Genomic DNA, 115,343 nt, shown 5'->3' on the forward strand with positions numbered 1-115,343 from the left:
CTGGATGGCAACGCGGCTGGCTCCTTTAGTTAAACATGACTCCTGATTAAGCGGAGATCCTGACAGGTAAAGTTATGCAAAAATCGGTCTTAATTACAGGATGTTCCAGTGGAATCGGTCTGGAAAGCGCGCTCGAATTGAAGCGCCAGGGGTTTCGGGTCCTGGCGGCCTGCCGCAAACCCGACGATGTCGAACGCATGAACGGGCTGGGCTTTACCGGCGTTCTGCTGGATATGGACTCACCGGAGAGCGTTGAGCGCGCCGCCGATGAGGTGATTGCACTGACCGACAATCGTCTGTACGGGCTGTTTAACAATGCCGGCTACGGCGTGTATGGCCCGCTGGATACCCTCTCCCGCGAAACGCTGGAGAAGCAGTTTTCGACCAATTTCTTCGGCGTGCATCAGCTCACCATGCGTCTGCTCCCCGCGATGCTGCCCCATGGTGAAGGGCGCATCGTGATGACATCGTCGGTGATGGGGCTGATTTCCACCCCGGGCCGCGGCGCCTACGCCGCCAGCAAATATGCGCTGGAGGCCTGGTCCGACGCCCTGCGCATGGAGCTACGCCACAGCGGTATTAAGGTCAGTCTGATTGAACCTGGCCCGATCCGCACCCGCTTTACCGAAAACGTGAACCAGACGCAGGCGGATAAACCGGTCGAGAACCCCGGCATTGCCGCACGTTTTACCCTCGGGCCAGAAGCGGTTGTGGCCAAAGTGCGCCATGCTTTTGAGAGCGAACACCCCAAAATGCGCTATCCGGTGACGCTGGTCACCCATGCGGTAGGCTGGTTAAAACGCCTGCTGCCGGGCCGGATGATGGACAAAATTTTACACGGTTGAGTTGAAGCGACGACGCGCATCCCCATGTAAAGAACAAACCGACAAAAGAGAAAGCCGCATGTCCGTACAGAATATCGTCAATATTACAGAAGCTAACCTGCAACAGACCCTTGAACAGTCGATGACCAAACCGGTCCTGTTCTACTTCTGGTCTGAACGCAGCCAACACTGCCTGCAGCTGACGCCGGTGCTGGAAAGCCTTGCCGCCCAGTACAACGGTCAGTTCATTCTCGCGAAGCTGGACTGCGACGCCGAGCCGATGGTGGCGTCCCAGTTTGGTCTGCGCGCCATTCCCACCGTCTATCTGTTCCAGAACGGCCAGCCTGTTGACGGCTTCCAGGGGCCGCAGCCGGAAGAGGCTATCCGCGCCCTGCTGGATAAAGTGCTGCCGCGCGAAGAAGAGCTGAAGGCGCAGGAAGGCATGGCGCTGATGCAGGAAGGCAAATACGACGAGGCGCTGCCGCTGCTCAAAGACGCATGGCAGCTGTCGAATCAAAACAGCCAGATTGGCCTGCTGCTGGCGGAAACGCAGATCGCCCTGCACCGTTCAGAAGACGCGGAAGCCGTACTCAAGACCGTTCCGCTGCAGGATCAGGATACCCGCTATCAGGGGCTGGTCGCACAAATTGAGCTGCTGAAACAGGCGGCGGACACCCCGGAAATTCAGCAGTTGCAGCAGCAGGTTGCCGACAACCCGGCGGATGCCGCGCTGGCAAGCCAGCTGGCGTTGCAGCTGCACCAGGTAGGGCGTAACGAAGAGGCGCTGGAGCTGCTGTTCAGCCATCTGCAAAAGGATCTCGCTGCCGCAGACGGTCAGGCGCGTAAGATGTTCCAGGAGATCCTGGCCGCGCTGGGCACCGGGGACGCGCTGGCGTCGAAGTATCGTCGTCAGCTGTACGCCCTGCTGTACTGACAAAAAAAGCCCGGTGGCGCTAACGCTTACCGGGCCTACAAAACAGGCTTAACCCATTTTCTTTAATTGCGTCACCACCAGCTGGTGACGCGCGTTGTAAAACTTCCGATAGGTCAGGTAGCAGGCAATGATGGTCGACAGGCTTGCCGTGGAAAGCAGCATAAACGTCACCATGATCTGATACTTAATCGCTTTTACCGGATCGATTCCGGCAAAAATCAGCCCCGACATCATGCCCGGCAGGCTCACCAGCCCCACCGTTTTGGCGGAATCTACCGTAGGGATCAGCGATGAACGAATGCTCTCACGAATCAACCGCGCCGAGGCCACTTTTGGCGTTGCCCCCAGGCTTAGTTTCTCCTGTAGCTGCTGCTGTTCACTGCTGAATCGCTGACCGAGATTGTTATAACAGAGCCCAACGGCCACCATCGCGTTCCCCGCAATCATCCCCGAGATAGGGATAACCTGCATCGGCGTAAACTCAATCGAGCCGGAGAGCACCAGCACCGCCAGCGTGAGCGCCGTCCCGGTGGTAATGGCGATAAACGACGAGATAAACGCTTTATCAATGTATTTACTGCGTTTTTTCGCATTCCACGCCGCGTTAAAGCAGATAAAGAGCACCATCAGCAGCGTCAGCACCGCGTGGTTAACGTTGAAGATATACTTCAGCACATAGCCGACGATGATGAGCTGAATCACCGCGCGGCAGATGCTCCACACAATATCTTTTTCCAGCCCCAGCTTTTCGCGGTAGCTGACCACAATCGCAATCAATACCAGCACCATCGAAAAGGCCAGCGATTCGTTGGTAATGTTATGTTCACCCACGGTTTGCCTCCTGCATTTTTCCGCCGTGCGGCTGAAGCGTAATCACGTCATCCGCATGGGTTATTTCGTTAGCATCGTGCGTCACCCACAGCACGGCAATATTTTGCTCCCGGGCGTAGCGATGAATAATCTCGTTGACGTTGCGCTTGTTGACGTCATCAAGTGCGCTGGTGATTTCGTCAAGCAACAACACCTTCGGTAAAAACTGCAGGTTGCGGATCAGCGAGACACGCTGCTTTTCTCCGCCCGACAGCGCGTTGATGGATTTGGTCAGCGTCTCCTGCGCCAGGCCAAAGCGGGCCAGATCGTTGATAAACTGTTCCGGCTCCGGCGTTTTATTGCGGATTTGCCACGGGAAAATCAGGTTGTCATAAACCGTATCGCCAAAAAGCACGGGCGTTTGCACGCAATAGGAGACCTGCTGGCGATAGCTTTCCGGAGAGAGCGACGCAATATCCTGTCCTTCAAACAGAATGGTTCCCTCCGTCGGGCTGAGGAGTGAGGCCACGATTTTCAACAGCGTGCTTTTGCCGCAGCCTGAAGGGCCCGTGATTAACTTAAACTCACCTGGCGACAGGCTAAACCCGACGTGCTGCAGGATCGTGTTTTCCCCGACCCGAAATCCGACATCCCTGAGAAGTAATACGTTTTTTTTATCGTTCATTGCGCTTCCGTTAACCGCTTTTTGTCATAACCGTCTGTAGCATAATCCTTTCGCCCACACAGAGCGAATAGCCTCACGCTAAAGCAAGTGTTAAACTTTTTGTTTGTTATTTGTCACCACCATCACTACAGGAAGTATGCGACATGGCACATATCTTTTATGAGTTTCCTTCCCTGAAGCCTGGTGTTCCTGATGTCGAAACATTAATGGAAGTCATCAAATCGTCGGAACTCACGCGTTTTGTCATTGGTGCAGAGGTGGTGGATTTTGTTAAGAAGGCGCTCATCGTGAACACCACGATCGGCAGCTTCAAAAATTGCTATTTCGCCTTCGACAACGGGACACACTTCCTTGAATTTGACGGTAAGGGAAAATCAAAACGTTTCAATGACGTACCCGACTGGTTCGTCTCTCCGGCGGAATTTTCACGCACCCAGTGGCTTATCAACCACAATCTTGCGGATGTAAAAGCCACTCAGTTCATTGACGTGCTGATGTCCTACCCGCTGAAAGAACGCCGCGCGCACTGTAATTTGTTATTTGGGCTGGAGCTGGAAAAGGTGAATGCGGTTCCGGCCGCAGGTAAAATCGGCAATAAGAACGGTAAAACCACCAAACCACGCGTGACCGATCTGGGATCGTTTGAATTGTTCCGTCAGTTCTTTGCACGAATGAAAACCGCCGTGCTGGCCGATGAGTTCCCTACCCTGCAGGTCCTGACGGGCATGGATAATCTGACAAAAGCGCCGCATAATTTAAAGCAGGGCATCAGAACCTGGTTTAAAGCCATCGCGGGCGACCTTCCACCGAATAACAAACGCGTTGAAGCGGGGAATGCCGTACTGTTCTGCGCCCCCATTCGCGAACAGATCCAGCGTATCGAAGCGCTGGGGCTGGAGAATTACTACGAGGGATTATCGAAAGCCATTGCTGAAGCGGGTGATGGATTCATCTCTGACTTTACCTATACTTACGAGCAATAAACACACACTTTCACTCATCACAGCATGCAAAACAGGAGGTTTTTATGCTTATCGTTGTTCCTGTCCTTATTTTCGTTGCGCTGGTTATCGTGGGCGCCGGCGTCAAAATTGTCCCTCAGGGTTATCAGTGGACCGTTGAGCGTTTCGGTCGATACACCAACACACTCCAGCCTGGCTTAAGCCTGATTGTTCCGTTCATGGACAGAATTGGTCGCAAGATCAATATGATGGAGCAGGTTCTGGACATTCCGTCACAGGAAGTGATCTCCAAGGATAACGCCAACGTCACCATCGACGCCGTCTGCTTTATTCAGGTGATTGATGCGCCAAAAGCGGCCTATGAGGTGAGCAACCTGGAGCTGGCGATCGTCAACCTGACGATGACCAACATCCGTACCGTGCTCGGCTCGATGGAGCTGGACGAGATGCTTTCCCAGCGCGACAGCATCAACACCCGCCTGCTGCACATTGTCGACGAGGCAACGAACCCGTGGGGGATCAAGGTCACCCGCATTGAGATCCGCGACGTACGCCCGCCGGCGGAGCTGATCGCCTCCATGAACGCCCAGATGAAGGCCGAGCGTACCAAGCGCGCCTATATTCTGGAAGCTGAAGGGGTGCGTCAGGCGGAGATCCTCAAAGCGGAAGGTGAAAAACAGTCGCAGATCCTGAAAGCGGAAGGCGATCGTCAGTCCGCATTCTTACAGGCTGAAGCGCGTGAACGTTCGGCCGAAGCGGAAGCCCGCGCCACCCAAATGGTGTCTGAGGCGATTGCCGCCGGTGATATCCAGGCCGTGAACTACTTTGTCGCGCAAAAATATACCGACGCGCTTAAACAGATTGGCTCGGCGAACAACAGCAAAGTGGTGATGATGCCGCTGGATGCCAGCAGCCTGATGGGCTCTATCGCCGGTATTGCCGAACTGATCAAGGACAGCGGAAACGAGCGTAAAAAATGATTGAGCTGATCGTTGCACATCCTCATGCCTTCTGGCTAAGCCTCGGTGGCTTATTGCTGGCGGCGGAGATGCTGGGCGGCAACGGCTACCTGCTCTGGAGCGGTGTTGCCGCCGTCATTACGGGTCTTCTGGTCTGGATCCTTCCCCTGGAGTGGGCGTGGCAGGGCGCACTGTTTGCCGTGCTGACGCTGGTAGCCGCCTGGCTGTGGTGGCGCTGGCTCAACCGGCGGGTTAACGAACAGAAACCGCTGGACGCACACCTTAACCAGCGCGGACAGCAAATAGTCGGCAAACGTTTTACGCTCGACACCGCCCTGGTAAACGGGCGGGGGCATATGCGGGTGGGCGACAGCTCGTGGCCGGTGGTCGCCGACGACGACCTCAGCGCCGGCACGCGGGTTGAGGTCATTGCGGTGGAAGGCATTACCCTGCGGGTGAAAGCCTGTTAGGCAGAGGCCTTACGATGGCAGCAGCCGGCAAGATTGTCGATTATCGGGCAGTCGGCGCTGTCATCCCCCGGACAGGACTCCGCGAGCTGCAGCAGCTGTTCGCGCATCGCCTGCAGCTCGGTGATATGACGTTCAATCTCGGCCACCTTTTCCAGCGTGCGTTTTTTCACGTCGGCGCTGTGACGCTTCGGATCGTTGAACAGGTTAACCAGCTCGCCGCACTCTTCCAGATTAAACCCGACCTGTCTTGCCTGGCGCAGTAGCGTCAGCTCATCAATATGCAGTTTCGTATAGCTGCGGTAGCCGTTTTCGCTGCGCAGCGGCGGCGTGACCAGTCCCTTCTCTTCATAAAAACGGATTGCCTTGCTGGTTAAGCCGGTTTTTTTTGCCACATCACTGATATTCACATTTCCCCCTTGACCTTCCCCTTGATGGAAGGTTTAACCTTCATAACAGTTAGTAAAAAGCGTTACTCCGGTCAACAACTGACCAAAATATTATACGGGAGTTTTGTTATGTCTCACACTATTGACCTGACGCTGGACGGCCTCTCATGCGGCCACTGCGTCAAACGCGTTAAAGAAAGCCTGGAACAGCGCCCTGACATTGAAAGCGCTGAGGTGACTATCGATCATGCCGCCGTCACCGGCAGCGCTAGCGCGGATGCGCTGATCGATACCATCAAGCAGGCCGGTTACGGGGCGGAGTTAAGCCACCCAAAGGCTAAACCGCTGGCAGAGTCATCATCCCCGTCGGAAGCACTGACAGCGGCCACTCCTGAGCTTCCGGTAGCTGATGATATTGATGACAGCCAACAGCTGCTGATCAACGGCATGAGCTGCGCCAGCTGCGTCACCCGGGTACAAAACGCCTTGCAGGCCGTACCGGGCGTCGCGCAGGCACGGGTCAATCTTGCGGAGCGTACTGCGCTGGTGATGGGCAGCGCCTCCGCCGCAGATTTAGTGCAAGCCGTTGAGAAAGCGGGCTACGGGGCGGAGGCCATCGAAGATGATGCCGAGCGCCGCGAGCGCCAGCAGGAAACGGCTATCGCCACCATGAAGCGCTTCCGCTGGCAGGCCATCGTTGCCCTGCTGGTCGGTATTCCGGTGATGGTGTGGGGGATGATCGGCGACAACATGATGGTTACCGACGACAACCGCACGCTGTGGCTGGTGATTGGTCTGATTACCCTTGCGGTGATGGTGTTTGCAGGCGGACATTTCTATACCAGCGCCTGGAAGAGCCTGAAAAACCGCACCGCGACAATGGATACGCTGGTGGCGCTCGGTACCGGCGCAGCATGGCTCTATTCGATGAGCGTGAACGTCTGGCCCCAGTGGTTCCCGATGGAAGCGCGGCATCTCTATTATGAAGCCAGCGCGATGATTATCGGCCTGATTAACTTAGGCCATATGCTGGAAGCCCGCGCCCGTCAGCGCTCCTCGAAAGCGCTGGAAAGATTGCTCGATTTGACCCCACCGACGGCCCGCGTGGTCACGGACGAAGGGGAAAAGAGCGTCCCGCTGGCTGAGGTTCAGCCGGGCATGACGCTGCGTCTGACCACCGGCGATCGCGTTCCCGTTGACGGTAAGATAACCCAGGGCGAAGCCTGGCTGGATGAAGCGATGCTGACCGGGGAACCGATCCCCCAGCAGAAATCAGACGGCGACGCCGTGCATGCCGGTACGGTCGTGCAGGACGGCAGCGTGCTGTTCACCGCCAGCGCCGTCGGCAGCCACACCACGCTGTCGCGTATTATCCGCATGGTGCGCCAGGCGCAGAGCAGCAAGCCGGAAATTGGCCAGCTTGCTGACAGAATCTCGGCCATTTTTGTGCCGGTGGTGGTCGGTATTGCCCTGCTGAGCGCGGCGATCTGGTATGTTTTCGGCCCCGCGCCGCAGATTGTTTATACCCTGGTGATCGCCACCACGGTACTGATCATCGCCTGTCCTTGCGCCCTTGGTCTGGCGACGCCGATGTCGATCATCTCCGGCGTAGGCCGCGCGGCCGAATTTGGCGTACTGGTGCGGGATGCGGACGCGCTGCAGCGGGCCAGCACCCTCGACACGCTGGTGTTTGATAAAACCGGCACGCTGACGGAAGGCAAACCGCAGGTGGTGGCCGTCCACACGGTCGGCATTACGGAAGAGAACGCGCTGCGCCTCGCCGCCGCGCTGGAGCAAGGGTCCAGCCATCCGCTGGCGCGCGCCATTCTCGATAAAGCGAGTGAGTCTGCCCTGCCGCAGGTCAGCAATTTCCGCACCCTGCGCGGGCTCGGCGTCAGCGGCGAAGCAGAAGGCCACGTGCTGCTGCTGGGCAACCAGGCATTGCTCAATGAAAACGGTATTGATACCACCGCGCTGGAAAGCGAGCTGAAAGCGCAGGCGTCTCAGGGCGCCACGCCGGTTCTGCTGGCGGTGGATGGCAAAGCCGCCGCGCTGCTGGCCGTGCGCGATCCGCTTCGCCAGGACAGCGTGGACGCCCTGCAGCGCCTGCACCGTGCCGGCTACCGTCTGGTAATGCTGACCGGGGATAACCCGACCACCGCCAACGCCATCGCGAAAGAAGCGGGAATTGATGAGGTGATTGCGGGCGTACTGCCGGACGGTAAAGCGGACGCCATTAAGAAACTGCAAAGTCAGGGTCGTCAGGTGGCGATGGTCGGCGACGGCATCAACGATGCCCCGGCGCTGGCCCAGGCTGACGTGGGGATTGCGATGGGTGGCGGGAGCGATGTCGCCATTGAAACCGCTGCCATCACGCTGATGCGCCATAGCCTGATGGGCGTTGCCGACGCGCTGGCCATTTCAAAAGCCACGCTGCGCAACATGAAGCAGAACCTGCTGGGGGCGTTTATCTATAACTCACTCGGCATCCCGATTGCTGCCGGTATTTTGTGGCCGCTGACCGGCACGCTGCTTAACCCGGTGGTCGCAGGTGCGGCGATGGCGCTCTCCTCCATCACCGTGGTGAGCAACGCCAACCGCCTGCTGCGCTTTAAACCGAAGGATTGAACCTTGTACCCGTACGCGCTAGCATGAACCTTTCCGTTCATGGAGCGCGTATGGGTCTGTTTAATCGTATAAAAACATCGTTTCGCGCCCTTTTCCCTCGCCGTTACGCCTGGCCCGGTCTGGATATCTCGCTCCCCGGCGGGCAACACCTGCACCTGGTTGGCAGCATCCATATGGGCACGCAGGATATGTCTCCCCTGCCCCCCGGCCTGATTAAACTGCTGAAACACGCCGATGCGCTGGTCGTTGAGGCGGACATTTCGGGTCAGGAGTCACCGTTTGCCGGGCTCGAGAGCGATCTCACCCTGGCGGAGCGCCTGGATGAAACCCAGCTTGCGGAACTGACGCGCGTCGCCGAGGAAACCGGCGTCTCGCTCTCCATGATTGACACCCTGCCGCTCTGGCAAATTGCGATGGTATTACAGGCTACGCAGGCGCAGCGTCTGGGCCTGCGCGGTGATTACGGCATCGATTACCAGTTGCTGAACGTGGCAAGGGCGCGCAGTTTGCCCATCATCGAGCTGGAGGGGACGGACAGCCAGATTGCGCTTCTGCGGCAGCTTCCCGACGACGGTCTGATGCTGCTGGATGATACGCTGACCCACTGGCACACCAACGCGCGCCTGCTGCAGACCATGATTGGCTGGTGGCTGGATGCGCCGCCTGAGGACGGTAAGCTGGCATTACCGTCGACGTTCAGCGAATCGCTGTATGATGTGCTGATGAACGCGCGCAATAAAGCCTGGCGGCAGACGCTGCATGCCTTACCTGCGGGGCGTTACGTGGTGGCGGTCGGGGCGTTACATTTGTACGGAGAAGGGAACTTGCCGTCGTTGCTGAAATAAAAAAATGGCCAATATTTCTATTGGCCCGTCAAAGAGGAATTTCATCGTTTTTATTATGCCGAAGGAGACCTTCGGTTGAGCCGATTGTCGCTCAAAGTGACCATCACTGCCAATACTATTGCGCAAGATGGTGCTATTTTTTAGACAAACGTCAGGCGTATGCTGTTGGCATGATTTGTCTGTCGTAAGAAGGATAGCTATGACTCCCGCCGTTAAATTACTCGAAAAAAACAACATTTCTTTCCGGATCCACACTTACGATCACGATCCGAACGAGACCAACTTTGGTGATGAAGTGGTGCGCAAGCTAGGGCTGAACGCTGACCAGGTTTACAAAACGCTGCTGGTGGCGGTGAACGGCGATATGAAGCACCTCGCCGTCGCGGTGACTCCCGTGGCAGGACAGCTGGACCTTAAGAAAGTCGCCAAAGCGCTGGGGGCGAAGAAGGTGGATATGGCGGATCCGATGGTGGCGCAGCGCACCACGGGCTACCTGGTGGGTGGCATCAGCCCGCTCGGACAGAAAAAACGCCTGCCGACGCTGATCGATGCACCCTCACAGGAATTTGAGACCATTTTTATATCCGGCGGCAAACGCGGGCTGGATATTGAGCTGGCGGCGGACGATCTGGCGAAAATGCTGGACGCTAAATTTGCGGATATTGCGCGCCGGGATTGAGGAAATTGCCCGGTGGCGCTGCGCTTACCGGGCCTACGGTTCGGATGTAGGCCGGGTAAGGCGAAGCCGCCACCCGGCACAAAATCCCCGCACTACTGCCAGCTCACCTCGCCTTTCGGCTCATACGCATTCACGTCAATCGGTGAATTCTGCTCGATGAACTGCTTCAGCACTTCGGCATCGATAAAGCCGGTATTCACGTATCCCGGTTTATTATCAATATGCGGATAGCCGTCGCCGCCCGTGGCGTTGAAACTTAGCGTCGCCAGACGGTACGTTTTAGCCGGGTCAACCGGTTCGCCTTTGATCTTCAGGTCGTTAAGCTTGCCGTCTTTCGCGACGAAGCTGACGTTGGCAAACTGCGGATAGGCCCCGGAATCTGGCTTCATCTGCGCCACGGCGGTCAGGTACTCAATCACCTCTTTCCCGCTCATATCCGCATACACCACCACGTTGCCGAACGGCTGTACCTTCAGCACGTCTTTATAGGTGATGTTTCCGCCTTCGATGGAATCACGAATGCCACCGCCGCTCATTACGCCAAAGTCAGCGCCGGTGCGCGCTATTTGCGCCGCCAGCACCAGGTGGCCCATGTTGGTCTGCACGAAGCGAACTTTACTGCGGTCCCCTTCCAGGCGGCCATTGAGCGTGCCAATCTTCACGTCCAGCTGCGCCTTGCCTTTGTTCTGGAACGGCGTCAGCAGGGAGAGCATCTGCTGGTTCTCTGCAATCTCAGGCGTGTAAAGTACGCGCTCACTTTTCCCGTCCGGGTAGGTGACCTTCTTCTTCAGGTTGACCGGAATGAGTTGGTAGTGGACCAGCTTCATCTCGCCGTTACGGAACTCGAAATCTGCACGACCCACGTATTTGCCCCACTCGTGCGCCTGTACGATCCAGATACCGTTCTGACGGTCCGGCGCGCACGGCGTGCCCGGAACGTAGTCCACCTGCTTTTTGTTCTCCGAGGCCATACACACCGGATCCTGTGAGTGACCGCCCACAATCATTGCCAGCGAGCCTGCCGGCAGGCTGCGCGCCATCTCGACGTCGCCGGGCGCATTGGAACCGTGCTCGCCGTTATCGTAGTGGCCCATGTGGGTGGTGGCGATAATCACGTCCGGCTTTTCGTTTTGCTGCAATTCCTGAATCACCAGCTTCGCTTCGTCTGCCGGTTTACGGAATTCGATATCGGTGAAGAACTCAGGGTTGCCAATTTTCGCCGTATCGTCAGTGGTTAGGCCGATGACCGCGATTTTCAGATCCTGACGCTTAAACAGCGCCCAGGGTTTAAACAGGCGTTCGCCGGTGCTTTTCTGATAAATATTGGCGGAGAGGAACGGGAATTTGGCCCATTTTTCCTGCTGACGCAGCACGGTCAGCGGATTATCAAACTCATGGTTACCGACTGCCATCGCGTCGTAGCCAATCAGATTCATGCCGCGAAAGTCGGGTTCGGCGTCCTGCAAATCGGATTCCGGCACGCCGGTATTAATATCACCGCCTGAGAGCAACAGTACGCTGCCGCCCTGAGCCGCCACCTCTTTGCGAATGCCATCCACCAGCGTTTTTTGTGCCGACAGGCCATATTCGCCGTATTCACTGCGCCAGAAGTGACCGTGGTGGTCGTTGGTATGCAGAATGGTAATTTTATAGGTTTTGTCTTTTTCATACGCCTGCGCGGGCAGGCTTACCAGCCCCCACACCGCGATGAGCGCCAGCGCGACGCCCCGCTTCATTAACTTCATCTTCTCTCTCCCTGACCAATAGACAAAGGCAGAAATTACAGTGACTAATAAGAATAGACAAATTAGTTTTCATAATTGCGACTTTCTTCAAATGTCCCGGGCGGGTATGTTAGTCGGATAATAATTACACCCTGCATCTCTAATAACTAAAGACGTGGTACTTCTCTCTATGGCAATCAGTGAATCAACCCAGCCCGTTCCGGGCGCGCCGGCGTCGCCGCCTGCATCGCGCACCTCCTTTAAAGTCTTAGGCGCAATCAGTCTCTCGCACCTGCTCAACGACATGATCCAGTCGTTGATTCTGGCGATTTATCCGCTGCTGCAGTCTGAGTTCTCACTCACCTTCGTGCAGATCGGGATGATCACCCTGACCTTCCAGCTGGCTTCGTCGCTGCTGCAGCCGGTGGTGGGCTACTGGACGGATAAATACCCGATGCCGTGGTCGCTGCCGATTGGCATGTGCTTTACCTTAAGCGGGCTGGTGCTGCTGGCCATGGCGGGGAGTTTTGAAGCGGTGCTGGTTGCCGCCGCGCTGGTGGGCACCGGGTCTTCCGTGTTCCATCCGGAGTCCTCCCGCGTAGCACGGATGGCGTCCGGTGGTCGTCACGGCCTGGCGCAGTCGCTTTTCCAGGTGGGCGGTAACTTTGGTAGCTCCCTGGGCCCATTGCTGGCGGCGGTGATCATCGCGCCGTATGGCAAAGGCAACGTGGCCTGGTTTGTACTGGCCGCACTGCTGGCGATTATCGTGCTGGCGCAAATCAGCCGCTGGTATGCCGCGCAGCATCGCGTGAACAAAGGGAAACCTAAAGCGAAGGTTATTAATCCCCTGCCGCGCAATAAGGTTATCCTGGCGGTTGCCGTATTGCTGGTGCTGATTTTCTCGAAATACTTCTATATGGCGAGCATCAGCAGCTATTACACCTTTTATCTGATGCAAAAATTCGGATTATCGGTACAAAACGCGCAGATCCATCTGTTTGCCTTCCTGTTCGCCGTCGCGGCCGGTACGGTCATTGGCGGGCCTGTGGGTGATAAGATTGGGCGTAAATATGTCATTTGGGGCTCTATCCTCGGCGTGGCGCCGTTTACCCTTATTTTGCCGTACGCGAGCCTTGAATGGACGGGGATTTTAACCGTGATTATTGGTTTTATCCTCGCTTCTGCGTTTTCCGCCATTCTGGTTTATGCCCAGGAGCTGCTGCCTGGCCGTATCGGTATGGTTTCCGGACTCTTTTTCGGTTTCGCCTTCGGCATGGGCGGGCTTGGCGCAGCGGTGTTAGGGATGGTTGCGGATCACACCAGCATCTTCCTGGTTTATAAAATCTGCGCTTTCCTGCCGCTTCTTGGGATGTTAACCATATTCCTGCCTGATAACCGGCATAAAGTCTGAATTACGGGTAGCCAAAGTTTTACTTTGGCTACCTGACACCCTGATGCCATAAGGGTTTCTTCTTCATCCCCTCTCTGAATTTATCAAAATGCGCTTTTTTACGTGCATATTGCTGTTTTATTCAAACTTCAACAATTATTCATAAACATAAGGGTAAAAATTGTCATAAACTATTACTCGGTTTTTTGGTTTTCGCCAAAAAGGAACACCCACAACGAAAGGAGACGGAATGCACCACGCCACACCGCTTATCACCACCATTGTTGGTGGACTTGTGCTCGCTTTTATCCTCGGCATGATTGCCAATAAACTGCGTATTTCTCCTCTTGTCGGCTATCTGCTGGCAGGTGTTCTGGCGGGACCGTTCACGCCAGGTTTCGTTGCGGATACCAAACTGGCACCTGAACTGGCGGAATTGGGCGTGATTCTGCTGATGTTTGGCGTCGGTCTGCATTTTTCCCTGAAGGATTTGATGGCGGTAAAGTCGATTGCCATACCGGGAGCGATCGCCCAGATAGGGGTGGCGACGCTGCTGGGGATGGCGCTTTCGGCCGTACTGGGCTGGTCGCTGATGACCGGCATCGTATTTGGGCTGTGTCTCTCAACCGCCAGTACCGTGGTGCTGCTGCGCGCGCTTGAGGAGAGACAGCTGATTGACAGCCAGCGCGGGCAGATCGCGATTGGCTGGCTGATTGTGGAAGACCTGGTCATGGTCCTGACGCTGGTACTCCTGCCTGCCGTCGCCGGGATGATGGAAAAAGACAACGTCGGCTTCGCCTCGCTGGCGCTGGATATGGGCATCACCATTGGTAAGGTTGTGGCGTTTATCGCCATCATGATGCTGGTGGGCCGCCGTCTGGTACCGTGGATCATGTCCCGCAGCGCGGCGACCGGCTCACGCGAGCTGTTTACCCTCTCCGTGCTGGCGCTGGCGCTGGGCATCGCCTTTGGTGCCGTTGAGCTGTTTGATGTCTCCTTTGCCCTGGGTGCGTTCTTCGCCGGGATGGTGCTGAACGAGTCCGAGCTGAGCCACCGCGCGGCGCACGATACGCTACCGCTGCGCGATGCCTTCGCCGTGCTGTTCTTCGTCTCCGTCGGGATGCTGTTTGACCCGATGGTCCTGATCCATCAACCGCTGGCCGTGCTGGGCACGCTGGCGATCATCATCTTTGGTAAGTCGCTTGCCGCCTTCTTCCTGGTGCGAATGTTCGGTCACTCTCCGCGGACGGCGCTGACCATTGCCGCCAGCCTGGCACAGATTGGTGAGTTCGCCTTTATTCTGGCCGGTCTGGGCATGACTCTGAATCTGCTGCCGCAGGCGGGGCAAAACCTGGTGCTGGCGGGGGCGATCCTGTCGATCATGCTGAACCCGGTGCTGTTTGCCCTGCTGGAAAAATACCTCGATAAAACCGAAACGCTGGAAGAGCAGACGCTCGAAGAGGCCATCGAAGAAGAGAAGCAGATCCCGGTTGATATTTGCAACCACGCTCTGCTGGTCGGCTTTGGCCGCGTGGGCAGCCTGCTCGGTGAAAAGCTGATGGCACAGGGCATTCCGCTGGTGGTGATTGAGACCTCACGCACCCGCGTCGACGAGCTGCGCGAGCGCGGTATTCGTGCGGTGCTGGGCAATGCGGCGAACGAAGAGATCATGAATCTGGCGCATCTGGACTGCGCCCGCTGGCTGCTGCTGACCATTCCTAACGGCTATGAAGCGGGTGAGATTGTGGCTTCCGCACGCGCGAAGTGCCCAACAATTGAGATTATCGCCCGGGCGCACTATGACGACGAGGTGGAGTACATTACCGAGCGCGGTGCAGATAAGGTGGTGATGGGCGAGCGCGAGATTGCTAACACCATGCTGACGCTGCTGGAAAAACCGCCAGTTGAAGAGGCGGTGACGGGGTAAGTTTGGTGCGGTCTGATTCCCTCACCCTGGCCCTCTCCCACGGGGAGAGGGAACAAACATTAAAAAAGGCAACTTACGTTGCCTTTTTACATTTACCGATCCCAATACGCCTCTTCGAGGCTGTCTTCCCGTTCCGGCAGACCACGCGTTAAGCGCGGTGAGTGCTGGTTCAATACCTGATAGCTCACGCGGTTGGCGTACTTACACACCTGCGCCAGCGACGAATAGGTCAGCCAGCTGAACTTGTGCTTGCTGGAGTTCGGCACGTTGGTTTTGTGGTAGGCGTTAGCGGTGATGTCGTGCAGCAGCGCGGCCAGCGCGCCGTCGCCCGCGCCGTTGGTGTTCATGATCTTCTCCGGCCCGCCCATATAAGGCGCGATGTGAGAGTAGATCCGCAGCGGGTTGATGCAATCCTGATGGCGCATACCGCGGCTGAACTCGTACTGGTTAAACTCGGCAATCGCGCCGGGCAGCAGCGGGTGCTGGGTCTTGCGTTTACTCTCTTCTTCCGTGAAGCCTGCCATATACAGCCCAACCGGGCCAGCGGTGCAGAGCACCAGGTCCACCCAGTCCAGCGCTTTATCAGATGCCAGCAGCGGATCGCTTTCACCGGTCAGCGCTTCGGCCTCTTCTTCGTTCATCGCCAGAATCGAGACGTGCTCTTTCAGGAAGGCCTGCCACCACTCCGGGTTATCGGCGATAACGAATTTCGTGCCCAGCGTCAGAACGACCGGCACGTTGTATTTCTTCGCGTACTCAATCGCCTTCATGGTCGCTTCCGGCATGGGCTCACCCGGCTTGCAGCGCACCAGGTAGGAGGTCAGCACCAGCGCCGAGGCGCCCGCGATCACCTCTTCAGGAATACTCTCGGCGCGCAGCTTGTTCATGTGGCCAGGGCTGATGGCAAAGGTACGCTCGCCGGATTCGCCGATCAGCGTGAAGCAGCGGCCAATCGGCCCGTCAACGCCCTGCAGGTAGTTCAGATCGGTACGGCTGGAGGTGTTGCAGAGATAGCGGTAGGCATAGCCACCAATTTCGATATTGCTGCACATCACGCCGAGCAGCACCGAGCGGTCATCTGCCAGCACGGAGTAGTTGTGCATGGTATTGCCGATGGTGCCACCGGCGAACTGATGGGTAATCAGGTTTTCGCGCACCAGCTCCTGGTACAGCGCTTCGGCAACGTCATCCTCAATCACCAGCGAGTGCCCGGCGCTCAGACCGTAACGGGCGACAAACGCATCATCCACTTTCGCTTCAATGTCCACCAGCGTCTGATCGATACCGACGACCCACGCCGCGCTGGTTTCATTTTCTGGCTGGATTTGCTGCAGGAGCGGATCGCGGGCATCGACGGGGAAGTAGTGTTTGGATTTGCGTTTACCGGGAAATTTCATGGTCTGAACTGTACGAAGAATATGGGCCGGGAATGGTAGCACAAACCCGGCCCGGAGTGCGATCAGCGGCTGTTCGTCACCAGCGAGACCATCATGTCGATATGCTCAGGCGAGTCGTTAAGCGCCGGAATGTACTCGTACTTTTCGCCGCCAGCCTCCAGGAAAAATTCCCGATTTTGCACCGCGATCTCCTCCAGCGTTTCCAGACAGTCTGCCGAGAAGCCCGGCGACATCACCTGAATATGCTTCACGCCCTTCTCGCCGAGCATTTTGAGGGTTTCATCGGTGTACGGCGTCAGCCACGGCTCGCGGCCGAAGCGCGACTGGAAGGTCATCATCACCTTCTCCGGCGGCAGGCCAAGGGCGGAGACCAGCTCGCGCGTGGTATCGCGGCAGCGCTGGGGGTAATCGTCCCCTTCGTTAGCGAAACGCTGCGGGATCCCGTGATAGGAAAGCAGCAGCAGATCCGGCTCGCCGTGCTTTTCAAACGACGCGCGCGCGCTGTTGGCAAGCGCCTTGATGTAGAGCTCGTTATCCGCGTAGTCGCGAATAAAGGTCACACCCGGAATGCGGCGGCGGGTCGCCAGAATGCGGGCCAGCTCGTCCCAGACGGCGGCCACCGTCGAGCAGGAGTATTGCGGGTAGAGCGCCAGCACGACGATATGGTCCACGCCCTGCGCCAGCAGGGATTCCACCGCACTTTCCAGGGAGGGTTTGCCGTAGCTCATACCGAGCGCAACGGGCATGTCCGGCAGGCGGGCGGCCAGCGCTTTTTCCTGACGACGGCTGTAAACCATCAGCGGTGAGCCCTCTTCCATCCACACGGACTGATAGAGTTTGGCGACGCGCGGAGAACGAATCGGCAGAATGACGCCACGCAGCAGCGGCCACCACAGCAGTCTCGGGAAATCCACGACGCGCGTGTCGCTTAAAAACTGTCGCAGGTAGCGTTTTACCGCGTCTGATGTAGGTGCTTCTGGGGTGCCCAGATTGGCAAGCAGGATGCCGGTTTTCGCCTGACTCATTCACGCCTCTTAACCATTTGATAGGTTGTCAATTGTAGCGGAAATGCGTTTAAACGAAACCCATTGCTGTAATAGGTAAGATGAGAATATTTCTCACCCGGAGGACCCGGGTGAGAGAAATGCAATTAGCCGAGGATTTTTTCCAGCTCTGCACGTACGTCAGCCACGGCTTTAGTTCCGTCAACTTTCGCGTATTTGGTGTTACCCGCCTGCGCTTCTTTGGTGTAGTAGCCGATCAGCGGCGCAGTCATCTGATGGTATTCCACCAGGCGCTTGCGCACGGTCTCTTCCTGATCGTCTTTACGGGTGGTCAGCTCTTCGCCGGTCACGTCGTCTTTGCCTTCAACCTTAGGTGGGTTGAATTTGATGTGGTAAACGCGGCCAGAAGCAGCGTGTACGCGACGACCAACGATACGGTCAACGATCAGCTCGTCCGGTACGTCGAACTCCAGAACGTAGTCCACGTTGATGCCCGCTTCTTTCATGGCGTCAGCCTGAGGAATGGTGCGTGGGAAGCCGTCCAGCAGGAAACCGTTACGGCAGTCTTCCTGAGCAATGCGCTCTTTGACCAGAGCAATCACCAGCTCGTCGGTCACCAGCTTGCCTGCGTCCATGATGTCTTTCGCTTGTTTACCCAGCTCGGAGCCAGATTTAACAGCGGCGCGCAGCATGTCACCGGTGGAGATTTGCGGAATACCGTATTTCTCCATGATGAACTGAGCCTGAGTTCCTTTACCCGCGCCCGGAGCGCCAAGCAGAATAATACGCATTGCGAAAATCCCCTCAAAAGTCGTTTCAATTTTTCAAAAGCGCTAAACAATACCACCAGAACGGGCATCGCTCAAGGAAGGCAGGAAGGCTGAAACGGTTAACGGGGGGAGATTATTTGGGAGGGTGCGAGGGATCCCCCTCACCCTAACCCTCTCCCCAAAGGGGAGAGGGAACTTGAACACCCTCTCCCCTTTGGGGAGAGGGCAGGGTGAGGGGCAGGTGTTTAATTACGCCAGCAGCAGCGCATTCACACGTTTAATGAACAGGTTAGGATCTTCCAGCGTACCGCGCTCGGCCAGCAGGGACTGATCCAGCAGCAGTTCAACCCACTCGGCAAAGCGGGCGTCGTCCTGGGTATCCGCTGCGCGTTTCACCAGCGGATGATCCGGATTAAGCTCAAAGATATATTTCACTTCCGGCATCGCCTGGCCCGCCGCCGCGAACAGTTTCGCCATCTGAGTGCCCATTTCGTCGGCATCGGTGGTGACAATGGCTGGGGTGTCGGTCAGACGGTGCGTGAAACGCACCTCTTTCACACGGTCGCCCAGCAGGGTTTTCACGCGCTCAACGAACGGCTCCAGCGCCTTCTCGGCTTCTTTCGCGCTTTCGTCCACTTCATCCGCCAGCTTGTCGATGGACTCGTCGGCTTTGGCTACAGACTGGAAGGATTTACCGTCGAACTCGGTCAGGTAGTTCATCATCCACTCGTCGATGCGGTCAGAAAGCAGCAGCACTTCGATGCCTTTCTTGCGCAACAGCTCCAGGTGCGGGCTGCTCTTCGCCGCCGCGTAGCTGTCGGCGGTGATGTAGTAGATCTTCTCCTGCCCTTCTTTCATGCGGGAGACGTACTCTTCCAGCGACACGGTCTGCGCGGAGGAGTCGGTATGCGTTGAGGCGAAACGCAGCAGTTTGGCGATGGTTTCAACGTTCGCGGTGTCTTCTGCCGGGCCTTCTTTCAGCACCAGGCCGAACTGTTTCCAGAAGGTCTGATATTTTTCCGCATCGTCTTTCGCCAGTTTTTCCAGCATCTGCAGCGCACGTTTGGTCAGGGCGTTGCGCAAGTTACGGGTGACGGTGCTGTCCTGCAGAATTTCACGGGAGACGTTGAGTGGCAGATCGTTAGAATCGATCAGGCCGCGCACAAAGCGCAGGTAGTTCGGCATGAACTGCTCGGCGTCGTCCATGATAAAGACGCGCTGCACGTACAGCTTCAGACCGTGCTTGTGATCGCGGTTCCACATGTCCCACGGCGCCTGTGCCGGGATGTACAGCAGGCTGGTGTACTCCTGCTTACCTTCCACACGGTTGTGGCTCCAGGTCAGCGGGTCGGTAAAATCGTGGGCGATGTGCTTGTAGAATTCGTTGTACTCGTCGTCTTTAATTTCAGACTTGTTGCGCGTCCACAGCGCCTGCGCCTTGTTGATCTTCTCCCAGGAAACCACGGTTTCACCGTCTTTCTCTTCCTGTTTTTCAATCTCGACCGGCAGGGCAATGTGGTCGGAATATTTGCTGATGATGGAGCGCACGCGCCAGTCGTTCAGGAAATCGTCTTCGCCTTCGCGCAGGTGCAGGGTGATTTCGGTCCCGCGATCCGCTTTGGTGATGTCATCAACGGTGTATTCGCCTTCCCCTTTGGACTCCCACAGCACGCCGTTTTCAGCGCTGTCGCCCGCCGCACGGGTGCGGACGGTGACTTTGTCCGCCACGATGAACGCCGAGTAGAAACCGACGCCGAACTGGCCGATGAGCTGGCTGTCTTTCGCCTGGTCCGAGCCCATGGACTCGAGGAACGCTTTGGTGCCGGATTTGGCGATGGTGCCGAGGTGGTCGATCACCTCGTCGCGGTTCATCCCGATGCCGTTATCGGCGATGGTCAGGGTGCGGTTCTCCTTATTGAACGAGACGCGCACGCGCAGCTCGCCGTCGCCTTCGTACAGATCCGGGTTAGACAGCGCGCGGAAGCGCAGCTTGTCCGCCGCATCGGATGCGTTGGAAATCAGCTCACGAAGGAAAATTTCTTTGTTGGAATACAGGGAATGGATCATCAGGTGCAGAAGCTGTTTTACTTCTGACTGGAAACCACGGGTTTCTTGTCCTTTCATCTATGTCGACCTCAACAATGCCATTTAATGGGGTTTTAAAACGTTGAGTGAGAGATGGGGATACGGGGGGAAATTTTCAAGCGGAGGCCGCGCGCGCAGCCTCCGTTTGGTCAGAAAATAATCTTGTGACGCCCGGCCAGAGAGTGCGACAGCGTGGTGCCGTCCACCATTTCCAGCTCGCCGCCCACCGGCACGCCATGGGCGATGCGGCTGGCGTCAACGCCGTACTGCGAGCACAGCTCGGCGATGTAGTTGGCGGTTGCCTCCCCTTCCACCGTCGGGTTGGTGGCGAGGATCACCTCTTTGATGGTTTCGGACTCAAGACGCTGTTCAAGGCGGTCAAGACCGATATCATCCGGACCAATGCCGTCCAGCGGGGAGAGATGCCCCATCAGCACGAAGTAGCGGCCGGAAAACTGCCCGGTTTGTTCGATGGCGTAGATGTCCGCCGGACTCTCCACCACGCAAATCTGACCGTTTTCCTGACGACGCGGGTTCGTACAGATGTTACACACGTCCTGCTCGGTAAAGGTACGGCAGTCCGCACAGTGACCAATTTCTGACATGGCGCGGGTCAAAGCCTGCGCCAGGCGCATCCCGCCGCTGCGGTCGCGCTGCAATAGCGTAAACGCCATGCGCTGCGCCGACTTCGGGCCAACGCCCGGCAGGCAGCGCAGTGCTTCCATTAACTGCGTGAGCAGCGGACTGGTTTGCATCAGAATGGCATCTTGAAGCCAGGCGGCAGCTGCATGCCGCTGGAAACAGAGGCCATTTTCTCTTTCTGAGTTTCGTCGATACGGCGAGCGGCATCGTTAAACGCGGCTGCAACCAGATCTTCCAGCATCTCTTTGTCGTCTTCGAGCAGGCTTGGGTCGATTTCCACGCGACGGCAGTTGTGCGCACCGTTGATGGTCACCTTGACCAGACCGGCACCGGACTCACCCGTGACTTCCAGCTGAGCGATCTCTTCCTGCATCTTCTGCATTTTTTCCTGCATCTGCTGAGCCTGCTTCATCAGGCCACCCAGACCGCCTTTTCCACCAAACATAGGCTTCTCTCTTTTTCACGTTTAAGGATTACAACCGTAAGTCAGACTCACGATCAAATGGGGCGAATACTCTCTTCATCCAGATCGGCGTCGAAGAACCGGCGCAGGGTCTGAATGTTGTTATCCGCAATAATCGCCTCGCGCGCCTGCGCGAGCTTTTCTTCATAAATGGCCTGGCGCCACTCGAGCGGCGTTTTCACTGCCGGATTATCATCTTCAATGATAGTCAATTCAACCGGCGCGCCCTGTAATGTGGCGAGCGCCTCGGCCAGCGCCTTTTGCGCGCCAGGGGAATTGAGGTGTCGCTGGCCCGGACGCAGGTGCAGACGCACCTGATTGCCGTCCTGCTCTTTCCAGGCGTTCAACGCGACCTGCTCCACCAGCTTCGGCAGCTGGAGTTTGCTGACCTCAGCGGCCCAGGCGTCGCGCGCAATGGACTCTTCGGCAAGCTTCGCGGAAAGCTCCGGCGTTTTCTCATGCTCCAGCGCCTTTTTCAGCGCTTTCGGCGTGGCGACCTCTTCCTTCACCTCTTCGGTGATGGTGGTTGCCTTCCAGCGGTAAGCCTCTTCTTTCACCGGGGCTTTCTGCTCGAGCGCGGACGGTGCCGGACGCGACTGTACGCGCTCCGTTACCGAGGCCAGTCGTTCAAGCGCGGCGTTGTTCACCGGCCGCGCTCTTCCTGGCGCTGCCGGTTCACTCTTTTTTGGTTTGGTTACTCCCTGGGCACGCTGCAGCTGGCTGCGTGCGGCAAGCACCGAACTGGTGGCATCCGACAGCGGTACGTTCTGCTGCGGCGGCGGTGTCGGCTGCGGTGGCACCTGCTGCGGCGACATCACCGCCGTAGGGGCGACCGGCGCGAAAGACTGCCGCGGCACTTCCGGCTCCGGCAATGGCATGCGCGGGTGGAACGCCAGCGCGCGCAGCAGCGTCATTTCAACGCCCATACGCGGATCCGGCGCGAACGGTAACTCTTTGCGGCCAATCAGCAGCGTCTGGTAGTACAGCTGCACGTCGGCAGGCGGCACGGTGCGGGCAAGCTCACGCATCCGCTGTTCAATGGTCGCCATATCCGCACCAATGGCGGAGGGAGAAAGCTGCAGCATAGCCACGCGGTGCAGCAGGCTGAGCATCTCAACCAGCAGCCCTTCCCACTCAATACCCCGGGCAGCGGCGGCATTCACCTGCGACATCACGCGTTCGCCGTTGGCAGCAATCATCGCTTCGATAAGCGACAGCGCCTGATCGTCATCCAGCGTGCCGAGCATGGTGCTGACCGCCTCGGTGGAGAGCTTGCCGTCACCGCTGGCAATCGCCTGGTCGGTCAGGCTGAGCGCATCACGCAGGCTGCCGTCCGCCGCGCGGGCCAGCAGCTGCAGGGCGCGCGGTTCGTGGACAATTTTCTCTTCATCAAGGATATGCTCAAGCTGCGCGCGGATCTGCTCAACGTCCAGTGCCTTCAGATGGAACTGCAGGCAGCGCGACAGGATCGTAACCGGCAGCTTTTGCGGATCGGTGGTCGCCAGCAGGAACTTCACGTGCGCGGGCGGCTCTTCCAGCGTTTTCAGCAGAGCGTTAAAGCTGTGGCGCGACAGCATGTGCACTTCATCGATCAGGTAGACCTTGAAGCGGCCGCGCGCCGGGGCGTACTGCACGTTATCGAGCAGATCGCGGGTATCTTCCACTTTGGTGCGCGAGGCGGCGTCGATCTCGATCAGATCGACAAAACGCCCCTGCTCGATCTCCCGACAGTTATCACACACGCCGCACGGCGTGGCGGTGATCCCGGTTTCGCAGTTGAGACCTTTTGCCAGCAAACGGGCAATAGAGGTCTTACCGACGCCGCGGGTGCCGGAAAAAAGATAGGCGTGATGGATGCGACCTAGCGACAAGCCGTTCGCCAGGGCCGTCAGCACATGTTCCTGACCGACAACGTCAGCAAAGGTTTGTGGTCGCCATTTACGGGCTAACACCTGATAACTCATGGGCAGGCTCTGCAACGCTGGAAGGTGAATTTATGGAGGGGAATGCTATCACAACCTCACCCATTGAGCGAGGTTGTGAAAACCGGGATTAATGACCCGGGAAAGGCACCAGACAATAGCTGGTAATACCCTGTTTTTCCAGGCGCTGTTCACCGCCGAGATCGAACAGGTTGATGATGAAGGCCGCGTCGGTCACTTCCCCACCCAGACGACGGATCAGCTTCACGGTCGCTTCAATGGTGCCGCCGGTTGCCAGCAGATCGTCGACCACCAGCACTTTGTCGCCCGGCTTGATCGCATCAACGTGGATCTCCAGCTGATCGGTGCCGTACTCCAGCTCGTAGCTTTCTGCGATGGTTTCACGCGGCAGCTTGCGCGGCTTACGCACCGGCACAAAACCCACGCCCATTGCCAGCGCAACCGGTGCGCCAAACAGGAAACCACGGGCTTCGGTACCTACTACTTTGGTGATCCCGGCGTTTTTATAACGCTCGACCAGCAGTTCAATGCTGAGTGCGTACGCTTTCGGGTCTTCCAGCAAGCTGGTGACATCACGGAAAAGAATGCCAGGCTTTGGATAGTCCTGGATGCTTTTGATGCTGTTTTTCAGATATTCAAGCTGCTGTGCAGTTGCGGTCATCGGTTTGTGCCTAAATAAAACAGTGTTACTCACAGCGCGCAACGAGTCGGCCAAGGCAACAATTGTTTAACCTTTGACCAGGCGCACCTGTGCTCGAAAACGGTCGAATTTACTGGCTGCGCGTGATAATTGCAACAGCCATGATGAGGCTTCAGTGCTTTTGTTGCTTTTCATCAACCACGGGGATCCGCCACATAAAGAAAAGCAGGCAGGTCAGGATCGCCAGCAGCAGAATACGTACCCACATCATTTTCACCAGCCATAATGAAATAGCGAAGGTGATGAGGATCACTGCGATCGCGCGCGGCTTCGCGCCGGGCGGCATGGCCCGGTGTTTTTGCCAGTGCCGCAGATAGCCGCCAAACCATGAGCGGTAGAGCAGCCAGTGGTGAAAACGCGGCGACGAGCGGGCGAAGCACCAGGCCGCCAGCAGGATAAATGGCGTGGTCGGCAGTAAGGGTAAAAACACACCCAGCGTGCCAAGCACTACCGCGAGCCAGCCAATGATGATTAAAATAGTACGCTTCATAATGCGAATCGTTATCAAACTGAACGGCTACTTTACCACTGGAGAGCGCCTTGAAAACAGCACTGCTTCTTGAGAGGCTGCAAAATCAGCTGATTGCTCTGCGGGAGCAGGCTATACCGCTAATGGGGCACGCCACGCTGAAGCCGCGCTTTGACCGACAGCTTTTTCGTACCCGCAGCACCGTCATTCAGGATTACCTGGCGGAAGCGCAGACGAATCTCGACGAGCTTCGCCATGCGGTTGAGAGTGAACAGCAGGAACAGGTGGCGTGGCTTGCGGCGCATCTCACCGAGCAGATCACCGCGCTGCATCGCGAAATCGCCGCCTGGCCGCTGCGCGCCTGGGACATCGCCTCCCCGGGGCTCGGTAAATGGCAGCGCAAGCGGCTGGAGAACCAGGAGTTTGAACGCCGACTGTTTGAGATGAAGCGCGAACGCGAGGTGCGTCTGAACAACAGCGAAACGCTGGAAGAGCAGCAGCTATTGATGCGCGAGATTAGCGCGCTGGAAGGACGCATCGTCCGCTGCCGTCAGGCACTGGATGACATTGAGCGCGTCATTGAACGTTTGACCCGTTAACAGGAGCCACACCCATGTCACTGGAAAATGCACCCGATGAGGTCAAGCTGGCCGTCGATTTGATTATGCTGCTGGAGAATCATGAGATCCCCGCCGAAACGGTGCTTAAGGCACTGGAGATTGTACGGCGGGATTTTGAGGGGAAACTTACCCCTCACCCTGCCCTCTCCCCTGAGGGGAGAGGGTAAAAGCAAAAGCAGACCGCATCAGATTATTCCCTCTCCCTTCAAGGGAGAGGGTTAGGGTGAGGGTCGTCGCCCTTAATGTCGCGCTTCACTTCCGTATGCTCATCACCTTTCTCGTTACGCAGGTGAACCTCAAGCTGGTTGAAGGCGATATTGATATCGTTTTCACGGCACAGACGATCGATAGAACGGTTAAGTTCATCCACCGTGTAGCTGCGGTCACGCAGTTCACGCACGTATAAACGCAGTTCGTGATCCAGCGTACTCGGCCCAAAGGTGGTGAAGAAGACCGCCGGAGCCGGATCGTGCATCACTTTCGGATGCTCAGACGCCGCCTTCAGCAGCACCTCTTTCACCTTATCCAGATCCGATCCATAGGCCACGCCCAGACGGATCACCACGCGCGTCACCGTATCCGAGAGCGACCAGTTGATCAGACGCTCGGTCACGAACGCTTTGTTCGGGATGATCACCTCTTTGCGATCGAAGTCGGTGATGGTGGTGGCACGAATACGGATCTTGCTGACCGTACCGGAGAAGGTACCGATGGTAACGGTATCGCCGATACGTACCGGACGTTCAAACAGGATGATCAGGCCGGAGACAAAGTTACCGAAGATCTCCTGCAGGCCAAAACCAAGACCGACCGAGAGGGCGGCCGCCAGCCACTGCAGTTTATCCCACGAGACGCCAAGCGAACCAAAGACCGTCATCGCCCCAACAATAATGATCACGTAGTTGAGGATCGTCGTAATGGCGTAGGACGCCCCCTGGCGAAGATTCAGACGTGACAGGAGCAGCACTTCGAGCAGGCCTGGCAGGTTGCGGATCAGCGCCCAGGCCACCACCGACGACACCAGCGCAAACAGCAGGCTGCCCATGGTCACGCTTTTCATGACCGCCGCGCCCGCTTCGGTGCCGTTGTATTGCCAGAGGGTAATACTGTCGAGATAGGCGAAAACGGTAATAAGATCGGACCAGATAGCCCAGAACATCACCGCAAACAGGGCGATCATCACCAGCATGGTGATACGCAGCGTCTGCTGGTTAACCTGCTCCAGCGCGATGGTCGGCTCTTCCTGCGGCTCCGCACCTTCGGCCCCCTCTTTCACCTGATGCTGACGACGCGCAATGGCACGGCGATAGGCGATGCGGCGGGCCGCCACGCTCAGGCCGCGCAGTACGGTCTGATAGAGCAGGTTCCAGACGATCACCAGATAGACCGTTTCAATCCAGCGCCCGGACAGGCGCAGCGTGGTATAGAAGTAGCCCGTTGCCGTCAGCACCATCAGCGCCAGCGGAATGATCGCCAGCACGGTCACGGTGGCCAGACGGATATTGTGGGACTCTTTATCACGCCAGCTGTCGCGGCACATCGGCCACATCAGGATCGCAATCAGCAGCAGGTTCAGCAGGATGACCAGTTGCCCCAGCACATCATCCATCAGATGCAGCGGAGAAAGCTCAGAGACAACCGACCAGAAGTGCAGCGGCAGGAGCGCCAGGCTGATGCGCACAATCTGGCGACGCCAGTGGCTGGTCAGCTGCGCAGGCATGTTGAAATGACGCACCGCCACGCCGTCTTTTTCCAGCACCTTCCAGCACACGCCAAACACCAGCCAGAACAGCGCCAGTTTTTTACTGAACGCCCACAGCAGATCGCTGACGTTGAGCTGCATGGTGAGCAGAATCAGGCCCACAGCCAGAATAATCAGGCACACCGGCAGGGCGCGAATGAGATCGATCAGAATCGCTTTTGGCGTATGAAGCTGGCTATCGTTACGCAGTTGCCCCACTTCGGAGGCCAGCTTCGCCTGGTATTTTTTCAGCCAGCCCAGACGCCAGCGGATCAGGCCAGCAATCAGCAGCAGCGGTAATCCCGCCAGCAAGGCAATCGTCACCGCAGGCCAGGCTTTCTCCCAGTTTACGGTGATCTTCATGCTCTTAATCTGCGTTTTCAGCGTCTCAGGGAAGGATTTAATCCAGTCCCAGTCCATCGGTTTGTTGCTGTTTACCCAGAAAATCTGCTGAGTCAGGATCTCCTGCAGACTTTTCGAGACGCTCACCAGCTGCTGCTGGTTGATTTGCAGGTTAATGGCCATCATCAGCTGGTTACCCAGCTGTTTGTTGAGCTGGTCCAGCAGCTCGCGACGCATATCCACGACCTGGAGCAGCGCGTCGTGCACTTCCGGGTTCACGTCGCTGGAATGCCCCTCTTCAATTTTGGCGACAAAGGTATCGCTCTGGAAAAGGGCATCGCGCTGCTGGTTGACGTCAAACTGTTCCAGACGCAAATCCGCGATGCGGTTGGTCATGTCTTCCAGCTCATCAGCAGACGGAAGCGTCTGCTGCTGCTGGTAGAGAATACGCGACAGCAGGAGGCTGCCCTTCAGGACCGCGATCTGCTCTTTGATGTTGCGCTCAGCCTGCAGCGCGCGATCCAGCCAGTTCTTCACTTTGATATTTTGCTGAACCAGTGAGTTACCCTTTTCCGTCGCCTGTATCAGGCGCTGGCTAAGCTGGTGGTTGGCGTCGAGCTCCTGTTTCACCAGCGGATTCGCCTGAATGCGGGCGGTCTCATCAGGCGATACGGCCTCCTGGGCGGTTTTTTCCGTCAGCGTCAGGCGCTTGCTGTTAACCGCCTCCTGCAACAGCTGAAGCTGGTGTTCAAGACGATTAATGTTGGCGGTGACGTAATCACGCTGTTTTTGCAGGGTGTCCTGCAGCACCGTATTCCCTTCCAGGCTTTTACGCTGCTGTTCAATCTGTGCGTTTAGCAACGTCTGCTGAACCAGCAGCAGGGTTTGCTGGGTCGGGCGCAGCGTTCCCTCTCCCACCGTCGTGCCGTTCAGACGGTTGCGGATCTGCTGCAGCTGCTGAGACGCGGAGTACATCAAGTTTTGCACGCGTTCCGGCTGGGTTTGCAGGGAGACAAGCTGGCTGTTATAGGTCGCGAGGTCGGACTGCGCGGTTTGCAGGTCGTCGAGCAGTTGAGCGACGCGCGACTCCAGCTGACGTAAAGAGAGCGTCGAGAGCGTCTTGCGCGTTTCGGTATCGTTATCGACGTCGCTCAGGGCGTTCAGTGATTCCGTCGCTTTGCGCATGTTTTCAGGAGCCTGCGCCACCTTCTGACGAAGCTGGGCGGTATCGGCTTTGACGCGTTCAATTTTATCCAGTGTTTCCAGCGTTTCCGTCAGATCCTGCTGGATGAGCTTATCCTGAGGAGAGAGCTCTTTTTGTTTGTTCAGCGCGTCGAGCTGCGACTGAACATCGCCACGCGAGGGAATGTCATTGCTGTTATCGGCGCGGGCCCAGGTCAGCGGCGCCGTGGCAAAGAAAAACAGCATCGCAAAGAGCAATGCAAAAACAGGATGTTGCGAGCGATTGATGGGCAGCATAGTTGTGAATGATGTCAGAAGATGACCGAAAATAGTCCGGCGTGAAGAATATCACGCTCGCCGGAAGCAGAATAGCGCGAACGTGAGCCTCTGAGATAAATCCTGGAAATGACTCAGGCAGTTAGCGACGGCGCGTCGCTGCGCAGCGACGGGCAGAGCTGTAGCATTTCCAGTAAAATCGCCACGTAGCTGCGGGCTTCCTCTTTGAGGTCAAAGGATTGCGGGGCAAACAGCCAGTTTTCCATCAGACCTGAAATGTAGCCGCGCATCAGGATAGCCGCCCGGCGGGTCAAGAGATTGGCCGGTAACAGCTTTGCCTGCATACACAGGTTCAGGTTCAGTTCGATACGGTCATAGCTTTCGAGGCTGAGGCTGCGTTGCGCCTGTTGCACCACCGCCATTTCGCCCACGAACTCGCATTTATGATAAATTATTTCCATCATTAATCTGCGACGTTCTTCAACTACCGTCGCTTCAAGGATATATACTAATATTTCTCTCATTACTGAGAGTGGATCATCAGGGAATTTTGCCCGATACTCACTCTCGAGATCGCTAATGCTGGACTCTGAAAGCTCCCAGATTTCACCGAACAGATCTGACTTATCTTTAAAATGCCAGTAAATCGCTCCCCGCGTCACACCGGCAGCCTGAGCAATTTGTGCCAGCGAGGTTGACGAAACACCCTGCTGAGAGAACAAACGTATTGCCACATCCAGAATGTGTTGTCGGGTTTCCAGCGCTTGTTGTTTAGTTTTTCGTGCCATAGGTGGGTGAATTTACAGGAGTCAGATTTACATACATTTGTGAATGTATGTACCATAGCATGACGATAATATAAACGCAGCAACGGGTTTTAGACTCAGGACCCTTGATCAATTTGAAATCGGACACTCGAGGTTTACATATGAACAAAAACAGAGGGTTAACGCCTCTGGCGGTCGTTCTGATGCTCTCAGGCAGCTTAGCGCTAACAGGATGTGACGACAAACCAGCTCAACAAGGAGCTCAGCAGGCGCCAGAAGTAGGCGTCGTGACGCTCAAATCTGAACCTCTACAAATCACCACCGAGTTACCAGGCCGTACAAATGCTTACCGCATTGCGGAAGTGCGTCCTCAGGTTAGTGGCATTATCCTGAAGCGTAACTTCACCGAAGGCGGTGATGTGAAGGCCGGTGAGTCTCTGTATCAGATTGATCCAGCAACCTATCAGGCAAATTATGAAAGCGCGAAAGGCGACCTGGCGAAAGCACAGGCCGCAGCCAAAATTGCCCAGCTGACGGTGAATCGTTATCAAAAACTGCTCGGTACCAAGTACATCAGCCAACAGGATTACGATACCGCCCTGGCAGATGCGCAGCAGGCTAACGCAGCCGTAGTGGCAGCCAAAGCGGCGGTCGAAACCGCGCGCATTAACCTGGCCTATACCAAAGTGACCTCCCCTATCAACGGTCGTATTGGTAAGTCTTCCGTCACGGAAGGGGCACTGGTGCAGAACGGTCAGACCACCGCGCTGGCGACCGTGCAGCAGCTTGATCCGATCTACGTTGACGTGACGCAGTCCAGCAATGATTTCCTGCGCCTGAAACAGGAGCTGGCTAACGGCACCCTGAAACAGGAAAACGGCAAAGCCAAAGTGGAGCTGATTACCAACGACGGTATCAAGTTCCCGCAGGAAGGTACGCTGGAATTCTCTGACGTGACGGTCGACCAGACCACCGGTTCCATCACCTTACGTGCGATTTTCCCGAACCCTGACAAAAACCTGCTGCCAGGTATGTTCGTTCGCGCGCGTCTGGAAGAAGGAACGAATCCAACCGCCCTTCTGGTTCCACAGCAGGGTGTGACCCGTACGCCACGCGGCGATGCGAGCGCACTGGTTGTTGGTGCAGATGACAAAGTCGAAACGCGCAATATCACCGCCACCCAGGCGATTGGCGATAAATGGCTGGTGACGGAAGGTCTGAAAGATGGCGATCGCGTGATTGTTACTGGTTTGCAAAAAGTTCGTCCTGGCGCGCAGGTTAAAGCACAGGAAGTGAAATCTGACGATAAACAACAAGCTTCGGCCGCTGGCCAGTCAGAACAAACCAAGTCTTAACTTAAACAGGAGCCGTTAAGACATGCCTAATTTCTTTATCGATCGCCCCATATTTGCGTGGGTGATCGCCATTATCATCATGCTGGCCGGGGGACTTGCGATCCTGAAGCTGCCTGTCGCGCAATATCCAACGATTGCGCCACCGGCGGTGACCATCTCCGCAACCTACCCTGGGGCTGATGCGAAAACGGTGCAGGACACCGTCACTCAGGTTATCGAACAGAACATGAACGGTATCGATAACCTGATGTACATGTCCTCAAACAGTGACTCTACCGGTACAGTTCAGATCACCCTGACCTTCCAGTCAGGTACGGATGCTGACATTGCGCAGGTTCAGGTGCAGAACAAACTGCAGCTGGCGATGCCTTTGCTGCCGCAGGAAGTACAACAGCAGGGTGTGAGCGTCGAGAAATCGTCCAGCAGCTTCCTGATGGTTGTTGGCGTTATCAACACCAACGGCACCATGACGCAGGAGGATATTTCCGACTACGTGGGCGCCAATATGAAGGACGCCATCAGCCGTACTTCCGGTGTGGGTGACGTTCAGCTGTTCGGTTCTCAGTACGCAATGCGTATATGGATGGATCCGAACAAACTGAACAACTTCCAGCTGACCCCCGTTGACGTGATCAACGCGATTAAAGCGCAGAACGCCCAGGTGGCAGCCGGTCAGCTAGGTGGTACGCCGCCGGTGAAAGGCCAGCAGCTTAACGCCTCGATCATCGCGCAGACCCGTCTGACCTCTGCCGATGAGTTCAGCAAAATTCTGCTGAAAGTGAATCAGGACGGTTCCCAGGTTCGCCTGCGCGACGTGGCAAAAGTAGAGCTGGGCGGTGAGAACTACGACATCATCGCGAAGTTTAACGGTAAACCGGCTTCCGGTCTGGGTATCAAACTGGCGACAGGTGCTAACGCCCTGGACACCGCCACGGCGATCCGCGCAGAGCTGAAGAAAATGGAACCGTTCTTCCCGTCAGGTCTGAAAATCGTTTACCCGTACGACACCACGCCGTTCGTCAAAATTTCGATTCACGAAGTGGTTAAAACGCTGGTAGAAGCGATCATCCTGGTGTTCCTGGTGATGTACCTGTTCCTGCAAAACTTCCGCGCGACGCTTATCCCAACGATTGCCGTGCCGGTTGTTCTGCTCGGGACCTTTGCGATCCTGTCGATATTTGGCTACTCGATAAACACCCTGACGATGTTCGGGATGGTGCTCGCCATCGGCCTGCTGGTGGATGACGCCATCGTCGTGGTAGAGAACGTCGAGCGCGTGATGGCGGAAGAAGGTCTTCCGCCGAAGGAAGCGACCCGTAAATCAATGGGCCAGATCCAGGGCGCGCTGGTCGGTATCGCGATGGTGCTGTCTGCGGTATTTATCCCGATGGCCTTCTTCGGGGGCTCTACCGGTGCGATTTACCGTCAGTTCTCGATTACCATCGTTTCCGCGATGGCGCTGTCGGTGTTGGTCGCGTTGATCCTGACGCCTGCGCTGTGTGCCACCATGCTGAAGCCGATTCAGAAAGGCGGTCACGGCGAGCATAAAGGGTTCTTCGGCTGGTTTAACCGCATGTTTGACAAGAGCACGCACCACTACACCGACAGCGTGGGCAACATCCTGCGCAGCACTGGTCGTTACCTGCTGCTCTATATCATCATCGTGGTGGGGATGGCGTTCCTGTTCGTTCGTCTGCCAAGCTCGTTCCTGCCGGATGAAGACCAGGGCGTGTTCCTGACAATGGCACAGCTTCCTGCGGGTGCGTCGCAAGAGCGTACCCAGAAAGTGCTGGATGAAGTGACGGACTACTACCTCACCAAAGAGAAAGACAACGTTGAATCCGTGTTTGCGGTTAACGGCTTTGGCTTTGCGGGTCGTGGTCAGAACACAGGTATTGCCTTCGTTTCTCTGAAAGACTGGTCTGAACGTCCGGGCGAAAAGAACAAGGTTGAAGCCATCACCGGCCGTGCAATGGGCACCTTCTCGCAGATTAAAGATGCGATGGTCTTCGCCTTTAACCTGCCAGCGATTGTTGAACTGGGTACCGCGACCGGCTTCGACTTCCAGCTGATTGACCAGGGCGGTCTGGGTCACGAAAAACTGACGCAGGCACGTAACCAGCTGTTTGGCGAAGTGGCTAAGCACCCTGACCTGCTGGTCGGCGTGCGTCCAAACGGCCTGGAAGATACGCCGCAGTATAAAATCGACATCGACCAGGAGAAAGCCCAGGCGCTGGGCGTATCCATCAGTGACATTAATACCACGCTGGGCGCCGCCTGGGGCGGTAGCTACGTTAACGACTTCATCGACCGCGGTCGCGTGAAGAAAGTGTACGTGATGTCAGAGGCGCAATACCGTATGTTGCCAAACGATATCAACAGCTGGTTCGTGCGCGGCAGCAATGGTCAGATGGTACCGTTCTCGGCGTTCTCAACATCACGCTGGGAATACGGTTCGCCGCGTCTGGAACGCTATAACGGTCTGCCATCGATGGAAATCCTGGGTCAGGCCGCGCCGGGCCGAAGCACAGGTGAAGCCATGAATCTGATGGAAGAGCTGGCGAGTAAACTGCCTTCGGGTATCGGCTACGACTGGACCGGTATGTCCTATCAGGAACGTCTGTCCGGAAACCAGGCCCCTGCCCTGTACGCGATTTCACTGATCGTCGTCTTCCTGTGTCTGGCAGCGCTGTACGAGAGCTGGTCAATTCCGTTCTCCGTTATGCTGGTGGTACCGCTTGGGGTTATCGGTGCGCTGCTTGCGGCAACGTTCCGCGGACTGACCAACGACGTGTACTTCCAGGTAGGCCTGCTGACAACCATTGGCTTGTCGGCGAAGAACGCGATACTTATCGTTGAATTCGCCAAAGATCTGATGGAGAAAGAAGGTAAAGGCCTTATTGAGGCGACGCTTGAGGCTGTTCGTATGCGTCTGCGCCCAATCCTGATGACATCACTGGCGTTTATCCTCGGCGTACTGCCGCTGGTTATCAGTTCCGGCGCAGGCTCCGGTGCGCAGAACGCGGTCGGTACAGGTGTTATGGGTGGTATGGTTACCGCAACCGTACTCGCTATCTTCTTCGTACCGGTGTTCTTCGTGGTGGTTCGCCGCCGCTTCAGCCGGAAGAATGAGGATATTGAGCACACGCATTCGGTAGAACCTCACTGATACCGGTTTCACATGATAAAAAGGCCGCATTAGCGGCCTTTTTCATTTTCAGAAAAAATCATAAATTACGCTTATTGTGGTTCTATTTATTTTCTGCCATCTTAAATAGACATATCATAATTAACTGATAACTTAATCGGTGAATTCAGGATTTTTTTAATTTCATTTCTCCGCTTAAGTTATTAGGAATATTCCTAATAAGAAGTTCTTACAAAGATAAGTCTGAATCTGAACTTTTCTCATCATTTTGCTAAGCCGATGAAACGTAAGGAAGCGATAAAGCACCCTCGTTAATTTGGATAAAAAAGTTAAGTCCGGGATGACCATTTGCGTACTTGCTCGCATGTCTGCGGTTTTATTTGTAATTTTTCGTAATCGCGCGATGAAATCCAGGAAGGAGTGGCTTATAGTTAGGTTATCAGGAACACAGCACTCATGTAGCTAAGTCAGTTGTATCCATCCCGACAATGATGTTCGGTGAGTAAGAAATCACTCAGAAGGGGATGCGCTATGGACGAGTACTCGCCAAAAAGGCATGATATCGCGCAGTTGAAATTTCTCTGCGAATCCTTGTACCATGACTGCCTTGCCAACCTTGATGAAAGCAACCATGGCTGGGTAAACGACCCAACGTCTGCTATCAATTTACAGTTGAATGAGCTGATAGAGCATATCGCAACCTTCGCACTTAATTATAAAATTAAGTACAATGAAGATAATAAGCTCATTGAGCAAATTGATGAATACCTGGACGACACCTTTATGTTGTTCAGCAGTTACGGCATTAACGCCCAGGATTTGCAAAAATGGCGTAAATCGGGGAACCGGCTATTCCGCTGTTTCGTCAACGTGAGCAGAGCTAACCCGGTTAGTCTTTCCTGTTAAAATTATTACAATTACTAAGGTGAATTTATGTCTGATAAACCACTCACAAAAGTCGATTATTTGATGCGCTTACGACGTTGTCAGTCAATTGACACGCTTGAGCGCGTCATTGAAAAGAATAAATACGAGCTTTCGGATAATGAGCTGGCGGTATTTTATTCAGCCGCTGACCATCGTCTTGCCGAGCTGACAATGAATAAGCTGTATGACAAAATCCCTACTTCTGTATGGAAATTTGTCCGTTAATCTTTGAAGGGTGTCTGTAGAGTTCTACGCCTCGTTCTCAGTATTTACCTATCCCGTTATGCTCCCTGTGCCAAGGCCAGGTCTCCGTGTAAAACGTGTTTATCAGCAGCAATGTTGTGACGCCAGTCACATCGGCTTTTCGGGAACGTTCCCCTCCTGGCCTGTTCAGATTACCCTGCGGTAATCACATCCAGCGAGGTTTCCAATGAGCTTAGAAAAACAGAAGATGATTGCCGGTGAACATTATCGTCCCGGCGATGAGACGTTACGGGCCGACCGACTGCGAGCCCGCCATCTGGTCTATCGCTATAACCACACCGCACCTGATGAAAAAACAGAACGCCAGAACATTCTGGCGGAACTTCTGGGACAAAGCGAAGGCGCTTATATAGAACCGAGCTTCCGCTGCGACTATGGATATAACATTTATCTGGGCAAAAACTTTTACGCGAACTTCGACTGTGTAATGCTGGATGTCTGCCCTGTTCATATTGGCGATAACTGCATGCTCGCGCCGGGTGTTCATATTTATACGGCAACCCACCCGCTGGATGCGGAGGAACGCAATAGCGGCGTGGAGTTTGGAAAACCTGTCAGCATTGGCAATAACGTCTGGATTGGTGGCCGGGCGGTCATTAACCCTGGCGTCACCATTGGTGATAATGTCGTGGTGGCCTCCGGCGCCGTCGTGACGAAAGACGTCCCGGCTAACGTCGTCGTTGGCGGCAACCCGGCCAAAATCATTAAAACGTTGTGAGGTTACGGGGAGCCAACTGTTATGGTCTTTTAGCGCCAGACTGTTACTTTTTTCAGCCTGATGGCTCCCCTAAAATTGGCAGACACCCTGTATTGTCAACTCTCATGAAGGCAAAAAATGACCGAGATACAGCGCCTGCTTACCGCCACCATCGACGATCTTAACCTCCGCGAAAAGCGCGACAATCGCCCACGCTTTAGCATTAGCTTTATTCGCAAACATCCTGGACTGTTTGTCGCCATGTATGCCGCCTGGCTGGCGACGCTTATTGTAATGCTGACATCCGAAACGCTGGTGGACTCCGTCTGGCTGCTGGTTGTACTGTTTGTCGTCTTTAACGCCTTTTTCTTTTTCGACGTGAATCCGCGCTACCGTTACGAAGATATCGACGTGCTCGATTTCCGGGTCTGCTACAACGGCGAATGGTACAACACGCGTTTCGTGCCAGCGGAACTGATCGAAAACATCCTGCATTCTCCGGCGGTTGAAGCCGGGCAAAAAGAGAAACTGCAGAAAATGGTCTCCACCAAAGGACAGCTCTCTTTCTATGATGTCTTTAGCCTTTCCCGCCCTGCTGCTGCGTGATGAGCGCCTGCAGACGTCGGATCCCCGAGGCAAACTGAGAAGCAGAGGTATTGCCGTAACCTAAAACCAGACCGGTTTGCCCCTGCTTCGCCTCCAGGTAGTACCCGCTCAGTGCAGCGGGGGCCAGTTGAAACGCCCTCGCCTGCTCCACCAGTTTCTGGTCATCAATATTGTCTATCGCCAGCGTCAGATGCATCCCGCCTTCACCGGCCAGAATACGGTGCGGCGCATGAAGATCTGCGCCCAGCACCTCCCGCAGCTGGCGATAGCGTTTACGGTAGAGCCGACGCATGGCGGCAAGATGGCGAGCGTAATGACCGTCCTCAATGAACAGCGCCAGCGTGCGCTGTTCGGCACGGTGCCCACCGCGCAACAGCGAGCCGATGGCCGGGCGAGCCGCTTTCGCCAGCGCTGGCGGTAACACCATAAATCCCATCCGGAGCGACGGAAACAGCGTTTTACTGAACGTCCCCAGATACACAACGGGCGCATTGTTGACCATTCCCAGCATCGCCGGTACGGGCTCACCGGCATAACGGAACTCGCTGTCGTAATCATCTTCAATGATCCACGCGTTGTGCTGCCGGGCGAGCTCCAGCAGCGCCAGCCGCCGCCGCGCGCTGAGCACGCTCCCGTAAGGGAACTGGTGCGAAGGTGAGGTAAAAATCAGTGAGGGTGCAGGCGCATCCAGCCCTTCCCAGCACATTCCCTCGTCATCAACCGGTATTCCCGTCATTGCCAGGCCGGTTTTAACAAACGCGCTTTTTGCCCCGCTATAGCCGGGGTTTTCCACCCAGGCGACATTGCCCGGCTCGCTTAACAGCATCGTGCACAGGTTGACGCCTTCAAGCGCGCCTTCGGTTATCACAATCTGGCTGGCGTCGCAGCCAATACCCCGGGACAGGGCAAGATGTCGGGCAATCGCGGCCCGCAGCGACGGCTCGCCGGCCGGGTCGCCATACCCTAGCAGAGCATTTCCCTCCTCCCGCATCACGCGATCGTACAGTCGCCGCCACAGCGGCAGCGGAAAATAGTTGATGGCCGGCGTGCCTGGGGTAAACGCCAGAACAGGCGTGTCCCGGGGCACTGGCGCAGGTAGCAGCCCGACCCGTTTTGCGAGCGTGATGGCAGGGTCCGGCATTGTCCGGGTGACGGAACGGTGAGCTAACTGTGCCACCCGCGTTCCCTGGCGATTACGCTGCAAATACCCTTCGAGAGTGAGCTGGTCCAGCGCCGCATTGACGGTATTCCGGGAAAGGGAGAGCTGCTGAGCAAGCGTTCGAGAACCGGAAAGCTGGCTGCCGGATCGTAGCCTTCCGCACAGTATGGCCTCCCGCAGAGCAAGGTAGAGCGCACGCTGGAGCGTCTCTTCCCCGCGTGTTTTCAGGGCTGCATGGAGCAAGGTATAAAATTCATCACCCGGTATATTCATCTCGCCTCCTCGTGGCACCATCAGAACATAGCGCAGTGGTTCTTTTTAAGGAACCAGCAATTCACTAGTCTGAAGCTCTTTTCAACGTCACGGAAATTAAGATGAAGACATTCAATCAGTTCGGACAGCCGGTGGGCGAAGCGCTTACCGACTGGCAACCCCGTCAGCACCCGTCCCGGGTGGTCCTTCAGGGTCACTATTGTCGGCTTGAGCCGCTGCGCGTGGAGCATGCACACGCGCTGTTCTCTGCGTATTCCCTGGCCGAAGATACCCGCAGCTGGACGTGGCTACTGCGTGAACCCGATGCCACCGCAGAGGAGTTTGCCGAATGGGTGGCGAGCGTAAGTGAGTTATCCGATCCCATCCACTTTACCGTGATGGATAACCGGACTCAGTCCCCCGTTGGAACGCTGTCCCTGATGCGGATCGATCCTAAAAACGGGGTCGTGGAAGTGGGGCATGTTCACTTCTCTCCCCTGTTAAGCCGCACGCCCATGTCGACAGAGGCGCAATATCTGCTGATGCGGTATGTGTTCGATAGCCTGGGCTACCGGCGTTATGAGTGGAAGTGCAATAGCCTGAACGAACCTTCCCGCAAAGCCGCACTGCGTCTGGGTTTTCAGTTTGAGGGGCGTTTTCGCCAGGCGCTGGTGATAAAAGGCCATAACCGGGATACCGACTGGTTTTCGATTCTCGATAAAGAGTGGCCGACGCTGGCGAACGCCTTTGAACGCTGGCTTGCCACCGACAATTTTACTGCCGATGGCAAACAGAAAAGATCCCTGGAAAGCTGGCGAGAAACGCGCGTCTAGCGTCTTTTTTTACGTCCCTGAACCGCCTTAAAGCGCGGATTGGATTTGCAAATCACATACAAGCGTCCCTTGCGTTTGACTATCTGGCAATCCGGGTGACGCTGCTTTGCACTGCGTAATGAGTTAAGTACCTGCATGGTTAGCCCCGCTTCGCATTGAGAAAACCGCCAAAACGCTTGCGGAAGCGCGCTGCGCTACCGTCCGTGGAGAACGTTTTCTGCTTACCGGTATAAAACGGGTGCGATTTTGAAGAAACCTCGATGGTGATATACGGATATGTTTCACCGTCGAGTTCAATTTCGCGGTCGGTCTTAATGGTTGAGCCAACCTTGAAGTATTCATTCGCGCTGGTGTCGTGGAAGACCACGGTGCGATAGGCTGGATGGATATTGGGTTTCATCGTCAATCCTTTATGTTTTGTTATAACATAACAAAATAATATCCAGGACAGGTTCTAAAAACAACCCCTTCCTTCTGACGATATTTTCTGGTTTACCTGAGATAAAATGAAAACCAGGCCAGCCACGTGCTATAACTATATCATTTCGCGGTAAAATCTTTCTCTTCAGGCAGGGAACTCAGTGCTCAGGAACGGGTATACGAGGAAGGACACGACAGCATGAAAACCCGACATCTGGTCAGTCTGGTGACTGGCGTACTCATCTTTTCCGTGCTGGTCCCCATTTGCCTGAGCATCTGGCTGGCCCATCGCCAGGCGGAAGATAAATTTGTCGATGCGCTGGAAAACTATGCCTCACGCGTGCTGATACGCACCGACAAGGTCGTGGATCAGGCGAAAGAAGCGCTTAATCATCTGCAGGCCTTTGAGGGCGTGCCGTGCAGTCCGTTGCAGTTAAGGGAGATGCGACGGGTCGCTTTCTCGTGGCGATACGTTCAGGAAGTGATTTATATCGACAACCTCAGGCCGCTCTGCTCCTCTCTTGAGCAAACCAGCCATGCGGCCCCTTTCCCCCCGCCGATGCGCATTACCGAAGACGGTTACAGCGCATGGCTGACCACGCAAAACGATCTTGGGTTTCATCGCTACATGGCGGTGCTGGGGCAAGGTCATTACCTTGTCCTGGTCGATCCGGCCTCACTGGTGGATGTCATCCCTTTCGGCGAGATAGCGATTGATGCAGCCCTTGTAGGAAGCACAACACACCGTATCTTCGCCAGCAGTAATACACTCGATCCGCATATCCGTGACATGATCAAAGGTCAGGAGATGACCAGCATACAGTACGACGGTTCAATGTACGTTATGAAGCCTGTACCTGAACTGGGATTTACCGTTGTCGCATGGGCTACGCTCAAACCGCTGGCGGAAACCTGGCACCGGCAGCTGCTTTTATGGCTCCCCTTCGGCGTCCTGATAAGCCTGCTTGCCGCGCTCTTTGTCCTGCGGATACTGCGTCGCATTCAGTCGCCGCGCAACCGCCTGCTTGACGCCATTAACAGCCGCGATTTTGTGGTTCACTATCAGCCCATCGTGGCGCTGTGTAGCGGAAAAATTGTCGGCGCAGAAGCGCTGACGCGCTGGCCGCAGCCGGACGGAAGCAGCCTCTCGCCTGATATTTTTATTCCTCTTGCCGAGCAAACCGGGCTTATCTCCCAGCTGACGCAGCTCGTTATCGAAAAAGTGTTCGAGGATATGGGCAACTGGCTGCACCTTCACCCCGATCAGCATATCTCCATCAACCTCGCCCCCGCCGATTTAACCTCCGGCACGCTGCCGCCGCTGCTGAGTCACTTGCTGAACAAATGGAAGGTCCACCCGAGCCAAATAGCCCTTGAGGTCACCGAGCGCGGCTTTGCCGATCCCAAAATCAGCGCGCCGGCTATCGCCGCATTCCGTCGTTCGGGCCACCCTGTCTATATTGATGATTTTGGCACGGGCTATTCCAGCCTGAGCTATCTGCAGGATCTGGATGTCGACACGCTAAAAATTGATAAATCATTCGTGGATGCGCTGGAGTACAAAAACGTGACGCCGCACATTATTGAAATGGCGAAGTCGCTGCAGCTGGCGATGGTTGCGGAAGGCGTCGAGACCGCCGGGCAGCTCGCCTGGCTGCACCAGCACGGCGTGCAGTACGGACAGGGCTGGTACTACAGCAAAGCGCTGCCGAAAATGGAATTTATCCTTTGGGCAGAGAATAACCTCGGCACGCATTCTACTTAAGATAGGATTTGATCACCTGCAGCACCACGCCAAGATCGGCTTCACGCTGCGCTTCTTCAGGTTCTTTCACCACATGATCGGTTAAATGCCCTTCTATCACCTGCATCATCATGCCGTTGACCGCCCCGCGGATCGCCGCCAGCTGCTGTAACACCTCGGCGCATTCGTGATCGCTGTTGAGCATTTTCTCCAGGGCATGACTCTGCCCCTGAATTTTCTTCAGGCGAGTCAGTAACATTTTCTTGTCGCGAACGGTATGTGACATCTCTCTATCCCTTATTTTTGGCTTTTAAAGCATAACACGCTCTACTCCCCCTGAGTATTTTTCTACTGGGGGGTAGTATTAGACTACTGGGGGGGAGTAGTATTTGCAGACATTTTCCACGCCGGAATCCCCCATGACCGATTTTGCTTCACTCCTGCAGCAGGGTAATGCCTGGCTGTTTGTTCCCAGCGCTATCCTGCTTGGCGCGCTGCATGGCCTGGAACCGGGCCACTCAAAGACCATGATGGCCGCTTTTATCGTGGCCATCCGCGGCACGCTGAAACAGGCGGTACTGCTAGGCCTGGCGGCCACGCTCTCCCATACGGCGGTGGTCTGGCTCGTTGCTATGGCGGGATTATTGTTTGGTCGGGGCTGGGATGCGCATACGTCCGAACCCTGGTTCCAGCTGATCTCCGGAGTGTTGATCGTTGCGATCGCCCTGTGGATGGCGTGGCGAACCTGGAAAGAGAGCCAGCCACACGATCATCACCATCACCATCACCATCATCACCACCATGACCATCATCATGATCATCACCACCACGAACACCCGCTGGTTGAAGAGGAGTGGCAGGATGCCCACCAGCGCGCGCACGCGCAGGATATTAACCGCCGCTTCAGCGGTCAAAACGTCACCACCGGACAGATCGTCATGTTCGGCCTGACCGGCGGGCTTATCCCCTGCCCGGCCTCCATCACCGTTTTGCTGATCTGCCTGCAGCTGAAGCATTTTGCCCTCGGCGCGACGCTGGTGTTCAGCTTCAGTATTGGTCTGGCGTTAACCCTGGTCGCTTCCGGCGCGATTGCCGCCTTAAGCCTCAAACATGCGACAAAACGCTGGCCCGGATTTAGCGAATTTTCCCGTAAAGCGCCATGGATCTCCGCAGCGCTGATTACCGTGGTAGGGATTTATATGAGCCTGCACGGTCTGAGCGGCATTCTGGCGTAAGCCTACGGCCACGCCCTGTGGCCGCCTCTCCTGGTCAGTTAAGGATTTTGCTGCCAGCTAAAGGTGTAGCGAAGCTGGCGTTTCTGCAGAATGAATTCCGGTGAAACGCTGGGGCTCCAGGAATCGTCGCCGCCCACGCCCATATGGAACGCATCGAGGTTGAGCCAGCACCCCGGCTCTTCCCGCAGCAGATGATGATGGGTTGTCTCCCGCAGCTGCTGCTGGCTGTAGCGGCTCACCGAGAAATGGAACCTGCCATTCAGCTGATGCGTTCCCAGCACAAGTTCGCGGGTATCGCAGCGCAAACCATTTTCCGTGGGGAAGATATACGGCGTGTGCATCTCCGCCAGGGGTAATGTCCAGCGCCCCTGCTGCGCCGCCAGCTTTCTGTCCGGGTAGTTTTCATGCGGCCCCAGCCCCAGCCAGGAAACATTTTCCGGCGTTTCGGCGAGATGAACGTTCAGGCCAATCCGTGCAGGTTCCGGAATATCAGACGCCATATCGACCTGAATATCGCCGTGCAGATCGCCCCGATCGTCCACCCGCCAGACTTTACGGCTCAGGAACAGCGTTTTGCCATGATACTCCCCGACGTGGAGGGTGGTGACCACGACTTCGCCCGCATGCTGCTCTGCCTCACAGCGCAAAACGCGTAAAGTGAGATCGTACATGCCCGCCGCTTTCCAGCGTTCAACCCAGGCATTCGGATCGATCTGCGTCGCTTCACTCACGCCAATGTCGTTGTCCAGCGGCGCACGGCTGATGTTATCCGTCAGAGGTGAAAGCAGCGTTTCAACGCCATTTCGCCACAATTGGGTCAGGTTTCCGGATGCGCGATCGAACTGCCAGCGCTGTTGACCATGCGCGATCTCCAGGATGCGATCGCTTTGCGTTAACACCGGAGGCTCGCCCGCCGGGACTGGCGGAGCAATAAGGAGTGGAGCGGGAAGCGGCCACTGATCCCACGCGCAGCGGTGGTCTGCCGGTGACCACGGCGTTGCCCGTGGCTGGCGTACTTCAACATTCAGCCAGACTTCCCCCGGCTCGGCTTTCAATTCTGGCAGAGCGATCTCCAGACGCTGAGCGCCTCCAGGGGCTATCGCCAGCGTCACCTCGCCCGAAGCCAGCACCTCCCCGTCCCGGGCAACCGTCCAGCTCAGCACTTCGTTATCGGTGTGGCGGAACAGGTAGCCGCTTTGCACCTCAATCACCAGCGGAGAGGTGCTAACCCGCGTAAAGGTAAAGAACTGCTGGGCGCGCTGCGCCTCGTACAGCGCCGGGTGCGGCGTGCGATCGGGGAACACCAGCCCGTTAAGACAGAACTGTCGATCGTTCGGCTTATCGCCAAAATCCCCGCCGTATGCCCAGAACGTATTGCCCTCTTCATCTTGCTTCGTCAGAGCCTGATCGACCCAGTCCCAGACAAATCCCCCCTGCAACCGAGGGTGGCTGCGAAACGCCTGCCAGTATTTCGCGAACCCGCCGAAGCTGTTCCCCATCGCGTGGGCGTATTCGCAGAGGATCAGCGGACGCGTTTCATCCGGCATGCCGATCCATTTTTTGATTGACCATTTAGGCACTGCCGGGAAGGGCTGATCCTGATCGACCCGGGCATACATCGGACAGACAATATCCGTCGCCGCCGTGTTCGCGCCGCCGCCTTCATACTGCACCGGACGCGTCGGATCCGTGGATTTCACCCAGCGATACAGCGCGTCGTGGTTTGCACCGTGCCCGGACTCATTGCCCAGCGACCAGATGATAATTGAGGGATGATTACGATCGCGCTGCACCATACGGGTCACGCGCTCGCTCATGGCGGGCAGCCAGCGCGGATCGTCAGCAAGGCGGCTCATCGGCACCATGCCGTGGGTTTCGATGTTGGCTTCGTCAACAACGTACAGCCCATAGCGATCGCAAAGCCGGTACCACAGCGGATGGTTCGGGTAGTGCGAGCAGCGCACGGCGTTGAAGTTGTGCTGCTTCATGATCTCGATATCGCGACGCATCGTCGCTTCGTCCATCACCTGGCCGTTTTCGGGATGATGCTCGTGCCGGTTAACCCCGCGGATCAGCAGCGGTTTTCCGTTGAGCTTCAGCAGGCCGTTGCTGATTTCAACGCGGCGGAAGCCGACATCGCAGGCTTCCGTCTCCAGCACGCTGCCCTGCGCATCCAAAAGCGCAATCGTCAGGCGATAGAGTTCCGGGGTTTCCGCACTCCATAACGCGGGGGCTGTAACCGGGATCGCCGCCGTTAACCGCTCGGCCCAGTTGCCACGTTCATCCACAATGGCAGAGCCTGACCGTTGGGTGGTACTGCCACAGCGTTCACCGTTGCGCCATAGCGTTATCGCCACGTCACACTCCGCGTAGTCAGCGCCTGTCAGCGAGACCTCGACTTTCAGCGTCGCGCGGTCCAGCTCCGCATTCAGATCGGTAACCACATGATAATCCGTAATGTGCGTCTCCGGCTTATGCAGCAAGGAAACATCGCGGAAAATGCCGCTCATGCGCCACATGTCCTGATCTTCCAGATAGCTGCCGTCGCACCAGCGCAAGACCATGACCGCCAGGCGGTTCTGCCCGGGGCGTAATACCGCCGAGAGGTCAAATTCGGCGGGCAATCGACTGTCCTGGGAATAGCCTATCCACTGCCCGTTGCACCACAGATGGAACGCCGAGTTCACGCCATCAAAAATAATTCGGGTTTGCCCGCTCTGCAGCCAGGCGTCATCCACGTCGAATGTGAGCGAGTAACAACCGGTCGGGTTTTCCTGCGGCACAAAAGGCGGGTTGACGGGGATCGGGTAGGTGACATTGGTATAGATGGGCGTGTCGACCCCCTGCATCTGCCAGTTAGACGGCACGGGCATCGCAATGGCATCCGCGCAATCTTCTGTTACCCATGCCTGAGGAACCTGCTCCGGCGCTGAAAAGTAGCTAAACCGCCAGTTCCCGTTGAGGGAGTGCCTGCTGAGGGAACCAGCGTCATCTCTGGCAGAAGATTCATTACGCCAGCTGTACAACGGCGCGTGTGCGGCCAGACGGTTCCACTGGGTAACGCCGGGGTTTTCCCAGTCCCGACGGACCAGGATGTCGCTGAGGGTCAGCGAAGGTGTATGAGACATATCAACCTCTTTGCGAAGCGCTCACAATTTTGGTTAACATGCCCTGGCACTCTACGACGGTAAAGCGCCCAATCGCAGGGTAGCGAGTCCGATCACAAAGTTTTATTTACGGGCAAGCTGCTCGGCCAGGAGTGCCAGACTTCTGAGCTGCTGCGCCAGATCCTCGCGTTCGGCCTGCTGCGTCGCGCGGCGCGCGGTGGAATGACGGGTAACCAGCGTTACCGGCAGTTGAACCTGCCAGCACGTCTCGCCTTCGGTGGGGGCCAGCAGCCACTCCACGCTGCGCTCGCCCGCCTCGCGAAACGCCTGGCGAATGGTCGTCAGCGGCGGAGAAAACCAGGCGCTATCAGCCGTATCGTCGAACCCAACCACCGATATCTGGCCCGGAACCGCTACCCCTTTTTCCGCGCAGGCGCGCATCACCCCGAGCGCCATTTGATCGTTCGCCACCAGAATGGCATCCGGCAATGCGCTACCTGACAGCAGCACATGCCCTTTCTCATAACCGCTGGCCGCGCTCCAGTCACCGCAGGCCACCGCAGCGGCTTCAAGCCCCGCCCGGGCCAGAGCCGCTTTCCATCCCGCCAGACGCGCCCGAGCAGAGACCGAGCTCTCCGGCCCGCTCAGCAGCGCAATGCGCTGATGCCCCAGAGAAAGCAGATGCTCAACGCCCAGATGCGCGCCCTGCCCGGCGTTAAACACGAGGCTGTTTACCTGTGCTGAAGGCGAGACATCAAGGAACAGCACCGGAACAGGCGACGCCAGTGCACTGAGCGCTTCGGCGTCAGGATCGTCAAGCGGCACATTCACCAGCAGCGCCTCCACCCGCTGTGCCAGCAGCGCCTGAAGCGCGGCCTGACACTGCTGCGGCTGCTCCACCATGGACATAAGGACACTCGCCCCCTGTTCCGCTGCGCGGGATTTTACCGCCGACACGATTTGCGAGGGCGCATGCAGGGCCAGATCGGTGGTGATGAGTCCCAGCGTGCGGGTGCGTTTACCCGCCAGCTGCTGTGCCCGCAGGTTAGGAACGTAGTGCAGCTCCGCCATCGCCTGCTGCACCTTTTCCCGCGTGCGGGCAGAGACATGCTCCGCGTCGTTAATGACGCGAGAGACGGTCTGATAAGAAACCCCCGCAAGGAGGGCGACATCATAGAGAGTGATCGCTTTCATGCATTGTGGCATCGCGTGAGTCGTGGCCCATTATTGTGGCACAGCGACGCCGTTAAAACATGTGAGCGCTTCGCAAAATTAGACAACCCGCTCCGGCTGCACGATTTCAGCAACGCGCGGCTTCTGGCGGAACCAGGGCAGACAGAGCTGGATAAGTGGGCCAATGGTCAGGGCATACAGTACGGTTCCCACCCCAAACGTGCCGCCAAGCACGCACCCAATCAGCAGGACGGACACCTCAATGGAGGTGCGCACGCTGCGAATGGACCACCCCAGACGGGCATGAATGCCGGTCATCAGGCCGTCGCGTGGGCCAGGGCCAAAACCTGCGCCAATGTACATGCTGGTCGCAATCGCGTTCATTACGATACCCGACACCAGGAAAGCGATGCGAACCGGTAACGAATCCAGTTCCGGAATAAGCGCCATGCTGGCGTCCGCCGCCAGACCGATACAAATCACGTTGCTGATGGTGCCCAGACCCGGCATCTGGCGCAGGGGGATCCACAGCAGCAGCACCGCAGCGCCGGTCACAATGATCACCGTCCCGATCGTCATCCCCAGCTGCATCCCCACCCCAAGGTGAAAAACATCCCAGGGATCGACACCCAAATCGGAACGAATAAACATTGCGGTGGAAAGGCCATACAGTCCTAAACCGACATAGAGTTGTAGCAGACGACGTACCATTTTTATCTTCTCCAGTGAACCAGGCTTTCATCCTGACCTAAAATGGCACTATGATTAATGTCCAGTTTTCAAATAGTGGACTGCATATGTCATCACGTCGCTTCGGAAGCCAGTCTCTGGTACGCCTTTTAGGCCACTGGCAGCAAGCCTCATCCCGTACCCCGCTCTGGCGACAGCTGGCCGACGCGCTGCGTCTGTTAATCCTTGATGGACGTCTGGCGCTGAATACACGGCTACCGGGCGAGCGTGAGCTGGCCTCCGCGCTGGACGTGAGCAGGACCACTATCAGCAGCGCCCTCGCCCACCTGCGAGAAGAGGGTTATCTTGAAAGCCGCCACGGCAGCGGGTCACGCGTGCTCCTCCCGGATACGCGCGCCGTTCCCACCCTTTCAGCGGCAAGTGCCGCACTGGATCTTTCCACTGCTGCCCTCAATGCCGGGCCGGAGATCCATCAGGCTTATGCCCATGCGCTCACGGCCATTACGCAGCACCTCTCGCTGACGGGCTACGATCAGCTTGGGCTGCCGACGCTGCGGGAGGCCATCGCTGCGCGCTATACCGCGCGGGGTCTTCCTACCCGGGCAGACGAAGTGATGGTGGTCAATGGCGCCGTCAGCGGCTTCGCGCTGGTGCTGCGGATGATGACCGGGCCGGGGGATCGCGTCGTGGTCGATCACCCCACCTATCCGCTGGCGATTGCCGCCATTCAGGGAGCGCAGTGTCGGCCCGTGGGGGTGTCGCTGCCGGAAACCGGCTGGGATACGGATGGCTTTGCGGCAACGCTTGCCCAGACGGCGCCTCGCCTGGCGTATCTGATGCCAGATTTTCATAACCCCACCGGGCGCTGTATGGATATCGCGACCCGTCGGGCCATCACGGATATTGCTGCCCAAACCCGCACGGCGCTGGTGGTGGATGAAACGATGGTGGATCTCTGGTTTGACGCGCCTCCCCCGCCACCGCTGGCCGCTTTTAACCCGCAGGCCACCGTCATCACCTTAGGTTCTGCCGGAAAAAGCTTCTGGGGAGGGCTGCGCCTTGGCTGGATCCGCGCCTCCTCGCGCACGATCGCCACGCTTGCCCAGACGCGGGATACTCTGGATTTAGGCTCGCCGCTGCTGGAACAGCTGGCGATGCTGTGGCTCATTAACAACAGCGAGACGTTTCTGCCCGCGCGCCGGAAGATGCTGGCGGAACGACGCGATCGATGCGGTGAACTGTTGCGCGAACATTTCCCGGACTGGAAATTCCATGAAGCGGAAGGCGGGCTCTCTTACTGGATTGAGCTGCCGGGCATGCTGGCGACACAGCTTGCCGCGCGGGCTGAAATTCTGGGGATCAATCTGGGAACCGGTACGCGGTTTGGTTTATCTGGCGCATTTGACCGCTATTTACGGATGCCCTTCTCGCTCGAATCGACAGAGCTTGAACAGGCGTTGCTGAGGATCAAACCGCTATGGCTCGCCCTGAATAAAAACGTGCCATCGTTAAAACGCAGCGTGATCTAATATTAAAATTTTTGAAGCAGATCATAAAAAATAAAAACTGCTGACTGTCACGGATACAGTCAGCAGTTTTCACCAGTCAGGAGTTAATGCTGAGCAGGAATAGGAAAACCTTTCAGTGAAATAACGAAGTTTTCACCGTCTTTCTTTATTTTTGCGCCAGTATCACACCAGTCAGACGCAATACGAAAGAACTCATCACTTCCGACATTCCAGCCAAGACGTACATGCTTCACGTAGCCTGAACGCAACAGATCGCAGGCCTCTTTGTAGTCACTGGCAGTTGACAGTTGTTGTTTCATTTTCTCTTCTTCAGAAGTTTGCGTAGAGCTTTGATTTCTTTAGGAGTAAAAGGAGAAACACTCTCTTCTTCCGTGTGCTGATTATCAATATCCTCTTCCGATACTCCCGCCTCTTCTACTGCTTCGAACGCCAGCAGCAGCAGTTTCTCTGTCGTCACGCTTAAATTCTCGTTATTCACTTCCGCATAGTGGCGAAGTCTTTCTTTCAGCGCATCATCAATCTTAACGTTTAATACCGCAGTAGCCATGTTTGTCACTTCCCTTCGGAATAAGTACTTTATTTAATACACGAAGTTAACAATGTTATCCAGATATATATTTTTTTGAGTTATGGAAGAAAATAACCGTCCAATAATAAAATGACAGTCTATTATTACAGGTTTATGACAATAATATTTCAGTGGGATGAAATATATATTACACGATATAGGCATAATATTATTGCGGGATAGCGGTTTAAAGGGAGAGGTGAAGCAGGAAGATCTTATGAGGGCAGAAATGGGTGGGGGCCCTGCCAGCTACATCCCGGCACACACGTCGTCTGCCCTGGCTGCTTCCTTCCGGACCTGACCTGGTGAACAGAGTAGCGTTGCGGGAGAACCAACAGAGCCCCCATTGAGAGCGTTGATAACCAACGCGCTGGCGCATTATCCCTGTGCGAAGGCCCAATTGCAAGCCGCCAGGAACCGGATGCTGGTTTCTTGCGCAAACAGGCGCAGCAATCATGAAGATCCTGGTTTACCATAGCTTTCCAGAAACTCCCCACAGGTGAAGGTATGGACGAACACGACTCCTTTCCACAGCGCGTATGGCAAATCGTGGCCTCAATCCCGGAAGGCTATGTAACCACCTATGGTGATGTCGCACGCCTGGCCGGTTCACCGCGCGCGGCGCGACAGGTTGGAGGCGTCCTGAAACGGCTGCCGGAAGGCAGTACGTTGCCCTGGCATCGGGTGGTGAATCGTCATGGCGTCATCTCACTCACCGGGCCGGATCTCCAGCGTCAGCGCCAAGCGTTACTTTCAGAGGGGGTGCAGGTGTCAGGGTCGGGTCAGATCGATTTGCAGAAATTTCGCTGGGAATATTGACCCCTCTCCCGGAGGAGAGGGGCAATGCAGACATTACATCTGAGTCGGTGGGGTTGGCAGGGACGGCTGATTGGTCTGCGGCGCGACCGGCACTTCGGTCTGCTGCACCGGCACCAGGTTCAGGTCGATTTTGTTCCCACCGTTGTTAATCGCTTCCTGGACCGTATCGGTGATAAAGACCAGCTTACCGTTGATGGTTACCGCTGCGCTCAGCAGAATACGGGCGTTAGGCTGCACGTCCGACGGGTTATACGGCAACACGAAGCTAAACGGCGCCTGCTTGCCTTCAGTACGAACGACACGCTGAGCCACGACTTTCGACGGTGCGTCGGCCAGGGAAGCATCAGACAGCGTCACGGTTAATACCGCATCCGGCGGCAGCGCAACTCTCTGTTTAATCCAGATGGTACCGGAAACGTTAGGCTGCTGAATGGATTGCTGTGAAAGGGTATTAATCCCGTTCGGGTCTGCTGCTGGCACTGGCACCTGGGCGCTCTTACCGGCACAGGCGGACAACGCCACCGCAATAGCTACACCACTTAGCATGGGCACGAGTTTCATTGAAGTCTCCTTATCAATGCACCAGCGGGATCGATCCCATCCGATGTCGTTTCAATCACATAACGTAGTTAAGTGTGGCACAACTCACTGATTAATGCCTGAAATCATCCTGATATTCAGATTATTCTACCCATCGGACCACTTTCATTTCTGCGTTATACTCAGCCTATCTTTCGCTACGGCGTTTATTGAGGACAACTATGAGTCAAGCACTGAACAATCTGCTGACATTACTGAATCTGGAAAAAATTGAGGAAGGACTCTTTCGCGGACAGAGCGAAGATTTAGGTTTACGCCAGGTCTTCGGGGGGCAAGTCGTTGGACAAGCGCTGTACGCTGCAAAGGAGACTGTCCCGGCAGACCGTCTGGTGCATTCGTTCCACAGCTACTTCTTACGCCCTGGCGATAGCGCGAAACCGATCGTGTATGACGTTGAGGTCCTGAGAGACGGCAACAGCTTCAGCGCGCGCCGCGTCGCGGCCATTCAGAACGGCAAGCCGATCTTTTACATGACCGCCTCTTTCCAGGCGCCGGAGTCCGGATATGAACACCAGAAAGTGATGCCGACGGCACCCGCGCCAGACGATCTCAAATCAGAAACAGATATCGCCCGTGCGCTGGCGCATCTGCTTCCGCCTCAGGTCAAAGAAAAGTTTCTCTGCGATAAACCGCTGGAGATCCGCCCGGTTGAGTTCCATAACCCGATGAAGGGCCACCCCGCCGAGCCAAAGCGCCAGGTGTGGATCCGGGCTAACGGCACCGTGCCTGAGGACTTTCGCATTCATCAGTATCTGCTGGGCTATGCGTCAGATTTCAACTTCCTGCCGGTGGCGCTGCAGCCGCACGGCGTCGGCTTCCTCGAAAAAGGGATGCAGGTCGCGACGATCGATCACTCGATGTGGTTCCACCGTCCCTTCAACATGAATGAGTGGCTGCTCTACAGCGTGGAGAGTACGTCGGCGTCGAGCGCTCGCGGGTTTGTGCGTGGGGAGTTTTATACCCAGGACGGCGTGCTGGTCGCTTCAACGGTGCAGGAAGGGGTAATGCGTAACCGAGGTTGATGTAAAAAGCCCGGTGGCGCTGCGCTTACCGGGCCTACGAATTGTGCTGTTGTAGGCCGGGTAAGGCGAAGCCGCCACCCGGCAAAACACGCAGATCATGCGTTATACGCATTCTCGCCGTGGCTGTTGACGTCCAGACCTTCACGTTCCTGCTCTTCAGGGACACGCAGACCAACAGTCATATCCGCCAGTTTGTAGCCAATGAAAGCGACAACGGCAGACCACACCACGGTGATAGCAATACTTTCCAGCTGCACCAGCACCTGATGAACCATAGTGACGCCTTCTGCATAGCCCACACCACCGAGCGATTTCGCCGCGAAGATACCGGTCATGATACAGCCGACGATACCGCACACGCCGTGCACGCCAAACACATCGCATGGGTCGTCAACGCGCAGCAGACGTTTCAGTGCAGTCACGCCCCACAGACCCGCCAGACCGGACACCAGGCCGACCAGCAGCGCACCGCCCACACCGACATAACCACATGCTGGGGTGATGCCAACCAGACCGGCGATGGCACCCGAACAGGCGCCCAGCAGAGAAGGTTTACCGCGTACCGCCCACTCGCCAAATACCCAGGAGAGGATTGCACCCGCCGTGGCCACAACGGTGTTCACGAAGGCCAGCGCGGCGATTTCGTTCGCAGCACTCGCTGAGCCGGCGTTGAAGCCAAACCAACCAAAGTAGAGGATAGCCGTACCGGTAAAGACCATCGGCAGGTTGTGCGGTTTAAACGCTTCTTTACCGAAGCCCACGCGTTTGCCAATCAGGTAGGCACCCACCAGACCCGCTACCGCGGCGTTGATGTGTACAACCGTACCGCCCGCGAAGTCCAGCGCACCGTGCGTTGCCAGCAGACCGCCACCCCAGACCATGTGCGCAATCGGCACATAGGAGAGCGTCAGCCAGACCACCACGAAGATCAGGACCGCAGAGAAACGAATACGCTCGGCGAGCGCGCCCACAATCAGCCCGACGGTAATACAGGCGAAGGAGCCCTGGAACGCCACGTGAATATACTGATAGAAGCTGCCCATCAGCGCGGTCAGCTCAATATTTTTCAGCATCACCCAGTCGAAGTTACCAAAGAACGCGTTGCCCGTGCCGAACGCCAGCGAGTAACCGTAAACCACCCACAGCACGCAGACCAGTGCGAACGTCACGGCAACCTGCGTCAGCATGGAGAGAACGTTTTTGCCACGGATCAGGCCGCCGTAGAACAGCGCAATGCCCGGAATGGACATGAACAGCACCAGCGCGGTGCTGATCATCATAAAGGCGTTATCGGCTTTGTCGACCACCGCAGGGGTAGCAGCCAGCGCCAGGCCCGGCAGCAGTGCCAGCGAACCCAGACCCGTTTTAAGTGTTGCTATCTTCATTTTCTCGATCCCTATCACTGTGTGCCAGGCGTTAATTACAGAGCTGCTTCGTCAGATTCGCCGGTACGAATGCGAATGACGCGCTGCAGTTCGGCAACGAAAATTTTGCCGTCGCCAATTTTGCCGGTATAGGCCGCTTTGCTAATGACATCAATGACTTCGTCAAGCTGATCGTCAGCAATCGCGACATCAATTTTTACTTTTGGCAGAAAGTTAACGCTGTATTCCGCCCCGCGATAAAGCTCGGCATGACCCTTCTGACGACCAAAGCCTTTCACTTCGGTGACAGTCAGTCCCTGAATACCCATTGAAGACAATGCTTCGCGCACGTCTTCGAGTTTGAATGGTTTGATTACAACCGTAACCAGCTTCATAGATCCCCTCCAGTCAGAATTCGGTAATGGCCGCAGCTTACGCAGAAGGTATTGCAAGGGGTGTGCCAGAAATGAAAACGAAGGGGAACAACGGTGTGATGAGCTTTACACGGTTCTGTTAAACGCCCGGGTGAAAAAAAACGCACCATGCCGGTGCAGGGTGCGTTTCAGTTTTGCACCAACAGGAATGACTGTTAGCGCGCCGCCTCATTTTAGTGCATCAGGCGCTAAGCGACTCTTCATCACGCACGCTGGCGGCCAGCTCTTCGCCCGCCAGCTGCAGCTGGTACATCTGCCAGTAGCGCCCTTTTGCTTCCAGCAGCTCGCGGTGCGTACCGCGCTCAACGGCCTGTCCGCGATGCAGCACCAGAATGGTATCCGCATCGACGACGGTGGAAAGGCGGTGGGCAATCACCACCAGCGTCGTATGATCGCGTACCGCGGCCAGCGCCTGCTGGATAGCCTGCTCGGTGCCGGAGTCAATACTGGCCGTCGCTTCATCCAGAATCAGTATCTGCGGCGTTTCAATCAGCACCCGCGCCAGTGCCAGAAGCTGCTTTTGCCCGACAGAGAGATTATTCCCCTGCTCGCCCAGCTTCGTGTTGATCCCGTCGCTGAACCCGCGCGCCAGCTCTGCCAGCTGCACTTTTTCCAGCACGTCCCAGACCTGCTCCTGGGTGTAGTCTCGCCCCAGGGTCACGTTGGCGTAGAAGGTATCGGCCAGAACGACCGGATCCTGCTGCACCATCGCAACGCCTTTGCGTAACACGGTGTGGCTGAGAGACGCAAGCGGGCGTCCGTCGAGGCGGATTTCACCTTGCTTGACCGGGTAATAACCCATCAACAGGCTGGCAAGCGTGCTCTTACCACTGCCGGTATGCCCCACCAGCGCCACAAAACCGCGCGACGGAACGTCAAGCGTGATGTCCTGCAACACCAGGCGGTCTTCGCGATAGGCAAACGAGACGTTATCAAAGGCGATAGCCCCGCTTTGCAGAGGTCGCTCATCATTGCCGTAGGCCTGACGCGGCCTGTCCATCAGCTCAAAGACGCGCTCACCGGCGACGACCGCCTGTTGCAGCATCGATTGCTGCGTAGTGAGCTCGATCAGCGGCTCGTTAAGACGTCCCAGATAGCTAATAAAAGCGTACAGCACGCCCACTTCAATCGTACCGTTTGAGCTCAGGCCAAAGAGCATCAGCAACCCACACAGCACCAGCGCCGAGAAAAGGCTCAGCAGCGGTCGCAGCAGGAAACCGTCCAGGCGCAGCGTCTGCATTCGCGCCATATAGTGCGAACGGCTGGCTTCGCCCATGCGTTCGCCAAAGCGCGCCTGCTGGCGGAACTGCTGGATGACGCTCATGCCGTTGATCACTTCGTTGAAGCCATCATTGATGTCGGCCAGGTAAGCGCGCACCCGACGCACAATCGGCGTGCTGTAGCGCTGGTAAATCACCATAACAATCAGCACCGCCGGGAAGATGGTGATCGCCACCAGCGCCATGCGCCAGTCGAGGCTGAACATCGCCACCAGCATCGCGCCAATCAGCGCCGCGCTGCGTAATACCGTCGCGACCACGGTGACGTACAGATCGCGGATCACCTCAGTATCGTTGGTCACGCGCGAAATCACCTGCCCGACCGGCTGGATATCAAACTCGCTGAGCGGCTGGCGAAGCGCCGCGTCCATCACGTCCGTACGCAGCTGCTGTACAACGCCCACGGCTGCACGGTTAAACAGCAGCGACTGAGCATAGTGCAACCCTGCCGCCGTCAGCTGTAAGCCGACGTAGGCCACGCCTAAACCCGCCACCAGACCCAACGGTAGATAGCTTTTGGCGACCATGTTGTCGATAAAATAGCTGATGAGCAGCGGACCGCTCACCTCGGCAATTGCCGCAATCCAGAGCAAAAGCACGGCCACCGAGAGCGGTTTACGCCACGGCGAGCCGTAGGCCAGCAGACGTTTGAGCGTCGGCCACATCGTTCCGAGCTTACGCATTGGCGGCCTCCTCATCCTGCTCCGGCGCATCGTCCAGCGCCGCTTCAAGCTGTTGATAGCGGTACATATCGCGATACCAGCCCGGCTGCTCGGCCAGCGTTTCATGCTGCCCGCGCTGGGCAATGTGCCCGTGTTGTAAGACCAGAATTTCGCTGGCTTCGGTGAGCGCTGACAAACGGTGGGCGCTGATAATCACCGTGCGTCCGTCGCCCCACTGGCGCAGGTTATGCAGGATTTCGTGCTCGGTACGGCCATCCACGGCAGAAAGCGCATCATCCAGGATCAGGATTTCCGCATTCAGCAGCAGCGCGCGGGCAATGGAGATACGCTGTTTTTGCCCGCCGGACAGCATGACGCCGCGTTCCCCGACTTCGGTGTCGTAGCCCTGCGGCAGGCGCAAAATGTCATCATGTACGCTGGCTAAACGCGCCACATGCTCGATCTCTTCCTGCGTTGCAGCCGGGCACCCAAGCGCGATGTTGTTCGCCACGGTGTCAGAAAAAAGAAACGGCGTCTGGCTGACAACCGCCAGACGGCCACGCCATTCATCAAGCAATAGCCTGGTCAGGGGAATATCGTGGAAGCGGATATCACCCTCGGTGACGTCAAAGTGGCGCTGGAGCAGCGACAGCACGGTACTTTTGCCGGATCCCGTCGGGCCGCAGATGCCCAGCATCTGGCCCGGCTGTAGGGTAAAGCTGACGTTCTCCAGTACCGGATGCTCCGTATGCGGATAGATAAACTGCCGGACGTCGACGGTCATGACGCCGCGCCCTTCAGGTACCGCGTCGCCGCCGTCAACGACCACCGGCGCTTCGGCCAGCATGGCGCGAATGCGGCTATAGGCGGCGCTGCCGCGCTCCACGATGTTAAACATCCAGGCCAGCGCCAACATCGGCCAGATCATGAGCCCCAGATACATCGCAAAACTGGTTAATTGCCCCAGGGTCAACGAGCCCTGCACCACCATCCAGCTGCCGCCGCCAATCGCCAAAAGGTTCGCCATGCCAATCGCGATATAAATGGTCGGGTCAAAGCGGGCGTCGATACGCGCGACGCGCATGTTTTTCGCTCCCGTGTCCGCCGCATCGGCCGCAAACAGCGCAGATTGCCGGTCTTCCAGGCCAAACGCTTTGATCATGCGAATGCTGGTCATGCTCTCCTGGGTGCGATCGTTCAGAGACGAAAACGCCGCCTGCGCCAGCTTAAAGCGCTCGTGCAGCTGTTCACCATAGCGATTGATCGCCAGCGCCATGATCGGCATCGGCAGAAGAGCGAGCAGGGTCAACTGCCAGCTGATCTGCGTGGACATCACGATCAGCACCGCGCAGCCCATCACCAGCGAGTCCACCAGCGTCAGCACCCCTTCCCCGGCGGCAAAGACCACGCGATCGACATCGTTAGTGGCGCGGGCGATGAGATCCCCGGTACGGTGGCGCAGATAAAATTCAGGATGCTGTCGGCTCAGCTGGCGGTAAAAATCTTCACGCAGCTCAACGGCCAGCTGATAGGACGCACCAAACAGCAGCACGCGCCAGACGTAGCGCAGCAGATAAACAATGACCGCCGTCAGCACCAGCGTGCCGACCCACATCAACACCCGTGCGGTGGTGTAATGCCGTTCGGTGACGCCATCCACGACGTACCCCACCACTTTCGGCGGGATCAGCTGCAGGATGGCAATGATAATAAGCAGGGCTACTGCACCGAGGTAGCGTTGCCACTCCCGACGAAAGTACCAGCTTAATTGGGCAAATAATCGCACGCAGTTTGTTCCTGAAGGTATTTTACGAAGTTATTCAATAGGTAATGCTGTGGTGTATTTAATCTGTTCCATGGCGAAACTTGAGGTGACGTCCGACAAACCGGGTACGCTGTTCACCAGCCGCTTGTAGAAATCATCATAGCGCTTCATGTCAGCCACCTGGACGCGCATCAGGTAATCGTACTCGCCGGCCATGCGCCAGAAACCGAGCACCTCGGGCATCTCAGACACCTGAGTGACGAAGCGGCAATACCACTCGCTGCTGTGATGCTGGGTTTTAATCAACACAAATGCCGTCAGCCCAAGCCCCAGCTTTTCGGGATCTAATAACGCGACGCGCCCCAGAAGAATGCCGTCATCTTCCAGCTTCTTAAGACGCTTCCAGCACGGGGTGGTGGTCAGATTAACGGCATCTGCCAGCGCCTGCAAAGAGAGGGTACAGTCATTTTGCAGCAATGAAAGGAGCTTGCGGTCAATTTTATCTAGCATACCCACCTCATAGAGAAAATTTTTCTCCCTTCATTCTATTTTAAAGGCCAGATAGCAACAATTTTTTCTGTGCTTTTCGCTATGCTAGGCACAAAATGACAAACGGATAACGACGATGAATAGCACCTGGGTTAAACATGCGATCAGCGAAATCAATGCCGACTATCAGCGCTCGGCGGATACGCACCTGATTCGCCTTTCCCTGCCGGGATTTGACGGCATTCAGCTCTATCTGAAAGACGAAAGCACCCATCCTACCGGTAGCCTGAAGCATCGCCTGGCGCGCTCGCTGTTTTTATACGGTTTGTGTAACGGCTGGATCAAAGAAGGCACCACCATCATTGAATCCTCATCCGGTTCAACGGCGGTGTCCGAAGCCTATTTTGCCCGCCTGCTGGGCCTGCCGTTTATCGCGGTGATGCCGTCATGCACCGCAAAACGCAAAATCGAGCAGATCGAATTTTACGGCGGTCGCTGCCACTTTGTGGAAAGCGCCTGCGAAATCTACGCCGCCTCCGAAATGCTGGCCCGCGAGCTGAACGGCCACTACATGGACCAGTTCACCTTCGCCGAGCGCGCAACGGACTGGCGCGGCAATAACAACATTGCCGACAGTATCTTCCGCCAGATGACCCACGAACCGCATCCGGTTCCGTCGTATATTGTCATGAGCGCCGGTACCGGCGGCACCTCAGCCACGATCGGACGCTACATCCGCTGTCAGGGCTACGATACCCAGCTGATGGTGGTTGACCCGCAGAACTCCGTGTTCCTCGACTACTGGCAAAATCGCGATGCCGGTCTGCGCAGCCCGGTGGGCAGTAAAATTGAAGGGATTGGCCGCCCGCGCGTGGAGCCCTCTTTCATCCCCGACGTGGTGGACGAGATGATGCGCGTGCCGGATGCCGCCAGCGTGGCAACGGCGCACTGGCTGGAAACGCAGCTGGGCCGCAAGGTGGGTGCCTCCACGGGCACAAATATGTGGGGCGCGCTGCAGCTTGCCGCACGTATGCGCGAAGAGGGTCGCACCGGTTCCATCGTCACGCTGCTGTGTGACAGCGGCGAGCGTTATCTTGAGACCTACTACAACGCGGAGTGGGTGCAGGCCAACATTGGCGACATCACGCCATGGAAAGCGCAGATTGTGCAGCTTGTGAAATAAAAAAAAGCCAGACCGAAGTCTGGCTTGCTGGAAGGGTCTCACTATTCGGGGGAATATGGGAGGTTGTTGTTGTCCAGCCAATGCGTCAAAAAATGGGACACCGCTTCATTACGGCAGTGACCAATAACCGGCAGATGAGGAAGTTCTGCTTTCAGCTGCGCCATCGCATTCCCCATGATCAGACCGCGACCTACGCTGCCCAGCATTTCGCGGTCGTTCATGGCGTCACCAAACGCCATACACTCCTGCAGCGTTAAGCCCAGGTGGTCGCTCAGAACCGCCAGAGCGGAACCTTTGTTACAGCCCACCGGCAGCACTTCCAGGCAATCCACCGCCGAGAAGGTCAGATGCGCCCGGTCGCCCAGCGCCTCATTCAGTTGAATCCGTAAGCGGCACAGATCGTCGTGATCGCCGCAGAAGCAGATCTTAGTTACCGCATGGGCGGGGATCCGACGCAGATCGATAAGCTGGTATTTAAAGCCGCTGTAAACATGCGCGTGCAATAATTCCGGGATGTCGCTTCCGGTAAACCAGCCCCGATCGTTAAAGACGTGGATGCTGGCCTGCGTGTCCCAGGTGCTGTGCAGCACGATGTCCGCCACTTCCGGGTTGAGATCCTGTCGGTGCAGCACGTCGCCTTCTACGGAGTGAATTCGCGTCCCGTTGCCGGTGATCAGAAAGGCGTCGAGGGAAAACGCCCCCAGCAGGTGGCGCATTTCCAGCACATGACGCCCGGTTGCAAACGTCAGGGTGACATTACGCTCGTGCAGGCGCTTCAGCGTGTTCAGGGTTTTTTCCCCTAAACGGTGATCCGGCATTAACAACGTACCGTCCATATCAAATGCAGCGAGCCGAGCCATGATTACTCCCGAAATGTGATGCGGTTAACTTGTGCATCAGTATCGTGTGAGATATACGGAAGTAATAGTGAATAGATGATAATTATTGTTCCGGGTTTCTTATGCGCCAGCTCAATCGACTCAACCAGTATCACCGCCTGTGGCAGCCTTCCCTGGGTGCAACGCAACAGGTCACCATCAGCGAGTTGGCCGCCCGCTGTTTTTGTAGCGAGCGGCATGTCCGAACGCTGCTGCGTCAGGCCCAGGAGGCGGGCTGGCTGAGCTGGCGAGCGCAGTCTGGCCGCGGTAAGCGGGGTGAGCTTACGTTCCATGTCACGCCGGAGTCACTGCGCAATGCGATGATGGAGGAGGCGCTGAAGAGCGGGCAGCAGCATAACGCGCTGGAACTGGCCCAGCTTGCCCCCGCAGAATTACGATCGTTGCTGCATCCGTTTTTAGGCGGGCAGTGGCAAAACGACACGCCAACGCTGCGCATCCCCTATTACCGCTCACTGGATCCGCTTCAGCCGGGTTTTTTACCCGGTCGGGCGGAGCAGCATCTTGCGGGACAGGTATTCTCCGGACTGACGCGATTTCGCGGCAACAGCAGTGAACCCACGGGCGATCTCGCTCATCACTGGGAGGTGTCTAAGGACGGTTTGCGCTGGCATTTCTATATTCGTTCCACTCTGCACTGGCATAACGGCGATAAGGTCGAAACCGGACAGCTTCAGCAAAGCCTGAATGCGCTTTTTGCCTTACCCGCCCTGCGTAAACTATTCCAGAGCGTCCTGCGCATTGACGTCACCCATCCCCAGTGTCTGACATTCACACTGCACCAGCCGGATTACTGGCTGGCACACCGCCTCGCCACCTACTGTAGTCGGCTTGCACATCCCGAACAGCCCCTGACGGGCTGCGGCCCCTTCAGACTCAGCGTGTATGAGCCGGATCTGGTTCGTCTGGAAAGCCACGAACAGTACCATCTCAGCCACCCGCTGCTTAAGGCTATCGAATACTGGATCACACCGTCGCTGTTTGACTATGGGCTGGGTACCAGCTGTCGCCATCCGGTGCAGATCGCCATTGGCGAGCCGGATGAACTGGAGAGTCTGCGCCTGGTGACGAACAGCACCAGTCTGGGCTTTTGTTATCTCACCCTGAAGCAAAGCCCGCGTCTGAGTGAAATGCAGGCACGACGGCTCATTAACATCATTCATCTCTCATCGCTTCTGCACACGCTTCCGCTCAACGAAGGGCTGATTACCCCAACAGAGGAGTTACTGCCAGGATGGGCAATCCCTCAGTGGTCGGATTTAACTCATGTCTCTCTGCCGACTAAGTTAACCCTGATTTACCATTTACCGGTTGAGTTACACACGATGGCGCGTCAGCTAAAACAGTATCTTGCGCAGCAGGGCTGCGAGCTAACGGTTATCTTTCACGACGCAAAAACCTGGGACGGATGCCAGCAACTGGCGGACGCGGACCTCATGATGGGTGACAGGCTGATTGGCGAAGCGCCGGAATATACGCTTGAACAGTGGCTGCGCTGTGATGCCCTATGGCCACATGTGCTTAGCGCACCGCAATATGCTCATCTGCAGGCCACCCTGGATGCGGTACAGACCCAGGCCGACGAGCAGGCCAGACATGCCGGGCTCAGGGCCATTTTCTCCCGGCTCATGGAAAAGGCGGTGATCACCCCACTGTTCAATTATCAATACCAGATCAGCGCCCCGCCGGGAGTTAACGGCATACGCCTCAATACCCGCGGCTGGTTTGACTTTACCGAAGCCTGGCTGCCCGCCCCTAAATCGTGAAGAAGCTGGTCGCCGTCGTGGTCTGACGGTAACATAACGTTTTTACCGTAACAGTCGAGATGATTTATGAAACGTGCCGTCGTCGTGTTCAGCGGAGGACAAGACTCTACTACCTGCCTGGTTCAGGCTCTTCATCAGTACGATGAAGTTCACTGTGTGACTTTCGATTATGGTCAGCGTCATCGCGCTGAAATCGACGTTGCCCGTGAACTTGCCCTGAAACTGGGCGCACGCGCGCACAAGGTGCTGGACGTTACGCTGTTAAATGAACTGGCCGTAAGCAGCCTCACCCGGGACAGTATTCCCGTCCCGGACTACGAACCTGATGCCAGCGGCATTCCGAATACCTTCGTGCCGGGTCGTAATATCCTCTTCCTGACCCTGACGGCGATCTACGCCTACCAGGTAAAAGCCGAAGCGGTGATCACAGGCGTGTGCGAGACCGACTTCTCCGGCTACCCGGACTGTCGTGATGAGTTCGTGAAAGCGTTAAACCACGCCGTCAATCTGGGGATGGCGAAAGAGACGCGCTTTGAAACCCCGCTGATGTGGCTGGATAAAGCCGAAACCTGGGCGCTGGCGGACTACTGGGGCAAGCTGGACCTCGTTCGCAGCGAAACGCTCACCTGCTATAACGGTATCAAAGGCGACGGTTGCGGCCAGTGCGCGGCCTGTAATCTTCGCGCTAACGGGCTGAACCACTATCTTGCCGATAAAGTCGGTGTGATGGCCGCGATGCAGAAAAAGACCGGGCTTAAATAGGGCTATTTGACCGTGCTGTCGCAAAACGGGTGTCGACAGCACGAGTATGCCTTAATATGTCTTATACGATCATCAACTCCAGCTTTTCCCGCAGTTCCCCTTCCAGCGGCAGCGCTTTCTGCGTTTTCAGATCGATACAGACAAAAGTAATCAGCGCATCAGCCACCACCTGCCCTTCAGGATCGAGCGTCACCACCTGGCTTAGCACCCCGCTTTTGCCGTTGATCTGCTGCACCTGGCTGGTCACCGTGAGCACATCGCCCAGCACGGCCGGACGCCGGTAGTTGATATTGATATTGACGACCACAAACGCGATGTTGTGCGCGGTCAGCCACTGAAAACTTTCGCTATTTTCCAGCCCGTCCCAGCGCGCTTCTTCAAGAAACTCAAGATAGCGAGCGTTGTTCACATGCTGGTAAACGTCGAGATGAAAACCGCGTACTTTGATTTTTGTCTGCATAGCGCAATTGCCTTTACTGTTATTGTAGGATGAGAGGTCATAACTGGTATGACCTCTTTATCCTGGCAAAATTTTGCCGCAGTGCAAGAAATTGCGTAATTACAGCGTCAGGTGTGAGAGGTTGCGCTCAACCAGTGCGCCCCCCATGCCCGGAACCTGTTTGAGATCGTCGACCGTTTTGAAAGGACCATACTCTTCGCGGTAGCTGACGATGGCCTGCGCTTTTTTCAGGCCGACGCCATTCATCACGCGGGCCAGATCTTCCGCCGAGGCCGAATTGATACTCACCCGCGTACCGTCATCATCCACGTTTTTACCGGCGTCAGTCGCTTTGGTTTGCCCTTGCACCGGCGCGGCTGCGTCGGACTTGCTCTGCGTAGCCTGTGGTTTGGCGGCGGGCGTCGTCGCCAGCGCGCCCGCGCTCATCCCGGTGGTGGCAATAGCCAGCGTAATTAACAGTGCTTTGATTCCACATTTCATGCTGTTATCTCCTTGTTTGTTGACAGCCACGTCACGATAGCCGCCAGATAAACCCGGCACAAACAGCAGATTGCAGAAATGGAAAAGGCCGCGAAAGCGGCCTTTAGTTATTGCAGAGCGTTACGAAAATCTGCGAGCAGACACGTAATTACTGCTGCTGAGTCATCACATCACCCAGCTTGATTTTGGCTTCTTTACGCAGGTTGCTCATCATGGCTTCGAAGGCAATCTGAGCATTGTTCTGGGTAATCCCCTGAACCATCGCTTTCTTCTGCGCGTCTGGCAGGGTGCCGGCTTTTACTTCATCCAGCGCCAGCAGAACGACGTTACCCTGCGCATCGGTGGTGGTACCGAAGCTTGGCTTGTCCTTCGCAGGCAGAGTCAGACCAAAGGCGGCCTGGCTGATTGGGTCCTGGCCGGTACGGCTCAGCGTTTTCGCTTCACCGAAGCTCAGACCAGCCGCTTTCAGCGCGTCTTCTTTACCCGCTTTCAAATCAGACAGAATCTTCTCAGCATCCAGTTTCGCCTGCTGTTCCGCTTTGTTGTGCTTAACCTGGGCAACGACCTGATCCTTCACGTCCGCCAGCGGTTTGACCGCTTCTGGCTTGTGCTCGCTGACGCGCAACACAAACGCACGATCGCCGTCGACGGTAATGATGTCAGAGTTACTACCCGGCGTGCCGTTCTCGCCCACCAGACCACCATTGAAGATGGCATCGGAAACCGGTTTAAAGTTCAGCTCTTCCGGCAGGTTGTCACGACCAAACCAGCCCGTCTCAACCGCCTTCACACCCGCCGCCTGCTCTGCACCCGCCAGAGATTCGTTGTCGTTGCTGGCAGCATCGCTCACCTTCTGCTGCAGCGCGTAGTAGGCATCCAGCGCTTTTTCCTGTTTCACTTTCGCCGCAATATCGTCGCGAACCTCAGCCAGAGGCTTGGTTTTCGCCGCGGTGATGTCGTCCAGACGCACGACCAGGAAACCAACGGAAGACTTGATGACGCCAGAAAGTTGACCTTTATCTTTCAGACCGGCATTTTTCAGCTCATCCGGTGTAGTCGCGTCTTCCAGCCATCCCATATCACCGCCGTTTTTCGCAGAGATAATGTCGGTGGATTTCGCTTTCGCAACGGTCGCGAAATCAGCGCCTTTATTCAGCTCTTCCAGTACCGCTTTGGCATCAGCCTCGGTCTTCGTCTGAATCACGCTGTAGCGGTTACGCTGCGGCTGAGTGAACTGATCCTGATGCTGGTCGTAGTAAGACTGGATTTCCGCATCAGACGCGGTTTCCTGCAGCGCGGCAGCATCCAGCTTGATGTAGCTCACACGGAACTGCTCTGGAGAAACAAAGGAATTCTTGTTCTGCTCGTAGTAAGCGTTAACGTCAGCGTCGCTCACCTGCTGTTTCGCCGCCAGGGCGTTCACATCAATAGTCGCTTCGCGTACAACGCGCTGCTGCGCCACCAGCGCGGCCAGTTCGTCCGTTTCACCTTTGAGCATGAAATCGGTGCCCACAACGGCATTGATGAGCTGCTGGGTGGTCAGCTGATTACGCAGAGCCTGCGCGTACTGATCGGCCGTCATGCCCATCTGGTTGACGATGCTGTTATAACGCGCGTTGTCGAATTTACCGTTAGACTGGAAAGCCTGGGTGGAGAAGATGGCTTTTTTCACCTGCTCATCGCTGATGCCAAGGCCCAGTTTTTTGGCATACTGATCCAGAAGCGCTTCGTCGATAAGACGGTTCAGTGTCTGCTGGCGCAGGGTCTTCATGTACCCTTCGTTCGCCGCCAGTTCAGAGAATTGGTCGCCCAGCTGTTGCTGCATACGGTTACGTTCACCGGCAAAAGCATTCTCGAACTGACCACGGCTGATCTCCTGGCCATTCACTTTTGCGGCATAGTTTGCGCCACCGCCAATAAGGTAACTGCTCACGCCGGTCAATATGAACGACACGATAATGATACCGAAAATAATCTTGAGCACGAGACTGTTAGCAGCCGTGCGTAAGCTGTCCATCATGGTGTAACAACACTCCGCTGTAGGTGACTGGTTACCTGACGCTGACGGAAAATCCTGCCCGTCGCGCGTGAAGGTGTATTGTGACAAGAAAACGGGGCGATTGTCAGCCCACAACTCGCATAAACTCGCACAAATCAGGTCTGGACAAACAAAAAAGGCACATCAAATGATGCGCCCTTGTACTTTCCGGCTTCCCTGAAACGGGAAAGCAATCAGTTTACTGCGTCTTTCAGCGCTTTACCTGCACGGAAACCCGGCACTTTAGCAGCAGCAATGGTGATCTCTTTACCGGTCTGAGGGTTGCGGCCAGTACGGGCAGCACGCTCTTTAACAGCAAAAGTACCGAAGCCTACCAGTGCAACGTCGTCCCCAGCCTGCAGAGATTCAGTAACAGAAGCAATTAATGCATCTAAGGCACGTCCAGCTGCAGCTTTAGAAATATCAGCACCAGCAGCAATTTTGTCAATCAGTTGAGATTTATTCACTGTTCTCTTCCTCTCTTTATAATTTATATCGCGCCTGAATCCTTCACAACGCGACCGCGCAGCAGTTATATCAGGCCTGCCATGACCTTACAACACCCGTTGTTGATGGCTGACCTAATCAGCAATCTAAATTAGCTATACAAAAAAAGGCTGGCAAGTGCGAAATGACTTACCAGCCTTGTTTTTATTGACGCTCTTTGCGCGAGGTCACTATTTTGCGGTTACAACCTGCATTCCGGAGGGTTCATTCTGCAGTGCGAGACTAAGAACTTCCTCAATTCGCTTCACAGGATGAATCTGCAGATCGGCAATCACGTTGTCCGGAATCTCTTCCAGATCGCGTTTATTTTCGTAAGGGATCAATACGGTTTTGATCCCACCGCGGTGCGCCGCCAGCAGTTTTTCTTTTAAACCACCAATCGGCAGAACCTGACCACGCAGCGTGATTTCACCGGTCATTGCCACATCAGCACGCACCGGGTTCCCTGTCAGACAGGAAACCAGAGCGGTACACATGGCAATACCCGCGCTTGGACCATCTTTCGGCGTCGCCCCTTCAGGTACGTGCACGTGGATGTCGCGTTTTTCGTAGAAATCAGGGTTGATACCCAGTTTCTCCGCACGCGCACGCACCACGGTCAGCGCCGCCTGGATGGACTCCTGCATCACTTCACCCAGCGAGCCGGTGTAGGTCAGTTTGCCTTTACCTGGCACACAGGCGGTTTCGATGGTCAGCAGATCGCCACCCACTTCCGTCCATGCCAGGCCAGTCACCTGACCAACGCGGTTTTCGTTGTCCGCGCGACCGTAGTCGAAGCGCTGGACGCCCAGGTATGCATGCAGATTGTCGCCGTTAATCACAATGTGTTTCAGGCTCTTATCCAGCAGCAGCTGTTTCACCGCCTTACGGCACAGTTTAGAGATTTCACGCTCAAGGCTACGCACGCCCGCTTCACGGGTGTAGTAGCGAATGATCCCGATAATCGCGCTGTCCTCGACGGTCAGCTCGTTGGCTTTCAGCGCGTTACGCTCGATCTGTTTCGGCAGCAGGTGCTGCTTAGCAATGTTCAGCTTCTCATCTTCGGTATAACCGGAGAGACGGATCACTTCCATACGGTCCAGCAGCGGGGCCGGAATGTTCATGGAGTTGGAGGTCGCCACGAACATCACATCGCTCAGGTCGTAGTCCACTTCCAGGTAGTGATCGCTGAACGCCACGTTCTGTTCTGGATCAAGCACTTCCAGCAGTGCAGACGCAGGGTCGCCACGCATGTCCGACGACATCTTATCGATCTCATCGAGCAGGAACAGCGGGTTTTTAACCCCCACTTTCGCCATCTTCTGGATCAGTTTACCCGGCATAGAACCGATGTAGGTACGGCGGTGACCGCGGATTTCCGCTTCATCGCGTACGCCACCCAGCGCCATACGGATATACTTACGTCCGGTCGCTTTGGCAATGGACTGACCCAGAGAGGTTTTACCCACCCCCGGCGGTCCGACCAGGCACAGAATTGGGCCTTTGATTTTGTTTACACGGCTCTGTACCGCGAGGTACTCAAGAATGCGGTCTTTCACGCGTTCCAGGCCGTAGTGGTCGGTATCCAGGATTTCCTGCGCCTGACGCAGGTCTTTTTTGACCTTGCTGCGGGCGTTCCACGGAACCTGCACCATCCACTCAATGTAGCCGCGTACAACGGTCGCTTCAGCCGACATTGGAGACATCATTTTCAGCTTCTGCAGTTCTGCTTCGGCTTTCTCTTTCGCCTCTTTCGGCATCTTCGCCGCGTCGATCTTACGCTTCAGCGCTTCGTTTTCGTCCGGCGCGTCGTCCATCTCGCCCAGCTCTTTCTGAATGGCCTTCATTTGCTCATTCAGATAGTACTCACGCTGAGATTTCTCCATCTGCTTTTTCACGCGGTTGCGAATACGCTTCTCAACCTGCAGCAGATCGATTTCGGACTCCATCATCGCCATCAGGTATTCCAGACGTTCGTTAACGTCGGACATTTCCAGCACGGACTGTTTGTCAGCCAGCTTCAGCGGCATATGGGCAGCGATGGTGTCCGCCAGACGCGCAGGATCGTCGATGCTGTTCAGCGACGTCAGCACTTCTGGTGGGATTTTCTTGTTCAGCTTGATATAGCCTTCAAACTGGCTAATCGCGGTGCGCACCAGCACTTCCTGCTCGCGCTCATCAAGCTCAGGCGAATCAAGGTACTCTGCCTTCGCAGAGAAGTGCTCGCCATCGTCTGACAGAGTGGTAATACGCGCACGCTGCAGCCCTTCTACCAGCACCTTCACGGTGCCGTCAGGCAGCTTCAGCATCTGCAAAATAGAGGCCACGGTCCCGACGGTGAAAAGATCGTTTACACCCGGCTCATCCGTTGATGCTTCTTTCTGCGCCACCAGCATGATTTTTTTATCATGATCCATAGCGGCTTCGAGGCAACGGATAGATTTTTCCCGCCCTACAAATAAGGGTATGACCATGTGCGGATAAACCACCACATCGCGCAACGGCAATACGGGGATTTCAATGCGTTCAGAACGCTCAGGATTCATAGAGCTCTCTCTTAGTTAGTGTCCGCCAGGTAAGCTGGTCATGTCACTGTGCTTCACATAACCATTAACATGTATCCAGTATATGGGGATGTTTCCCACACATTCAACGCTATGAATACGGAAAAAGTAAAGGGGAGATAAAATCCCCCCTTTTTGATTAACTGCTTGTATGATTTGGTGAATTATTCGCCAGATGCCTGCTGTGCTTCCGGTTTGCCGTAAATCAGCAGCGGCTTGGTTTGACCGCTGATGACGGACTCGTCAATCACCACTTTCTCAACGTCTTCCATCGATGGCAGATCGTACATGGTGTCGAGCAGTGCCGCTTCAACGATAGAACGCAGGCCACGGGCACCGGTTTTACGGATCATCGCTTTCTTGGCAATGGCATCCAGCGCTTCGTCGCGGAATTCCAGGTCAACGCCTTCCAGATTGAACAGCGCCTGATACTGCTTGGTCAGCGCATTTTTTGGCTCTTTCAGGATCTGGATCAGCGCATCTTCACTCAGCTCATTCAGCGTTGCCACAACCGGCAGACGGCCGATGAATTCAGGGATCAGACCGAATTTGATCAGATCTTCTGGTTCAACCTGAGACAGCAGTTCACCTTCGTTTGGTTTTTCGGACGTCGATTTCACCGTTGCGCCAAAACCAATGCCGGAGCCGGTTTCAACACGGTGGGAGATGACTTTATCCAGACCAGCGAACGCACCACCACAGATGAACAGGATCTTGGAGGTATCAACCTGCAGGAACTCCTGCTGAGGATGTTTACGACCACCCTGTGGCGGAACAGCGGCAACCGTACCTTCGATCAGCTTCAGCAGTGCCTGCTGTACGCCTTCACCCGATACGTCACGGGTAATGGACGGGTTGTCTGATTTACGGGAGATCTTGTCGATCTCATCGATGTAAACAATCCCGCGCTGGGCTTTCTGTACGTCGTAATCGCATTTCTGCAGCAGTTTCTGGATGATGTTCTCAACATCCTCACCCACATAACCGGCCTCGGTCAGGGTGGTGGCATCCGCCATCGTGAACGGAACATCAAGCAGACGCGCCAGGGTTTCAGCCAGCAGCGTTTTACCGGAACCGGTTGGGCCGATCAGCAGAATGTTACTTTTACCCAGTTCTACGCCATTGCTGGTGTCGCCGTTACGCAGACGTTTGTAGTGGTTATAGACCGCTACCGCCAGCACTTTCTTGGCCTGCTCCTGTCCGATGACGTAGTCGTCAAGGTGATGACGAATTTCATGCGGCGTTGGCAGCGCGCTGCGCTCACGGTGCGGTGCGACTTCTTTAATCTCTTCGCGAATGATGTCGTTACATAAATCGACACATTCGTCGCAGATATACACGGACGGCCCGGCAATCAGTTTACGCACTTCATGCTGGCTTTTGCCGCAAAAAGAGCAGTACAGCAGTTTGCCCGAACCATCTTTGCGTTTATCTGTCATGAGTCCAAACCTCTTTTTAAGTTCTTTGTGCCGCACATGACGACGCAAATGCCAATCTAAGACGCAAGCTGCAATAAGCAGCGTGCCGCCCTACCTTAGTATAGCGGCACACTCGCGTCGCGGGCATCAATTACGATGGGTCAACACGGAGTCGACTAAGCCGTACTCAACTGCCTCTGGTGCAGAGAGGAAGCGATCGCGCTCGGTATCGCGCTCGATCTGCTCGAGTGGTTGACCCGTATGCTGCGCCATAAGTTCATTCATGCGCGCTTTTACTTTCAGAATTTCGCGGGCGTGGATTTCGATATCCGTCGCCTGCCCCTGGTAACCGCCCAGCGGCTGGTGAATCATCACGCGGGAATTTGGCAAGCAGAAACGCTTCCCTTTCGCCCCTGCTGTTAACAGGAACGCGCCCATAGATGCAGCCTGACCCATACAGATAGTGCTGACATCTGGCTTGATGAATTGCATGGTGTCATAAATGGACATCCCCGCTGTAATCACGCCCCCCGGGGAGTTGATGTACAGGTAAATGTCTTTTTCCGGGTTTTCCGCTTCCAGAAACAGCATCTGCGCCACGATCAGGTTAGCCATGTGGTCTTCCACCTGGCCGGTCAGAAAGATAACGCGTTCCTTGAGCAGACGGGAATAGATATCAAAAGATCGCTCACCACGTGAGGTCTGTTCAATAACCATTGGCACCAGAGCCATATGGGGTGCAAAGTTATCTCGTTCGCCACTGTATGACATTTCCGTCTCCTGGATCTAAATTGAAAACACCTGCTGTACTGATTGTAACCTTATGGACGGATTATCAGCCAGTCTCATTCATCGTGATTACGTACTTATGGGGTTCACAGTGCCCTATTTCAAGCATAACAACCTTTTGTTGTTACGCTAACACTGAAAGGGCGTTTTAGCACTCTTCCTGGGCTATTGGTGTGATAAAAAAAACCCGTCACCAAAAGGCAACGGGTTTTTGTTCAAACTTTAAACCGTTGGGGCGAAATTACGCCTGCTGGTTCATCAGTTCGTTGAAAGAGGTCGCTTTTTCGGACACTTTCGCTTTCGCCAGTACTGCTTCAACAGCCTGCTCTTCCAGGGCGACGTTGCGCATGTTGTCCATCAGCTCTTTGTTCTTACCGTAGAACTCGATCACTTCTGATGGATCTTCGTATGCAGAAGCCATCTCTTCGATCAGGCCTTTCACACGCTCTTCGTCAGCTTTCAGCTCGTGGGTACGAATCACTTCACCCAGCAGCAGGCCAACAACTACGCGGCGTTTCGCTTGCTCTTCGAACAGCTCGCGTGGCAGTTCCATCGCTTGCTGCTGGTTGCCACCGAAACGCTGTGCAGCCTGACGGCGCAGAACGTCGATTTCGCTGTCGATCAGGGCAGCTGGAACGTCGATGTCGTTGGCTTTCACCAGACCTTCGATCGCCTGAGATTTCACACGGTTACGCACCGCGCCGTTCAGTTCGCGTTCCATGTTCTTACGCACTTCGGTACGCAGACCCGCTACGGAACCATCTTCCACGCCGAAACGCTTGATGAATTCTTCAGTCAGTTCTGGCAGTTCGCGCTCTTCAACTTTCTTCAGGTTGATAGCGAACTTCGCTGCTTTCCCTTTCAGGTTTTCAGCGTGGTATTCTTCCGGGAAGGTCACGTCGATGGTGAACTCTTCGCCAGCCTTGTGGCCTTTGATACCGTCTTCGAAGCCTGGGATCATACGACCCTGGCCCATTGCCAGTACGAAGTCAGACGCTTTACCGCCTTCGAATTCTTCGCCGTCTACAGAACCGGTGAAGTCGATGGTGACACGGTCTTCAGCGTCAACAGCGCCTTCTTTCTCTTTCCAGTTCGCCTGCTGCTTGCGCAGGGTATCCAGCATGCCGTCAACGTCTTCGTCAGTCACGGAAACAACTGGTTTTTCAACTTCGATAGATTCCAGACCTTTCAGCTCAACTTCCGGGTACACTTCGAACTCTACGGAGTAGGTGAAGTCTTCGCCCAGTTTGTATTCGCCTGGAACGTAGTTCGGCGCGCCGGCCGGATTGATTTTTTCTTTGATGATCGCATCAATAAAGTTACGGCTCATCAGTTCACCCAGCACATCCTGACGCACGGAAGCGCCATAACGCTGAGCAACAACATTCATTGGTACTTTGCCCTTGCGGAAGCCGTCAATACGTACTTTTTTTGCTACGTTGACCAGCTCGCTTTTCACAGCAGTTTCGATGCTGTCAGCAGCGATAGTAATCGTTACACGGCGGCCAAGGCCTTGAGTGGTTTCAACTGAAACTTGCATCTTGTTACCTCAAAAAAATCACAGTGCTCGGTCAACTCTGAATCTGTCTGTTATACCGGGATGCTCTCTTAGTGCAGATTCACATTCCCTGTCGCCAGAATCATCCCGAAGACATTCAATAAGACGCGGCATTATAGCGGCATCACTTAGGTGAGTCGAGAACGGTTGGGGCATGTTGCTGCGGCTTTTTTCACACTTTAAGGCTATTTTTAGCCTTAAAATCGCACCATCCGCTCAAAACTCAGACAAAACAAAACGGCCCGTGGGCCGTTTTGAGGAAATCTGTAAGCAACATACTGGAAAAGCTCCAGCCGTTGCAAATCCGATTTATCAGGCGATTGTGCCTGCTCCGCGACAGGGCGGTGATGCAAAAACCGTATCCTGCAAGCCTTCCCATTCCTTAATGGTGTAGGTATGCAGTGCCAGCGCATGTACGGTCGTGGAGAGTTCTTCCGTCAAGGTGCTGTAGATCAAGCGATGCCGATTCAGGAAACGTTCTCCCGTGAAGCGATCGCTAACCAGAACCACTTTGAAGTGGCTTTCAGAACCTGCCGGCACGTTATGACGATAGCTTTCGTCGACGACTTCGAGGAACACAGGGTTGAACGCCGCCCTTAATTTATCTTCTATATGCTCACGTATCATCATGAAATTACTCCTCCGACAACGCCAGGATGTCACCCATCCCTTTAAATGTTAGCCGCTTTTACCGTTTCCATTACACCTTGACAACAAATATTTAGCTTTCGTCTGATTTTCTCATTCAAACGAATGAAGTTCACTGTGAGACTCATACGTTTTGTCATACACGGATTGGGAAAAACGGTGAACTGGTCAGTTTTCGGACAAGGCGATGAATTTACATGCGTTGACCACTTCCCCTCGCCGTTGGCGATGTTATGATGGCGGCAATTTTTCTCTTTATATGCTTACGATTCGTTGAGAACCCGAAAATGTTAAAAAAACTCTTCTTTCCGTTGGTAGCCCTTTTTATGCTGGCAGGCTGCGCTACCCCGCCTACCACTATTGATGTCTCACCAAAAATCACCCTGCCTCAGCAGGACCCAAGCCTGATGGGCGTCACCGTGAGCATTAACGGTGCCGATCAGCGTCAGGATCAGGCGCTGGCAAAAGTGACCCGCGATAACCAGCAGGTTACCCTCACCGCGTCCCGCGACCTGCGCTTCCTGCTCCAGGAAGTGCTGGAGAAACAGATGACCGCTCGCGGCTACATGATTGGCCCAAGCGGCGCGGTTGATCTGCAGATCATCGTGAACAACCTGTATGCTGACGTGTCTCAGGGCAACGTGCGCTACAACATCGCGACCAAAGCGGATATCGCCATCATTGCCACCGCGAAGAATGGCAATAAGATGACCAAAAACTACCGCGCCAGCTACTCTGTTGAAGGTGCGTTCCAGGCCTCCAACCAGAACATTGCTAACGCCGTTAATAGCGTGCTGACCGACACCATCGCCGATATGGCGCAGGACACCAGCATTCACGACTTCATCAAGCAGAACGCGCGTTAATCCCGCTCGCTGACCCGGTGTATCACCGGGTCAGTTTTATAAGAACATGTCCAGCCATTACTTGCGCATTTTCCAGCAACCGAAATCAGCGATTCTGCTGATCCTCGGCTTTGCCTCGGGTTTACCCCTCGCACTCACTTCCGGCACGCTTCAGGCGTGGATGACGGTCGAGAACATCGATCTGAAAACCATTGGTTTCTTCTCGCTTGTGGGCCAGGCCTACGTCTTTAAGTTCCTGTGGTCTCCGGTCATGGATCGCTACACGCCGCCTTTCCTCGGGCGTCGTCGCGGCTGGCTGGTGATGACGCAAATCCTACTGCTGCTGGCCATTGCGGCGATGGGTTTTCTTGAACCCACCACGCAGCTTCGCTGGATGGCGGCGCTTGCGGTGGTGATAGCCTTCTGTTCCGCCTCTCAGGATATCGTGTTCGACGCCTGGAAGACGGACGTGTTACCTGCGGAAGAGCGCGGCGCCGGTGCGGCAATCAGCGTGCTGGGCTATCGCCTCGGGATGCTGGTCTCCGGTGGGCTGGCGCTGTGGCTTGCCGACCGTTACCTCGGCTGGCAGGGCATGTACTGGCTGATGGCCGCCCTGCTGATCCCCTGCATTATCGCGACCTTATTGGCGCCCGAACCGAGTGACGTTATCCCGGTTCCCCGCTCGCTGGAGCAGGCCGTCGCCGAACCGCTTCGAGACTTCTTTGGCCGCAACAACGCCTGGCTGATCCTGTTGCTCATCGTCCTTTATAAGCTGGGCGATGCCTTTGCCATGAGCCTGACCACCACCTTCCTGATCCGCGGTGTCGGTTTTGACGCCGGTGAAGTGGGTGTGGTGAATAAAACGCTGGGGCTGTTTGCGACCATTGTCGGGGCATTATACGGTGGCGTGCTGATGCAGCGCCTGACGCTGTTCCGCGCGCTGCTGATTTTCGGCATCCTTCAGGGCGCCTCTAACGCAGGCTACTGGCTGCTGTCGATTACCGATAAACATACTATCAGCATGGCCGCGGCGGTGTTCTTCGAAAACCTCTGCGGCGGTATGGGCACAGCGGCGTTTGTCGCCCTGCTGATGACCCTGTGCAACAAGTCATTTTCCGCCACGCAGTTCGCTCTGCTCTCGGCGCTCTCTGCCGTAGGCCGCGTATACGTTGGCCCGATTGCCGGTTGGTTCGTGGAAGCTCACGGTTGGCCAACATTTTATCTCTTTTCGGTCGTGGCTGCCGTGCCGGGGATTTTATTGTTGCTGGTGTGTCGCCAGACGCTGGAATATACCCAGCGGACAGAACACTTTATGCCGCGCACCGAATATCACCGCGCCTACCGTTTTGCGTTACGTCTGTTAATGGTGGGCTGCCTTGCTCTGGCACTGTGGCTGGTGGTACTCATTATTAATGCCAGCACGTCACTGGCACTCCCCTTCGAAGCCCTGCTGCTGGACGCAGGCGCCCTGCTGGCTATCGCCGGGATCCTGACCGGGGGCCTGCTCGATTTCATGGCCTTGCGTAAAACGCAGATGACCTGAAGAAAAATGCGAAAGGTTATTTCCCGTTGTAATCACTAACCGAAATTATAACGGCGAAATAGCCATCAACCGCAAAAAAAAATATTTGTTGTTTTGTGCGGGATAGGATTTGGAAATTATTGGCTCCCATTCCAAAACGCTATTTTTCATTAAACGATTCAGCATGCGAGAGTTTGATTTTTCGTTTTTTAGATGTCTTTTTATTGATAATTAATTGTTAATTTTTTGTTTATTTTCAACAATGGTTATACCAATTGCCCCTTTTAGGGTATGCTTGGGGGTCCTTTCGTTATAAAGCCCATGCCATGCGGCTTCGGTCATAAAAACCGACATAATTTGCAACACTTGTGACACGTGCGGCAGAACCCGGTAACACCTTCCTGACACAGGCCTAATGATGTTTACAGTAATGTAACCTTCCCGTAAAATGCCCGCACACTTTAAACGCCACCAGACTCCGTGGAATTGAGGTCGTTAAATGAGACTCGGGAAATACAATAAAAGTTTGGGATGGTTGTCATTATTCGCGGGCACTGTATTACTCAGTGGCTGCGATTCTGCACTACTAGACCCCAAAGGACAGATTGGACTGGAACAACGTTCACTGATATTGACGGCTTTTGGCCTGATGTTGATTGTGGTTATTCCTGCCATTTTGATGGCTGTTGGTTTCGCCTGGAAGTATCGTGCGAGCAATAAAGATGCGAAGTATAGCCCTAACTGGTCACACTCCAATAAAGTGGAAGCTGTGGTCTGGACGGTACCTATTCTGATCATCCTGTTCCTTGCCGTACTGACCTGGAAAACCACTCACGCACTTGAGCCAAGCAAACCGCTGGTTCACGATGAGAAACCTATTACCATTGAAGTGGTCTCCATGGACTGGAAATGGTTCTTCATCTATCCAGAGCAGGGTATTGCTACCGTGAATGAAATCGCCTTCCCGGCGAACACTCCGGTTCAGTTCAAAGTGACCTCCAACTCCGTAATGAACTCCTTCTTCATCCCACGTCTGGGTAGCCAGATTTACGCGATGGCCGGTATGCAGACCAATCTGCACCTGATCGCGAATGAAGCAGGCACCTATGATGGTATCTCCGCCAGCTATAGCGGCCCGGGCTTCTCAGGTATGAAGTTCAAAGCTATTGCGACGCCGGACCGTGCCGCTTTCGACCAGTGGGTTGAAAAAGCGAAGCAGTCTCCAAACACCATGTCTGACATGGCGGCGTTCGAAAAAGTGGCTGCACCTAGCGAATACAACAAGGTGGAGTACTTCTCTAATGTGAAACCAGATTTGTTCAAAGACGTTATTGGCAAATTTATGGATCACGGCAAGAGCATGGACATGACCCAGCCTGAAGGCGAGCACAGCGCGCATGAAGGTATGGAAGGCATGGACATGAGCCACGCGGAAACCGCTCACTAAGGGGCCGAGGAAGAAAATGTTCGGAAAATTGACACTGGATGCAGTGCCCTACCATGAACCGATTATCGTGGTTACGGTGGCTGCAATTATCATTGGTGGCGCGGCCTTACTGGCCCTGATCACTTACTTCGGTAAGTGGAGCTACCTGTGGAACGAGTGGCTGACTTCGGTTGACCACAAAAAACTCGGTATCATGTACTGCATCGTCGGTATCGTCATGTTAATTCGTGGCTTTGCGGATGCGATCATGATGCGTAGCCAGCAGGCACTCGCTTCTGCGGGTGAAGCCGGCTTCCTGCCGCCGCACCACTACGATCAGATCTTTACCGCTCACGGCGTTATCATGATCTTCTTCGTGGCGATGCCGCTGGTTATCGGTCTGATGAACGTTGTCGTTCCGCTGCAAATCGGCGCGCGCGACGTGGCGTTCCCGTTCCTGAACAACCTGAGCTTCTGGTTCACGGTTGTCGGCGTTATTCTGGTTAACCTGTCACTGGGTGTGGGCGAATTCGCGCAGACCGGCTGGCTGGCTTACCCGCCGCTGTCAGGAATTGAGTACAGTCCGGGCGTTGGCGTCGACTACTGGATTTGGGCGCTTCAGCTCTCCGGTGTCGGTACTACCCTGACCGGTATCAACTTCTTCGTGACCATTATCAAGATGCGTGCCCCTGGCATGACCATGTTCAAGATGCCTGTATTTACCTGGGCATCTCTGTGCGCCAACATCCTGATTATTGCATCCTTCCCAATTCTGACCGTCACCATCGCGCTGCTGACCCTGGACCGCTACCTGGGCACCCATTTCTTCACGAATGATATGGGTGGCAACATGATGATGTACATCAACCTGATTTGGGCCTGGGGTCACCCGGAAGTGTACATTCTGGTTCTGCCTGTGTTCGGTGTGTTCTCCGAAATTGCGGCAACCTTCTCGCGTAAACGTCTGTTTGGTTACACCTCTCTGGTGTGGGCAACCGTGTGTATTACCGTTCTGTCGTTCATCGTTTGGCTGCACCACTTCTTCACCATGGGTGCGGGCGCGAACGTAAACGCCTTCTTCGGTATCACCACTATGATTATCGCCATCCCTACCGGGGTGAAGATCTTCAACTGGTTGTTCACCATGTACCAGGGTCGTATCGTGTTCCACTCAGCGATGCTGTGGACCATCGGCTTCATCGTGACCTTCTCCGTAGGTGGGATGACCGGTGTACTGCTGGCGGTACCAGGTGCTGACTTCGTTCTGCACAACAGTCTGTTCCTGATTGCGCACTTCCATAACGTTATCATCGGTGGCGTGGTCTTCGGCTGCTTCGCTGGCGTAACCTACTGGTGGCCAAAAGCGTTCGGCTTCACGCTGAACGAAAAATGGGGTAAACGCGCGTTCTGGTTCTGGATCATCGGCTTCTTCGTAGCATTTATGCCGCTGTACGTGCTGGGCTTCATGGGTATGACCCGTCGTCTGAGCCAGCAGATCGATCCGCAGTTCCACCCAATGCTGATGGTTGCAGCGGGCGGTGCCGTGCTGATTGCCTGTGGTATCGCGTCTCAGCTGATTCAGTTCTACGTGTCTATTCGCGACCGCGACCAGAACCGTGACCTGACCGGTGACCCATGGGGTGGCCGTACGCTGGAGTGGGCAACCTCTTCTCCACCGCCTTTCTATAACTTTGCCATCGTGCCGCAGGTTCATGAACGCGACGCATTCTGGGAAATGAAAGAAAAAGGTGAAGCGTACAAGCAACCTGCTCATTACGAAGAGATCCACATGCCGAAAAACAGCGGTGCGGGCATCGTGATTGCCGCCTTCGCAACGGTATTTGGTTTCGCAATGATCTGGCACATCTGGTGGATGGCGATTGTTGGCTTCGCCGGCATCGTAATCAGCTGGATTGTGAAGAGCTTTGACGAGGACGTGGACTACTACGTACCAGTCCGTGAAGTTGAGAAGCTGGAAAATCAGCATTTCGACGAGATTTCTAAAGCGGGGCTGAAAAATGGCAACTGATACTCTGGCGCACTCAACTGCCCACGCGCATGAACATGCGCACCACGATACAGGACCGACCAAAGTCTTCGGTTTCTGGATCTACCTGATGAGCGACTGCATTCTGTTCTGCTGTCTGTTCGCGACCTATGCCGTTCTGGTGAACGGCACGGCGGGCGGCCCGGCAGGCAAGGATATCTTTGAACTGCCGTTCGTTCTGGTTGAAACCGCACTGCTGTTATTCAGCTCCATCACCTACGGCATGGCGGCTATCGCCATGTACAAAAACAACAAGAGCCAGGTTGTGTCCTGGCTGGCGTTGACCTGGTTGTTTGGTGCTGGATTTATCGGGATGGAAATCTATGAATTCCATCACCTGATTCTGGAAGGTTTCGGTCCGGATCGCAGTGGCTTCCTGTCCGCGTTCTTCGCGCTGGTAGGTACCCACGGTCTGCACGTCACCTCTGGTCTGATCTGGATGGCGGTACTGATGTTCCAGGTATCCCGTCGCGGCCTGACCAGCACTAACCGTACCCGTATTATGTGCCTGAGCCTGTTCTGGCACTTCCTGGACGTGGTGTGGATCTGTGTGTTCTCTGTTGTATATCTGATGGGGGCGATGTAATGAGTCATTCAAACGATCATGGCGCTTCCCACGGTAGCGTAAAAACCTACATGACAGGTTTCATCCTGTCGATCATCCTGACGGTGATCCCGTTCTGGATGGTGATGAGCGGTTCTGCGTCTAAGCCGGTTATTCTGGGTGCAATCCTGGTGACCGCGGTGATTCAGATTCTGGTGCATCTGGTTTGCTTCCTGCACATGAACACCAAGTCCGATGAAGGCTGGAATATGACCGCCTTTATCTTTACCGTGATTATCATCGCTATCCTGGTAGTCGGTTCCATCTGGATTATGTGGAACCTCAACTACAACATGATGGTTCACTAAGAGCGGCGAGTATGTTTAAGCAATACCTGCAAGTAACGAAACCAGGCATCATCTTTGGCAACCTGATCTCCGTGATCGGAGGGTTCCTGCTGGCCTCTAAGGGCAGCATTGATTACACCCTCTTTATCTACACGCTGGTCGGTGTGTCACTGGTTGTTGCGTCCGGTTGTGTATTTAACAACTACATCGACATGGATATCGACAAGAAGATGGAAAGGACCAAAAATCGGGTGCTGGTGAAAGGCCTGATCGCCCCTTCCGTCTCGCTGGTGTACGCCACCTTGCTGGGTATTGCTGGCTTTATGCTGCTGTGGTTTGGTGCTAACCCGCTGGCCTGCTGGCTGGGGGTGATGGGGTTCGTGGTGTATGTGGGCGTCTACAGCCTGTATATGAAACGCCACTCCGTCTACGGCACGCTGATTGGTTCTCTCTCCGGCGCTGCGCCGCCGGTGATTGGCTACTGCGCGGTCACGAACGAGTTCGACAGCGGTGCGCTGATCCTGCTGGCTATCTTTAGCCTGTGGCAGATGCCGCACTCTTATGCCATCGCGATTTTCCGCTTTAAGGATTATCAGGCAGCGAACATCCCGGTTCTGCCGGTCGTGAAAGGCATTTCGGTTGCCAAGAACCACATCACGCTGTACATCATCGCCTTTGCCGTGGCAACGCTGATGCTCTCTCTGGGTGGTTACGCTGGATATAAATATCTGGCGGTAGCGGCTGCGGTGAGCGTCTGGTGGCTCGGTATGGCGCTGCGCGGTTACAAAGTGGAAGATGACAAAGTCTGGGCGCGCAAACTGTTTGTGTTCTCGATTGTGGCCATCACCTCGCTGTCCGTGATGATGTCTGTCGATTTCATGGTGCCAGATTCACACAACCTGCTGACTTACGTCTGGTAAGCCACAACAGGTGAATAAAGGGGTGCTTCGGCACCCTTTTTTATTCACGGAATTTATTAATAACGCATGTAATATTTGTTAAATAACCCTTTATTTACCCCGCCCCTTCCCCGCACTACACTATGGCCTGCTTTTGAACTGAGGTGGTAATGAACGATTATAAAATGACGCCAGGCGAGCTTCGCGCGACCTGGGGCTTAGGGACTGTCTTCTCGCTACGGATGCTTGGCATGTTTATGGTCCTGCCTGTTCTGACCACGTACGGTATGGCGCTGCAGGGGGCCAGCGAGGCGCTGATTGGGCTCGCAATCGGCATCTACGGTCTGGCGCAGGCGGTGTTCCAGATCCCGTTTGGCCTGCTCTCTGACCGGGTGGGCCGAAAGCCGCTGATCGTTGGTGGGCTGCTGGTCTTTGTGCTCGGGAGCGTCATTGCCGCCCTCTCCCACTCCATCTGGGGAATTATTCTCGGCCGCGCCCTGCAGGGTTCCGGCGCGATTGCCGCTGCGGTGATGGCGCTGTTGTCAGACTTAACCCGCGAGCAGAACCGCACTAAAGCGATGGCGTTCATCGGCGTGAGTTTTGGCGTGACGTTTGCGATTGCGATGGTGCTGGGCCCCATTATTACGCACACATTGGGTCTGCACGCGCTGTTCTGGATGATTGCCGTGCTGGCGACCATCGGTATTGCCTTAACCCTGTGGGTGGTTCCGGACAGCAAAAACCACGTCCTCAACCGTGAGTCGGGGATGGTAAAAGGCTGCTTCAGCAAAGTGATTGTCGAGCCGCGCCTGCTGAAGCTGAATTTTGGCATTATGTGTTTGCACATCCTGCTGATGTCGACCTTTGTTGCCCTGCCCGGCCAGCTTGCCGCAGCGGGTTTTCCGGCTGCTGAGCACTGGAAAATCTATCTGGTCACGATGCTGATTTCGTTTGTCTCCGTCGTGCCGTTCATCATCTACGCCGAAGTGAAGCGCAAAATGAAGCGCGTCTTCGTGGGCTGCGTGGCGATACTGCTGATTGCAGAAATCGTGCTCTGGGGTGCCGGCCCGCACTTCTGGGAGCTGATTGCCGGCGTGCAGCTGTTCTTCCTGGCCTTTAACCTGATGGAAGCGTTGCTCCCGTCGCTTATCAGCAAAGAGTCCCCCGCCGGGTATAAAGGTACCGCGATGGGCATCTACTCCACCAGCCAGTTTCTCGGCGTGGCAATCGGCGGCTCGCTTGGCGGCTGGGTGGACGGCCTGTTTGATTCACAAACCGTGTTTCTCGCCGGTGCGCTGTTGGCGACAATCTGGCTGCTGGTCGCCAGCACCATGAAAGAGCCGCGCTACGTGAGCAGCCTGCGCGTGGAAATCCCGAATGACGTTGAGATTAACGATGCGCTGAAACAGCGTCTGGAAGCAAAAGTAGGCGTGACAGAAGTGCTGATTGTCCCCGAAGAGCGCAGCGCTTACGTCAAAATAGACAGTAAAATGACCAACCGCTTCGAAGTTGAGCAGGCGCTCAACGCGTGAAAAAAAGCCCGGTTTAACCGGGCTTTTTATATTAATCGCGGAAGTTTTTAAACTGGAACGGTTGTCCCAGATCGCCGCCGCGCACCAGCGCCATCACGGACTGGAGGTCGTCGCGGGATTTCCCGGTGACGCGAATCTCTTCGCCCTGGATCTGCGCCTGCACTTTCAGCTTGCTGTCTTTGATGAGCTTCACAATCTTCTTCTGCACCGCGCTCTCGATGCCCTGCTTCAGCTTAGCTTCAACAAACCAGTTCTTACCGCTGTGCACAAACTCTTCCGGTACATCCAGAGACGTCCCTTCGATGCCGCGCTTTAACAGCTTGGCGCGCAGAATGTCGAGCAGCTGATTTACCTGGAAATCAGACTCGCTCAGCACCTTGATGGTCTTATTTGCATCGTTCAGCTCAAACGACGCCTCAACGCCACGAAAATCGAAACGTGACTCAACTTCGCGGGTTGCGTTCTCAACGCCGTTGCGAACTTCCTGGATATCAACTTCGGAAACAATATCGAAAGATGGCATCTTTTCTTCTCCCTTCACTTTTGTTGCGTTGCATAATACCCGCTACGAGGCATAACTCAACAGAAGCTTAGCTGTATAATTAAGCTGTAACACCTGGCGCAGTTGCAGGTGAGGAGGAACAATGAAAATTACAGTGCTCGGATGTGGAGCCCTTGGTCAGCTGTGGCTGACCGCGCTGTGCAAGCACGGACATGAGGTTCAGGGCTGGCTGCGCGTGCCCCAGCCCTATTGCAGTGTAAACCTGATTGGTGAAGACGGAAGCATCTTTAACGAATCCCTCACCGCGAACGATCCTGATTTCCTGGCGCAAAGTGACCTTTTACTGGTGACGCTCAAAGCGTGGCAGGTCTCAGACGCGGTAAAGACGCTGTCCGCCCAGCTCCCCCCCACTTCGCCCATACTGCTGCTGCATAACGGCATGGGGACCCTTGACGAGCTGAAAAGCGTTCCGCAGCCCCTGCTGATGGCGACGACCACGCACGCTGCCCGTCGCGACGGCAACATCATCGTGCATGTCGCCAGCGGGGTGACGCACATTGGACCCGCCAGAACGCAGGATGGCGACTACAGCTATCTGGCCGATGTGCTGCAGAAGGTGCTGCCGGACGTGGCCTGGCATAACCATATTCGTCCTCAGCTCTGGCGCAAGCTGGCCGTAAACTGCGTGATCAATCCGCTGACGGCGCTGTGGAACTGTCCGAACGGAGAGCTGAAAAATCATCCACAGGACGTTGCGGTGCTGTGTGCAGAAATCGCGGCGGTCGTTGAGCGGGAAGGGCTGCACACGTCGGCGGACGATTTGCGCTGTTATGTCGAGCAGGTCATTGAGAGCACGGCAGAAAACATCTCCTCGATGCTGCAGGATGTTCGGGCATTACGCCACACGGAGATCGACTATATCACCGGTTATCTGCTAAAACGCGCCCGCGCGCACGGCATCGCGGTGCCGGAAAACGCCCGTCTGTATGACCTGGTTAAACGTAAGGAGAGTGAATATGAGCGCGTCAGCCCTGATCTGCCTCGCCCCTGGTAGCGAAGAGATGGAAGCGGTCACCACCATTGATTTGATGGTGCGCGGTGGCATTAAGGTGACAACCGCCAGCGTCGCCAGCGACGGCAGCCTGGCTATTACCTGCTCGCGTGGCGTGAAGCTGCTCGCGGATGCCCCGCTCGTGCAGGTAGCCGACGGGGATTACGACATCATCGTTTTGCCCGGTGGCCTGAAAGGCGCGGAATGTTTTCGCGACAGCCCGCTGCTGGTTGAGACCGTGCGTCAGTTTCATTTATCCGGCCGCATCGTCGCCGCTATCTGTGCCGCCGCCGGCACGGTGCTGATTCCGCACGATATCTTCCCTATCGGCAACATGACCGGCTTCCCGGGGCTTAAGGATACGATCCCGGATGAGCATTGGGTGGATAAACGCGTCGTCTGGGACCCGCGCGTCAACCTGCTGACCAGCCAGGGACCCGGCACCGCAATTGATTTTGGCTTAAAGATTATTGACCTGCTGGTCGGGCGAGAAAAGGCGTACGAAGTGGCATCGTCGCTGGTGATGCCGGCGGGGATTTATAATTATTATGAAGAGTAGTGCATAAAAAAAGCCGGGTGGCGCGAGGTAAAAGCAAAACGGCAACCAAAGGTTGCCGTTTTTAATGTTTGCGCCCTCTCCCTGTGGGAGAGGGTCGGGGTGAGGGCATCAGGCCGCACGCTACGGACGATACACCTTCACATTCGCAAAGCCCTGCTCGCGCAGATACAGCGCCTGCAGGCGGCTCATCACCCCGCGCTCACACCACAGCAGGTACGTTTTGCTCTGGTCGAGATCGCCAAACTTGGTGCTCAGCTTGTAGAACGGCAGAGAAACCACGTCGACGCCTTCAACCTTCAGCGGCTTGTCATCCTGCTCGTCAATAGAGCGGATATCCAGAATCGCATCGTTAGCGCCGAAACCGCTCACGGTTTCCACTTCTACCACTTCCTGCTCGGTCTGCTGGGCAATCTCGCGGATATCAATATTGGACGCTTCCGCCACCACTTTTTCCAGAATGCTGAAATCGAAGTGCTCTTCTTCCGCTTCGATCTTCGCCTTCACCGCTTTCACCGTTGGGCTTTTTGAGATCACACCGCAGTATTCCGGCATGGTGCGGGCAAAATCTTCGGTGCCGATTTCGCGCGCCAGATCGATGATGTGTTCTTTATCGTGAGAGATCAGCGGACGCAGGATCAGCGTATCAGACACGTTGTCGATCAGACGCAGGTTGGTCAGCGTCTGGCTGGAAACCTGGCCTAGCGCTTCGCCGGTGACCAGCGCCTGCACGCCGTAGCGTTCAGCCACTTTGGACGCCGCGCGCACCATCATGCGCTTCAGGATGACGCCCATCTGGCCGTCGTCTACTTTTTCGAGGATTTCGCCAACCACAGGTTCGAAGTTAATTGCCACGAAACGCACGCGATGAGAGCTGCCGAAGCGGTTCCACAGGTAATGTGCCACCTGACGAACGCCGATCTCGTGCGCCGCGCCGCCCAGGTTGAAGAAGCAGTAGTGTACGCGGCAGCCGCGGCGCATCAGCATATAGCTGGAGACGCCGGAGTCGAAGCCGCCGGAGATCAGGGACAGGACGTCTTCCTGGGTGCCGATCGGGAAGCCGCCGATGCCTTCATAGCGCCCTTTCACCAGCAGCAGGCGATCGTTTTCGATCTCCAGATTGACGGTCACGTCCGGGTTAGTCAGACGTACGCGCGCCGTCTCAACGTGCTGGTTCAAACCGCCGCCGACGTAACGCTCCACTTCAATGGAGCTGAACTCGTGCTTGCCGCGACGCTTTACACGCACGCAGAAGGTTTTGCCTTCGATCTGGTCGCGGTACTGGACCAGCGCTTTCTCGAAGATATCGTGCATATCGCTGAACGGGACATCTTCCACTTCCAGGATATGGTGGATACCCGGAATACGGGTCAGGGCGTCGCGAATATCCTGACGTTTGTTTTCGTCTTTGGCACGGACCTCCACATGGTCCCAGTGGCGCACCACGGCGAGGGTTTCGTCGTAGTGCTTTAATACGTTACGAATGTTCCCGGTGAGAATTTTAATAAAGCGCAAACGCACAGATTGGCTTTTGATGGTGATTTCAGGGAACAATTTAATGATAAACTTCATGGCGGCAATGTTTCTTAGGCAAGCGTATTAAGGCTTGTAATGGAAAAGAGTACAGCAGCCCACACCCGTGGCTGCATCCAGGCGCGCAAGTATACCACCATCGCGCCGCTCCTGTGCACATTGCGCGTTATTTGATAATTGCCCTGAGTCCGTTACCATGTCGGGGCTGAGAATATAAGAGTCAATTCACTATGCCGAAGAAGAACGACGCACCGGCCAGTTTCGAAACTGCGCTGAGTGAACTGGAGCAAATTGTTACCCGTCTTGAGAGCGGCGATCTCCCGCTGGAAGAGGCGCTCAACGAATTCGAGCGTGGCGTGCAGCTGGCGCGCCAGGGGCAGGTCAAGCTGCAGCAGGCCGAGCAGCGCGTGCAGATCCTGCTTTCCGACAGCGAAGACGCAAAAACCACGCCTTTCACACCGGACGCCGAGTAAATGGATTTTGCCAATGAGCTTCAGGCGCGTGTCGTACGCGCCAACGACGCCCTGCGCCGTTTTATCGCGCCACAGCCTTTTCAGAACACTCCACTGGTTGAAGCCATGCACTATGGCGCACTCTTGGGTGGAAAGCGCCTGCGCCCGTTCCTGGTGTACGCCACAGGCAATATGTTTGGCATCAGCGATAACACGCTGGACGCCCCGGCAGCCGCCGTTGAGTGCATCCATGCCTACTCGCTGATCCACGACGATCTCCCGGCCATGGACGACGACGATTTACGTCGGGGTCAACCCACCTGCCATATCAAGTTTGGCGAGGCGAATGCCATTCTGGCGGGTGATGCCCTGCAAACGCTGGCGTTCTCGATTTTGAGCGACGCGCCGATGGCGGAAGTGGCTGACCGTGACCGCCTGGCGATGATCTCCGAGCTGGCAATGGCCAGCGGCGTGGCCGGCATGTGCGGCGGACAGGCGCTGGATCTTGAAGCGGAAGGACGTCAGGTTAATCTGGAACAGCTGGAGCGTATTCATCGCCATAAAACAGGGGCGTTGATCCGTTCCGCCGTTCGCCTGGGCGCGCTGAGCGCGGGTGAGCAAGGGCGCAAAGCCCTGCCGATTCTGGACAGATACGCAGAAAGTATCGGTCTGGCATTCCAGGTTCAGGATGACATTCTGGATGTGGTGGGCGATACTGCAACATTGGGTAAACGTCAGGGTGCGGACCAGCAGCTTGGCAAAAGTACCTACCCCGCCCTGCTGGGCCTTGAGCAAGCCCAACGTAAAGCCCGGGATCTGATTGACGATGCCCACCAGTCGCTAAATGAACTGGCCGCGCAATCGCTGGATACCTCGGCACTGGAAGCGCTAGCGGACTATATAATCCAGCGTGATAAATAAACTATATATCTCGATGAGCCTTTGATGAGTTTTGATATTGCCAAATACCCGACACTGGCGTTAGTTGACTCCACCCAGGAGTTACGTCTGCTGCCGAAAGAGAGCCTGCCGAAGCTGTGCGACGAGCTGCGTCGCTACCTGCTCGACAGCGTTAGCCGCTCCAGCGGCCATTTCGCCTCCGGGCTTGGCACGGTAGAGCTGACCGTGGCGCTGCACTATGTCTATAACACGCCGTTCGATCAGCTCATCTGGGACGTAGGCCACCAGGCTTATCCGCACAAAATTCTGACCGGACGTCGCGATAAAATTGGCACCATTCGTCAGAAAGGCGGCCTGCACCCGTTCCCGTGGCGCGGTGAGAGCGAGTACGACGTGCTGAGCGTCGGCCACTCCTCTACCTCCATTTCGGCGGGCATCGGGATTGCCGTTGCCGCCGAAAAAGAGAACAAGCAGCGCCGCACCGTCTGCGTGATTGGCGACGGTGCCATCACCGCCGGTATGGCCTTTGAGGCCATGAACCATGCGGGCGACATCAAGCCGGACATGCTGGTTATCCTTAACGATAACGAAATGTCGATTTCCGAGAACGTCGGCGCGCTGAACAACCATCTGGCGCAGCTGCTCTCCGGCAAGCTTTACTCCTCGCTGCGTGAAGGCGGCAAGAAAGTCTTCTCCGGCGTGCCGCCAATCAAAGAGCTGCTCAAGCGTACCGAAGAGCACATCAAAGGCATGGTCGTGCCGGGCACCCTGTTTGAAGAGCTGGGCTTTAACTATATCGGCCCGGTTGACGGCCATGACGTGCTCGGTCTGGTGACCACGCTCAAGAACATGCGCGACCTGAAAGGCCCGCAGTTCCTGCACATCATGACCAAAAAAGGGCGTGGCTACGAACCGGCGGAAAAAGATCCGATCACCTTCCACGCGGTACCGAAATTTGACCCGTCCAGCGGCTGTCTGCCAAAAAGCAGCGGCGGCATGCCGAGCTATTCAAAAATATTCGGCGACTGGCTGTGCGAAACCGCCGCGAAAGACAACAAGCTGATGGCGATCACCCCGGCCATGCGTGAAGGCTCCGGCATGGTGGAGTTCTCCAGAAAATACCCTGACCAGTATTTTGACGTTGCCATTGCCGAGCAGCATGCGGTGACGTTTGCGGCGGGCCTGGCCATTGGCGGCTACAAGCCGGTTGTCGCGATCTATTCCACCTTCCTGCAGCGCGCCTACGATCAGGTGATCCACGACGTGGCGATTCAGAAGCTGCCGGTGCTGTTTGCTATCGATCGTGCAGGCATCGTCGGTGCCGACGGCCAGACGCACCAGGGCGCGTTTGACCTGTCGTTCCTGCGCTGTATTCCGGACATGGTCGTCATGACGCCAAGCGACGAGAACGAATGTCGTCAGATGCTGTTTACCGGCTACCACTACCAGGATGGCCCAAGCGCCGTTCGCTACCCGCGCGGCAATGCGGTGGGCGTTGAGCTCCAGCCGCTGGAAAAACTGCCGATCGGTAAAGGTCTGGTGAAGCGTCGCGGTGAAAGAGTTGCGATCCTGAACTTCGGCACGCTGATGCCAGAGGCGGCGAAAGCGGCTGAAGCGCTGAATGCCACCCTGGTGGACATGCGCTTTGTGAAACCGCTCGACGAATCGCTGATCCTGAGTATGGCGGAGACGCATGACGTGCTGGTCACGCTGGAAGAAAACGCCATTATGGGCGGCGCGGGCAGCGGCGTGAACGAGGTGCTGATGGCAAATCGTAAAGCCGTGCCGGTGTTGAACCTCGGCCTGCCAGATCATTTCATTCCTCAGGGTACCCAGGATGAAGCCCGTGCGGCTGTTGGCCTGGACGCCGCCGGTATCGAAGCTAAAATCCGCCGCTGGCTGGACTGACCCCTTCCCCCTTTTCCGCTCCTGCTATGCTTAAACCTGGTGTTTAAACAGCAGGAGCGGAACCGTGCAATACACAACATTAGGAAAAACGGACCTTAAGGTTTCCCGACTTTGTCTGGGATGCATGACCTTTGGCGAACCCGATCGGGGAAACCACGCCTGGACGCTGCCGGAAGAGAGCAGCCGTCCGATTATCAAACGCGCCATCAAGGGCGGCATTAACTTCTTTGACACCGCCAACAGCTACTCCGACGGCAGCAGCGAGGAGATTGTTGGCCGCGCCCTGCGCGATTTTGCCCGTCGTGATGACATCGTCGTCGCCACCAAGGTCTACTATCCGGTAGGCGACCTGGCTGAGGGCCTTTCTCGCGCACAGATCCTGCGATCCATTGATGACAGCCTTAGGCGCCTGAACATGGATTACGTAGACCTGCTGCAAATTCACCGCTGGGATTACAACACGCCAGTCGAGGAGACGCTTGAAGCGCTGAACGACGTGGTCAAAGCCGGTAAAGCACGCTACATCGGTGCGTCGTCTATGCACGCGTCGCAGTTTGCTCAGGCGCTGGATCTCCAGGCGCAGCACGGCTGGGCGCGCTTCGTCACCATGCAGGATCACTACAACTTGATCTATCGTGAAGAAGAGCGCGAGATGTTGCCGCTGTGCCATCAGGAGGGCGTGGCGGTGATCCCGTGGAGCCCGCTGGCGCGCGGTCGACTGACCCGTCCGTGGGGAGAAACCACGGCCCGTCTGGTATCGGATGAAGTGGGAAAAAATCTGTATGGCGGTACAGAAGCCAGCGATGCGCTAATTGCCGAACGCTTAGCCGGAATTGCCGACGATACCGGGGCAACCCGCGCCCAGGTGGCGCTGGCCTGGCTGCTGGGAAAACGCGGCGTCGCGGCGCCGATTATCGGCACATCCCGGGAAGAGCAGCTGGATGAGCTGCTGAATGCGGTGGACATCACGCTGACGCCGGAGCAGATTGCCGAGCTTGAGACGCCGTATCAGCAGCATCCGGTGGTGGGGTTTAAGTAAACACTCGCCGGGTGGCGGCTTCGCCTTACCCGGCCTACGATCGCACCCTATTTGTAGGCCGGGTAAGCGCAGCGCCACCCGGCAATACAGAGCGCACAAACTTACGCGAAGTGATCGTACCCTTTCCAGTCCAGCGTAACCGGCTCACCGTCTTTGACAAACTTCAGCCCTTCACTCTCCGGCATGATCTGACCGATGCAGGTAAATTTCGCGCCGAGATGCGCTAACGCCACATCCAGCGTTCCGCGGTTGAGCTCAGGCACCGTGAAGCACAGTTCGTAGTCTTCACCACCGGACAGCGCCCAGCGCAGGGCCTGCTCAGGCTCTACATGGCGAAGCAGTTGCTCAGACAGTGGGAACAGATCCAGGTCAACGCGCGCGCCGACGCCGCTGGCCTTCAGAATATGGCCGAGGTCCGAGATCAGCCCGTCAGAGAGATCGATAGCCGAGCTTGCCCGCTCGCGCAGCGCCTGGCCGTGCAAGATACGCGGTGTTGGCCGCAGATGGCGTTTCACCAGATATGCCGCATCATCAGCATCTTCAACCGTTAAACGGTTCTGAAGGATCGCCAGCCCTGCCGCGCTGTCGCCCGGCGTACCGGTCACGTAGATCCAGTCACCGGGTTTTGCGCCTGAGCGCTTCAGCGCGCGGCCAAGCGGCACGTAGCCGTGGATCGCCAGCGTCATCGACAGCGGACCGGCAGTGGTATCACCGCCAATCAGCTGCATATCATAGTAGCTAAGCTGCTCAAACAGCGCATCGCTAAAGGCTTCCAGCCAGGCTTCATCCACCTTTGGCAGGGTCAAAGCCAGCGTCAGCCACGCAGGATCGGCACCCATCGCCGCCAGATCGCTGACGTTCACTGCCAGCGCTTTATACGCCAGATCGGCAGGATCGATATCCGGTAAGAAATGACGGCCGCACACTAAGGTGTCGGTGCTGATTGCCAGCGTCTGTTTTTCGGGAATATTGAGAAGTGCACAGTCATCGCCAATGCCGGTTTCAACATCAAGACGAGAGGTTCTGACACGGTCGAAATAACGGGCAATCAGGGAGAATTCGCCGCATGCCATACGTTATGCCTCAGCAAATAAAAGAAAAAACCGGAGCCGCACTGCCCGTCAGGCAATGCAGGACTCCGGTTTGCGGATCACTTTTTGTGGGGACGGATCGCAGGAGCTGCTTTATCAAGTACGCCGTTTACAAACTTATGGCTGTCTTCAGCGCCGAAGGTTTTCGCCAGTTCGATCGCTTCGTTGATGGCCACTTTATACGGCACATCATCACGTTTAGACAGCTCAAACAGCGCAATACGCAACACTGCTTTTTCTACCTGGCCCAGCTCTTCGAGCAGACGGGACAGATAAGGCTTCATCAGACCATCGAGATACGCGCTATTAGTCGCCACTCCCGACAGCAGTTCACGGAAGTACAGAACGTCAACGTCTTTCACGTCCTGTTCTGACAGGAACTGGTATTCAACATCAGAGATGTCGTTCTGGGACAACTGCCAGGAGTAAAGTGCCTGGACGGCACATTCACGGGCGCGGCGACGAGCAGCAGGTTTCACGGAATTCCCCTTACAAAAAAATCAGGCCTTGATGGCTTTCAATACATTGATCATTTCAAGCGCGGTCAGTGCAGCTTCTGCACCTTTGTTACCGGCTTTGGTGCCAGCACGTTCGATGGCTTGTTCAATACTTTCGGTGGTCAGCACGCCGAACGCGACAGGAATTTCAGCATCCTGCGCAACGTGTGCCAGACCGTTGCTTGCACCGCCCGCAACGTATTCGAAGTGCGCAGTGCCGCCACGAATAACGGTACCCAGTGCAATCACCGCGTCATATTTACCGGTTTTCGCCAGAGCGCCCGCCGCCAGTGGCAGTTCGTAAGCGCCTGGAACCCAAACAACGGTAATGTTGTCATCTTTAACCTGGCCGATACGTTTCAGGGCGTCAATAGCACCTTCCAGCAGGCTGTCGTTGATGAAGTTGTTGAAACGCGCAATGGTGATGGCGACGCGAGCGTCCGGGGTAGCTACAGCAGCTTCAATAATGTTCATACTCTTCCTTTACGGGTTCATTTGGCCCCGCAGGGGGGCGGATTTTATCATAATACTTTGCGCACTGCTTCCCTATTTCAGGAGCAATTACGCTGTCGTTAAGTGGAGGCAGACATCCGGACCTACCGGACGAATCTCGCTAAATTTGAGTTGCGGTGCGTCGGCCAGTTTTTCAAGGCCAGGCAGCACAAACAGGCCGCGCGCATCGTGACCTAACAGTTTAGGCGCAACGTAAACAATCAGTTCATCCACCAGTCCGGCCTGTAAGAGCGCACCGGCGAGCGTTGGCCCGGCTTCGACCCAGATGCTGTTCACCTGCTGCTTGCCGAGCAGCATCATCAGCACCACCAGATCCAGATGACCGTTATGCTCCGGCACCATAATGCTGCGCACGCCTTCCGGCCATTCGCGCGTATCTTCTTTAGTGCGGGCGATCCAGGTTTCACCCGGCTGCTGGACGATGCGGTGCTCCGGCGTCACCCGGTTCTGGCTATCAATGACAATACGCAGCGGCTGACGCAGGTTCTCCTGCGGGTAAAGCGCCTGAGTATCGGCATTCAGTTCGTCCCAGCGCACGGTCATAGCCGGATCGTCAGCCAGAACGGTTTCACTGCTGGTGAGAATAGCATGGCTTTGCGCGCGCAGACGTTGCACATCGCGCCTTGCCTGTGGCGACGTGATCCACTGGCTTTCGCCGTTTTCCATCGCCGTACGACCGTCCAGCGAGGCGCCCAGCTTGAGCTGAATATACGGGAACCCCGTGCGCATGCGCTTCAGAAAGCCTTTGTTGAGCGCTTCCGCGTCCTGCATCATCAGGCCATGGCTGACATCAATTCCTTCCTGCTGCAGGCGATACAGACCGCGTCCGGCTACCTGCGGATTCGGATCCTGCATCGATGCGACCACGCGCGAAACACCTGCCGCGATCAGCGCTTCGCAGCACGGCGGTGTACGCCCGTGATGGCTGCAGGGCTCCAGCGTGACGTAGGCCGTAGCACCGCGCGCCTTCTCGCCGGCCATGCGCAGCGCATGAACCTCGGCATGCGGTTCGCCGGCACGATAGTGAAACCCCTCTCCCACGATCTCGCCATCTTTGACGATAACGCACCCGACGTTCGGGTTAGGATGGGTAGTAAAACGACCGCGCTGCGCCAGCTTCATGGCTCTCGCCATGTAAATCTCATCCTGCATGAGCTTAATCCTGTAAGCGGGCGATCTCTTCGCCAAACTCTTTGATATCTTCGAAACTGCGGTAGACCGAGGCGAAGCGGATATAGGCGACCTTATCGAGCTTTTTCAGCTGCTCCATCACCAGGTTGCCGATCATTTTGCTCGGCACTTCACGCTCACCCAAACCACGAAGGTAAGATTTTATGTGGTTTAACGCCATTTCAACGTCGTCCGCGCTGACGGGACGTTTTTCCAGGGCCTTCAGCATCCCACTGCGCAGTTTCTCTTCGTTAAACGGCTCGCGCACGTCGTTGCTTTTTACCACGCGCGGCATTACCAGCTCAGCAACCTCAAAGGTCGTGAAACGCTCGTTGCACACCAGACACTGCCGACGACGGCGTACGGATGACCCTTCGCCCACAAGACGAGAGTCGATGACTTTGGTATCCACAGCGGAGCAGAATGGGCAATGCATACGGTATCCCTGTTATCCGGTTAACTGATTTTCATTTTACCCTGATCTGGCCTGACAACAAAGGAAGAGCTTTTTGAGACAAAGGATCTATGTCTGACACGATGATGCTGGCTACCATTAGGACGATCCGTTATTTCAAGGAAATAAACGCAATGACAAGACGTTACCTGAAAATTTTGCTGGTGGGGAGCCTCTTCACCCTTAGCGCCTGTGCACAGCAAACCGAAGTCCGTCAGATGAAACAGAGCGTGAATACGCTCAATACGGCGATGGACAAACTGAACAAAGAAACGGTGAAGATCACCCAGCAAAACGCGCTGAATGCTAAATCCAGCAGCGGGGTTTATCTGCTACCGGGGGCGAATACGCCTGCGCGTCTCAATAGTCAGATTGGCACGCTGAAAATGTCTCTGGTGAACATGGCGGCGAATGCAAATGGTACTCGCGCAACATTACGCATCCAGGGAGAATCCAACGATCCGTTGCCAGCCTTCAGCGGCACCGTCGAATGGGGACAGATCCAGGGCACCACGGAGAGCTACCAGGAGGTGAATGTTAACCGTCAGCTGTTCACCGCACCGGCCAGCGTGCTGGCTCCGAGCGATGTTGACATTCCACTGCAGCTTAACGGACTGACTCCGGATCAGTTAGGTTTCATCCGCATTCACGATATCCAGCCCGCCGCTCAGTAACCCCTCTTTTAGCGGAGTGAAATGTCACTCCGCTAACATTTACATTTCGTATGGATTGGCAACATAAATGATTGCCGCTACAATCCCGGCCGTTTAAAGTACGCAAATGTGAACGCAATCGATTACGTGTGTGAGAGATATGTGAAACAACACATATTTTTGTGAGCAGGGATTCCTATAATAGGCACCGCAGAAACACGAAATATTTAGAAACGCAATTCGCGCATTTTTCACTCCCGGAAGGGAATTTCAATCAGTGGCATGATTATGAAAAAAACATTACTCGCAGCTGGCGCCGTGCTGGCACTTTCTTCCTCTTTCACTGTTAACGCAGCGGAAAACGATAAACCACAATACCTCTCCGACTGGTGGCACCAGAGCGTTAACGTGGTCGGCAGCTACCACACGCGTTTCGGACCACAGATTCGTAACGATACCTACCTGGAATATGAAGCGTTCGCCAAGAAAGACTGGTTTGATTTCTACGGTTACATGGATGCACCGGTCTTCTTCGGTGGTAACTCTCAGGCTAAAGGTATCTGGAACCACGGCTCCCCTCTGTTCATGGAAATCGAACCACGCTTCTCCATCGACAAGCTGACCGGCACCGATCTGAGCTTCGGCCCGTTCAAAGAGTGGTACTTCGCGAACAACTACATTTACGACATGGGCCGCAACGAGTCCGGTCGTCAGAGCACCTGGTATATGGGTCTGGGTACGGACATCGACACCGGCCTGCCAATGAGCCTGTCTCTGAACGTCTATGCCAAATATCAGTGGCAGAACTATGGCGCTGAAAACCAGAACGAATGGGATGGCTATCGTTTCAAAGTGAAATACTTTGTGCCAATCACCCAGCTGTGGGGCGGTAACCTGAGCTATATCGGCTTCACCAACTTCGACTGGGGTTCAGATCTGGGCGATAAGAGCGGTTACGCAGAGAACGGTATTAAGCAGCGTACCAATGACTCCATCGCCTCCAGCCACATCCTGGCGCTGAACTACGATCACTGGCATTACTCTGTTGTGGCACGTTACTGGCACAACGGCGGCCAGTGGAACGACGACGCTAAACTGGTATGGATGAACGAACACGTCCGTTCTACCGGTTGGGGTGGTTACCTGGTTGTAGGTTACAACTTCTAATCAGTGCGGGTTTCGCCCGGTGGCGCTACGCTTACCGGGCCTACGACCCAAATGTAGGCCGGGTAAGGCGTAGCCGCCACCCGGCTTTTTACTGCCTCACCTTCCGCAAAAAATCTGCCAGAGACCTGTCCGCACTCTCGCTAAACCGCCTTTCCGTAGTCACAATATTGAGGCACCGGTCGAGCCGGAAACAGCGATAGTCATCGCGCCGTTCACACCACGCCGCCAGCAGCCAGCGCTCTCCCCAGAAGAACAGCCCCAGCGGCTGAACCTCACGATTAGACAGCTGTCCTGCTTCATCACGGTAATGCAGCGCCAGCACCTGTTGGGCGGAAATCGCCTGATGAATCCTGTCAAAGTCGCTGCGGGAGTGGCTTTGCATGCAAAAATCCGGGGCGTAGATCCGCGTCTGCTCCGCCTTTCGACGACTCTCCTCGGGCAGGATAGCCAGCACCTTTTCCTGAGCCGACTCCAGCTCGCGCGACAGCGATTCGCCTCCCCAGGTTTTGAGCAGGCGAATCGCGACGATCAGCGCCTCAGATTCCTTATTTGTCAGCATCAGTGGCGGCAGGTCAAAACCCGACATCAGCCGATATCCGCTCCCTGCCTCACCTTCCACCGGCACACCGGAAAGCGACAGGTCGCGGATATCGCGGTAGACCGTGCGCTCGGACACGCCAAGCCGGTCCGCCAGATGCGCTGCCGTTGTCAGACGCCTGCCCCGCAGGATCTGCACAATCTGAAACAAACGGTCAGCGCGTCGGGTCATATCTTATTCCGCTCTCAGGCAGGTTGATGGAGGCCGACGCGGTTACCCTCGCTGTCGGTAAACAATGCGATAGTGCCAATGCCATGCGGCAGTTCCAGCGGGCCAAACACGCACTCGCCGCCCGCAGAGGCGATGCGATCGAGCGTGGCCGCCAGATTGTCAGTATGCAGGTAAATAATAGCGCCCTGCAAAGACGGTGTAACGCCGTCAAATTTTGCCAGCGCCCCGCCGGTACCCGGATCCTCATGTGGGAAAACGGCCAGCTCAGCGCAGTCCATTTTCTCGCGACGCAGCGCGAGCTGCATCACTGGCTCATAAAATTTGATGGCGCGATCCATATCCGTGACCGGAATTTCAAACCAGTTAATGACGCTTTTCATACATCCTCCTGACTGTTGTTTGGGTTCAGAAGGAGTCTACGACAGGGCTCCTGACAGCATACTGTCAGGAGTGTTTGTCAGGAGCAGATAAAAAAAATCCCGGTCAACAGACCGGGATTTCGATAACGCGCTAAACGTCGCTTTACGGCAGAATGGACGGCTGATCCGCCCCTTCTTTCTCAACTTTCTGCTGGAGCAGGTGCTCGCGCTTCATGCCGAGTTTCAGAGCCAGTGCAGACGCAACGTAGATAGACGATGCCGTACCGATGGTGACACCAATCAGCATGGTCAGCGAGAAGCCTTCCAGTACCGGACCACCGAAGAGGAACAGCATCAGGATCACCATCAATGTGGTACCGGATGTGATCAAGGTACGGTGCAGCGTCTGGGTCAACGACACGTTAAAGATTTCGTACGGCGTACCGCGACGGATCTTACGGAAGTTTTCACGGATACGGTCAGATACCACGATACTGTCGTTCAGTGAGTAACCGATAACGGACATCAGGGATGCCACAATCGTCAGGTCAATCTCAATGTGGAACAGCGACAGTATGCCCATGGTGATCACCACGTCGTGCGCCAGGGCGATAACCACACCGGCCGCCAGTCGCCACTCAAAGCGGAAACCGACGTATACCAGGATGGAGATCAGCGCCACCAGCAGCGCCATCGCGCCGGTCTGGGCCAGGTCAGCACCCACGCTTGGGCCGACGAACTCAATACGCTTAACCGCCGCGTTCTGGCTGGTTGTTTCGTTAATCACGCTAACAACCTTACTGCCCAGCTCCTGGCTGCCGTTAGCATCGTGCACCGGCGGCATACGCACCATGATGTCGCGGCTGCTGCCGAAGTTCTGCAGCAGCGGCTCTTCAAAGCCCGCTTTCTGCAGAGACAGGCGCATCTGGTCCATATCGACCGGTTTTTCCAGGGAGATCTCGATAACCGTACCACCGGTGAAATCGAGACCCCAGTTAAAGCCTTTCACGCCCATAATGACGATGGACAGAATCAGCAGGAAACCTGAAATGCCGAAGGCCCAGTAGTCCCAGCGCATAAAGTCCCAGACTTTACGGCCGTGGTTCAATTGTTCAACAGTATATTCCTGTGCCACAACGCACTCCTCAGATAGACAGCTTTTTGACGCGCTTGCCGCCGTACAGCAGGTTCACGATGGCACGGGTGCCGACAATAGCGGTAAACATTGACGTTGCGACACCGATACCGGTTGTAATCGCAAAGCCTTTGATCGCGCCAGTACCCACTGCATACAGGATAAGAACCTTAATCAGTGTTGTTACGTTCGCATCGAAGATAGAGCTGAACGCCCCTTTATAACCTTCATCAATCGCCTGCTGAATAGAGCGGCCGTTGCTCAACTCTTCTTTGATACGTTCGTTAATCAGTACGTTGGCGTCGACCGCCACCGCAAGGGTCAGGACGATACCCGCAATACCCGGCATGGTCAGCGTCGCCCCCGGCAGCAGGGACATAATGCCGATGATCAGCACCAGGTTGGCGATCAGCGCGGAGGTCGCAATCAGACCAAACTTCTTATAGAAGAAGATCATGAAGAGGATAGAGACAACCAGACCGGCCAGACACGCTTCCAGACCCTGCTGGATGTTTTGCATCCCCAGAGTTGGACCAATGGTACGCTCTTCAACAATCTGAATTGGCGCAATCAGCGCACCGGCACGCAGCAGCAGAGAAAGCTGACGCGCTTCATTCGGGTTGCTAATACCGGTAATACGGAAGCTGTTACCCAGACGAGACTGGATGTTGGCGATGTTAATCACCTCTTCCTCTTTCACCAGCACTGCACGACCGTTTGCATCTTTCTTACCGCTGTCTTTGTACTCCACGAACAGGGTCGCCATCGGTTTACCGATGTTGTCCTTGGTGAAGTTAGACATGATGTTACCACCCGCGCTATCCAGCGAGATGTTAACCTGCGGCTGGTTGTATTCGTCCTGGCTCGACGTGGAGTCGGTGATGTGATCACCGGTCAGAATCACGCGTTTGTACAGCACAACTGGCTGACCTTCGCGAGTCTGTTTCACTTCGGAGTCACCCGGAATACGCCCTGCGGCTGCAGCGGACTGATCGACGTTGGAGTTCACCAGACGGAATTCCAGGGTTGCGGTCGCACCCAGAATCTCTTTCGCACGCGCAGTGTCCTGGATACCCGGCAGTTCAACCACGATACGGTCAGCACCCTGACGCTGTACCAGCGGCTCAGCCACGCCCAGTTGGTTTACACGGTTACGCAGAATGTTGATGTTCTGCTGAACGGCATATTCACGCGCTTCTTTCAGACGCGCATCGGTCATCACCGCGCGCAGCTGGTTACTGCCCTGAGAGGTGATGACCAGGTCACGGTGACGTTGGGTCAGGTAATCTACAGCCTGATCGCGCGCCGCACTGTCGCGGAACGTGATGCTCATGCCGTAATTATCTTCTTTACGCACGGTGGTGTAAGCGATGCCTTTATCACGCAGATCGCTGCGCAGGCTGTCGATATTCTGTTCCTGCAGCTTGCCAAGCGCGGTATCCATATCCACTTCCATCAGGAAGTGAACGCCGCCACGCAGGTCAAGACCGAGTTTCATTGGCTCTGCTTTCATCGCAGCCAGCCAACGCGGGGTTGCAGGGGCAAGGTTAAGCGCCACGACGTATTTGTCACCCAGCACGCCCATCAGCGCTTCGCGAGCGCGGAGCTGCGTGTCGGTGGTGTCGAAGCGAGCAAGAATTGCACCCTCTTCCAGAGCCACAGACTTAGCGGTAATTTTTTCTTCTTGTAACGTTTTCTGGACCTGGATCAGCGTTTGCTCACTGGCGGCGACACCGCGCGCGCCAGTGATTTGAACAGCCGGATCCTCACCATACAGGTTGGGAAGCGCGTACAGCAGGCCGACGAGAATCACGACGACCAGCATGATGTACTTCCACAAAGGATAACGGTTTAACACGGCAGTTCCCTTTGGGAAAAGTTGGGATTACAGCGCCTTCATGGTGCCTTTCGGCAGAACGGCAGCTACGAAGTCACGTTTGATGACCACTTCAGTGGTGTCGTTCAGGGCGATAGCAATGTAGCCGTTTTCAGCCACTTTGGTTACGCGACCGACCAGACCACCGTTAGTCAGTACTTCATCGCCTTTCGCAATGGAGTTCATCAGGTTTTTGTGCTCTTTGGTGCGCTTCTGCTGTGGACGCAGGATCATGAAGTAGAAGATCAGACCGAACACAACCAGCATCAGAATCAGAGACATCGGGCTGCCCTGCGCTGGAGCACCTGTTGCCGCTACCGCATCAGAAATAAAAAAGCTCATTCAAATTCCCTCATTATTAAAATTAATCAACGTTCAACGGTGGAACATCCCGCCCCTGACGTTGGTAGAAATCGGTCACGAAGCTCTCTAATTTACCCTCTTCGATAGCCTTACGTAAACCAGCCATTAAGCGCTGATAATAACGAAGATTATGAATGGTATTGAGACGCGCGCCCAAAATCTCGTTACAACGATCGAGATGATGCAGATACGCGCGAGAATAATTGCGACAGGTATAGCAATCGCACTCGGAATCGAGCGGGCTGGTGTCACTCTTATGCTTCGCGTTACGGATTTTCACCACGCCATCGGTAACGAACAAGTGGCCGTTACGCGCGTTGCGGGTTGGCATGACGCAGTCAAACATATCAATGCCGCGGCGTACGCCTTCAACCAGATCTTCTGGTTTACCCACGCCCATCAGGTATCGTGGTTTATCCGCCGGGATTTGCGGGCAGACATGCTCCAGAATACGGTGCATGTCTTCCTTCGGCTCACCCACAGCCAAACCGCCGACAGCGTAGCCATCAAAACCTATCTCTACCAGACCTTTAACAGAGATATCGCGTAAATCTTCGTAAACGCTGCCCTGGATAATGCCGAACAGCGCATTTTTGTTCTGCAGAGAGTCAAAACGGTCACGGCTACGCTTCGCCCAGCGCAGGGACATCTCCATAGAGCGTTTTGCGTAGTCCCAGTCCGCCGGGTACGGCGTACATTCGTCGAAGATCATCACAATGTCAGAGCCGAGATCGTACTGAATCTCCATCGACTTTTCGGGATCGAGGAAAATCGGATCGCCGTTGATCGGGTTACGGAAGTGTACGCCCTGCTCGGTGATCTTGCGGATATCGCCCAGGCTGAAGACCTGGAAGCCACCGGAATCGGTCAGGATGGGGCCTTTCCACTGCATGAAATCGTGCAGATCGCCGTGGAGTTTCATGATCTCCTGACCCGGACGCAGCCACAGGTGGAAGGTGTTGCCGAGGATAATCTGTGCGCCAGTGGCTTCTACTTCTTCCGGCGTCATCCCTTTTACGGTGCCGTACGTGCCCACAGGCATAAACGCGGGGGTTTCCACCACGCCGCGATCAAACACCAGGCGACCGCGACGCGCGCGACCGTCGGTGGTATCGAGTTCAAATTTCATTTTTTCTCCGACGTCAGAAAAACAGTCCAACGTTGTAAAACGGTGCCGCGGACTTATTCCCCGACACGCTCATTCAAAGCCAGCGGATTGTACGTGATAAACATCGCGTCCCCGTAGCTAAAAAAGCGATATTTTTGTTCTACCGCAGACTTGTAGGCATTCATCGTATGCTGATAGCCCGCGAACGCGGAAACCAGCATAATCAGCGTCGATTCAGGCAGATGGAAGTTGGTTACCAGCGCGTCAATCACTTTGTACTGGTAGCCCGGGTAGATAAAGATCTGCGTATCGCCAAAGAACGGCTCGATAAGATCGTTTTTCGCTGCCTGCGCGGCGCTCTCCAGCGAGCGCACAGACGTCGTCCCGACCGCCACGACGCGGCTACCGCGCGCTTTCGCCGCCAGCACCGCGTCCACCACATCCTGAGGCACTTCAGCATACTCAGAGTGCATAATGTGGTCTTCAATGCTGTCCACGCGCACCGGCTGGAAGGTCCCCGCGCCGACGTGCAGCGTCACGAACGCCATCTCCACGCCCTTCGCACGCAGTTTCTCGAGAAGCGGCTCATCAAAATGCAGGCCTGCGGTCGGCGCAGCGACGGCACCCGGTTTCTGGCTGTAGACGGTCTGGTACAGCTCGCGGTCGGCCTCTTCGTCCGGACGCTCAATATATGGCGGCAGCGGCATGTGACCGATGGCGTTCAGGATATCGAGCACCGTGCGCTCGTCGTCAAACGCCACCTCGAACAGCGCGTCGTGGCGCGCGGTCATAGTCGCCTTGATGCTCTCATCATCGCCCAGCAGCAGCTCCGCGCCCGGCTTCGGCGCCTTAGAAGCGCGAATATGTGCCAGAATACGTTTATCATCGAGCATACGTTCGACCAGCACTTCAATCTTACCGCCGCTGGCTTTACGGCCAAACAGGCGCGCCGGGATCACGCGGGTATTGTTAAAGACCAGCAGATCGCCAGGGTTGAGCTTGTCGAGCAAATCGGTGAAAGTACCGTGCGTCAGCTCGCCCGTTGGCCCATCCAGTGACAGTAAGCGACAGCTGCTGCGCTCAGGCATGGGATAGTGAGCAATCAGGGATTCAGGTAGTTCAAAGGAGAAATCGGCGACGCGCATGACGTATACTCGTGACTTAAAAACAGGCGGCATAGTCTAGTGCTCACACCCTTTTGCTGCAACAACTAGCCGCCCCCGGACAAATAAAACGCATGAATTTTCTCGCTCACCTGCATCTCGCGCACCTTGCTGACAGCTCCCTCTCGGGCAATTTGCTGGCCGATTTCGTACGCGGTAATCCCGCAGAAGACTACTCCCCTGAGGTTGTCGACGGGATTTTTATGCACCGCCGCATCGACGTGCTGACGGATAAACTGCCGGAAGTGACGGAAGCCAAAGCCTGGTTCCGCCCGGAAACGCGCCGCGTTGCCCCGATCACGCTCGACGTGATGTGGGATCACTTCCTGTCGCGCCACTGGGAACAGCTGTCACCGGAGATGCCGCTGCCGGCGTTTGTGCGCTATGCCCACCAGCAGGTGTCGATTATTCTGCCCGACTCGCCGCCGCGCTTTGTGAATCTGAATAACTACCTGTGGTCGGAACGCTGGCTGGAGCGCTATCGCGAGATGGACTTCATCCAGAACGTGTTGAATGGGATGGCGAGCCGTCGCCCGCGGCTGGATGCGCTGCGGGATTCCTGGTATGACCTGGATGAACATTACGATGCGCTGGAGACCCGATTCTGGCAGTTTTACCCGCGCATGATGGCGCAGGCGAAAAACAAACAACTTTAATGGAGATTGGATTGATAGGTAAAAGCTGGCGGAACGATTGTCACCACCTCTTTGTCTTATCCATGAACACTCTCTATACTGGCTCGCGTTGCGTTCCAAATAACCTTAGTATCTACAGGAGAATCATATGGTTCTGGTAACTCGTCCGGCTCCGGATTTTACAGCTGCAGCAGTTCTGGGCAACGGTGAAATCGTTGAAAACTTCAACTTCAAACAGCACACCAACGGTAAAGCGACCGTTCTGTTCTTCTGGCCAATGGACTTCACTTTCGTTTGCCCGTCTGAGCTGATCGCTTTCGACAAACGTTATGAAGAATTCCAGAAGCGTGGCGTGGAAGTTGTTGGCGTCTCCTTCGACTCTGAATTTGTACACAACGCATGGCGTAACACCCCTGTCGACAAAGGCGGCATCGGTGCGGTGAAATACGCAATGGTTGCGGACATCAAACGCGAAATCCAGCAGGCTTACGGTATCGAACATCCGGACGCTGGCGTTGCGCTGCGCGGTTCCTTCCTGATCGACGCAAACGGCATCGTTCGTCACCAGGTTGTGAACGATCTGCCGCTGGGTCGTAACATCGACGAAATGCTGCGTATGGTTGACGCGCTGCAGTTCCACGAAGAGCACGGCGAAGTGTGCCCGGCTCAGTGGGAAAAAGGTAAAGAAGGCATGAACGCGTCTCCAGACGGCGTGGCTAAATACCTGTCTGAGAACGTATCCAGCCTGTAATCGGCACGGTTTACGAAAAAGGCCCGCTTATGCGGGCCTTTTTTTATGCCTTACGCTGCGTCTCTCGCCAGATGCGCCAGGCCATGCCCGCCAGCAGGATCACGCCCGCAATCAGCACGCCCCACACCAGCAGGGTGTTCATCCTGCTCTCTCGCTCGGCCGCAGAGGTGGCGGTCAGACGCCCTTCGCCGCCTAACGCAACATTATCCACAATGTCGGCCTGCGGCAGGTTCGCCATAGCATAGGTCTTGCGCAGGTCGGCTGGGATCAGCATGCCGGGCTCCACGCTGGCAGGCTTTGCGGCACCGTTGCCCCAGGCGAGCACATACGGCGCTTTCCCCTGGGCGTTGAACACCAGATCGTAGCGGTCACGATGTCCCGTGACGCTCGGCAGGTATTCTGGCAGACGCGCATTCAGCGTCGTGATTTTCACTGCCTGCACCAGGCCCCCGTTAAGCGAAACCGGTGGCGACGTTTTTCCCTCAAGACGGTAAAGGACCTCTTTTTTCAGGGGGTGCCATGCGTCTTTTTCCGTACTGCGCCACGCGATCTCCACGGGAAGGACACCATCACCGTTCAGCGAGATGCTGACAGCACTCAGCGGCTGTGGGCGCGCCCAGCGCCACTGCGCTTCGCTTGTCGATAGCTGCTCCCCTTCCCCCTCAAGCTCGACCGCTTCCGGGGTCGCCTGGGCAGGTGCGATGATTGCGTTAACGCCGGTCAAGGTTATCCCCTGGCTCTGCGCGTTCAGCACCACCATGAGATAGCGATTCGCATCGGGAGATAAAACCGTATCGGTATCGATCCGATCGAGCTTAAGACGATCCTGGCCGCTGACGGCGTCAAGTAATGGCATATCCTCGCGCAGGGTATACCAGCGCTTAAGATCCTCGCTGTAATAGACCGACGCCGTTCCCTGCCACGGCGTCTGAGGAGAATTCCAGAGCAGCTGCAGCTGGGATATGGCCATCTCCCCCGTAGCCTGCTCCGGCAGGGTCAGCAGATAATGTTGCCCGGCTGCAGCAGCTTTTTGCCCCTCCAGCACAATCTCAACGCCGTTTCCGGAGCGGAGCAGGATCTTATCGCTATCACCGGATCCTTGTGAAGCCGCAAGCGGCGAGGCATCCAGCGGGAAGAGGCGCAGCGCCGTGGATTGCACTGACGCCTGCGGACGCGTCGCGCTGACCAGGCTGAAGGGAACCGGCTCGCCCGACTGGTTAAAGACGCGGACATCATGCAGATCTGGCGACGTGCTTTGCTCATAGACGGCGAGCGGCAGCATCACCCGATACCACTGGGAAGGAACAGACGTATCAAGTGAAAGACCAAAAGCATAGTCCCGGGGCGATTCCGTTTGTCCCTCGTCGCAAAACGCCGGGCCGGAAAGCGCCAGCAGCGCGGTACACGCTACCGCTTTCATCCATTTCATTTTTCATCTCCTGTTTTGGGCGGTAGCGGTGAGAAATACCCCACAATCAGAACCAGTATCGCCACGCCGATAAACGCTACCGCACGCGACAAACCGCCTCCGCCCGCGCTGTCCACCAGCATCAGTTTAACCATTACCACACCCAGCAACGCGGCACCGCAGAGCCACTCCTGCCGGGAAGCCCGACGGGTGGCATGGATCATGACCACCAGCGCGCTCAGCATCCAGAACAGGGCAAAACTGGTCTGGATAAGCCGCGAATCCCACAGCGATGCCATATTCCAGGCCACGTCGCCGTACCAGGCCAGGGCGCGCATCAGCGCACCGTTAAGCCACCAGAAGCCAAACGCCATGAGCGCGACGGCAGGCCACGGGCGCGCTTGCGCAAGCCACGCCGGGTAGTAACGATCCACCGCCCGATAAAAGACGACCAGCCCCAGCAACGCGAACGCAGCACCTTCCTCAAGCGGGTTCACCAGCGGCAGCCAGGTCTGACGATAGACCACGCCGTCCTGGAAATTGGTCACCACCAGCAATACCAGCATCGCCACGACTACAGGAATCGGTGCCAGGCAGGCGTAGAGCGCAGGCCACTCCCGGAATGGCCACACGCGACGCCGTACCGCAGCAGAGAGCGCCATAATCACCCCGCCGCCTGCGGCCATCGCTAAACCGCTACCCCAGGCCGCCATGCCCCAGGGCAGAGACCGGGCAAACCAGTAAAGCTCGGCGGCCAGCGCCAGTAAAATCATCCAGAAGAGCGACAAATGCAGCCCCATTGCGATGCGTGGCAGGAGTCTTTCACCGTCGCGCCGCAGCAGTACCAGCGCGGCAGGAAGCGCAACGCACCAGGCCAGATTTGACCAGCCGGCGGAGACGATCTGCTGGTGCCAGAGTTGATAGCCCACCATCAGCAGCATAACCGGCCACAGCAGCCATTTGCTGGCGTCCAGCTCTCGCCACGCCAGACGAGCGGCCACCTGCCGCCAGCCCCAGACCGACGCCGCCGTCAGCGCCAGCACGCCCGCCAGAATCGGTAATTCCTGCGTCAGCGCCAGCCGCGCTGCGCCCAATAGCGCCACGAGCCAGAACAGCAGCCCGCCAGCCAGCAGCGCCCAGCTGACCGGCAGGAAGAGAGTCCGCCACAGCCAGCCAGCCGCCAGCCAGCAAAGGCTGAGGATGGCGAAGATCAGCAGCAGACTCAGCGACGTAACGCCGTTCGTTTGTGCCCACAGCGCGCTGCCGAGCGCCAGCACCAGCAGCGCCGTCCCGCTATAGCTCATGCGACGCTGGTGCTGCTGCACGCCCAGCCAGAGGATACCCAGCCCTTCCAGCGCCCAGGCCATCGCCGTCCAGCGCGCTGACAGCGCCAGCGGAATCGCGAGCGTCGCGAACCCGCCGCCGATGGCCAGCGCCGCCATGACCAGCGGTCGTCCGAGGGAGGGATAGAGCCGCAGCGCAAGGAACGCGAGGGTAAGATAAAATGCGCCGTATCCCAGCGCACTCAGGGCCGGGCCATATTCCCAGTGCCGGGTCATGCCGTACTGCATCCCAAAACCGATCAGCGGCGGGGCAAACAGCAGCACGCCGTCAATAATCTGCTTCCCTTTCTCCTGCGCCCGCAGCGACAGCGCCACGCTCAGGACGCCGAATATCAGCGTATTGGCAATCAGGAACAGCTGGCAGACCCAATAGTCTTCAGGCTGGTAGTCATTCAGCCCCCACATGCCGCCCACGCCGAACGTGAACAGCAGCCCGAGCAGGTTCAGCTCGCGCCAGTGCTGCCAGATGCTGATAGCGAGAATGCCGATAGACAGCAGAAGATAGAAAGAGAACAGCGCGACAAAACTGCCGCCCCCGGTAGACAAAAGCAGCGGCGCAAGATAGCCGCCGAGGCTCGCCAGCATGGCAAGGCTCAGTGCCTTCTGCAGCACCGCCAGCCCGACGCTCGCCGCGCAAATCACCACCAGCAGCGCAAAGGACAGCGTCATCGGCAACATTTGCCAGAGCCGGAAAGCGCCAAACACCGTCAGGTAGAGCACGCCGGTCGCCCCGCCCTGGAGGATTAGCGCATAGACGCGCTGCCTGTGCCGCAGTCGCCACCCAACCGCCAGCAGAACGATGGCAAACAGCGCCGTTGCTACGAGGCGCAGCTCAAGCGGGAACAGGGAATGTTCCACGGTATAGCGCAGCAGGAATGAAAGACCAAGGAAAAGCAGCAGGATCCCAAGCTTCGCCAGCGGGTTACCCTGCATAAACCAGCGTACCAGCGACGTCAGGATGCCGCCAAAGGCAGAAGGCTGTTTTGCCGCAGGCGCCGGGGCCGGGGTAGGTTCTGCCACGGCAGCGGGAGTATCGGGGCGCCAGGTGTCGACAGGCGCGGGAGCGTCCTCAACCACCGGCGCGGTCACAGGCGACGGCGCCGTGGTCTGCACCGGCTCCGGCGCGTCCTCAGGCACGCCGCGCTGCTCAAGCGCCTCAATGCGCTGGCGCAGCCGGGCAATCTCCTGTCGCGCCGCCGTACTTCGATTAAAGCCTATAACCGCAAGCACGGGTGCCACCACCAGCGCAAATACCAGGAACAAACAGCCAAGGATGTAAAGCTCGTCCATGTTTCCACCTTCACCGTAAACGATCCGTTAAGATTGACACAAATAGTTGCATTTGCGCCATCTTAAAAGGTGGAAACATTAACAGGTCTTAGCTGCCGGACCAGATCGTTGCGGATACCGCAGGCAGCGCCAGCACGCCGTCCTGTATCGTCGCCTTGCCCTCTTTATTCTTCCACGTCGCTACCTTCAGCAGCGGTGAATCATCCAGCACCACTTCGCAGGCCTCGCCCCGGTTGATGGCCACCAGCACGCGCTGCTGGTTATAGACGCGAGCAAATACCACCACGTTATCGTGGGCGTACACCACCTGACAGCCGCCGTAGCGCAGGGCGAGACTCTGCTTACGCAGCTTTGCCAGCCGCTGATACAGGCTGAACAGCACCTTGTCCTGTTTCGCTGGCTCCCACGGGAAGGTTTTGCGGCAGAACGGATCGTTATTGCCGTCCAGCCCCACCTCGTCTCCGTAGTAGATGCACGGTACGCCCGGCCAGGTGAAGAGCCAGGTCACCGCCAGCGGCAGACGCGCGACATCCTTGCCCAGCAGGGATTTAAAGCGCGCGGTATCGTGGCTATCGAGCTGGTTAAACATCCGCAGCTGCTGCTGATGCGACAGGCCGGCACGGTAGTTCTCCATCCACGCCATGCAGGTTTCAGCGTCGATATGATTCGGATCGTAGGAGATATCGGTGTTAGCGAGGAATCCCCACAGCGGGAAGGTAAAGCCGCGATAGTTCATCGCCGCATCTTCCGCATCGTTCTGCAGCCACTGGCGCGCGTCGCCAAAGTGCTCGCCAAAGACGAACGCCTCCGGCTGGGCTACTTTTGCCGAGCGCGTAATCCCGGCGACGTGCTGAAGGTTATTCCGCGCCCCGCCCGCTTCGCCGAGCATATGCACCACGTCCAGGCGCCAGCCGTCCATATTCCACGGCGCCTTCAGCCAGTGACGCACGATGCTGTCTTCCCCGCCGTAAATCTCGTTCACAAGCGTTGGCGACTGGAAATCCAGCTTCGGCAGGCTCGGGTAGCCCAGCCAGTCCAGCGCACGGCCCTCCTCGTTAAAGCTGTACCAGTCGCGCTGCGGCGAATCCGGGTTATGACATGCCCCGCCCATCGACTGATTATGACGGTCAAACCAGGAGTGTGAATCTCCGCTGTGGTTGAACACGCCGTCAAGAATGAGGCGCATGCCTTCGTTTTGGGTGTTCTTACGCAGGCGCAGCAGCGCCTCGTCACCGCCAAACTGCGGGTCAACGTGGCGATAATCTTCGGTATCGTATTTGTGTACGCTCGGGGCCTTAAACACCGGGTTGAGATACAGCGCCGTCACGCCCAGTTTTTTCAGGTACGGCAGCTTTTCGCTGATTCCGTCGAGATCGCCGCCGTAAAACGTCGATCCGCCCGCCTGCGCGGTTAATGGCTCGTCCCACGCTTTCAGGATAATGTCATGGCCCGCCGCATGGTGGTGATAGACCTTATCCTGGTCGGCAGTGCGTTTTTCGCTGCGCGCAAAACGGTCCGGGAAAATCTGGTAAAAGACCTGGTCGTTAACCCACTGCGGGCCGTTATCCGGATAATCGACTGCAAACTGCTCCAGCCGTGCGGGCGGGAAACGGCTAAACCCCTGCGGGGTAAACCACAGCTGGCGGTTATTCCACAGCAGTTTGAAGCTGTAGCGGCGGCGCGGCTGTCCGCTACGCAGGTCGATATTCGCCCGCCAGGCGGTGATCCCCGGCTGCGGCTGGCTGCGCAGCTTGTGCATTTTCAGCCCGGTCTCTTCGTTATCGATTTCGGCGCGGAGCGTCACGCGTTCAGGCTGATTTTCCCCCGCCAGCCAGAGCGTAATCACAAGGTTGTCTTTGTTTTGCTTAACAAATGGGGCAACCGGAAGGTGCCAGGCGTTTAACATCACGAATCCCCTTTGATGAAATTGACGTCACCTTGCCACAGGGTGGTTAAGGATAGCTCATCACGATCGGGATTATTGGGGGAGGAGAAAGGAGGAGGAGGCATCAGTGCGGCCTGATGCCCTCCCCCCAACCCTCTCCCACAGGGAGAGGGAGAAAAAAGATTACTGCGCTTCTGCCAGCTGACGATCGCGGCGGCATTTAAACACCCAGCCCACCAGCAGCAGGACGATCCACGCGCAGCCCACGTACAGGGAAATGCGGGTATCCGGATGGTAGCCAATCAGGCCAATGATAAACACCAGGAAGATCAGCCCGACGACGGTCGTCACAACGCCGCCCGGTACTTTGAACTTCAGCGCTTTCGCCTCATCCGGCGACAGGCGACGGCGGAAGGCAATCTGCGACAGCAGGATCATGATCCACACCCACACCGTCGCGAAGGTCGCGAGCGATGCAATCACCAGGAAGACGTTCTCCGGCATGATGTAGTTCAGGTAAACCGAGAACAGCAGTGCCACGGTCATCACCACAACGGTCACCCACGGCGTGCCGCGGCGTGAGGTTTTGGCGAACACCTTCGGCGCACTGCCCTGCTCCGCCATGCCGTGCAGCATACGGCCCACGCCAAAGACGTCACTGTTGATCGCGGAGAGCGACGCGGTCAGCACCACAAAGTTCAGAATGCTGGCGGCAAACGCAATCCCCATGTGCTGGAAGGTCAGAACAAACGGGCTACCGTTGGTGCCCACCTGGTTCCACGGGTAAATGGACATGATCACGAACAGGGTGCCCACATAGAACACCAGAATACGCATTGGCACCGAGTTGATCGCGCGCGGAATGGACTTCTCCGGGTCTTTCGCTTCCCCGGCGGTAATACCGATAATCTCGATACCGCCGTAGGCGAACATGACCATCTGGAGCGACATGACCATGCCGAGCCAGCCGTTGCTGAAGAAGCCGCCGTTGCTCCAGAGGTTATGGATGCCGGTCGGCTGCCCGCCGTTGCCGATTCCCCAGATGATGATGCCAAAACCGGCCACAATCATGATGATGATGGTGGCAACCTTGAAGAAGGAGAACCAGAACTCCAGCTCGCCGAACACCTTCACGCTCATCAGGTTGACGGCGCAGATGATCAGCACCACGCTCAGCACCCATATCCAGTGCGGCACCGCCGGGAACCAGACGCCCATATAGATGCCAAACGCCGTCACGTCGGCAATCGCCACGATCAGGATTTCAAAGCAGTAGGTCCAGCCGGTGATAAACCCGGCCAGCGGGCCGAGGTTTTCCTGCGCGTAGCGGGAGAATGAGCTGGCAGACGGGTTGTGAACCGACATTTCGCCGAGGGCACGCATGATGATATACGCCGCCACGCCGCCGATGATGTACGCCAGCAGCACGCTGGGACCGGCCATTTTGATGGCATCTGCCGAGCCATAAAAAAGACCGGTGCCGATAGCAGAGCCCAGCGCCATAAAGCGGATGTGGCGCGTGCTCAATCCACGTTTAAGTTTGTTAGTGCTTTCCATTTAAATCTTGCCATTCAACACGAAAAAAACAAAAAACCACGGGGCCTTAAGCCCCGTGGTTAAACAGTTTGTTGCCGTTGATTAATGGGCGTTCGATGCGACCTGACGCCCTGCAGCACGGTCCCAGATAATGGCCAGAACCAGTGCAACAACGGTAGGCATCAACCAGGCCAGACCCTGCTCGGACAGCGGCAGACGCTGTGTCCATGCCGGCAGTATGTGCGCGAAAGCTGATGCTTTAATCCCGTCAAGGATACCAAAAATCAGGCTGATAAACATGGCTGGCGCAATAATTCGTGAAGAGTTGTTCCACCACGGGCGAGTAAAGCTCAACACCACCAGCACGATGCACGGCGGATAAATCGCCGTCAGCACCGGAATAGAGACCTGAATCAGGTGGCTCAGACCGAGGTTTGACACCGCCATAGAGAAGATGCCGAGGATAAACACCAGGGTGCGGTAAGAGAGCGGCAGATACTGTGCAAAGAACTCTGCGCAGGCGCAGGTCAGGCCAACCGCGGTGACCAGACAGGCCAGGAAGATGAGTGCCGCCAGCAGCATACTGCCCGCACCGCCGAAGGTGTGCTGAACGTAGGCGTGCAGGATAGCCGCACCGTTGGCGTTCTGATCGACCAGCATGGCGCTGTCGGAGCCCAGACGGAACAGCGCCAGATACAGCAGCGTCAGACCCACACCGGCCATCAGGCCAGCCCAGATGGTATAGCGGGTCAGCAGGCGCGCTTCGGTCACACCGCGGGAACGCGCGGCGTTAACGATAACGATACCAAACACCATGGCGCCCAGCGTATCCATCGTCAGGTAGCCGTTCACAAAGCCGTTAGAGAACGCGGCGTTTTTATAGGCATCCATCGCATCGCTAATCGGGCCCGCTGGCCAGACGATGGCCGCTACCGCCAGAACAATCAGCGCCACAATTTTCAGCGGAGCCAGGAAGTTACCCACGGTATCCAGCAGTTTGCCCGGATAGAGGGAAACCAGAATCACGATCGCGAAATAGATCAGGCTGTAGATAAACAGCGGCATCGCGCCGTCACCGGTCAGGGGAGCAATACCCACTTCGAAGGACACGGTGGCCGTACGCGGGGTCGCAAACAGCGGGCCCACGGCCAGATAGCAGACGGTTGCCAGCAGAACGCCCGCCACTTTACCAATCGGGGTGCTAAGGCTATCCACACCGCCACCGACTTTCGCCAGCGCGACGACGGTGAGAACCGGCAGACCCACGGCAGTAATCAGGAAACCAAACGCGGCGGTCCAGACGTGTTCACCCGCCTGTAGGCCAACCATTGGAGGGAAAATGATGTTGCCTGCGCCAACGAACAGCGCAAATGTCATAAAGCCCAGCGCGATGATGTCACGCGATTTTAAGTGATGGGTCATAAAACCTTACTGCCTGTGGATGTGGTGTTGAAAACATTGAGATTTTCGATATCCCTGACGGGACGATACAGCCGAAAATTTGCTCAATTTCAGCGGGAAATGCTCCCGTCCTGGCGTGGAGAAGAATAGTTTTTCGATTTACCACGCAAATACAGTCGGTCTGACAGTATCTGGGGCGCAATTTAAACGCTTATAACGTTTAAAGGCAAGGTGGGATCGCAAAACCAGAACAATATGCCAGCATGAAAATACACGTTAGAATAATACGCTGTTTATAAGAAAAACCCATGGCTAATCATGCGAACAAAAAACAGACAGCCGTATAAAATTCATCCGCGTTTCGCTTGACTGCAAAGCAAACGGGCCAGCGATGGCTGACCCGTGGAAAGGTAAAATGACACGCCCGCCGTCAGGCGATCTTTTTGGCAATTAATCGTTCCGGGATAACGAAGCTGAAGCGGGTTCCTTTACCCAGGGTACTCTGAATATCGAGACGGCTTTCATGGTGGTTGACAGCGTGTTTCACAATCGCCAGCCCGAGGCCGCTTCCGCCCGTCTGCCGCGATCGCGCTTTATCCACACGGTAGAAGCGCTCGGTCAGACGCGGAATATGCTCCGGCGCAATCCCCGGCCCGTTGTCCTCCACGCTAAACTCGGCCCCCGTTGGGGTATGGTGCCAGCGCACCACGATATCCGTCCCCTCCGGCGTATGATTCACCGCGTTATACACCAGGTTGGAAATGGCGCTGCGCAGCTCATCTTCGCTGCCCAGCACCTTCAGCGTATTGTCGACCTCAAAGGTCAGGTGATGCTTTTTGTGGCTTAACGTCTGCGCTTCACGCTCCACGACCCGCAGCATCATCGGGACATCAATGGTGTCATTTAGCGCCAGCGTTGGCGCCGCTTCAATCTTCGAGAGCGTCAGCAGCTGCTTCACCAGGCCTTCCATCCGGTGCGTTTGCTCGCGCATGGTGTGCAGCGCTTTTTCACGCGGCGCACCTTCCAGCGTTTGCTCCTGCATCATCTCCAGGTAGCCCTGCAGCACGGTCAGCGGGGTTCGCAGTTCGTGGCTGACGTTGGCGAAGAAGTTACGACGCGCCCCTTCCAGCTGGTGCATCTGGGTGACATCGCGCGCCACCATCAACCACTGCTTATCGCTGTAGGGCATCACGCGGATCTCCAGATGGCGACCGTTATTGAGCTTGAGATTGTGCGGACGGGTGAAATCACGCTTTTTCAGGTACAGCGTGAACTCGGGATAACGCAGAAGGTTGAGGATATTCTGTCCATTGTCATCCGGCCAGCGCAGGCCCAGCAGCTGTTGAGCCAGGCCGTTACACCAGAAGATCGTCCCTTCTTCGGTCGTCAGAATCACGGCATCCGGCAGCGACTCTGCACCGCTGCGGAAACGCTTAATCAGGCTTCCCAGCTCGCGGCGACGCTTTTTATTACGCATCTGCATCTGATGCAGACCGTACAGCAGCGGCTCCCAGCTGCCGCTTCCCGGCGGCGGCGTCATACTTCGGTCAACCCACAGCCACCAGGAGAGGCGCAGCAGGTTCCAGAAATGCCAGATCAGCAGCCCGGTGACCGACGCCAGCAGAAACCACGGCAGGTGTCCAAGAAAGGCCCCAAGAAGGAAGGCCGGAATACAGCATAAGATCAGTTCAAAGACGAGCCTTTTCCATGACAGACGTTCCAGCACGCGTCACACTCCTGTCATTGTTCAGAAACGGGTAGAAAAACGATAACCCGTGCCGCGGACCGTCTGCACCATGCGATCGTGGCCGCTCAGTTCCAGTGCTTTTCGCAGGCGGCGAATATGTACGTCAACCGTCCGGTCTTCGACATACACGTTAGTTCCCCAGACGTTATTCAGCAACTGCTCGCGGCTGTACACGCGTTCCGGGTGGGTCATAAAGAAGTGCAGGAGTTTAAATTCGGTAGGCCCCATGTCGAGGGGATTTTCACCAGTCATCACGCGGTGTGAGGTGGGATCAAGGCTCAGCCCCTGCATCTCAATCACCTCTTCCACCGCCATTGGCGAAATACGGCGCATCACGGCTTTAATGCGGGCGACCAGCTCTTTTGGGGAGAACGGTTTGGTAATGTAATCGTCCGCACCGGTCTCAAGACCGCGCACGCGATCCTCTTCTTCTCCGCGCGCCGTGAGCATCACAACCGGGATGTCGCGGGTCAGCGCTTCACGCTTCAGGTGTTTGATAAACTGCAGTCCGGAGCCGCCAGGCAACATCCAGTCCAGCAGAATCAGATCGGGCCAGGGTTCATTCAGCTGGTTCACTGCGCTGTCATAATCTTCCGCTTCAACCGGCTGGAAACCGTTTTGCTCGAGCACGAAGCACACCATTTCACGAATTGGAGCTTCATCTTCTACGACCAGAATACGTCTCGCCATACTTTGCCCTGTCTTATCTTATTTAAGTTACAAGTTTGTAATTCGGCGCCATTATGCGTCAGATTTATGACAGATTTATGAAAAACAGTACCACGATAACGGGCAAACCGTTGTTTTATTACAGCGGTTATTTTCCCTTCTCTGAACGTTTATAATCCTGCTTTCTCTTTTTTGCCACGGATCAGCTATGCGCATACTTCACACCTCGGACTGGCATCTGGGTCAAAATTTTTACAGCAAAAGCCGTGCGGCTGAACATGAAGCGTTCCTGAACTGGCTGCTGGAAACGGCCCGGACGCACGAGGTGGACGCGATTATTGTGGCAGGTGACATCTTTGATACCGGCTCTCCCCCCAGCTATGCGCGTGAACTGTATAACCGCTTCGTGGTGAATCTGCAGCAAACCGGCTGTCACCTGGTGA

At 56.1% G+C, this 115,343-nt stretch carries 108 protein-coding genes, 1 other RNA gene and 1 other annotated feature (2 of these 110 only partly in view); of the genes, 47 read left to right on the plus strand and 62 right to left on the minus strand.

Translation table 11 applies throughout. The features are described from left to right. The 3 genes in view from tesA to P349_RS05695 are tightly spaced (at most 58 nt apart) and all read left to right on the plus strand, a layout consistent with a single transcriptional unit that may run on beyond the window. Window positions 1-46, plus strand: partial view of a multifunctional acyl-CoA thioesterase I/protease I/lysophospholipase L1 gene (gene tesA, locus P349_RS05705; RefSeq protein WP_032646200.1) — the final stretch only. Its footprint begins 578 nt before the window's first position; 46 of the gene's 624 nt are visible here — the last part of the coding sequence; its start codon lies beyond the left edge, outside the window; its stop codon occupies window positions 44-46. A 28-nt stretch (window positions 47-74) separates the two neighbouring features. Beyond that, window positions 75-845, plus strand: a complete 771-nt coding sequence (locus P349_RS05700; protein WP_014882827.1) for an SDR family oxidoreductase — start codon at window positions 75-77, stop codon at window positions 843-845. Window positions 846-903: 58 nt separating this feature from the next. After that, window positions 904-1,758 carry a co-chaperone YbbN gene (locus P349_RS05695; RefSeq protein WP_024906867.1) on the plus strand — a complete coding sequence of 285 codons (855 nt, stop codon included), beginning with the start codon at window positions 904-906 and terminating at the stop codon, window positions 1,756-1,758. 48 nt (window positions 1,759-1,806) lie between these two features. Here the strand turns inward: P349_RS05695 and fetB are convergent, their stop codons facing one another. Next, entirely contained in the window at window positions 1,807-2,589 is a 783-nt protein-coding gene (gene fetB, locus P349_RS05690; RefSeq protein ID WP_032646198.1) for an iron efflux ABC transporter permease subunit FetB, read from the minus strand. Further along, on the minus strand, window positions 2,582-3,253 hold the full coding sequence (gene fetA, locus P349_RS05685; protein ID WP_032646196.1) for an iron efflux ABC transporter ATP-binding subunit FetA: 672 nt from the start codon (window positions 3,251-3,253) through the stop codon (window positions 2,582-2,584). Before fetA ends, fetB begins: the two co-directional genes overlap by 8 nt. A 143-nt stretch (window positions 3,254-3,396) precedes the next feature. On the opposite strand from fetA, the gene P349_RS05680 reads away from it, so the two are divergent. Genes P349_RS05680 through P349_RS05670 form a run of 3 tightly spaced genes read left to right on the plus strand, consistent with a single transcriptional unit; the run spans window position 3,397 to window position 5,644 of the window. Beyond that, window positions 3,397-4,236, plus strand: coding sequence for a hypothetical protein (locus tag P349_RS05680; protein ID WP_024906864.1), 840 nt, complete (start codon window positions 3,397-3,399; stop codon window positions 4,234-4,236). Between the two features lie 44 nt (window positions 4,237-4,280). After that, window positions 4,281-5,195, plus strand: a complete 915-nt coding sequence (locus P349_RS05675) for an SPFH domain-containing protein (protein ID WP_024906863.1) — start codon at window positions 4,281-4,283, stop codon at window positions 5,193-5,195. After that, window positions 5,192-5,644 carry an NfeD family protein gene (locus tag P349_RS05670; protein WP_032646195.1) on the plus strand — a complete coding sequence of 151 codons (453 nt, stop codon included), beginning with the start codon at window positions 5,192-5,194 and terminating at the stop codon, window positions 5,642-5,644. The genes P349_RS05675 and P349_RS05670 overlap by 4 nt, the downstream gene beginning before the upstream one ends. Here P349_RS05670 and cueR read toward each other — a convergent pair. Beyond that, on the minus strand, window positions 5,641-6,051 hold the full coding sequence (gene cueR / locus P349_RS05665) for a Cu(I)-responsive transcriptional regulator (protein ID WP_024906861.1): 411 nt from the start codon (window positions 6,049-6,051) through the stop codon (window positions 5,641-5,643). The two genes, P349_RS05670 and cueR, sit on opposite strands and share 4 nt — an antisense overlap. A 108-nt stretch (window positions 6,052-6,159) precedes the next feature. Between cueR and copA the strand changes: the two genes are divergently transcribed. The 3 genes from copA (at window position 6,160) to ybaK (ending at window position 10,182) form a co-directional block, all read left to right on the plus strand. Beyond that, window positions 6,160-8,658, plus strand: coding sequence for a copper-exporting P-type ATPase CopA (copA, locus tag P349_RS05660; RefSeq protein ID WP_032646194.1), 2,499 nt, complete (start codon window positions 6,160-6,162; stop codon window positions 8,656-8,658). A gap of 50 nt (window positions 8,659-8,708) precedes the next feature. Beyond that, window positions 8,709-9,503, plus strand: a complete 795-nt coding sequence (locus tag P349_RS05655; protein WP_032646193.1) for a TraB/GumN family protein — start codon at window positions 8,709-8,711, stop codon at window positions 9,501-9,503. A gap of 199 nt (window positions 9,504-9,702) precedes the next feature. Then, window positions 9,703-10,182 (plus strand): Cys-tRNA(Pro)/Cys-tRNA(Cys) deacylase YbaK, encoded by a 480-nt coding sequence (gene ybaK / locus P349_RS05650; RefSeq protein WP_032646192.1) that lies wholly within the window; start codon window positions 9,703-9,705, stop codon window positions 10,180-10,182. A 92-nt stretch (window positions 10,183-10,274) separates the two neighbouring features. Here the strand turns inward: ybaK and ushA are convergent, their stop codons facing one another. Further along, entirely contained in the window at window positions 10,275-11,927 is a 1,653-nt protein-coding gene (ushA, locus tag P349_RS05645) for a bifunctional UDP-sugar hydrolase/5'-nucleotidase UshA (RefSeq protein ID WP_032646190.1), read from the minus strand. A gap of 169 nt (window positions 11,928-12,096) precedes the next feature. Between ushA and P349_RS05640 the strand changes: the two genes are divergently transcribed. After that, a complete protein-coding gene (locus P349_RS05640; RefSeq protein ID WP_032646189.1) occupies window positions 12,097-13,317 on the plus strand; it encodes an MFS transporter in 1,221 nt (406 codons plus the stop codon). Between the two features lie 229 nt (window positions 13,318-13,546). Beyond that, window positions 13,547-15,223 (plus strand): YbaL family putative K(+) efflux transporter, encoded by a 1,677-nt coding sequence (gene ybaL / locus P349_RS05635; protein WP_032646188.1) that lies wholly within the window; start codon window positions 13,547-13,549, stop codon window positions 15,221-15,223. Window positions 15,224-15,315: 92 nt separating this feature from the next. On the opposite strand, the gene P349_RS05630 is transcribed toward ybaL, so the two are convergent. The 9 genes from P349_RS05630 to P349_RS05590 form a co-directional block, all read right to left on the minus strand. Beyond that, entirely contained in the window at window positions 15,316-16,620 is a 1,305-nt protein-coding gene (locus tag P349_RS05630; RefSeq protein WP_024906855.1) for an inosine/guanosine kinase, read from the minus strand. Between the two features lie 62 nt (window positions 16,621-16,682). After that, a complete protein-coding gene (hemH, locus tag P349_RS05625; RefSeq protein ID WP_032646187.1) occupies window positions 16,683-17,645 on the minus strand; it encodes a ferrochelatase in 963 nt (320 codons plus the stop codon). Between the two features lie 125 nt (window positions 17,646-17,770). Beyond that, window positions 17,771-18,415, minus strand: a complete 645-nt coding sequence (gene adk / locus P349_RS05620; protein ID WP_006809841.1) for an adenylate kinase — start codon at window positions 18,413-18,415, stop codon at window positions 17,771-17,773. Between the two features lie 228 nt (window positions 18,416-18,643). After that, window positions 18,644-20,518: a molecular chaperone HtpG gene (htpG, locus tag P349_RS05615; protein ID WP_024906853.1), complete on the minus strand. Its 1,875-nt coding sequence runs from the start codon at window positions 20,516-20,518 to the stop codon at window positions 18,644-18,646. A gap of 110 nt (window positions 20,519-20,628) precedes the next feature. Then, window positions 20,629-21,234 carry a recombination mediator RecR gene (gene recR / locus P349_RS05610; protein WP_008499298.1) on the minus strand — a complete coding sequence of 202 codons (606 nt, stop codon included), beginning with the start codon at window positions 21,232-21,234 and terminating at the stop codon, window positions 20,629-20,631. Next, window positions 21,234-21,566, minus strand: a complete 333-nt coding sequence (locus tag P349_RS05605) for a YbaB/EbfC family nucleoid-associated protein (protein ID WP_003858972.1) — start codon at window positions 21,564-21,566, stop codon at window positions 21,234-21,236. The genes recR and P349_RS05605 overlap by 1 nt, the downstream gene beginning before the upstream one ends. A 53-nt stretch (window positions 21,567-21,619) precedes the next feature. After that, window positions 21,620-23,548: a DNA polymerase III subunit gamma/tau gene (dnaX, locus tag P349_RS05600; protein ID WP_024906852.1), complete on the minus strand. Its 1,929-nt coding sequence runs from the start codon at window positions 23,546-23,548 to the stop codon at window positions 21,620-21,622. Then, window positions 22,226-22,290 (minus strand) — a sequence feature (DnaX frameshifting element). (Overlaps the previous gene by 65 nt.) An 88-nt stretch (window positions 23,549-23,636) precedes the next feature. Further along, on the minus strand, window positions 23,637-24,188 hold the full coding sequence (gene apt / locus P349_RS05595) for an adenine phosphoribosyltransferase (protein ID WP_006176947.1): 552 nt from the start codon (window positions 24,186-24,188) through the stop codon (window positions 23,637-23,639). 151 nt (window positions 24,189-24,339) lie between these two features. Further along, on the minus strand, window positions 24,340-24,717 hold the full coding sequence (locus P349_RS05590; protein WP_024906851.1) for a DUF454 family protein: 378 nt from the start codon (window positions 24,715-24,717) through the stop codon (window positions 24,340-24,342). 50 nt (window positions 24,718-24,767) lie between these two features. Here P349_RS05590 and priC point away from each other — a divergent pair, with 50 nt between their 5' ends. Next, window positions 24,768-25,295, plus strand: a complete 528-nt coding sequence (gene priC / locus P349_RS05585) for a primosomal replication protein N'' (protein ID WP_032646186.1) — start codon at window positions 24,768-24,770, stop codon at window positions 25,293-25,295. A 14-nt stretch (window positions 25,296-25,309) separates the two neighbouring features. Continuing rightward, the gene (rsmS, locus tag P349_RS05580) at window positions 25,310-25,483 is read left to right on the plus strand and encodes a pleiotropic regulatory protein RsmS (RefSeq protein ID WP_032645111.1); all 174 of its coding nucleotides are present in this window, start codon (window positions 25,310-25,312) and stop codon (window positions 25,481-25,483) included. Window positions 25,484-25,521: 38 nt separating this feature from the next. On the opposite strand, the gene mscK is transcribed toward rsmS, so the two are convergent. Beyond that, entirely contained in the window at window positions 25,522-28,878 is a 3,357-nt protein-coding gene (gene mscK, locus P349_RS05575; protein ID WP_032646184.1) for a mechanosensitive channel MscK, read from the minus strand. A 113-nt stretch (window positions 28,879-28,991) separates the two neighbouring features. After that, entirely contained in the window at window positions 28,992-29,645 is a 654-nt protein-coding gene (acrR, locus tag P349_RS05570; RefSeq protein WP_024906848.1) for a multidrug efflux transporter transcriptional repressor AcrR, read from the minus strand. 140 nt (window positions 29,646-29,785) lie between these two features. Here acrR and acrA point away from each other — a divergent pair, with 140 nt between their 5' ends. The 6 genes from acrA to P349_RS05540 all read left to right on the plus strand — a co-directional run bounded on the left by acrA (window position 29,786) and on the right by P349_RS05540 (window position 36,621). After that, complete coding sequence (gene acrA / locus P349_RS05565; RefSeq protein WP_032646183.1) at window positions 29,786-30,979, plus strand: multidrug efflux RND transporter periplasmic adaptor subunit AcrA; 1,194 nt, start codon at window positions 29,786-29,788, stop codon at window positions 30,977-30,979. A 22-nt stretch (window positions 30,980-31,001) separates the two neighbouring features. Further along, the gene (gene acrB / locus P349_RS05560; protein WP_024906846.1) at window positions 31,002-34,148 is read left to right on the plus strand and encodes a multidrug efflux RND transporter permease subunit AcrB; all 3,147 of its coding nucleotides are present in this window, start codon (window positions 31,002-31,004) and stop codon (window positions 34,146-34,148) included. A 510-nt stretch (window positions 34,149-34,658) separates the two neighbouring features. Continuing rightward, window positions 34,659-35,033, plus strand: coding sequence for an Hha toxicity modulator TomB (gene tomB, locus P349_RS05555; RefSeq protein WP_008499288.1), 375 nt, complete (start codon window positions 34,659-34,661; stop codon window positions 35,031-35,033). Window positions 35,034-35,060: 27 nt separating this feature from the next. Further along, window positions 35,061-35,279 (plus strand): HHA domain-containing protein, encoded by a 219-nt coding sequence (locus tag P349_RS05550; protein ID WP_010428174.1) that lies wholly within the window; start codon window positions 35,061-35,063, stop codon window positions 35,277-35,279. A 205-nt stretch (window positions 35,280-35,484) separates the two neighbouring features. Continuing rightward, window positions 35,485-36,036, plus strand: coding sequence for a maltose O-acetyltransferase (gene maa / locus P349_RS05545; RefSeq protein ID WP_024906845.1), 552 nt, complete (start codon window positions 35,485-35,487; stop codon window positions 36,034-36,036). A gap of 117 nt (window positions 36,037-36,153) precedes the next feature. Continuing rightward, window positions 36,154-36,621, plus strand: a complete 468-nt coding sequence (locus P349_RS05540) for a YlaC family protein (protein ID WP_024906844.1) — start codon at window positions 36,154-36,156, stop codon at window positions 36,619-36,621. On the opposite strand, the gene pdxR is transcribed toward P349_RS05540, so the two are convergent. Continuing rightward, window positions 36,593-38,053 carry a MocR-like pyridoxine biosynthesis transcription factor PdxR gene (gene pdxR / locus P349_RS05535; protein ID WP_032646182.1) on the minus strand — a complete coding sequence of 487 codons (1,461 nt, stop codon included), beginning with the start codon at window positions 38,051-38,053 and terminating at the stop codon, window positions 36,593-36,595. The genes P349_RS05540 and pdxR overlap by 29 nt on opposite strands. Before the next feature lie 101 nt (window positions 38,054-38,154). On the opposite strand from pdxR, the gene P349_RS05530 reads away from it, so the two are divergent. After that, window positions 38,155-38,865, plus strand: a complete 711-nt coding sequence (locus P349_RS05530; RefSeq protein WP_032646181.1) for a GNAT family N-acetyltransferase — start codon at window positions 38,155-38,157, stop codon at window positions 38,863-38,865. Here the strand turns inward: P349_RS05530 and ykgO are convergent. Both ykgO and P349_RS05525 read right to left on the minus strand, forming a co-directional pair. Next, on the minus strand, window positions 38,862-39,002 hold the full coding sequence (ykgO, locus tag P349_RS0124565) for a type B 50S ribosomal protein L36 (RefSeq protein ID WP_003859006.1): 141 nt from the start codon (window positions 39,000-39,002) through the stop codon (window positions 38,862-38,864). The two genes, P349_RS05530 and ykgO, sit on opposite strands and share 4 nt — an antisense overlap. 2 nt (window positions 39,003-39,004) lie before the next feature. Then, the gene (locus tag P349_RS05525) at window positions 39,005-39,265 is read right to left on the minus strand and encodes a type B 50S ribosomal protein L31 (RefSeq protein ID WP_006176933.1); all 261 of its coding nucleotides are present in this window, start codon (window positions 39,263-39,265) and stop codon (window positions 39,005-39,007) included. Window positions 39,266-39,484: 219 nt separating this feature from the next. Between P349_RS05525 and P349_RS05520 the strand changes: the two genes are divergently transcribed. Continuing rightward, complete coding sequence (locus tag P349_RS05520; RefSeq protein ID WP_032646180.1) at window positions 39,485-41,050, plus strand: EAL domain-containing protein; 1,566 nt, start codon at window positions 39,485-39,487, stop codon at window positions 41,048-41,050. On the opposite strand, the gene P349_RS05515 is transcribed toward P349_RS05520, so the two are convergent. Next, window positions 41,043-41,315 carry a metal/formaldehyde-sensitive transcriptional repressor gene (locus P349_RS05515; RefSeq protein ID WP_032646179.1) on the minus strand — a complete coding sequence of 91 codons (273 nt, stop codon included), beginning with the start codon at window positions 41,313-41,315 and terminating at the stop codon, window positions 41,043-41,045. The genes P349_RS05520 and P349_RS05515 overlap by 8 nt on opposite strands. A gap of 133 nt (window positions 41,316-41,448) precedes the next feature. On the opposite strand from P349_RS05515, the gene P349_RS05510 reads away from it, so the two are divergent. Continuing rightward, window positions 41,449-42,264, plus strand: a complete 816-nt coding sequence (locus P349_RS05510; RefSeq protein ID WP_032646178.1) for a nickel/cobalt efflux protein RcnA — start codon at window positions 41,449-41,451, stop codon at window positions 42,262-42,264. 38 nt (window positions 42,265-42,302) lie between these two features. On the opposite strand, the gene P349_RS05505 is transcribed toward P349_RS05510, so the two are convergent. The 3 genes from P349_RS05505 to yczE form a co-directional block, all read right to left on the minus strand. Beyond that, entirely contained in the window at window positions 42,303-45,392 is a 3,090-nt protein-coding gene (locus P349_RS05505) for a beta-galactosidase (RefSeq protein WP_032646177.1), read from the minus strand. Between the two features lie 102 nt (window positions 45,393-45,494). After that, complete coding sequence (locus P349_RS05500; RefSeq protein WP_032646176.1) at window positions 45,495-46,565, minus strand: LacI family DNA-binding transcriptional regulator; 1,071 nt, start codon at window positions 46,563-46,565, stop codon at window positions 45,495-45,497. Window positions 46,566-46,643: 78 nt separating this feature from the next. Continuing rightward, entirely contained in the window at window positions 46,644-47,255 is a 612-nt protein-coding gene (gene yczE / locus P349_RS05495; protein ID WP_032646175.1) for a membrane protein YczE, read from the minus strand. A gap of 86 nt (window positions 47,256-47,341) precedes the next feature. Between yczE and yczR the strand changes: the two genes are divergently transcribed. Continuing rightward, entirely contained in the window at window positions 47,342-48,763 is a 1,422-nt protein-coding gene (gene yczR / locus P349_RS05490; protein ID WP_032646174.1) for a MocR-like transcription factor YczR, read from the plus strand. Window positions 48,764-48,846: 83 nt separating this feature from the next. On the opposite strand, the gene P349_RS05485 is transcribed toward yczR, so the two are convergent. The 3 genes from P349_RS05485 to ffs all read right to left on the minus strand — a co-directional run bounded on the left by P349_RS05485 (window position 48,847) and on the right by ffs (window position 49,668). Beyond that, window positions 48,847-49,062, minus strand: coding sequence for a hypothetical protein (locus tag P349_RS05485; RefSeq protein ID WP_008503298.1), 216 nt, complete (start codon window positions 49,060-49,062; stop codon window positions 48,847-48,849). Further along, window positions 49,059-49,310 (minus strand): hypothetical protein, encoded by a 252-nt coding sequence (locus P349_RS05480; RefSeq protein WP_023310587.1) that lies wholly within the window; start codon window positions 49,308-49,310, stop codon window positions 49,059-49,061. The genes P349_RS05485 and P349_RS05480 overlap by 4 nt, the downstream gene beginning before the upstream one ends. 261 nt (window positions 49,311-49,571) lie before the next feature. After that, window positions 49,572-49,668: signal recognition particle sRNA small type (gene ffs / locus P349_RS25710), an RNA gene on the minus strand. Window positions 49,669-49,838: 170 nt separating this feature from the next. Between ffs and P349_RS05475 the strand changes: the two genes are divergently transcribed. Next, on the plus strand, window positions 49,839-50,150 hold the full coding sequence (locus P349_RS05475) for an MGMT family protein (RefSeq protein WP_024906834.1): 312 nt from the start codon (window positions 49,839-49,841) through the stop codon (window positions 50,148-50,150). Window positions 50,151-50,183: 33 nt separating this feature from the next. Here the strand turns inward: P349_RS05475 and P349_RS05470 are convergent, their stop codons facing one another. After that, a complete protein-coding gene (locus P349_RS05470) occupies window positions 50,184-50,711 on the minus strand; it encodes a YbaY family lipoprotein (RefSeq protein ID WP_032646172.1) in 528 nt (175 codons plus the stop codon). A 200-nt stretch (window positions 50,712-50,911) separates the two neighbouring features. On the opposite strand from P349_RS05470, the gene tesB reads away from it, so the two are divergent. Further along, the gene (tesB, locus tag P349_RS05465; RefSeq protein ID WP_032646171.1) at window positions 50,912-51,772 is read left to right on the plus strand and encodes an acyl-CoA thioesterase II; all 861 of its coding nucleotides are present in this window, start codon (window positions 50,912-50,914) and stop codon (window positions 51,770-51,772) included. A 95-nt stretch (window positions 51,773-51,867) separates the two neighbouring features. Here tesB and amtB read toward each other — a convergent pair whose 3' ends face one another. From amtB to P349_RS05440, 5 genes are all read right to left on the minus strand, one after another. After that, window positions 51,868-53,157, minus strand: a complete 1,290-nt coding sequence (amtB, locus tag P349_RS05460) for an ammonium transporter AmtB (protein ID WP_024906831.1) — start codon at window positions 53,155-53,157, stop codon at window positions 51,868-51,870. 35 nt (window positions 53,158-53,192) lie between these two features. Next, complete coding sequence (glnK, locus tag P349_RS05455) at window positions 53,193-53,531, minus strand: P-II family nitrogen regulator (protein WP_008503304.1); 339 nt, start codon at window positions 53,529-53,531, stop codon at window positions 53,193-53,195. Window positions 53,532-53,751: 220 nt separating this feature from the next. Further along, window positions 53,752-55,533, minus strand: coding sequence for a SmdB family multidrug efflux ABC transporter permease/ATP-binding protein (locus P349_RS05450; RefSeq protein WP_032646170.1), 1,782 nt, complete (start codon window positions 55,531-55,533; stop codon window positions 53,752-53,754). Next, entirely contained in the window at window positions 55,526-57,298 is a 1,773-nt protein-coding gene (locus P349_RS05445; RefSeq protein ID WP_032646169.1) for a SmdA family multidrug ABC transporter permease/ATP-binding protein, read from the minus strand. Before P349_RS05445 ends, P349_RS05450 begins: the two co-directional genes overlap by 8 nt. Window positions 57,299-57,328: 30 nt before the next feature. Then, window positions 57,329-57,787 (minus strand): Lrp/AsnC family transcriptional regulator, encoded by a 459-nt coding sequence (locus P349_RS05440; protein ID WP_023310581.1) that lies wholly within the window; start codon window positions 57,785-57,787, stop codon window positions 57,329-57,331. 115 nt (window positions 57,788-57,902) lie between these two features. On the opposite strand from P349_RS05440, the gene P349_RS05435 reads away from it, so the two are divergent. After that, window positions 57,903-58,949: a PLP-dependent cysteine synthase family protein gene (locus tag P349_RS05435; protein WP_032646168.1), complete on the plus strand. Its 1,047-nt coding sequence runs from the start codon at window positions 57,903-57,905 to the stop codon at window positions 58,947-58,949. Between the two features lie 41 nt (window positions 58,950-58,990). On the opposite strand, the gene cof is transcribed toward P349_RS05435, so the two are convergent. Further along, on the minus strand, window positions 58,991-59,809 hold the full coding sequence (gene cof, locus P349_RS05430) for an HMP-PP phosphatase (protein ID WP_024906827.1): 819 nt from the start codon (window positions 59,807-59,809) through the stop codon (window positions 58,991-58,993). A 101-nt stretch (window positions 59,810-59,910) separates the two neighbouring features. On the opposite strand from cof, the gene P349_RS05425 reads away from it, so the two are divergent. Next, complete coding sequence (locus P349_RS05425) at window positions 59,911-61,611, plus strand: SgrR family transcriptional regulator (protein ID WP_032646167.1); 1,701 nt, start codon at window positions 59,911-59,913, stop codon at window positions 61,609-61,611. 66 nt (window positions 61,612-61,677) lie between these two features. Continuing rightward, window positions 61,678-62,373, plus strand: a complete 696-nt coding sequence (queC, locus tag P349_RS05420; RefSeq protein ID WP_032646166.1) for a 7-cyano-7-deazaguanine synthase QueC — start codon at window positions 61,678-61,680, stop codon at window positions 62,371-62,373. Between the two features lie 61 nt (window positions 62,374-62,434). On the opposite strand, the gene P349_RS05415 is transcribed toward queC, so the two are convergent. The 9 genes from P349_RS05415 to bolA form a co-directional block, all read right to left on the minus strand. After that, on the minus strand, window positions 62,435-62,833 hold the full coding sequence (locus P349_RS05415; RefSeq protein WP_032646165.1) for a YbgC/FadM family acyl-CoA thioesterase: 399 nt from the start codon (window positions 62,831-62,833) through the stop codon (window positions 62,435-62,437). Window positions 62,834-62,932: 99 nt separating this feature from the next. Then, on the minus strand, window positions 62,933-63,313 hold the full coding sequence (locus P349_RS05410; protein WP_032646164.1) for a helix-hairpin-helix domain-containing protein: 381 nt from the start codon (window positions 63,311-63,313) through the stop codon (window positions 62,933-62,935). A gap of 148 nt (window positions 63,314-63,461) precedes the next feature. Continuing rightward, on the minus strand, window positions 63,462-65,333 hold the full coding sequence (gene ppiD / locus P349_RS05405) for a peptidylprolyl isomerase (RefSeq protein WP_024906820.1): 1,872 nt from the start codon (window positions 65,331-65,333) through the stop codon (window positions 63,462-63,464). 212 nt (window positions 65,334-65,545) lie between these two features. After that, complete coding sequence (gene hupB, locus P349_RS05400) at window positions 65,546-65,818, minus strand: nucleoid-associated protein HU-beta (protein ID WP_002444653.1); 273 nt, start codon at window positions 65,816-65,818, stop codon at window positions 65,546-65,548. Between the two features lie 210 nt (window positions 65,819-66,028). Next, on the minus strand, window positions 66,029-68,383 hold the full coding sequence (gene lon / locus P349_RS05395; protein ID WP_023334706.1) for an endopeptidase La: 2,355 nt from the start codon (window positions 68,381-68,383) through the stop codon (window positions 66,029-66,031). A gap of 182 nt (window positions 68,384-68,565) precedes the next feature. Continuing rightward, complete coding sequence (gene clpX, locus P349_RS05390) at window positions 68,566-69,840, minus strand: ATP-dependent protease ATP-binding subunit ClpX (protein WP_024906819.1); 1,275 nt, start codon at window positions 69,838-69,840, stop codon at window positions 68,566-68,568. A gap of 126 nt (window positions 69,841-69,966) precedes the next feature. Next, complete coding sequence (clpP, locus tag P349_RS05385; RefSeq protein ID WP_010428105.1) at window positions 69,967-70,590, minus strand: ATP-dependent Clp endopeptidase proteolytic subunit ClpP; 624 nt, start codon at window positions 70,588-70,590, stop codon at window positions 69,967-69,969. A gap of 259 nt (window positions 70,591-70,849) precedes the next feature. Beyond that, a complete protein-coding gene (tig, locus tag P349_RS05380; protein ID WP_024906818.1) occupies window positions 70,850-72,148 on the minus strand; it encodes a trigger factor in 1,299 nt (432 codons plus the stop codon). Between the two features lie 330 nt (window positions 72,149-72,478). Beyond that, complete coding sequence (gene bolA, locus P349_RS05375) at window positions 72,479-72,796, minus strand: transcriptional regulator BolA (protein WP_021241655.1); 318 nt, start codon at window positions 72,794-72,796, stop codon at window positions 72,479-72,481. A gap of 305 nt (window positions 72,797-73,101) precedes the next feature. Between bolA and P349_RS05370 the strand changes: the two genes are divergently transcribed. The 8 genes from P349_RS05370 (at window position 73,102) to P349_RS05335 (ending at window position 81,976) form a co-directional block, all read left to right on the plus strand. Then, window positions 73,102-73,680 carry a lipoprotein gene (locus P349_RS05370; protein WP_023310568.1) on the plus strand — a complete coding sequence of 193 codons (579 nt, stop codon included), beginning with the start codon at window positions 73,102-73,104 and terminating at the stop codon, window positions 73,678-73,680. A gap of 46 nt (window positions 73,681-73,726) precedes the next feature. After that, entirely contained in the window at window positions 73,727-75,202 is a 1,476-nt protein-coding gene (ampG, locus tag P349_RS05365) for a muropeptide MFS transporter AmpG (RefSeq protein WP_032646163.1), read from the plus strand. 478 nt (window positions 75,203-75,680) lie between these two features. Continuing rightward, window positions 75,681-76,628 carry a cytochrome o ubiquinol oxidase subunit II gene (cyoA, locus tag P349_RS05360; protein WP_014882770.1) on the plus strand — a complete coding sequence of 316 codons (948 nt, stop codon included), beginning with the start codon at window positions 75,681-75,683 and terminating at the stop codon, window positions 76,626-76,628. 16 nt (window positions 76,629-76,644) lie between these two features. Then, on the plus strand, window positions 76,645-78,636 hold the full coding sequence (cyoB, locus tag P349_RS05355) for a cytochrome o ubiquinol oxidase subunit I (RefSeq protein WP_014168864.1): 1,992 nt from the start codon (window positions 76,645-76,647) through the stop codon (window positions 78,634-78,636). After that, window positions 78,626-79,240, plus strand: a complete 615-nt coding sequence (locus P349_RS05350; protein ID WP_023334703.1) for a cytochrome o ubiquinol oxidase subunit III — start codon at window positions 78,626-78,628, stop codon at window positions 79,238-79,240. The genes cyoB and P349_RS05350 overlap by 11 nt, the downstream gene beginning before the upstream one ends. Continuing rightward, the gene (locus P349_RS05345) at window positions 79,240-79,566 is read left to right on the plus strand and encodes a cytochrome o ubiquinol oxidase subunit IV (RefSeq protein WP_006176899.1); all 327 of its coding nucleotides are present in this window, start codon (window positions 79,240-79,242) and stop codon (window positions 79,564-79,566) included. The genes P349_RS05350 and P349_RS05345 overlap by 1 nt, the downstream gene beginning before the upstream one ends. An 11-nt stretch (window positions 79,567-79,577) precedes the next feature. After that, window positions 79,578-80,465, plus strand: coding sequence for a heme o synthase (gene cyoE / locus P349_RS05340; RefSeq protein ID WP_013095848.1), 888 nt, complete (start codon window positions 79,578-79,580; stop codon window positions 80,463-80,465). Between the two features lie 149 nt (window positions 80,466-80,614). After that, a complete protein-coding gene (locus tag P349_RS05335; RefSeq protein ID WP_032646162.1) occupies window positions 80,615-81,976 on the plus strand; it encodes an MFS transporter in 1,362 nt (453 codons plus the stop codon). 31 nt (window positions 81,977-82,007) lie between these two features. Here the strand turns inward: P349_RS05335 and P349_RS05330 are convergent, their stop codons facing one another. Beyond that, a complete protein-coding gene (locus P349_RS05330) occupies window positions 82,008-82,499 on the minus strand; it encodes a YajQ family cyclic di-GMP-binding protein (protein WP_023334701.1) in 492 nt (163 codons plus the stop codon). Between the two features lie 121 nt (window positions 82,500-82,620). Between P349_RS05330 and panE the strand changes: the two genes are divergently transcribed. Both panE and yajL read left to right on the plus strand, forming a co-directional pair. Further along, window positions 82,621-83,532 carry a 2-dehydropantoate 2-reductase gene (gene panE, locus P349_RS05325; protein WP_032646160.1) on the plus strand — a complete coding sequence of 304 codons (912 nt, stop codon included), beginning with the start codon at window positions 82,621-82,623 and terminating at the stop codon, window positions 83,530-83,532. Beyond that, window positions 83,495-84,088 (plus strand): protein deglycase YajL, encoded by a 594-nt coding sequence (yajL, locus tag P349_RS05320; RefSeq protein WP_032646159.1) that lies wholly within the window; start codon window positions 83,495-83,497, stop codon window positions 84,086-84,088. The genes panE and yajL overlap by 38 nt, the downstream gene beginning before the upstream one ends. Window positions 84,089-84,208: 120 nt before the next feature. On the opposite strand, the gene thiI is transcribed toward yajL, so the two are convergent. Beyond that, window positions 84,209-85,657 (minus strand): tRNA uracil 4-sulfurtransferase ThiI, encoded by a 1,449-nt coding sequence (gene thiI, locus P349_RS05315; protein WP_032646157.1) that lies wholly within the window; start codon window positions 85,655-85,657, stop codon window positions 84,209-84,211. A 191-nt stretch (window positions 85,658-85,848) separates the two neighbouring features. Between thiI and xseB the strand changes: the two genes are divergently transcribed. The 4 genes from xseB to P349_RS05295 all read left to right on the plus strand — a co-directional run bounded on the left by xseB (window position 85,849) and on the right by P349_RS05295 (window position 89,917). Further along, a complete protein-coding gene (gene xseB, locus P349_RS05310; protein ID WP_008503331.1) occupies window positions 85,849-86,091 on the plus strand; it encodes an exodeoxyribonuclease VII small subunit in 243 nt (80 codons plus the stop codon). Beyond that, on the plus strand, window positions 86,092-86,991 hold the full coding sequence (ispA, locus tag P349_RS05305; RefSeq protein WP_032646156.1) for a (2E,6E)-farnesyl diphosphate synthase: 900 nt from the start codon (window positions 86,092-86,094) through the stop codon (window positions 86,989-86,991). It abuts the gene before it with no gap. Between the two features lie 24 nt (window positions 86,992-87,015). Then, the gene (dxs, locus tag P349_RS05300; RefSeq protein ID WP_032646155.1) at window positions 87,016-88,878 is read left to right on the plus strand and encodes a 1-deoxy-D-xylulose-5-phosphate synthase; all 1,863 of its coding nucleotides are present in this window, start codon (window positions 87,016-87,018) and stop codon (window positions 88,876-88,878) included. A gap of 64 nt (window positions 88,879-88,942) precedes the next feature. Continuing rightward, on the plus strand, window positions 88,943-89,917 hold the full coding sequence (locus P349_RS05295; protein ID WP_032646154.1) for an aldo/keto reductase: 975 nt from the start codon (window positions 88,943-88,945) through the stop codon (window positions 89,915-89,917). A gap of 101 nt (window positions 89,918-90,018) precedes the next feature. On the opposite strand, the gene thiL is transcribed toward P349_RS05295, so the two are convergent. From thiL to nrdR, 5 genes are all read right to left on the minus strand, one after another. Then, entirely contained in the window at window positions 90,019-90,990 is a 972-nt protein-coding gene (gene thiL, locus P349_RS05290; RefSeq protein ID WP_032646153.1) for a thiamine-phosphate kinase, read from the minus strand. A 77-nt stretch (window positions 90,991-91,067) separates the two neighbouring features. Then, window positions 91,068-91,487: a transcription antitermination factor NusB gene (nusB, locus tag P349_RS05285; RefSeq protein ID WP_024906809.1), complete on the minus strand. Its 420-nt coding sequence runs from the start codon at window positions 91,485-91,487 to the stop codon at window positions 91,068-91,070. A 21-nt stretch (window positions 91,488-91,508) separates the two neighbouring features. Further along, window positions 91,509-91,979, minus strand: coding sequence for a 6,7-dimethyl-8-ribityllumazine synthase (gene ribH, locus P349_RS05280; RefSeq protein ID WP_006176874.1), 471 nt, complete (start codon window positions 91,977-91,979; stop codon window positions 91,509-91,511). An 87-nt stretch (window positions 91,980-92,066) separates the two neighbouring features. After that, complete coding sequence (gene ribD, locus P349_RS05275; RefSeq protein ID WP_032646152.1) at window positions 92,067-93,170, minus strand: bifunctional diaminohydroxyphosphoribosylaminopyrimidine deaminase/5-amino-6-(5-phosphoribosylamino)uracil reductase RibD; 1,104 nt, start codon at window positions 93,168-93,170, stop codon at window positions 92,067-92,069. Window positions 93,171-93,174: 4 nt separating this feature from the next. Continuing rightward, window positions 93,175-93,624 (minus strand): transcriptional regulator NrdR, encoded by a 450-nt coding sequence (gene nrdR / locus P349_RS05270; RefSeq protein ID WP_008503337.1) that lies wholly within the window; start codon window positions 93,622-93,624, stop codon window positions 93,175-93,177. Window positions 93,625-93,776: 152 nt separating this feature from the next. Between nrdR and P349_RS05265 the strand changes: the two genes are divergently transcribed. Together P349_RS05265 and P349_RS05260 are read left to right on the plus strand one after the other, a co-directional pair. Then, window positions 93,777-94,316, plus strand: coding sequence for a DUF3251 domain-containing protein (locus tag P349_RS05265; protein WP_032646241.1), 540 nt, complete (start codon window positions 93,777-93,779; stop codon window positions 94,314-94,316). Window positions 94,317-94,583: 267 nt separating this feature from the next. Continuing rightward, window positions 94,584-95,462 (plus strand): nucleoside-specific channel-forming protein Tsx, encoded by an 879-nt coding sequence (locus P349_RS05260; RefSeq protein WP_025912622.1) that lies wholly within the window; start codon window positions 94,584-94,586, stop codon window positions 95,460-95,462. A gap of 88 nt (window positions 95,463-95,550) precedes the next feature. On the opposite strand, the gene P349_RS05255 is transcribed toward P349_RS05260, so the two are convergent. From P349_RS05255 to queA, 7 genes are all read right to left on the minus strand, one after another. Continuing rightward, on the minus strand, window positions 95,551-96,231 hold the full coding sequence (locus P349_RS05255) for a helix-turn-helix transcriptional regulator (RefSeq protein ID WP_032646151.1): 681 nt from the start codon (window positions 96,229-96,231) through the stop codon (window positions 95,551-95,553). Window positions 96,232-96,245: 14 nt separating this feature from the next. Continuing rightward, window positions 96,246-96,611 carry a VOC family protein gene (locus tag P349_RS05250; RefSeq protein ID WP_032646150.1) on the minus strand — a complete coding sequence of 122 codons (366 nt, stop codon included), beginning with the start codon at window positions 96,609-96,611 and terminating at the stop codon, window positions 96,246-96,248. 142 nt (window positions 96,612-96,753) lie between these two features. After that, entirely contained in the window at window positions 96,754-97,725 is a 972-nt protein-coding gene (gene secF / locus P349_RS05245) for a protein translocase subunit SecF (RefSeq protein WP_024906803.1), read from the minus strand. 10 nt (window positions 97,726-97,735) lie between these two features. Next, window positions 97,736-99,583: a protein translocase subunit SecD gene (secD, locus tag P349_RS05240; protein ID WP_071995326.1), complete on the minus strand. Its 1,848-nt coding sequence runs from the start codon at window positions 99,581-99,583 to the stop codon at window positions 97,736-97,738. A gap of 27 nt (window positions 99,584-99,610) precedes the next feature. Next, complete coding sequence (gene yajC / locus P349_RS05235; RefSeq protein WP_003859109.1) at window positions 99,611-99,943, minus strand: preprotein translocase subunit YajC; 333 nt, start codon at window positions 99,941-99,943, stop codon at window positions 99,611-99,613. 22 nt (window positions 99,944-99,965) lie between these two features. Beyond that, window positions 99,966-101,093, minus strand: a complete 1,128-nt coding sequence (gene tgt / locus P349_RS05230) for a tRNA guanosine(34) transglycosylase Tgt (RefSeq protein WP_003859110.1) — start codon at window positions 101,091-101,093, stop codon at window positions 99,966-99,968. Between the two features lie 53 nt (window positions 101,094-101,146). Next, window positions 101,147-102,217 (minus strand): tRNA preQ1(34) S-adenosylmethionine ribosyltransferase-isomerase QueA, encoded by a 1,071-nt coding sequence (gene queA, locus P349_RS05225; RefSeq protein WP_032646148.1) that lies wholly within the window; start codon window positions 102,215-102,217, stop codon window positions 101,147-101,149. Between the two features lie 92 nt (window positions 102,218-102,309). On the opposite strand from queA, the gene acpH reads away from it, so the two are divergent. Both acpH and P349_RS05215 read left to right on the plus strand, forming a co-directional pair. Further along, window positions 102,310-102,891 carry an ACP phosphodiesterase gene (acpH, locus tag P349_RS05220; RefSeq protein ID WP_024906800.1) on the plus strand — a complete coding sequence of 194 codons (582 nt, stop codon included), beginning with the start codon at window positions 102,310-102,312 and terminating at the stop codon, window positions 102,889-102,891. Window positions 102,892-103,018: 127 nt separating this feature from the next. Further along, window positions 103,019-103,621, plus strand: coding sequence for a peroxiredoxin (locus P349_RS05215; protein WP_014168840.1), 603 nt, complete (start codon window positions 103,019-103,021; stop codon window positions 103,619-103,621). Window positions 103,622-103,664: 43 nt separating this feature from the next. On the opposite strand, the gene P349_RS05210 is transcribed toward P349_RS05215, so the two are convergent. From P349_RS05210 to phoB, 7 genes are all read right to left on the minus strand, one after another. Next, complete coding sequence (locus P349_RS05210; protein WP_032646147.1) at window positions 103,665-105,050, minus strand: DUF3999 domain-containing protein; 1,386 nt, start codon at window positions 105,048-105,050, stop codon at window positions 103,665-103,667. Then, complete coding sequence (locus tag P349_RS05205; protein WP_032646145.1) at window positions 105,047-107,662, minus strand: DUF2339 domain-containing protein; 2,616 nt, start codon at window positions 107,660-107,662, stop codon at window positions 105,047-105,049. The genes P349_RS05210 and P349_RS05205 overlap by 4 nt, the downstream gene beginning before the upstream one ends. Before the next feature lie 88 nt (window positions 107,663-107,750). Beyond that, a complete protein-coding gene (gene malZ, locus P349_RS05200; protein ID WP_032646144.1) occupies window positions 107,751-109,568 on the minus strand; it encodes a maltodextrin glucosidase in 1,818 nt (605 codons plus the stop codon). Window positions 109,569-109,730: 162 nt separating this feature from the next. Beyond that, window positions 109,731-111,104 carry a proline-specific permease ProY gene (gene proY / locus P349_RS05195; protein ID WP_032646143.1) on the minus strand — a complete coding sequence of 458 codons (1,374 nt, stop codon included), beginning with the start codon at window positions 111,102-111,104 and terminating at the stop codon, window positions 109,731-109,733. Window positions 111,105-111,185: 81 nt separating this feature from the next. Then, window positions 111,186-112,505, minus strand: coding sequence for a branched-chain amino acid transporter carrier protein BrnQ (gene brnQ, locus P349_RS05190; protein ID WP_024906795.1), 1,320 nt, complete (start codon window positions 112,503-112,505; stop codon window positions 111,186-111,188). A 409-nt stretch (window positions 112,506-112,914) separates the two neighbouring features. After that, entirely contained in the window at window positions 112,915-114,210 is a 1,296-nt protein-coding gene (phoR, locus tag P349_RS05185) for a phosphate regulon sensor histidine kinase PhoR (protein WP_032646142.1), read from the minus strand. A gap of 21 nt (window positions 114,211-114,231) precedes the next feature. After that, the gene (phoB, locus tag P349_RS05180; RefSeq protein WP_008503265.1) at window positions 114,232-114,921 is read right to left on the minus strand and encodes a phosphate response regulator transcription factor PhoB; all 690 of its coding nucleotides are present in this window, start codon (window positions 114,919-114,921) and stop codon (window positions 114,232-114,234) included. 187 nt (window positions 114,922-115,108) lie between these two features. Between phoB and sbcD the strand changes: the two genes are divergently transcribed. Beyond that, window positions 115,109-115,343: the 5' end (the start) of an exonuclease subunit SbcD gene (sbcD, locus tag P349_RS05175; protein ID WP_032646141.1), read on the plus strand. Its footprint extends 971 nt past the window's final position; 235 of the gene's 1,206 nt are visible here — the first part of the coding sequence; its start codon is at window positions 115,109-115,111; its stop codon lies off the right edge, out of view.

Source organism: Enterobacter sp. DC4, assembly GCF_000568095.1.
Lineage (GTDB): Bacteria > Pseudomonadota > Gammaproteobacteria > Enterobacterales > Enterobacteriaceae > Enterobacter > Enterobacter pseudoroggenkampii.

Bases quoted from the DNA above. Each gene is read 5' to 3' on its own strand.
- P349_RS05530 (WP_032646181.1), top strand. From the start codon at position 38,155: ATGAAGACATTCAATCAGTTCGGACAGCCGGTGGGCGAAGCGCTTACC.
- mscK (WP_032646184.1), bottom strand. From the start codon at position 28,878: ATGCTGCCCATCAATCGCTCGCAACATCCTGTTTTTGCATTGCTCTTT.
- hemH (WP_032646187.1), bottom strand. From the start codon at position 17,645: ATGAGTCAGGCGAAAACCGGCATCCTGCTTGCCAATCTGGGCACCCCA.
- ykgO (WP_003859006.1), bottom strand. From the start codon at position 39,002: ATGCAGGTACTTAACTCATTACGCAGTGCAAAGCAGCGTCACCCGGAT.
- acrA (WP_032646183.1), top strand. From the start codon at position 29,786: ATGAACAAAAACAGAGGGTTAACGCCTCTGGCGGTCGTTCTGATGCTC.
- P349_RS05265 (WP_032646241.1), top strand. From the start codon at position 93,777: ATGACAAGACGTTACCTGAAAATTTTGCTGGTGGGGAGCCTCTTCACC.
- maa (WP_024906845.1), top strand. From the start codon at position 35,485: ATGAGCTTAGAAAAACAGAAGATGATTGCCGGTGAACATTATCGTCCC.
- P349_RS05640 (WP_032646189.1), top strand. From the start codon at position 12,097: ATGGCAATCAGTGAATCAACCCAGCCCGTTCCGGGCGCGCCGGCGTCG.
- cyoE (WP_013095848.1), top strand. From the start codon at position 79,578: ATGTTTAAGCAATACCTGCAAGTAACGAAACCAGGCATCATCTTTGGC.
- P349_RS05250 (WP_032646150.1), bottom strand. From the start codon at position 96,611: ATGAAAAGCGTCATTAACTGGTTTGAAATTCCGGTCACGGATATGGAT.
- P349_RS05350 (WP_023334703.1), top strand. From the start codon at position 78,626: ATGGCAACTGATACTCTGGCGCACTCAACTGCCCACGCGCATGAACAT.
- P349_RS05605 (WP_003858972.1), bottom strand. From the start codon at position 21,566: ATGTTTGGTGGAAAAGGCGGTCTGGGTGGCCTGATGAAGCAGGCTCAG.
- ppiD (WP_024906820.1), bottom strand. From the start codon at position 65,333: ATGATGGACAGCTTACGCACGGCTGCTAACAGTCTCGTGCTCAAGATT.
- panE (WP_032646160.1), top strand. From the start codon at position 82,621: ATGAAAATTACAGTGCTCGGATGTGGAGCCCTTGGTCAGCTGTGGCTG.
- P349_RS05210 (WP_032646147.1), bottom strand. From the start codon at position 105,050: ATGAAATGGATGAAAGCGGTAGCGTGTACCGCGCTGCTGGCGCTTTCC.
- P349_RS05435 (WP_032646168.1), top strand. From the start codon at position 57,903: ATGAATAGCACCTGGGTTAAACATGCGATCAGCGAAATCAATGCCGAC.
- P349_RS05470 (WP_032646172.1), bottom strand. From the start codon at position 50,711: ATGAAACTCGTGCCCATGCTAAGTGGTGTAGCTATTGCGGTGGCGTTG.
- fetA (WP_032646196.1), bottom strand. From the start codon at position 3,253: ATGAACGATAAAAAAAACGTATTACTTCTCAGGGATGTCGGATTTCGG.
- P349_RS05440 (WP_023310581.1), bottom strand. From the start codon at position 57,787: ATGCTAGATAAAATTGACCGCAAGCTCCTTTCATTGCTGCAAAATGAC.
- tesB (WP_032646171.1), top strand. From the start codon at position 50,912: ATGAGTCAAGCACTGAACAATCTGCTGACATTACTGAATCTGGAAAAA.
- P349_RS05500 (WP_032646176.1), bottom strand. From the start codon at position 46,565: ATGAAAGCGATCACTCTCTATGATGTCGCCCTCCTTGCGGGGGTTTCT.
- P349_RS05335 (WP_032646162.1), top strand. From the start codon at position 80,615: ATGAACGATTATAAAATGACGCCAGGCGAGCTTCGCGCGACCTGGGGC.
- ispA (WP_032646156.1), top strand. From the start codon at position 86,092: ATGGATTTTGCCAATGAGCTTCAGGCGCGTGTCGTACGCGCCAACGAC.
- P349_RS05475 (WP_024906834.1), top strand. From the start codon at position 49,839: ATGGACGAACACGACTCCTTTCCACAGCGCGTATGGCAAATCGTGGCC.
- pdxR (WP_032646182.1), bottom strand. From the start codon at position 38,053: ATGAATATACCGGGTGATGAATTTTATACCTTGCTCCATGCAGCCCTG.
- htpG (WP_024906853.1), bottom strand. From the start codon at position 20,518: ATGAAAGGACAAGAAACCCGTGGTTTCCAGTCAGAAGTAAAACAGCTT.
- acrB (WP_024906846.1), top strand. From the start codon at position 31,002: ATGCCTAATTTCTTTATCGATCGCCCCATATTTGCGTGGGTGATCGCC.
- P349_RS05410 (WP_032646164.1), bottom strand. From the start codon at position 63,313: ATGAAATGTGGAATCAAAGCACTGTTAATTACGCTGGCTATTGCCACC.
- yczE (WP_032646175.1), bottom strand. From the start codon at position 47,255: ATGGTACGTCGTCTGCTACAACTCTATGTCGGTTTAGGACTGTATGGC.
- P349_RS05215 (WP_014168840.1), top strand. From the start codon at position 103,019: ATGGTTCTGGTAACTCGTCCGGCTCCGGATTTTACAGCTGCAGCAGTT.
- P349_RS05370 (WP_023310568.1), top strand. From the start codon at position 73,102: ATGTTAAAAAAACTCTTCTTTCCGTTGGTAGCCCTTTTTATGCTGGCA.
- ybaK (WP_032646192.1), top strand. From the start codon at position 9,703: ATGACTCCCGCCGTTAAATTACTCGAAAAAAACAACATTTCTTTCCGG.
- rsmS (WP_032645111.1), top strand. From the start codon at position 25,310: ATGTCACTGGAAAATGCACCCGATGAGGTCAAGCTGGCCGTCGATTTG.
- dnaX (WP_024906852.1), bottom strand. From the start codon at position 23,548: ATGAGTTATCAGGTGTTAGCCCGTAAATGGCGACCACAAACCTTTGCT.
- bolA (WP_021241655.1), bottom strand. From the start codon at position 72,796: ATGATGATACGTGAGCATATAGAAGATAAATTAAGGGCGGCGTTCAAC.
- thiI (WP_032646157.1), bottom strand. From the start codon at position 85,657: ATGAAGTTTATCATTAAATTGTTCCCTGAAATCACCATCAAAAGCCAA.
- cyoA (WP_014882770.1), top strand. From the start codon at position 75,681: ATGAGACTCGGGAAATACAATAAAAGTTTGGGATGGTTGTCATTATTC.
- P349_RS05695 (WP_024906867.1), top strand. From the start codon at position 904: ATGTCCGTACAGAATATCGTCAATATTACAGAAGCTAACCTGCAACAG.
- yajL (WP_032646159.1), top strand. From the start codon at position 83,495: ATGAGCGCGTCAGCCCTGATCTGCCTCGCCCCTGGTAGCGAAGAGATG.
- amtB (WP_024906831.1), bottom strand. From the start codon at position 53,157: ATGAAGATAGCAACACTTAAAACGGGTCTGGGTTCGCTGGCACTGCTG.
- malZ (WP_032646144.1), bottom strand. From the start codon at position 109,568: ATGTTAAACGCCTGGCACCTTCCGGTTGCCCCATTTGTTAAGCAAAAC.
- tig (WP_024906818.1), bottom strand. From the start codon at position 72,148: ATGCAAGTTTCAGTTGAAACCACTCAAGGCCTTGGCCGCCGTGTAACG.
- xseB (WP_008503331.1), top strand. From the start codon at position 85,849: ATGCCGAAGAAGAACGACGCACCGGCCAGTTTCGAAACTGCGCTGAGT.
- P349_RS05205 (WP_032646145.1), bottom strand. From the start codon at position 107,662: ATGGACGAGCTTTACATCCTTGGCTGTTTGTTCCTGGTATTTGCGCTG.
- P349_RS05675 (WP_024906863.1), top strand. From the start codon at position 4,281: ATGCTTATCGTTGTTCCTGTCCTTATTTTCGTTGCGCTGGTTATCGTG.
- acpH (WP_024906800.1), top strand. From the start codon at position 102,310: ATGAATTTTCTCGCTCACCTGCATCTCGCGCACCTTGCTGACAGCTCC.
- P349_RS05525 (WP_006176933.1), bottom strand. From the start codon at position 39,265: ATGAAACCCAATATCCATCCAGCCTATCGCACCGTGGTCTTCCACGAC.
- queA (WP_032646148.1), bottom strand. From the start codon at position 102,217: ATGCGCGTCGCCGATTTCTCCTTTGAACTACCTGAATCCCTGATTGCT.
- ribH (WP_006176874.1), bottom strand. From the start codon at position 91,979: ATGAACATTATTGAAGCTGCTGTAGCTACCCCGGACGCTCGCGTCGCC.
- clpX (WP_024906819.1), bottom strand. From the start codon at position 69,840: ATGACAGATAAACGCAAAGATGGTTCGGGCAAACTGCTGTACTGCTCT.
- P349_RS05520 (WP_032646180.1), top strand. From the start codon at position 39,485: ATGAAAACCCGACATCTGGTCAGTCTGGTGACTGGCGTACTCATCTTT.
- thiL (WP_032646153.1), bottom strand. From the start codon at position 90,990: ATGGCATGCGGCGAATTCTCCCTGATTGCCCGTTATTTCGACCGTGTC.
- P349_RS05505 (WP_032646177.1), bottom strand. From the start codon at position 45,392: ATGTCTCATACACCTTCGCTGACCCTCAGCGACATCCTGGTCCGTCGG.
- P349_RS05255 (WP_032646151.1), bottom strand. From the start codon at position 96,231: ATGACCCGACGCGCTGACCGTTTGTTTCAGATTGTGCAGATCCTGCGG.
- yajC (WP_003859109.1), bottom strand. From the start codon at position 99,943: ATGAGCTTTTTTATTTCTGATGCGGTAGCGGCAACAGGTGCTCCAGCG.
- ribD (WP_032646152.1), bottom strand. From the start codon at position 93,170: ATGCAGGATGAGATTTACATGGCGAGAGCCATGAAGCTGGCGCAGCGC.
- ybaL (WP_032646188.1), top strand. From the start codon at position 13,547: ATGCACCACGCCACACCGCTTATCACCACCATTGTTGGTGGACTTGTG.
- P349_RS05510 (WP_032646178.1), top strand. From the start codon at position 41,449: ATGACCGATTTTGCTTCACTCCTGCAGCAGGGTAATGCCTGGCTGTTT.
- tomB (WP_008499288.1), top strand. From the start codon at position 34,659: ATGGACGAGTACTCGCCAAAAAGGCATGATATCGCGCAGTTGAAATTT.
- apt (WP_006176947.1), bottom strand. From the start codon at position 24,188: ATGACCGCAACTGCACAGCAGCTTGAATATCTGAAAAACAGCATCAAA.
- clpP (WP_010428105.1), bottom strand. From the start codon at position 70,590: ATGTCATACAGTGGCGAACGAGATAACTTTGCACCCCATATGGCTCTG.
- nrdR (WP_008503337.1), bottom strand. From the start codon at position 93,624: ATGCATTGCCCATTCTGCTCCGCTGTGGATACCAAAGTCATCGACTCT.
- ushA (WP_032646190.1), bottom strand. From the start codon at position 11,927: ATGAAGTTAATGAAGCGGGGCGTCGCGCTGGCGCTCATCGCGGTGTGG.
- ampG (WP_032646163.1), top strand. From the start codon at position 73,727: ATGTCCAGCCATTACTTGCGCATTTTCCAGCAACCGAAATCAGCGATT.
- P349_RS05590 (WP_024906851.1), bottom strand. From the start codon at position 24,717: ATGAAGCGTACTATTTTAATCATCATTGGCTGGCTCGCGGTAGTGCTT.
- proY (WP_032646143.1), bottom strand. From the start codon at position 111,104: ATGGAAAGCACTAACAAACTTAAACGTGGATTGAGCACGCGCCACATC.
- P349_RS05670 (WP_032646195.1), top strand. From the start codon at position 5,192: ATGATTGAGCTGATCGTTGCACATCCTCATGCCTTCTGGCTAAGCCTC.
- P349_RS05450 (WP_032646170.1), bottom strand. From the start codon at position 55,533: ATGCGTAAGCTCGGAACGATGTGGCCGACGCTCAAACGTCTGCTGGCC.
- P349_RS05655 (WP_032646193.1), top strand. From the start codon at position 8,709: ATGGGTCTGTTTAATCGTATAAAAACATCGTTTCGCGCCCTTTTCCCT.
- copA (WP_032646194.1), top strand. From the start codon at position 6,160: ATGTCTCACACTATTGACCTGACGCTGGACGGCCTCTCATGCGGCCAC.
- P349_RS05330 (WP_023334701.1), bottom strand. From the start codon at position 82,499: ATGCCATCTTTCGATATTGTTTCCGAAGTTGATATCCAGGAAGTTCGC.
- cof (WP_024906827.1), bottom strand. From the start codon at position 59,809: ATGGCTCGGCTCGCTGCATTTGATATGGACGGTACGTTGTTAATGCCG.
- acrR (WP_024906848.1), bottom strand. From the start codon at position 29,645: ATGGCACGAAAAACTAAACAACAAGCGCTGGAAACCCGACAACACATT.
- P349_RS05415 (WP_032646165.1), bottom strand. From the start codon at position 62,833: ATGCAGACAAAAATCAAAGTACGCGGTTTTCATCTCGACGTTTACCAG.
- P349_RS05485 (WP_008503298.1), bottom strand. From the start codon at position 49,062: ATGAAACAACAACTGTCAACTGCCAGTGACTACAAAGAGGCCTGCGAT.
- phoB (WP_008503265.1), bottom strand. From the start codon at position 114,921: ATGGCGAGACGTATTCTGGTCGTAGAAGATGAAGCTCCAATTCGTGAA.
- P349_RS05680 (WP_024906864.1), top strand. From the start codon at position 3,397: ATGGCACATATCTTTTATGAGTTTCCTTCCCTGAAGCCTGGTGTTCCT.
- glnK (WP_008503304.1), bottom strand. From the start codon at position 53,531: ATGAAGCTGGTTACGGTTGTAATCAAACCATTCAAACTCGAAGACGTG.
- dxs (WP_032646155.1), top strand. From the start codon at position 87,016: ATGAGTTTTGATATTGCCAAATACCCGACACTGGCGTTAGTTGACTCC.
- yczR (WP_032646174.1), top strand. From the start codon at position 47,342: ATGTCATCACGTCGCTTCGGAAGCCAGTCTCTGGTACGCCTTTTAGGC.
- brnQ (WP_024906795.1), bottom strand. From the start codon at position 112,505: ATGACCCATCACTTAAAATCGCGTGACATCATCGCGCTGGGCTTTATG.
- P349_RS05480 (WP_023310587.1), bottom strand. From the start codon at position 49,310: ATGGCTACTGCGGTATTAAACGTTAAGATTGATGATGCGCTGAAAGAA.
- P349_RS05345 (WP_006176899.1), top strand. From the start codon at position 79,240: ATGAGTCATTCAAACGATCATGGCGCTTCCCACGGTAGCGTAAAAACC.
- P349_RS05515 (WP_032646179.1), bottom strand. From the start codon at position 41,315: ATGTCACATACCGTTCGCGACAAGAAAATGTTACTGACTCGCCTGAAG.
- P349_RS05260 (WP_025912622.1), top strand. From the start codon at position 94,584: ATGAAAAAAACATTACTCGCAGCTGGCGCCGTGCTGGCACTTTCTTCC.
- queC (WP_032646166.1), top strand. From the start codon at position 61,678: ATGAAACGTGCCGTCGTCGTGTTCAGCGGAGGACAAGACTCTACTACC.
- P349_RS05700 (WP_014882827.1), top strand. From the start codon at position 75: ATGCAAAAATCGGTCTTAATTACAGGATGTTCCAGTGGAATCGGTCTG.
- adk (WP_006809841.1), bottom strand. From the start codon at position 18,415: ATGCGTATTATTCTGCTTGGCGCTCCGGGCGCGGGTAAAGGAACTCAG.
- tgt (WP_003859110.1), bottom strand. From the start codon at position 101,093: ATGAAATTTGAACTCGATACCACCGACGGTCGCGCGCGTCGCGGTCGC.
- P349_RS05540 (WP_024906844.1), top strand. From the start codon at position 36,154: ATGACCGAGATACAGCGCCTGCTTACCGCCACCATCGACGATCTTAAC.
- recR (WP_008499298.1), bottom strand. From the start codon at position 21,234: ATGCAAACCAGTCCGCTGCTCACGCAGTTAATGGAAGCACTGCGCTGC.
- P349_RS05630 (WP_024906855.1), bottom strand. From the start codon at position 16,620: ATGAAATTTCCCGGTAAACGCAAATCCAAACACTACTTCCCCGTCGAT.
- P349_RS05550 (WP_010428174.1), top strand. From the start codon at position 35,061: ATGTCTGATAAACCACTCACAAAAGTCGATTATTTGATGCGCTTACGA.
- lon (WP_023334706.1), bottom strand. From the start codon at position 68,383: ATGAATCCTGAGCGTTCTGAACGCATTGAAATCCCCGTATTGCCGTTG.
- cyoB (WP_014168864.1), top strand. From the start codon at position 76,645: ATGTTCGGAAAATTGACACTGGATGCAGTGCCCTACCATGAACCGATT.
- P349_RS05425 (WP_032646167.1), top strand. From the start codon at position 59,911: ATGCGCCAGCTCAATCGACTCAACCAGTATCACCGCCTGTGGCAGCCT.